Source organism: Sporosarcina sp. Y838 (assembly GCF_056786515.1).
The window spans coordinates 1-83,039 of record NZ_JBXCJD010000011.1; the positions used below are offsets into that span (position 1 = coordinate 1).

At 38.7% G+C, this 83,039-nt stretch carries 78 protein-coding genes, 1 rRNA gene, 7 pseudogenes and 3 riboswitches; of the genes and pseudogenes, 60 read left to right on the plus strand and 26 right to left on the minus strand.

The genetic code is table 11. The features are described 5' to 3' along the window. Positions 1–193: 193 nt before the first annotated feature. The 4 genes from tsaE to tsaD are packed head-to-tail and all read left to right on the plus strand — an operon-like array spanning position 194 to position 2,817. Complete coding sequence (tsaE, locus tag AC1TO4_RS13515) at positions 194–646, plus strand: tRNA (adenosine(37)-N6)-threonylcarbamoyltransferase complex ATPase subunit type 1 TsaE (RefSeq protein WP_482105768.1); 453 nt, start codon at positions 194–196, stop codon at positions 644–646. Next, positions 643–1,353 (plus strand): tRNA (adenosine(37)-N6)-threonylcarbamoyltransferase complex dimerization subunit type 1 TsaB, encoded by a 711-nt coding sequence (tsaB, locus tag AC1TO4_RS13520; RefSeq protein ID WP_482105769.1) that lies wholly within the window; start codon positions 643–645, stop codon positions 1,351–1,353. Before tsaE ends, tsaB begins: the two co-directional genes overlap by 4 nt. Beyond that, on the plus strand, positions 1,340–1,798 hold the full coding sequence (rimI, locus tag AC1TO4_RS13525) for a ribosomal protein S18-alanine N-acetyltransferase (protein WP_482105770.1): 459 nt from the start codon (positions 1,340–1,342) through the stop codon (positions 1,796–1,798). The genes tsaB and rimI overlap by 14 nt, the downstream gene beginning before the upstream one ends. Continuing rightward, positions 1,795–2,817, plus strand: a complete 1,023-nt coding sequence (tsaD, locus tag AC1TO4_RS13530; RefSeq protein ID WP_482105771.1) for a tRNA (adenosine(37)-N6)-threonylcarbamoyltransferase complex transferase subunit TsaD — start codon at positions 1,795–1,797, stop codon at positions 2,815–2,817. The genes rimI and tsaD overlap by 4 nt, the downstream gene beginning before the upstream one ends. Positions 2,818–3,192: 375 nt before the next feature. On the opposite strand, the gene AC1TO4_RS13535 is transcribed toward tsaD, so the two are convergent. Then, complete coding sequence (locus tag AC1TO4_RS13535) at positions 3,193–5,124, minus strand: ABC-F family ATP-binding cassette domain-containing protein (protein ID WP_482105835.1); 1,932 nt, start codon at positions 5,122–5,124, stop codon at positions 3,193–3,195. A gap of 123 nt (positions 5,125–5,247) precedes the next feature. Here AC1TO4_RS13535 and AC1TO4_RS13540 point away from each other — a divergent pair, with 123 nt between their 5' ends. From AC1TO4_RS13540 to tatC, 3 genes are all read left to right on the plus strand, one after another. Then, a complete protein-coding gene (locus AC1TO4_RS13540) occupies positions 5,248–5,898 on the plus strand; it encodes a redox-sensing transcriptional repressor Rex (protein WP_482105772.1) in 651 nt (216 codons plus the stop codon). Positions 5,899–6,018: 120 nt separating this feature from the next. After that, a complete protein-coding gene (locus tag AC1TO4_RS13545; RefSeq protein WP_067205353.1) occupies positions 6,019–6,204 on the plus strand; it encodes a twin-arginine translocase TatA/TatE family subunit in 186 nt (61 codons plus the stop codon). A 17-nt stretch (positions 6,205–6,221) separates the two neighbouring features. Further along, complete coding sequence (gene tatC, locus AC1TO4_RS13550; RefSeq protein ID WP_482105773.1) at positions 6,222–7,022, plus strand: twin-arginine translocase subunit TatC; 801 nt, start codon at positions 6,222–6,224, stop codon at positions 7,020–7,022. 45 nt (positions 7,023–7,067) lie between these two features. Here tatC and AC1TO4_RS13555 read toward each other — a convergent pair whose 3' ends face one another. After that, positions 7,068–7,805, minus strand: a complete 738-nt coding sequence (locus tag AC1TO4_RS13555; RefSeq protein ID WP_482105774.1) for a CPBP family intramembrane glutamic endopeptidase — start codon at positions 7,803–7,805, stop codon at positions 7,068–7,070. A gap of 186 nt (positions 7,806–7,991) precedes the next feature. On the opposite strand from AC1TO4_RS13555, the gene groES reads away from it, so the two are divergent. From groES to AC1TO4_RS13575, 4 genes are all read left to right on the plus strand, one after another. Continuing rightward, entirely contained in the window at positions 7,992–8,276 is a 285-nt protein-coding gene (gene groES / locus AC1TO4_RS13560) for a co-chaperone GroES (protein WP_482105775.1), read from the plus strand. Between the two features lie 56 nt (positions 8,277–8,332). Further along, on the plus strand, positions 8,333–9,967 hold the full coding sequence (groL, locus tag AC1TO4_RS13565) for a chaperonin GroEL (protein WP_482105776.1): 1,635 nt from the start codon (positions 8,333–8,335) through the stop codon (positions 9,965–9,967). Positions 9,968–10,063: 96 nt separating this feature from the next. Then, entirely contained in the window at positions 10,064–10,387 is a 324-nt protein-coding gene (locus AC1TO4_RS13570; protein ID WP_482105777.1) for a tyrosine-type recombinase/integrase, read from the plus strand. Positions 10,388–10,415: 28 nt separating this feature from the next. Further along, positions 10,416–10,667, plus strand: coding sequence for a tyrosine-type recombinase/integrase (locus AC1TO4_RS13575; RefSeq protein WP_482105778.1), 252 nt, complete (start codon positions 10,416–10,418; stop codon positions 10,665–10,667). Here AC1TO4_RS13575 and AC1TO4_RS13580 read toward each other — a convergent pair. The 3 genes and pseudogenes from AC1TO4_RS13580 to AC1TO4_RS13590 form a co-directional block, all read right to left on the minus strand. Further along, positions 10,641–10,808: pseudogene (locus AC1TO4_RS13580) on the minus strand (integrase); the annotation flags it as partial. The gene AC1TO4_RS13575 and the pseudogene AC1TO4_RS13580 overlap by 27 nt on opposite strands. Positions 10,809–11,291: 483 nt before the next feature. Next, on the minus strand, positions 11,292–12,080 hold the full coding sequence (gene yghU / locus AC1TO4_RS13585; protein WP_482105779.1) for a glutathione-dependent disulfide-bond oxidoreductase: 789 nt from the start codon (positions 12,078–12,080) through the stop codon (positions 11,292–11,294). A 109-nt stretch (positions 12,081–12,189) separates the two neighbouring features. Beyond that, positions 12,190–12,582, minus strand: a pseudogene (locus AC1TO4_RS13590) (DUF8208 domain-containing protein). A 511-nt stretch (positions 12,583–13,093) separates the two neighbouring features. On the opposite strand from AC1TO4_RS13590, the gene AC1TO4_RS13595 reads away from it, so the two are divergent. Next, positions 13,094–13,243, plus strand: coding sequence for a hypothetical protein (locus AC1TO4_RS13595; RefSeq protein ID WP_482105780.1), 150 nt, complete (start codon positions 13,094–13,096; stop codon positions 13,241–13,243). A gap of 326 nt (positions 13,244–13,569) precedes the next feature. Here the strand turns inward: AC1TO4_RS13595 and gshAB are convergent, their stop codons facing one another. The 3 genes from gshAB to AC1TO4_RS13610 all read right to left on the minus strand — a co-directional run bounded on the left by gshAB (position 13,570) and on the right by AC1TO4_RS13610 (position 17,951). Then, positions 13,570–15,840, minus strand: coding sequence for a bifunctional glutamate--cysteine ligase GshA/glutathione synthetase GshB (gene gshAB, locus AC1TO4_RS13600; RefSeq protein ID WP_482105781.1), 2,271 nt, complete (start codon positions 15,838–15,840; stop codon positions 13,570–13,572). Between the two features lie 154 nt (positions 15,841–15,994). Further along, positions 15,995–16,828, minus strand: coding sequence for an S-formylglutathione hydrolase (fghA, locus tag AC1TO4_RS13605; protein WP_482105782.1), 834 nt, complete (start codon positions 16,826–16,828; stop codon positions 15,995–15,997). Between the two features lie 4 nt (positions 16,829–16,832). Further along, positions 16,833–17,951 carry an S-(hydroxymethyl)glutathione dehydrogenase/class III alcohol dehydrogenase gene (locus tag AC1TO4_RS13610; RefSeq protein WP_482105783.1) on the minus strand — a complete coding sequence of 373 codons (1,119 nt, stop codon included), beginning with the start codon at positions 17,949–17,951 and terminating at the stop codon, positions 16,833–16,835. A gap of 121 nt (positions 17,952–18,072) precedes the next feature. Here AC1TO4_RS13610 and AC1TO4_RS13615 point away from each other — a divergent pair, with 121 nt between their 5' ends. The 9 genes and pseudogenes from AC1TO4_RS13615 to AC1TO4_RS13655 all read left to right on the plus strand — a co-directional run bounded on the left by AC1TO4_RS13615 (position 18,073) and on the right by AC1TO4_RS13655 (position 26,287). Then, the gene (locus AC1TO4_RS13615) at positions 18,073–18,435 is read left to right on the plus strand and encodes a winged helix-turn-helix transcriptional regulator (RefSeq protein WP_482105784.1); all 363 of its coding nucleotides are present in this window, start codon (positions 18,073–18,075) and stop codon (positions 18,433–18,435) included. A gap of 298 nt (positions 18,436–18,733) precedes the next feature. After that, entirely contained in the window at positions 18,734–19,081 is a 348-nt protein-coding gene (locus tag AC1TO4_RS13620) for a DUF6568 family protein (RefSeq protein ID WP_482105785.1), read from the plus strand. A 730-nt stretch (positions 19,082–19,811) separates the two neighbouring features. Next, a pseudogene (locus tag AC1TO4_RS13625) lies at positions 19,812–19,934 on the plus strand (zinc-binding dehydrogenase); the annotation flags it as partial. A gap of 31 nt (positions 19,935–19,965) precedes the next feature. After that, a complete protein-coding gene (gene gfa, locus AC1TO4_RS13630) occupies positions 19,966–20,547 on the plus strand; it encodes an S-(hydroxymethyl)glutathione synthase (protein ID WP_482105786.1) in 582 nt (193 codons plus the stop codon). 873 nt (positions 20,548–21,420) lie between these two features. After that, on the plus strand, positions 21,421–21,600 hold the full coding sequence (locus AC1TO4_RS13635) for a hypothetical protein (RefSeq protein WP_482105787.1): 180 nt from the start codon (positions 21,421–21,423) through the stop codon (positions 21,598–21,600). Positions 21,601–22,095: 495 nt separating this feature from the next. Then, positions 22,096–22,542, plus strand: a complete 447-nt coding sequence (locus AC1TO4_RS13640; protein ID WP_482105788.1) for a hypothetical protein — start codon at positions 22,096–22,098, stop codon at positions 22,540–22,542. Between the two features lies 1 nt (position 22,543). Beyond that, a complete protein-coding gene (locus tag AC1TO4_RS13645) occupies positions 22,544–22,777 on the plus strand; it encodes a helix-turn-helix transcriptional regulator (RefSeq protein ID WP_482103167.1) in 234 nt (77 codons plus the stop codon). Positions 22,778–22,813: 36 nt separating this feature from the next. After that, positions 22,814–23,548 (plus strand): DUF4386 domain-containing protein, encoded by a 735-nt coding sequence (locus AC1TO4_RS13650; protein ID WP_482105789.1) that lies wholly within the window; start codon positions 22,814–22,816, stop codon positions 23,546–23,548. Between the two features lie 615 nt (positions 23,549–24,163). Beyond that, entirely contained in the window at positions 24,164–26,287 is a 2,124-nt protein-coding gene (locus AC1TO4_RS13655; protein WP_482105790.1) for a glycoside hydrolase family 3 protein, read from the plus strand. A 284-nt stretch (positions 26,288–26,571) separates the two neighbouring features. Here the strand turns inward: AC1TO4_RS13655 and uvsE (AC1TO4_RS13660) are convergent, their stop codons facing one another. From uvsE (AC1TO4_RS13660) to AC1TO4_RS13670, 3 genes are all read right to left on the minus strand, one after another. Continuing rightward, the gene (gene uvsE, locus AC1TO4_RS13660; protein WP_482105791.1) at positions 26,572–27,537 is read right to left on the minus strand and encodes a UV DNA damage repair endonuclease UvsE; all 966 of its coding nucleotides are present in this window, start codon (positions 27,535–27,537) and stop codon (positions 26,572–26,574) included. Positions 27,538–27,578: 41 nt separating this feature from the next. Then, complete coding sequence (gene uvsE, locus AC1TO4_RS13665) at positions 27,579–28,532, minus strand: UV DNA damage repair endonuclease UvsE (protein ID WP_482105792.1); 954 nt, start codon at positions 28,530–28,532, stop codon at positions 27,579–27,581. Positions 28,533–28,975: 443 nt separating this feature from the next. Beyond that, a complete protein-coding gene (locus AC1TO4_RS13670; protein ID WP_482105793.1) occupies positions 28,976–29,356 on the minus strand; it encodes a YmaF family protein in 381 nt (126 codons plus the stop codon). A gap of 425 nt (positions 29,357–29,781) precedes the next feature. On the opposite strand from AC1TO4_RS13670, the gene AC1TO4_RS13675 reads away from it, so the two are divergent. Further along, the gene (locus AC1TO4_RS13675) at positions 29,782–29,985 is read left to right on the plus strand and encodes a hypothetical protein (protein WP_482103162.1); all 204 of its coding nucleotides are present in this window, start codon (positions 29,782–29,784) and stop codon (positions 29,983–29,985) included. 281 nt (positions 29,986–30,266) lie between these two features. Here the strand turns inward: AC1TO4_RS13675 and AC1TO4_RS13680 are convergent, their stop codons facing one another. Beyond that, a complete protein-coding gene (locus AC1TO4_RS13680; protein ID WP_482105794.1) occupies positions 30,267–31,682 on the minus strand; it encodes a PQQ-dependent sugar dehydrogenase in 1,416 nt (471 codons plus the stop codon). 425 nt (positions 31,683–32,107) lie between these two features. Between AC1TO4_RS13680 and AC1TO4_RS13685 the strand changes: the two genes are divergently transcribed. The 4 genes from AC1TO4_RS13685 (at position 32,108) to AC1TO4_RS13700 (ending at position 34,261) form a co-directional block, all read left to right on the plus strand. Further along, positions 32,108–32,599 carry a DUF2975 domain-containing protein gene (locus tag AC1TO4_RS13685; RefSeq protein WP_482105795.1) on the plus strand — a complete coding sequence of 164 codons (492 nt, stop codon included), beginning with the start codon at positions 32,108–32,110 and terminating at the stop codon, positions 32,597–32,599. Positions 32,600–32,614: 15 nt separating this feature from the next. Continuing rightward, positions 32,615–32,830 (plus strand): helix-turn-helix domain-containing protein, encoded by a 216-nt coding sequence (locus AC1TO4_RS13690; protein WP_482105796.1) that lies wholly within the window; start codon positions 32,615–32,617, stop codon positions 32,828–32,830. Positions 32,831–32,891: 61 nt separating this feature from the next. Further along, positions 32,892–33,473, plus strand: coding sequence for a hypothetical protein (locus AC1TO4_RS13695; protein ID WP_482105797.1), 582 nt, complete (start codon positions 32,892–32,894; stop codon positions 33,471–33,473). A 476-nt stretch (positions 33,474–33,949) separates the two neighbouring features. Further along, positions 33,950–34,261 carry a hydrolase gene (locus AC1TO4_RS13700; RefSeq protein ID WP_482105798.1) on the plus strand — a complete coding sequence of 104 codons (312 nt, stop codon included), beginning with the start codon at positions 33,950–33,952 and terminating at the stop codon, positions 34,259–34,261. Positions 34,262–35,102: 841 nt separating this feature from the next. Here AC1TO4_RS13700 and AC1TO4_RS13705 read toward each other — a convergent pair. Both AC1TO4_RS13705 and AC1TO4_RS13710 read right to left on the minus strand, forming a co-directional pair. Next, complete coding sequence (locus AC1TO4_RS13705; RefSeq protein WP_482105799.1) at positions 35,103–35,759, minus strand: exosporium glycoprotein BclB-related protein; 657 nt, start codon at positions 35,757–35,759, stop codon at positions 35,103–35,105. 264 nt (positions 35,760–36,023) lie between these two features. Continuing rightward, positions 36,024–37,262, minus strand: coding sequence for a hypothetical protein (locus AC1TO4_RS13710; RefSeq protein ID WP_482105800.1), 1,239 nt, complete (start codon positions 37,260–37,262; stop codon positions 36,024–36,026). A gap of 181 nt (positions 37,263–37,443) precedes the next feature. Between AC1TO4_RS13710 and AC1TO4_RS13715 the strand changes: the two genes are divergently transcribed. The 5 genes from AC1TO4_RS13715 (at position 37,444) to AC1TO4_RS13735 (ending at position 42,631) form a co-directional block, all read left to right on the plus strand. Continuing rightward, complete coding sequence (locus AC1TO4_RS13715) at positions 37,444–38,136, plus strand: BMQ_0737 family morphogenetic spore coat protein (protein WP_482105801.1); 693 nt, start codon at positions 37,444–37,446, stop codon at positions 38,134–38,136. Positions 38,137–38,229: 93 nt separating this feature from the next. Further along, entirely contained in the window at positions 38,230–38,805 is a 576-nt protein-coding gene (locus tag AC1TO4_RS13720; RefSeq protein WP_482105802.1) for a hypothetical protein, read from the plus strand. Beyond that, positions 38,798–39,094, plus strand: a complete 297-nt coding sequence (locus AC1TO4_RS13725) for a hypothetical protein (protein ID WP_482105803.1) — start codon at positions 38,798–38,800, stop codon at positions 39,092–39,094. Before AC1TO4_RS13720 ends, AC1TO4_RS13725 begins: the two co-directional genes overlap by 8 nt. A 54-nt stretch (positions 39,095–39,148) precedes the next feature. Then, positions 39,149–40,627 (plus strand): hypothetical protein, encoded by a 1,479-nt coding sequence (locus AC1TO4_RS13730; protein WP_482105804.1) that lies wholly within the window; start codon positions 39,149–39,151, stop codon positions 40,625–40,627. Between the two features lie 282 nt (positions 40,628–40,909). Continuing rightward, complete coding sequence (locus AC1TO4_RS13735; protein ID WP_482105805.1) at positions 40,910–42,631, plus strand: sulfate adenylyltransferase; 1,722 nt, start codon at positions 40,910–40,912, stop codon at positions 42,629–42,631. A 447-nt stretch (positions 42,632–43,078) separates the two neighbouring features. Here AC1TO4_RS13735 and AC1TO4_RS13740 read toward each other — a convergent pair. Continuing rightward, a pseudogene (locus AC1TO4_RS13740) lies at positions 43,079–43,774 on the minus strand (4-hydroxyphenylacetate 3-hydroxylase N-terminal domain-containing protein); the annotation flags it as partial. Beyond that, positions 43,770–44,551: pseudogene (locus AC1TO4_RS13745) on the minus strand (transposase); the annotation flags it as partial. The pseudogenes AC1TO4_RS13745 and AC1TO4_RS13740, both read right to left, overlap by 5 nt. Positions 44,552–44,703: 152 nt before the next feature. Between AC1TO4_RS13745 and AC1TO4_RS13750 the strand changes: the two are divergent. After that, positions 44,704–45,246: a collagen-like protein gene (locus tag AC1TO4_RS13750; protein ID WP_482105806.1), complete on the plus strand. Its 543-nt coding sequence runs from the start codon at positions 44,704–44,706 to the stop codon at positions 45,244–45,246. 947 nt (positions 45,247–46,193) lie between these two features. Here AC1TO4_RS13750 and AC1TO4_RS13755 read toward each other — a convergent pair. From AC1TO4_RS13755 to AC1TO4_RS13765, 3 genes and pseudogenes are all read right to left on the minus strand, one after another. Beyond that, positions 46,194–46,760: a hypothetical protein gene (locus AC1TO4_RS13755; RefSeq protein ID WP_482105807.1), complete on the minus strand. Its 567-nt coding sequence runs from the start codon at positions 46,758–46,760 to the stop codon at positions 46,194–46,196. A gap of 486 nt (positions 46,761–47,246) precedes the next feature. Continuing rightward, a pseudogene (locus AC1TO4_RS13760) lies at positions 47,247–47,479 on the minus strand (transposase); the annotation flags it as partial. Positions 47,480–47,490: 11 nt separating this feature from the next. After that, positions 47,491–47,637 (minus strand): annotated as a pseudogene (locus AC1TO4_RS13765) (IS5/IS1182 family transposase); the annotation flags it as partial. A 530-nt stretch (positions 47,638–48,167) separates the two neighbouring features. Between AC1TO4_RS13765 and ltrA the strand changes: the two are divergent. Continuing rightward, the gene (gene ltrA / locus AC1TO4_RS13770; RefSeq protein WP_482105808.1) at positions 48,168–49,238 is read left to right on the plus strand and encodes a group II intron reverse transcriptase/maturase; all 1,071 of its coding nucleotides are present in this window, start codon (positions 48,168–48,170) and stop codon (positions 49,236–49,238) included. A gap of 11 nt (positions 49,239–49,249) precedes the next feature. After that, positions 49,250–49,615 (plus strand): group II intron maturase-specific domain-containing protein, encoded by a 366-nt coding sequence (locus AC1TO4_RS13775; RefSeq protein WP_482105836.1) that lies wholly within the window; start codon positions 49,250–49,252, stop codon positions 49,613–49,615. 89 nt (positions 49,616–49,704) lie between these two features. On the opposite strand, the gene AC1TO4_RS13780 is transcribed toward AC1TO4_RS13775, so the two are convergent. After that, on the minus strand, positions 49,705–50,055 hold the full coding sequence (locus tag AC1TO4_RS13780) for a winged helix-turn-helix transcriptional regulator (protein WP_482105809.1): 351 nt from the start codon (positions 50,053–50,055) through the stop codon (positions 49,705–49,707). 119 nt (positions 50,056–50,174) lie between these two features. Between AC1TO4_RS13780 and AC1TO4_RS13785 the strand changes: the two genes are divergently transcribed. Beyond that, positions 50,175–51,008: a pirin family protein gene (locus AC1TO4_RS13785; protein WP_482105810.1), complete on the plus strand. Its 834-nt coding sequence runs from the start codon at positions 50,175–50,177 to the stop codon at positions 51,006–51,008. A 99-nt stretch (positions 51,009–51,107) separates the two neighbouring features. Beyond that, positions 51,108–51,605: a flavin reductase family protein gene (locus AC1TO4_RS13790; RefSeq protein WP_482105811.1), complete on the plus strand. Its 498-nt coding sequence runs from the start codon at positions 51,108–51,110 to the stop codon at positions 51,603–51,605. A 332-nt stretch (positions 51,606–51,937) separates the two neighbouring features. On the opposite strand, the gene metC is transcribed toward AC1TO4_RS13790, so the two are convergent. The 4 genes from metC to AC1TO4_RS13810 all read right to left on the minus strand — a co-directional run bounded on the left by metC (position 51,938) and on the right by AC1TO4_RS13810 (position 55,999). Further along, the gene (gene metC / locus AC1TO4_RS13795; RefSeq protein ID WP_482105812.1) at positions 51,938–53,131 is read right to left on the minus strand and encodes a cystathionine beta-lyase; all 1,194 of its coding nucleotides are present in this window, start codon (positions 53,129–53,131) and stop codon (positions 51,938–51,940) included. Then, on the minus strand, positions 53,128–54,249 hold the full coding sequence (locus tag AC1TO4_RS13800; protein WP_482105813.1) for a methionine biosynthesis PLP-dependent protein: 1,122 nt from the start codon (positions 54,247–54,249) through the stop codon (positions 53,128–53,130). The genes metC and AC1TO4_RS13800 overlap by 4 nt, the downstream gene beginning before the upstream one ends. 77 nt (positions 54,250–54,326) lie before the next feature. Continuing rightward, a riboswitch (SAM riboswitch) is annotated at positions 54,327–54,433 on the minus strand. Between the two features lie 76 nt (positions 54,434–54,509). After that, positions 54,510–55,265, minus strand: a complete 756-nt coding sequence (locus AC1TO4_RS13805) for an ABC transporter permease (protein ID WP_482105814.1) — start codon at positions 55,263–55,265, stop codon at positions 54,510–54,512. Then, a complete protein-coding gene (locus tag AC1TO4_RS13810) occupies positions 55,262–55,999 on the minus strand; it encodes an ABC transporter ATP-binding protein (protein WP_482105815.1) in 738 nt (245 codons plus the stop codon). The genes AC1TO4_RS13805 and AC1TO4_RS13810 overlap by 4 nt, the downstream gene beginning before the upstream one ends. 335 nt (positions 56,000–56,334) lie before the next feature. On the opposite strand from AC1TO4_RS13810, the gene AC1TO4_RS13815 reads away from it, so the two are divergent. Next, positions 56,335–56,859, plus strand: a complete 525-nt coding sequence (locus AC1TO4_RS13815; RefSeq protein WP_482105816.1) for a methylated-DNA--[protein]-cysteine S-methyltransferase — start codon at positions 56,335–56,337, stop codon at positions 56,857–56,859. 31 nt (positions 56,860–56,890) lie between these two features. Here AC1TO4_RS13815 and AC1TO4_RS13820 read toward each other — a convergent pair whose 3' ends face one another. Further along, positions 56,891–57,907, minus strand: a complete 1,017-nt coding sequence (locus AC1TO4_RS13820; protein WP_482105817.1) for an AI-2E family transporter — start codon at positions 57,905–57,907, stop codon at positions 56,891–56,893. A 344-nt stretch (positions 57,908–58,251) separates the two neighbouring features. After that, the gene (locus AC1TO4_RS13825; RefSeq protein ID WP_482103144.1) at positions 58,252–58,422 is read right to left on the minus strand and encodes a hypothetical protein; all 171 of its coding nucleotides are present in this window, start codon (positions 58,420–58,422) and stop codon (positions 58,252–58,254) included. Positions 58,423–59,310: 888 nt separating this feature from the next. Here AC1TO4_RS13825 and AC1TO4_RS13830 point away from each other — a divergent pair. The 23 genes from AC1TO4_RS13830 to AC1TO4_RS13940 form a co-directional block, all read left to right on the plus strand. Continuing rightward, entirely contained in the window at positions 59,311–60,024 is a 714-nt protein-coding gene (locus AC1TO4_RS13830; RefSeq protein ID WP_482105818.1) for a GntR family transcriptional regulator, read from the plus strand. A gap of 125 nt (positions 60,025–60,149) precedes the next feature. Continuing rightward, positions 60,150–60,572, plus strand: coding sequence for a phosphonate C-P lyase system protein PhnG (gene phnG / locus AC1TO4_RS13835; protein WP_482103143.1), 423 nt, complete (start codon positions 60,150–60,152; stop codon positions 60,570–60,572). Between the two features lie 73 nt (positions 60,573–60,645). Next, positions 60,646–61,242 (plus strand): phosphonate C-P lyase system protein PhnH, encoded by a 597-nt coding sequence (phnH, locus tag AC1TO4_RS13840; RefSeq protein WP_482105819.1) that lies wholly within the window; start codon positions 60,646–60,648, stop codon positions 61,240–61,242. After that, positions 61,242–62,348, plus strand: coding sequence for a carbon-phosphorus lyase complex subunit PhnI (locus AC1TO4_RS13845; protein ID WP_482105820.1), 1,107 nt, complete (start codon positions 61,242–61,244; stop codon positions 62,346–62,348). The genes phnH and AC1TO4_RS13845 overlap by 1 nt, the downstream gene beginning before the upstream one ends. Next, positions 62,348–63,220 carry an alpha-D-ribose 1-methylphosphonate 5-phosphate C-P-lyase PhnJ gene (locus AC1TO4_RS13850; protein ID WP_482103140.1) on the plus strand — a complete coding sequence of 291 codons (873 nt, stop codon included), beginning with the start codon at positions 62,348–62,350 and terminating at the stop codon, positions 63,218–63,220. Before AC1TO4_RS13845 ends, AC1TO4_RS13850 begins: the two co-directional genes overlap by 1 nt. Continuing rightward, positions 63,210–64,049, plus strand: a complete 840-nt coding sequence (locus tag AC1TO4_RS13855) for an ATP-binding cassette domain-containing protein (protein ID WP_482105821.1) — start codon at positions 63,210–63,212, stop codon at positions 64,047–64,049. Before AC1TO4_RS13850 ends, AC1TO4_RS13855 begins: the two co-directional genes overlap by 11 nt. 13 nt (positions 64,050–64,062) lie before the next feature. Continuing rightward, a complete protein-coding gene (gene phnM, locus AC1TO4_RS13860; RefSeq protein WP_482105822.1) occupies positions 64,063–65,238 on the plus strand; it encodes a phosphonate metabolism protein PhnM in 1,176 nt (391 codons plus the stop codon). Further along, positions 65,235–65,861, plus strand: a complete 627-nt coding sequence (locus AC1TO4_RS13865) for an LbetaH domain-containing protein (RefSeq protein WP_482105823.1) — start codon at positions 65,235–65,237, stop codon at positions 65,859–65,861. The genes phnM and AC1TO4_RS13865 overlap by 4 nt, the downstream gene beginning before the upstream one ends. A gap of 6 nt (positions 65,862–65,867) precedes the next feature. Next, positions 65,868–66,563, plus strand: coding sequence for a phosphonate C-P lyase system protein PhnL (locus AC1TO4_RS13870; protein WP_482105824.1), 696 nt, complete (start codon positions 65,868–65,870; stop codon positions 66,561–66,563). Between the two features lie 16 nt (positions 66,564–66,579). After that, positions 66,580–67,392: a PHP domain-containing protein gene (locus tag AC1TO4_RS13875; RefSeq protein ID WP_482105825.1), complete on the plus strand. Its 813-nt coding sequence runs from the start codon at positions 66,580–66,582 to the stop codon at positions 67,390–67,392. 172 nt (positions 67,393–67,564) lie between these two features. Next, complete coding sequence (locus AC1TO4_RS13880) at positions 67,565–68,593, plus strand: PhnD/SsuA/transferrin family substrate-binding protein (RefSeq protein ID WP_482105826.1); 1,029 nt, start codon at positions 67,565–67,567, stop codon at positions 68,591–68,593. Between the two features lie 316 nt (positions 68,594–68,909). Continuing rightward, on the plus strand, positions 68,910–69,674 hold the full coding sequence (gene phnC, locus AC1TO4_RS13885) for a phosphonate ABC transporter ATP-binding protein (protein ID WP_482103133.1): 765 nt from the start codon (positions 68,910–68,912) through the stop codon (positions 69,672–69,674). An 11-nt stretch (positions 69,675–69,685) separates the two neighbouring features. Beyond that, positions 69,686–70,471, plus strand: a complete 786-nt coding sequence (locus AC1TO4_RS13890; RefSeq protein WP_482105827.1) for a PhnE/PtxC family ABC transporter permease — start codon at positions 69,686–69,688, stop codon at positions 70,469–70,471. Next, complete coding sequence (locus AC1TO4_RS13895; RefSeq protein ID WP_482105828.1) at positions 70,471–71,334, plus strand: ABC transporter permease subunit; 864 nt, start codon at positions 70,471–70,473, stop codon at positions 71,332–71,334. The genes AC1TO4_RS13890 and AC1TO4_RS13895 overlap by 1 nt, the downstream gene beginning before the upstream one ends. 56 nt (positions 71,335–71,390) lie before the next feature. Then, entirely contained in the window at positions 71,391–72,197 is an 807-nt protein-coding gene (locus AC1TO4_RS13900) for a Cof-type HAD-IIB family hydrolase (protein ID WP_482103130.1), read from the plus strand. Positions 72,198–72,392: 195 nt separating this feature from the next. Beyond that, positions 72,393–73,862, plus strand: coding sequence for a nicotinate phosphoribosyltransferase (locus AC1TO4_RS13905; RefSeq protein ID WP_482105829.1), 1,470 nt, complete (start codon positions 72,393–72,395; stop codon positions 73,860–73,862). A 15-nt stretch (positions 73,863–73,877) separates the two neighbouring features. Beyond that, the gene (nadE, locus tag AC1TO4_RS13910; RefSeq protein ID WP_482105830.1) at positions 73,878–74,702 is read left to right on the plus strand and encodes an ammonia-dependent NAD(+) synthetase; all 825 of its coding nucleotides are present in this window, start codon (positions 73,878–73,880) and stop codon (positions 74,700–74,702) included. 211 nt (positions 74,703–74,913) lie between these two features. Then, entirely contained in the window at positions 74,914–75,864 is a 951-nt protein-coding gene (locus tag AC1TO4_RS13915; protein WP_482105831.1) for an AAA family ATPase, read from the plus strand. After that, a complete protein-coding gene (locus tag AC1TO4_RS13920; protein WP_482105832.1) occupies positions 75,861–77,075 on the plus strand; it encodes a DUF58 domain-containing protein in 1,215 nt (404 codons plus the stop codon). Before AC1TO4_RS13915 ends, AC1TO4_RS13920 begins: the two co-directional genes overlap by 4 nt. Continuing rightward, the gene (locus AC1TO4_RS13925) at positions 77,072–79,267 is read left to right on the plus strand and encodes a DUF4129 domain-containing transglutaminase family protein (protein WP_482105833.1); all 2,196 of its coding nucleotides are present in this window, start codon (positions 77,072–77,074) and stop codon (positions 79,265–79,267) included. The genes AC1TO4_RS13920 and AC1TO4_RS13925 overlap by 4 nt, the downstream gene beginning before the upstream one ends. Positions 79,268–79,298: 31 nt before the next feature. Further along, positions 79,299–79,399, plus strand: a riboswitch (purine riboswitch). A gap of 185 nt (positions 79,400–79,584) precedes the next feature. After that, positions 79,585–80,892 (plus strand): glutamine-hydrolyzing GMP synthase, encoded by a 1,308-nt coding sequence (gene guaA / locus AC1TO4_RS13930; protein ID WP_482105837.1) that lies wholly within the window; start codon positions 79,585–79,587, stop codon positions 80,890–80,892. Continuing rightward, a riboswitch (purine riboswitch) is annotated at positions 80,884–80,985 on the plus strand. Its footprint overlaps the gene before it by 9 nt. Positions 80,986–81,082: 97 nt before the next feature. Next, a complete protein-coding gene (locus AC1TO4_RS13935) occupies positions 81,083–82,417 on the plus strand; it encodes an NCS2 family permease (protein WP_482105834.1) in 1,335 nt (444 codons plus the stop codon). 524 nt (positions 82,418–82,941) lie between these two features. Then, a 16S ribosomal RNA gene (locus tag AC1TO4_RS13940) occupies positions 82,942–83,039 on the plus strand; the annotation flags it as partial.

Sequence of the window (83,039 nt, forward strand, 5' to 3'; positions counted from 1 at the left end):
CAGGAGATCGCCGGTTCGATCCCGGTCGGGACCGCCATTTAAATTTAAATTCAGAACCGATTACGGGATTTCATTCCGGAGTCGGTTTTTTTGTTGTTTAAGATGTTAAAATGATTATAAAAAAGTATCAATACTTTCCGATGCAATGTATTTTAGGTACACTATAGCAAAGAAGTAGAAAGGAAATCTGATTATGACTAGGAAAATAGAAGTGAATTCTGTCGAGGAGACAGAAAAAATCGCAACTAAACTTGCATCTCTTCTCACTCCTCCAGATGTACTGACGCTTGAGGGGGATTTAGGTGCCGGAAAAACAACATTTACAAAAGCCCTTGCAAAGGGATTAGGTGTTACAGGCACAGTTAATAGTCCGACTTTCACAATCATTAAACAGTATGAAGGGAAGTATCCGTTCAATCATCTGGATGTCTACCGATTAGCTGGCAGTGATGAGGATCTTGGCTGGGACGAGCTCTTTTATGGTGATGCCGTATCAGTTATTGAGTGGGCACATCTAATTAAAGATGATTTACCTACAGAACGTTTGGAAATTCAGCTTGTCCATAATGGTGAAGACAAACGAACAATTATTATTACGCCTCTAGGTAAGAGGTATGAAGAGATTTGTGAGGGGATTTTCTTATGATTTGGTTAGGTATAGATACAGCTAACACGCCCATTTCCGTTGCCCTAGTTAAAGATGGGGAATTATTAATAGAAGAAACGTCCGCGATGGCTATTAATCACTCCTTACGTGCTATGCCGGCAATTGAACAGCTATTGGAAAAAGCAAATCTGAAACCAACGGATATAGGTGCAATTGCAGTTTCGGAAGGACCGGGTTCATATACAGGTGCTCGAATTGGAGTGACGATTGCAAAGACACTTGCCTGGACACTCGGTAAGCCTCTCGTTGGGGTGTCTACTTTGAAAGCAATGGCAGCAAATGTGTTATTTTACAACGGTTTGATTTGCCCGTTAGTCGATGCTAGAAGAAGTAATGTCTATGCAGGTGTTTATCGGTCCGAAGCAGGAAAACTTACTCAATTGATAGAGGATGGACATTACTCTCTTGAAGAATTGATTCTATTACTTAAAGAGCAAAGTAGTCCTGTTTTATTCGTTGGAAAAGATACGGCTATGCATAAAGAAATGCTTATTGAACGGCTTGGTACAGGTGCCGTAATTTCTCCTCTTCAATTTAATCTACCTCGGGCATCTTCGCTTATATATGTAGCTGCTCAATCAGAACCGGAAAATGATATTCATGGATTCGTTCCGGAGTATCGACGTATTGCTGAAGCAGAGGCAAATTGGCTGAAAGAGCAGGGAAAGGAAAATGATCTTGGATAAAGTGATTATTTATAGAGAGATGGGAACAGGTGATATATCTTCAGTTGTTGAAGTTGAAGAAGAAGTATTTGCTACTCCTTGGACTGCGGAAGTTTTTGAACATGAAATGAATGGAAATGACTATGCTCATTATGTCGTTGCTGAATTTGAAGAGAAAGTCATAGGCCATTGTGGCATGTGGATTGTTCTAGATGAGTGTCATATTACAAATGTTGCGGTACGAAAGCATATGCAGGGAAACGGCATTGGTGAAGGATTGATGAAAGAAGCGATAGCTGTTTGTAGAGAAAAAGAAGTCCGGTTAATGACCCTGGAAGTGCGGATGACTAATACTACGGCTCAAAATTTGTACCGTAAACTTGGTTTCCAGGACGGCGGAATCAGAAAAAACTATTATGCAGACGACCATGAAGATGCGCTCGTCATGTGGGTGGAATTCAAATGACAAAAGATATTTATATTTTAGGAATAGAAACGAGTTGTGATGAAACTGCCGCTTCCGTTGTGAAAAATGGAACTGAAATCATTTCAAATGTTGTGGCATCACAAATTACTAGCCAAAAGCGATTTGGCGGGGTAGTACCGGAAATCGCTTCAAGACATCATGTTGAACAAATTACATTGGTGATTGAAGAAGCACTTTCGAATGCAAAACTTAAACCTGCAGAGTTGGATGCAGTTGCCGTTACGGAAGGGCCGGGTTTAGTCGGCGCGTTGTTAATCGGCGTTAATGCTGCGAAAGCATTTGCATTTGCCAATGGATTGCCGATTATAGGCGTGCATCATATTGCAGGCCATATTTATGCGAATGAGCTGATGCAACCAATGGAGTTCCCACTTCTAGCTATAATCGTCTCAGGTGGTCATACAGAGCTTGTATTAATGAAAGGGCATGGTTCATTTGAACTCATTGGTGAAACGCGTGATGATGCTGCTGGTGAAGCCTATGACAAGGTAGCTCGTGTACTTGGACTTTCATATCCGGGCGGTCCACAAATTGATAAGCTGGCAGCTGAAAGTGATGGACAAATAGAATTTCCAAGGGCTTGGCTTGAACCAGGTTCGTACGATTTCAGCTTCAGTGGACTCAAATCTGCTGTTATTAACTACAAACATAATCTTGCACAACGTGGAGAGGCCGTAAACCCATTCCATGTCGCAGCAGGTTTCCAGGCGAGTGTTGTGGAGGTACTGACAACAAAAGCATTGAAAGCAGCGAAGGAGTTTGGAGTCAAGCAAGTAATTGCAGCTGGAGGAGTAGCAGCAAACAAAGGATTACGCTCATCTCTTGAAGAAAACTTCAAGAGGGAGGAAGTTCCCTTCTATGTACCTCCAATTGCACTCTGTACAGACAATGCAGCAATGATTGCTGCTGCTGGATCAGCAATGTTCAGTGACGGTATTCGCGGAAATCTTGCAATGAACGGTAAACCAGGTATGCCCCTCGTCTCGTGGAAAGAATAAATACGTAAAAACACAGAAGTTGCCAAATTGCGACAATTTCTGTGTTTTTTTTATCCCGATTTATTTTAGAATGTCAATAGGGAACGTTCGTACTTATGCACAATTGTTGATAAGTTGTGCATAACAATGACATATCAACCATTAATAACAGTTGAGGGAGGATAACTATGTGTATAACAATTGACTTTATTGTGGGTAATGTGGACAATATTAAACTATTACCGGTATAACTAGGTTTTAGTTGTGAATAAGATTGTGGAAAGTATTTCGCCGGTATAATGTACATATTTCGTAATCCGATATGTTCCGACAGCAAAAAGTGACAAAGCGCCACTTTGAATCAAGAGTCTTGATTCAAAATGACGCAATCCTTTCTTAAGCTAAAATCTCTAGTTCCTCTTGCAGCGCAAGCCAATTTTCCGATTTGCGATCATGTTCATCCTGGAGTGTGTCAATCTGGGACTGCAATTCCATTAATTTCACATGGTCATCTGCAAAGTCAGGAGTGGAAAGTTCTTCTTGTAATGCCCCAATCTTATCTTCCAAAACTGAAAGGTTAGATTCTACTTCGTCTATGGCTCTAGTTAATCTTCTTTCCTGTCTTTTTAGCTCTTTGTCATCGTCTTTTTTTCTTTCAATCACTGGAGTTGTCGTTTTTGTTGCTGCATTTGTTTCGGCGAGCAGTTCTTCCTGTTCCAGCTTCTTCTCTACGAAGTAATCGTAATCACCAAGATATTCAACTGCACCAGTACCGCTAATATCAATTACCTTAGTTGCAATACGGTTAATGAAGTAACGATCATGTGACACGAAGATAAGCGTGCCCGGGAAGTCATCCAATGCATTTTCTAGAATTTCTTTACTATCAAGGTCTAGATGGTTTGTCGGCTCATCAAGGATAAGCGTATTCGATTTCTGTAACATCAGTTTAGCAAGTGATAGGCGGGCTTTTTCCCCACCTGACAAAGACGTAACAGATTTCTCCACATCTTCACCGGTAAATAAAAAGCGTCCTAGCACAGAACGAACATCTTTTTCATTCATCATCGGCCAATCATCCCACAGTTCTTGTAGAACGGTACCAGTTCCGATAAGTGTTGCCTGTTCCTGATCGTAATAGCCAAATTGAACATTTGTACCATACCGGATTTTACCGGATATCGGGTCTTGTGCTTTAACGATTGTTTTTAATATTGTTGATTTCCCTACGCCGTTCGGTCCGATGAGCGCAATGCGATCTTGTTTGTATATCCGCATATCGATTCCCTTTGAGACAGGAATACCGTCATAGCCTACCGCTAGCTCTTCAAGGGCAAGTACATCGTTACCACTTGGTCGATCAATTGAGAAGGTGAAATTTGCTGATTTTTCATTACCGTCAGGCGAATCCATCCAGTCCGTCTTTTCAAGCGTTTTTCTACGACTTTTGGCCATTTTGGATGTAGATGCACGAGCAATATTGCGCTGAACGAAATCCTCAAGCTTGGCCTTCTCTCCCATTTCTTTTACAAATAGTTTTTGATCACGTTCATAGTTTTTTGCTTTTTCTTCAAGATAGGCAGTATAGTTACCTGTGTACTTCATTACTTTTTTACGGGATACCTCGTAGACAATCGTGACGATTTCATCTAAGAAATAGCGGTCATGGGAAACAATTAGAATAGCCCCTTCGTATGATACCAAGTATTTTTCAAGCCAGCCTAACGTTTCGATGTCAAGGTGGTTTGTCGGCTCATCGAGTATGAGGAGATCGGGCTTACTAAGAAGCATTTTAGCAAGCGCCAATCGTGTCTTTTGACCACCCGAAAGAAGGGTGACATTTTTAGTGTAGTCCTCATGGTAAAAACGCATCCCGTGCAGTACTGAACGGGTATCAGATTCATATTGATAGCCGCCTGATCCCTTAAATTCAACTTGCAGAGCATCGTATTCTTTAATGACACGATCATAGTCAGTCTTATTGTCATAGACAGACGGATCGGCCATTTGTCCTTCAAGCGATCTGAGCCGTCTTTCTATACTGTGAAGTGGTTCAAATACGGTCATCATCTCTTCCCAAACTGTTAACGAGGAATCGATTCCTGAATGCTGTTCAAGATAGCCGATTCGTATATCTTTCGGAACGATTAAATCACCTGAATCAGCTGTCATTTCACCGGCAATTATTTTAAGAAGTGTTGATTTACCAGCGCCATTACGTCCAACTAGTGCAACGCGGTCGCGGTGCTGGACTTCTAGTTTTACGTTTTCTAATATATCTGTTCCTGAAAATGATTTTGTTAGTCCGTTCACTTGTAATACAATCAAAAGTAGCACCTCTATTCCTCTTCAGTTTAAATGAATAGTGTCAAGCGTGCAACGGTCGCCTTTACAACATTCATTATCTACTGTACGATAGAATCGCCTTTAAGTACGTGCAGGAGGGTTAGTATGAAAGAAGAAACACCAAAAATTCCACAGGCAACGTCAAAGCGTTTGCCTCTATATTATAGGTTTCTCCAAAATTTTGCGAACACAGGGAAGAAACGTGTATCATCCAGCGAGTTAAGTGAAGCGATGAAAATCGATGCCGCTACGATTCGACGTGATTTTTCCCATTTCGGGGCACTTGGCCGTAAAGGTTATGGCTATGACGTGCATTACCTAGTAGACTTTTTCCGTCAGACGCTCGACCAGGATGAAAAAACGGATGTCGCACTCATCGGGGTTGGCAGCTTGGGAAATGCTTTTTTGAAATATAATTTCCATAAGAACCATAATACGCGGATTGTCATTGCATTCGATCCAAAATCAGCTCTAGAGGGTACAGAGATGAGCGGCATACCTGTCTTTCATCCTGATACAATTAAGGAGAAGATTGAGGAATTAGGTATTGACCTGGTCATTCTCACAGTGCCATCACGTATTGCACAAGAAGTGACAGATCAACTTGTTACTATGGGTATTAAAGGGATTCTAAACTTTACTCCTGTGCGTCTAGCAGTACCAGAGTCGGTACGAGTGCATACAATCGATTTGTCTGTCGAATTGCAAACACTTATCTATTTCATAAAAAATGACGTCAAAGGTTCACATATGTAACGGTTCGTTATTAGTAATCCCAACAGCTTTCGTGTAAAATAGACGTAGAAAGGATCGAACTATATCCTTCCCTGAAGAAGGATACAATTCAATTCCTATCTTATGAAGGAGGTGTCCGAAATGCCAGGTCCAGGAAGTCTGATAATCATCGCTGTTATTGCTTTGCTCGTATTCGGTCCTAAGAAATTGCCTGAAATCGGGAAAGCCTTTGGTTCTTCATTGCGTGAATTCAAACACGCCACAAAAGGTCTTGTAGAAGACGACGATGTAAAAAAAGTGGAAGACAAGAAAGAAGAACTGAAGTAAGTTAGGATGACTGTCCGATGAACGATAAAAACTTAACAATCATTGAACATATAGATGAAATTAGAAAACGGCTGATGGTCATCGTCGTTTTCTTTGTTATTGCAGTAATAGGTGCTTTTTTCGTCGCGAAGCCGCTGATTCAATTTTTGCAGTATGATGGAGAAGAAAATAATATTACGTTGAATGCTTTCAACGTACTGGATCCAGTCATGATTTACGTGAAGGTGATTGTCTTTATAGCATTCATCGTCATTTCTCCGGTACTGATGTATCAATTATGGTCTTTCGTTTCACCGGGATTGCATGAAACGGAACGGCGCGCGACATTAAATTATATTCCGTTCACCTTTCTCCTGTTTGTCGGAGGAATTGCTTTTTCGTATTTTGTCTTGTTGCCATATGTGATGAAGTTCATGATGAATTTATCCGCAGAGCTTGATATAACCCAGACAATCGGGATAAATGAGTATTTCACTTTCCTATTCCAACTGCTTATACCGTTTGGCATTGTTTTCCAGTTACCGGTAGTCTTACTATTTTTAACAAGACTCGGTATATTGAATCCGAAGACACTCGTGAAAATAAGGAAGTACGCTTATTTTGTCCTATTCGTGATTGCGGCATTCATTACACCACCCGACTTGTTGTCCCATTTGTTCGTCACGGTTCCGCTATTTGCGCTTTATGAAATTAGTATTTTCATATCCCGCTTTGGTCATAGGAAATACTTGAAGGCGGAACAGCAACGACAATTTGAAGAAGCGACAGCTGAACAACAACGTCAAATCGAAGAAGTTAACAATCAACAGCAGAAATAATAAAAAAGTCTTCCACAACCCGCATATGGGTTGTGGAAGACTTTTTTAGTTCAGGAAAGTGACGATGACAGGCTTCATCTTTTCTTGCCATTTTAGTATCTTCTCCATGTTTAGGTTGAGTAGGACTACAAATCCATTCATCAGTAAATGAGCAATCATCGGAGTCAATATTCGTTTCGTTTTGTAGTACAGATAAGCGAAGACGAATGCTGGCATCATGTACATCAGAAGGTGTTCAAATTCATTATGGACCGCGGCAAACACGAGCGCACTGACAGTAGCTGCAATCCAAAAATTGGTCTTTTGATAAACACCTCCAAAAATAACTCTACGGAAAATGATCTCTTCGAGGAATGGGGCAAAGAGTACCATGCATATAATGATGATTGGGGATACTTTGGCAATTTCTGAAAGGATTGCGGTATTATCTGAACCTGGTGTTATTCCAATTGCATTTTCGATAGCACCCGCAAGCATTTGACCTCCAAGTGCCAGAAAGAAACCAATGAACCCCCATAGAATCGAATTAGGAATGGTAGACTTTTTCCCTTTGAAAACCTGGAAGAAATTTTTCTTCGGTACGATTAATAGTAGGAAGATAATAGATGCTATTGAATTGACGATAAAAAGTGTCCATGAACTTGCTCGATATGCTATATCTTTATCGGTGAATTCCTCATCCCAAGGGAAGTATTTGAATAGTCCTTCGGATAAAAAGATACTGCTTACATGCATTAGGATGTAAGTAAGAAATAGGTAGATGTAAATTTTTCCGTTTTTCAAGTAATGCCACCCTTTCAACTGTGGTTGAGCCTAATATTATCTGTTCAGAACAAGATATGCAAAGAGAAAATCTTCGGAGTATTTCACTTGCAATATATGCAAATCTTCATTATGATTAGAAATGTATTAGCACTCATGACTGTTGAGTGCTAAAAAGAAGATATTACTCTGAGGAGGTTGTTTCAATTGTTGAAACCATTAGGTGACCGTATTGTTATCGAGCTAATCGAAGCAGAAGAAAAAACGTCAAGCGGTATTGTGATACCGGACTCTGCAAAAGAGAAACCACAAGAAGGTAAGGTTTTTGCAACAGGTACTGGACGCGTTCTTGAAAACGGCCAACGAGTTGACTTAGAAGTTAAAGAAGGAGATCGTATCCTTTTCTCTAAATATGCTGGTACTGAAATCAAACATGAAGGAAATGAATATCTGGTCTTGCGTGAAAGTGACATCTTAGCGGTAATTGGCTAATATACTAATGCTTGGATAGTTAAAAAATACACGAAAAATCAGGAGGGTACTTATAAATGGCTAAACAAATTAAATTTAACGAAGAAGCACGAAGCGCAATGCTGCGTGGAGTAGATACATTAGCAGACGCTGTAAAAGTGACGCTTGGACCTAAAGGACGTAACGTTGTTCTTGAGAAAAAATTTGGTTCACCGCTAATTACAAATGACGGTGTAACAATCGCACGTGAAATCGAACTGGAAGATGCTTTCGAAAACATGGGAGCAAAACTGGTTGCTGAAGTAGCGTCTAAAACGAACGAAATTGCTGGTGACGGTACAACAACTGCAACGGTTCTAGCGCAAGCGATGATCCGTGAAGGACTGAAAAACGTTACAGCTGGTGCTAACCCTGTAGGAATCCGTAAAGGAATCGAAAAAGCGGTTGCAACTGCTGTTGAAGGCCTAAAAGAAATCTCCAATGAAATCGAAGGAAAAGAAGAAATTGCACAAGTTGCTTCCATCTCTTCTGGAGACGAAGAAGTAGGGCAACTGATTGCTGAAGCAATGGAGCGCGTTGGCAACGACGGCGTCATTACAATCGAAGAGTCAAAAGGCTTCACGACTGAACTGGACGTTGTAGAAGGAATGCAATTCGACCGTGGCTATGCTTCTGCTTACATGGCAACAGACACTGATAAAATGGAAGCTGTTCTAGATAATCCGTACATCTTGATCACAGATAAAAAGATTGCGAATATCCAAGAAATCCTTCCTGTTCTTGAACAAGTTGTTCAACAAGGTAAACCACTTCTAATGATCGCTGAGGACGTTGAAGGCGAAGCACTTGCAACACTAGTTGTGAACAAGCTGCGCGGCACATTCAACGCTGTTGCTGTTAAGGCACCTGGCTTCGGAGATCGCCGCAAAGCGATGCTTGAAGACATTGCGACATTGACTGGCGGGGAAGTTATTACTGAAGATCTTGGACTAGACCTTAAATCAACTGATATTTCTCAGCTTGGTCATGCAGCAAAAGTTGTCGTTACAAAAGACAATACGACTATCGTTGAAGGTAGCGGAAATTCAGATCTTATCAAAGCACGTGTTAATCAAATCCGTGTTCAGCTTGAAGAGTCAACTTCAGAATTCGATAAAGAGAAATTGCAGGAACGTCTTGCGAAACTTGCAGGCGGCGTGGCAGTTATCAAAGTCGGAGCAGCTACTGAAACTGAACTTAAAGAACGTAAACTTCGCATTGAAGACGCATTGAACTCAACGCGTGCAGCTGTTGAAGAAGGTATCGTTTCTGGTGGTGGTACTGCACTAGTAAATGTTTACACGAAGGTAGCGGCATTACTAGAGTCTACTGAAGGCGACGTAGCAACCGGTATTAAAATCGTACTTCGTGCGCTTGAAGAACCTGTACGTCAAATCGCTAACAACGCGGGCCTTGAAGGATCTATCGTTGTTGACCGTCTGAAACGTGAAGAAATCGGCATCGGCTTTAACGCTGCAGAAGGCGAATGGGTAAACATGATGGAAGCTGGAATCGTTGACCCAACTAAAGTTACACGTTATGCACTCCAAAACGCAGCATCTGTTGCAGCGATGTTCTTGACTACTGAAGCAGTAGTTGCAGACCTTCCAGAACCAGCAGGCGGTGGAATGGGCGGAATGCCTGACATGGGCGGTATGGGCGGCATGATGTAATCTCTTCACAGGCTATTTTGTGAAGCTGTCTCGTTCATAATTAATTAGTATAGGAATAACCACTTCTCAGAAAAATTAGAGAGGTGGTTATTTTTTATGCTTTTAAAATTCGCATATCAAGACTTTTTAGCAGACAGGAAATTTAAGAGCACAACGAAAGTGAACATTGGAAACTACGAGAGGACACTAGGGTTGTTTATTGACTATTGCCTTGAACTTGGTGTCATTAACATTGAAGAGGTAGCACAAAGCCATGTACGTAGTTACCTAGTTGATTGTCAGGAGAGAGGGAATAAGCCGGGGACAATTAATACGAAAATTATGAGAATACGAGCGTTCTTCAATTATCTTATCGAGGAAAAAATAGTGAGTGAAAATATGGCTCATAAAGTAAAATTAAAAAGAAGATGTCAAAATTGATGTCTTTACAGATGAACAGATATATCAAATGTTAGCTTACTATCGAAGTTTAAGACGGAAAGAGAAAAGTTATTTCAGTTATCGAGGCTATTTATTGATTATGCTTTTACTTGGAACAGGCGTTAGATGGAAGGAAGCGATAAATCTCAAATGGTCAGATGTCGATATGCAAAATGTAACAATGAGCGTCTACGGTAAAAACCGCCAATATGTGACAAAACGTATGCCTAAAAGTATGTGGGCTAACCCTTACACCCTTAAAATTCATATGTTTCTGTAGGTTCCTAAACACTAGCATAATGGAGTTGTCTGTCATGGGAGTATTATCACGATTCAAGAACACATATTCATTCTCTTCTCCAAAATGATTCTTACAAAACACTTTATACACAGAGAGTTCCTTAACAAGCTTTTCGGTCATAAACACTTTATTTATTTTAGCAGCTCTTTCATATTTACCACTATCCAACAATAGGGCGCTTTAATGGAACTACATTTAGATTTAAACGACTTTATTGTTATATTTTTTAAGTACAGTGAAGCTGTATTCGGCAATCAAAAAATGCTGTTTATGGCAGCATATTTTATGAATGAAAAAAGAGCCTAAATATACAAGAAATGTATAAATCCTTGCATATTTTAGACTCTTTAATTTTATTCCTTATTGTGTTAAAGCACCCTATAGTTTAAGTGGGAATCTTCACAGTCTTTTCTTTACCCTAACAAGATCTCATCTCTTAAATGTGCTGGGCATATCAAAAAGACGCCTTCTTATTCAAGAAAAGCGCCCTTTTGTTGAATAAACCACTCTTCCTATTTATGATACCGTTCTCTTTGACATGTCTATATAAGGTTTTAATTCTATTTTAAAGGAGAAAAACATCAATACATTGTTTTCTTGAAACTACTCCCCAAGCAACTGATACTCTGCTACCAGACCTTTTTGAACGCCTGGTCGTTCCGCAATGCGATGAGCCCATTCCAAGAGATGAGTATATTCATCCATGTTTAAAAATTCATAAGAGCCTTCATACAATTTTCCTAAAGCTAAACGCCCGTACCAAGACCATATCGTAATATCTGCAATAGTATAGGTATCACCAGCGATATAAGAACGCTGAGCTAATATTTTATCAAGTAAGTCTAATTGACGTTTCGTTTCCATAGTAAAACGATCAATTGGGTATTTCATAGGCTCTGGCGCATAAGCAAAAAAGTGACCAAACCCTCCACCAACATAAGGACCAGACCCAATTTGCCAGAAAAGCCAATTAAGGGTTTCTGTCCGTCCATGAATATCTGTCGGGATCAGTTTATTAAATTTCTCAGCCAAGTAAAGCAGAATCGACCCTGATTCAAAAATTTTCACACGTGGACTTTGACTTTGATCGACTAGGGCTGGGATCTTAGAATTAGGATTGATCTTGACAAAATCTGAACCAAATTGATCGCCGGCTCCAATATTGATTTTATACAAATCATAGTCTACACCATCGACACCCAACTCTTTTAATTCTTCCAGCATAATCGTCACTTTAATACCATTCGGCGTTCCCAGTGAATAGAGTTGGAACGGTGCCTCTCCGACTGGTAGTTTTTGTTCGAAACGTTCACCGGCTGTCGGAAGATTACCGCCTCTATTCGAATTCTCTTCTTCCCACTGCCACACGTCTGGTAATTCATATTTTGTCATCTCAACATTCCTCCTAATATCTATTATTAACTCCATCATACTAACAATATAAAAGTACTCCTAATATTTAGCTTATCATCTATTTATAATACGGCTCAGCATAAAATATCTAAGTGCCTGCGTCTGTAAAGTCATTTGCTTTATCCATTCCTGCATTTAGCATGAGGACGATGATACAGGCGATAAAGATGTTTACTGCAATTCCTTCAAGGTTAAACTTCCTGTTGAAGATTAGTGAATAGCACGTATAAAGAAGGGAAAAGGCTAACAAAATGTACAGGAAGGGTCTGATAGCATCGATAAAGGCTATAAATTCAGGATTGTTATAAAAGGTCTTAATCAATTAGATGTCATCGGTTAGGTTTTCAAGGATATCTACAACCCATGTCAAACCTTGAACGAATACCCAAGCAATCCATCTAACGATATCTGTAAAAATGTTTGAAGTACTCAGATAGTATTGGAACTCTTCAAGTTTGCGAGCTACCTCTTCTTTACGCATTTGTTACTCCTCCAGTCATGGAGTCAATAAAATGATTCAATTCCTCCTGTTGGCGAATTCCTTCATAAACTTCAAGGTCATATTCTCCATAGGTTTTTCCATCTTTGATATAGTAAATGGCATTCACATGCGACATTTCAAAATGAGGGAGTATGAAATCATTTAACGGTATTTTCTGATTTTCTTTGAAACGTTGATTTTAATGGGTTTCTTTGTAGCTGTTTTCGAGGATTTGCGTGGCGAACTTATGGGCGGCATGATGTAAGATAGCTAAAGAAATCCTTGCAAATTTCTTATCAAGATCCAGACTATACGATTGAAGAGAAAGCAGAGAGACAATTGACTAGCTATTTTTGTGGTGTATTTCGGGGTGTAATTTAATCAAAGTGAATCAAACAGGATATGTAAATAATAAGATTTTTTTAGTGATTAAGGTTTACACCAGTAAAATAAGGTATATTATATTTGTTGAATAGATTCTCTTTAAAGACAAGAATAGTAGGTGAACAAAGTGGGGAAATATCAATTGGATAACAAAGGTCGGGTAGCTGTGACAAAGTATCATGAAAAACACAAGCCTGCCCAATTTGATAAAAAGGAGCAACTCGAAAAAATACGTGTGGAGTATTTGAAAAAGAAGCAAAAACAAACAGATAAATAAAAAGAAGACATATCTTCAAAATTGTCAAAAACAGACCAAGCAAAAGGATATTTTAGAATTAGCGACGGTACAATACTTGTTTAAGAATTTAATATATTGTAAGTTGAATATTAAAAGAGGATTAAAGTAAAATCATTCTTTTACATAGCGAGGTAGAGCAATCTATCTCGCTTTTATAAAAAAATACAAAAAGGAAGACCTTTTCTTGGTAGAATTAAGTCACCACAACAAATCCTAGAAAAGAGGTCTTCCCTTTGATTCAGTTTACAACAGATAAACGTTGTAAATTTGCGTTCTGCCTATGGTGCTTCTAAATTGATTAACTTTTATTCCTGACTTTGTAGTAGTTCAGGGAATAAATAATGTAATATATCCATAGTCAGACGTTGCGAATTCCCTTTATACGGATATATATGCATATACATGGATGGATTGAAGTTCGCTTCTAAAATCCCATAAGCATTTTTATCAGCGGCGGGAGCTTCTTTATTTTCAATAATCAAATCGATGCCACTAATTTTAGCTCCAAGTGCCGATACCGCATCCACTGCAATCTTTTTATAATCATCAGAAATTTGATCTGTTACATCAATCGAGTCTCCACCTGTACTGACATTAGAGTTTTCACGCAAATAGATGATTTCATCAATTTTTGGAATCGAATCCAATCCATATCCTTGACCTTTAAGCATAAGTTGCTCCAATTCACCTAATTGAATACTTTCTAAAGGTGTCCTATGGTCTCTTCCTCTTAACGGATCACGGTTCTTTTCAATGACTAACTCTTCGATTGTATGTTTACCATCACCTTTAATATTCGCAGGAACTCGTGACAAAATAGCATACACTTTATCATTTAATACAAAAAATCTATATTCTGTTCCATTAAGAAACTCTTCGACTAATACAGAAGAATCTTCTTTAAATGCGAGTGTGATTGCATTTAGATAATCTTCGTAATTTGCCCCTTCTTTAAAAATTGATATTCCTAATCCAAAGTTAGTTGTTTTAGGCTTCACAACGAAAGGTTTGGAAGAAAACAAATCGTAAGAACGTAAAGCATGATCTATGTCATTATATTCTTCACCATTCGGCACTCGGAATCCGTGTTGATGAAGAATCTTCTTTGTGACTGTTTTATTTTCCATAATTAAAGTAGATACATAGCTATCTTTACTTGTCATATTCCCGTTTTTTACAAATTCAACATGATCTTTTAATTGAAGCTTCAAAAACTGATCTTGCCTATCTAAGATTTCTACCTGGATTCCTTGCTGAATAGCATCGAACATTAAAATCTGAGTGGACAACTCCATGTCAGTAAAACCTGTTAATTGATATGGCTTATCCCATGACTTTTCATAATTTTCTTTAGCAATACTCGTAGCCACTTGACCTTGACTATCCTTTTTACTATCTTTATACAGTCTTCCAGCTAAAGTCTTACTTGGGTCCATTAATATTTCCCTTAGACTAACAAATAATGTATCTGAAACAGTCAAATCCAGGATTTCTACTAGGTGTTCCATCTCATTAATAATGTTTTTAGCATCTACTTCAAATTGTGAATGCTCTAATGGATGTTCAAGCGCCACTAAATCATTGTAAAATTTACCCGCTTTTACCCACTCATCACTATGAATACCTTCATCTTTCCAAAGTAAATAAATTAAAAAAAGATGTAGGAATTCTGCTTGTTCATAGCTAATTCCATTCTTTTCAAAAGGATTAATATCTATATTTCTTAATTCAATATATCTAACACCCTGACCTTCTAAATCTGAAGCATGTTGCCCACCTCTTAAACGGACAGCTGAATAAAATTCTTTTTCTTCTACTAGTAGTCCTCTTTGAACCATCAAAGAGAGATCTGATATATAATTTTGCAAACTACTATATGAAACTTGAACATCATTGTGATTGGTATAACCATATTTACTGTTTCTAATACTTCTAACTGGTACATTCAAAGAATCTTCATCGAAAAAGTTCTTTTCACTACTAGGAGATGCGCCATATAAATAAGTTATTAACCATTGATAGTGTAAATAATTTCTTGTGGTTTTAAGATAAATCTCGGTTTTAAAATGTTGATAATCTTTTATCTCCGATTGTAAGTTAAATAACGCTTGGATTAACTCGTCTCCGAATTCAAAGTTGAAATGAATACCACTAATCATTTGTTTACGACGGCCATACGATTTGGATAACGATTGACGATATCTAACATTTTCGGAATTGTTCAGTTTTGCAATTACAATATCTTCTTCTTTTTCTGGTAACGCAGGCGGCATGCTTAATGGCCAAAGCATTTCATTATCATCCATAGAACGATAAACAACGTCATGGATAGCTGTTAAGTAATTAAACAGTTCATCTAGCGTTTCAGAAACAGGTGTGACTAATTCCATCTGTGTTTCGGAAAAGTCACGCTTTATAAAGGGGTGCTCATCTCTTGTAGAAATAGATTTAGGATGATCTGTTTTAGATAAATTTCCTGATAAGTCAACTCGTTGACTTTCTTTTTCAATCCCATAACGGGCTTTTAATAAGTATGGTTTAACACGGTCATTCTCTAACATTTTTTTAATATCCATATTAGCGATACCTCGCAATTCACTTGTTTTTAAAATTATTACTAGTTTTTTAGATTGTAAACTGTGAAATATGACGAAATACAGTAATGGAAAATACCCACATTTAGTTACAATGGGGATATTTTCCATTCTATATTTTATTGTGAAAGGGGAATTAGCTTAAGTGTTTCATATGAAAAGCGAAATGATCATCTAAGAAAGTAGCAATGAAGAAATAGCTATGATCATAACCTTCAATTTTCTTGTAATTTACTTCTTGGTTACTTTCTCGGGCATTTTCTAAGAAAGTGGTTTCTCCCAATTGTTCTGGATAAAACGTATCTGCAGTTCCTTGTGAAATAAGAATAGGTGGCATGCCAGTTTCTTTGATGAGTTCTGAAGCATCCCAATCTTTCCAAGCTGTTTTATCTTCGCCTAAATAAGAGGAGAATGCTTTTATTCCCCATGGGACTTGACTAGGACTTAAAATAGGAGAAAAAGCAGAAATTGCTTTGAATCTCGCAGCATTTTTCATCCCAATTACTAATGCGCCATGCCCTCCCATTGAGTGGCCCATTATGCTTTCTTTTCCCGAAAAATTAGGGACTAAAGTGGACGCGATACCTGATAATTCATCTGTGATATACGTATACATTTTGTAATTCTTTGCCCATGGATTTTGTGTCGCATTTAAATAAAAGCTTGCGCCTTGTCCAAGATCCCATGCTTCATCATCCGCAACATTTTCTCCACGTGGTGAAGTATCCGGAATAATAACAGCTACCTGGTATTTAGCAGCCATTGCTTGAAATCCACTTTTTTGGCTAAAATTATCATCTGTACAAGTTAAACCAGATAACCACCAAATAAGAGGGATTTCTTTCTTTTCTATATTTGATGGTAAGTAAATACTAAATGTCATATCGCATTGCAAGGCTTCTGAATAATGGGTGTACTTAGATTGTTCTCCATCAAAAGAGCGTTTTTCTTCAATTAGTCTAAGACTCATTATTTCACTCCTCATATGTTAACATTGTACGGATTGACTCACCTTTATGGAGCAAGTCAAATGCCTCATTGATATCTGTAAAGTTTAAGTTGTGTGTAATAAACGAATCTAAATCGATATCTCCTTGCATAAAGTCTTCGATCATTCCTGGTAGTTCAGTTCTACCTTTAACACCACCAAAGGCTGACCCTTTCCATACTCGACCCGTTACTAATTGGAATGGACGAGTGCTAATCTCTTTACCGCCAGCTGCAACACCGATAACAATACTTTCTCCCCAACCTTTATGACAGGCTTCAAGTGCGGATCTCATGACATCGACATTTCCGATACACTCGAAGCTATAATCTACTCCGCCGTCCGTCATGTCAACGATGACTTCTTGGATCGGTTTATCAAATTTAGAAGGGTTAATAAAATCAGTTGCACCCATTTTTTTAGCCAATTCAAACTTATCTTCATTCATATCAATGGCAATAATACGACTTGCTTTTGCTTGAACCAATCCTTGAATAACAGCTAAACCAATTGCGCCTAAACCAAATACCGCTGCTACAGCGCCTTCTTCAACTTTTGCTGTGTTGTGTACAGCGCCAATACCTGTGGTAACTCCGCATCCAAGCAGTGCAACTTTATTAAGTGGTACGTCTTTATCTTCTACTTTTGCTAATGAAATTTCAGCAACCACTGTGTATTCGCTAAATGTACTTGTTCCCATGTAGTGATAAATAGGCTCTCCGTTATAAGAGAAACGAGTCGTTCCATCAGGCATTAACCCTTTACCTTGCGTTTCCCGTATCGAACCGCACAAGTTCGTTTTACCAGAAAGACAGAATTTACATTCTCCACACTCAGGTGTGTATAGTGGAATAACATGGTCCCCTGGTTTTACTGAAGTTACGCCTTCACCGACAGATACAACAACGCCCCCACCTTCGTGACCTAGCACGGCAGGAAATACGCCTTCTGGATCAGCACCTGATAATGTGTAAGCATCTGTATGACAGACTGAAGTGTACAGAATCTTTACTAATACCTCTCCTGCTTTTGGTTCCTCTACGTCTATTTCTACAATTGTAAGTGGTTCTCCTGGTTTAAACGCAACAGCTGCTCTACTTTTCATATGAATACCTTCTTTCTTTTTATCTACCTCTACATTGTTCATGATTACATATTATTGAACATCATACAATACTGACATATTTGTCAGTATGTAGTATGATTAACATAGGAAGTGAAAATGTATGACAATTCATTATAAAGAGAAAACTTTTTTCAATGGAAAAGACTTGGCGTTATCAGTTATAGGCGGACGCTGGAAAATAGCAATTATATGGTGTTTGCTTCAACAGTCTCCATTAAGGTTAAGCGAAATGCAAATAAAACTCCCCCAAGTCAATCAACGCATGTTAATTAGACAACTAAGGGAATTGGAAGATGATAAAATAATTAATAAAACTGTATACCCTGTTGTACCTCCTAAAGTTGAGTATCAACTAAGCGTAATCGGTCTTCGACTAGAACCCGTTGTAACCGCCATCTGTGATTGGGGAGATGATTTTGCAGAACAATTGGAAGGAAACGCTGGTAATATATCAGTTGACTAACAAGTAATTCTGATAATTACATAGAAACACTATCCTAAATTGCAACATTAAATGCAACGAATGTTCGCAGTTGTGGAAGAAGCACTGTGCATGTATCGGGCCAATGAAATAAATTCTTGTGAAATCAGGAAGCCTTTTTAAACTGTGAACTCTATTTTTATGATTAAGCCAAGAACACCCGTGACTTCAGTCGTGGGAGGTTCATAAGACTCGATATTCAGACACGTAAGCATAATTTATTTGAATATTTACAAATTGCGGTATAATAATTACAAAAGAAAAAGGAGATTGAGCGATTATGACTACTTATGAAGAAAATGTAGAAGGTTTTGATAAAATTGATTCCGCAAAAGGACAGGACTTGGTAAAAGGAGAAACCGAAGCCGTAATCTATATTGGCAAGGCTGTATGTCCTTATTGTCAAATATTCGTTAAAAAACTTAGAAAAGTTGCTGAGGAAACTGATACTCATATTTATTATATCAATAGTGTAGAAGAATCTGATATGGAAGGTATTACTGCCTTCCGTAAAAAATACGATATACCTACAGTTCCAGGTTTCATCTTTACTAATGGTGACAAAGTAAGCGTGAAATGCGATTCGTCAATGCCAGAAGAAGAAATCAAAGCTTTTATGAATAAATAATTCAATTTCAAACAGTGGTCTTTGCAATCGGGCTCTGTTGTGGGTGCGAAATGTTCCTGGCTTTAATGAAATGTGGTTACACAATTTCGGTAAAGGCCAGGCATTTTTAGGTTTCCTAAAACGGAGGGATTATGTCGAGGAGTCGGGTGAGTTGGTAACGCCCTGGAAGGCTCTCCATGCGTCGAGTAGCACGCTATTCAGTAAGGGGAAACGTGTTTTATTGGCTTGGCTAATAGGCACGAGAATTTACCGTAACAGTTCGATTGATGAAAGCATACTTGATGGGGTGTGTAAATCATGGAGCTTGGTTTGAACAGATATGGTGAGAGTGTAATATGAAATAACGGAATATACTGTATTTATGCAGATCTTTTGAATGTACGGCTCTAGAAGCGCGTTATATAGAAATGTATTTACTACCAAATGTGGGGTTAGCTATTGATGAGTAAGAATCCGCAATACGAAAATCCATCTTGTGTAACAGGCGCATGCATTGCTAACAGGCTCATAGGAAGCACCTAAGCTTGTTATTCGTATAAAGTCCCATACCTTTTTAATCAATCAAATTATTCAATTTCTTTCTCAATACTTAATTTAAATAGATAGTGACAAATATGTCAGTATTAACTTATTATTCAAAATACAGTACAATAGGTTTAGAAGGAAGAAGGGGGCAATGTGAAAAGTAAAGCAGCGTAACATTTGGACCGAATGGACCACTCAAAATTATTTGCTTGGTTGTGGAATATCTACTGGTAACTGAGCTGTTAAAAACACTTCGAAAGTCGAAGAAGAAGCTGTAACTGCAGTATTTAAGTTAAGCGCAATAGGTTTAGCTGAAATTCAGGGATTAAATAAGTGAATATATTCGAGGGGGAATTTATATGACTACCACTAAATTACATTCAAGATTAGATAACGGGATTAATGATTATCCAGAAGTAAAAGACTTTGCTGGAGGTACATTAAAGTGTCTTTGTGAATCAAATAAAGTAGAAGTCAAGGTAGATTCACAAACAATGCACAACCATGCTTGTGGTTGTTCTAAGTGTTGGAAACCAGAAGGTGCAACTTTTTCTTTAGTAGCTGTAGTATCTCGTGATAAAGTTAACGTCGTTAGTAACGGTGATAAGTTAGGGATAGTTGATGAAACCGCTGCAATTCAAAGACATTTCTGTAAAGAATGTAACGCACATTTATTTGGTCGTATAGAAAACAAAGACCATGCATTTTACGGGTTAGATTTTGTTCATACAGAATTATCAGAGGATAAAGGATGGTCGGCACCACAATTCGCGGCATTTGTTTCGTCTGTAATCGAAACAGGTACACCGGCTTCAGAAATGGCTGATATCAGAAAAGAGTTAAATAATCTTGGATTACCTACCTATGATGTCCTATCACCTGAGTTAATGGATTTAATTGCTGCTAAAACTGCTGAACTGAATAGCGTATTACAGAAATAAAAGTTATATTTTAATGTAGTAATTAAGAAATATTAGACTAGTTAAATGGACCTTCTTTTTCATAAACTAGCGGTTGTTGATTAATCGTAAAATCGTTAGTTTATAAAAAATATTGTCGTCAAGAGTCTTTTTAAAGTCTAGTTTCGCTTCAATCTCACACATTTTTAAAAATCTAGAGATTGAAAAGATATACAAAAGTACTTACTCTATTTCAGAGTAAGTGCTTTTGTATATTGATTATTTAGAGTGTGGGTCTAAATCAACAAGTAACGTATTGTGGCTCAGGTTCGATAGAGTGTATGCAATCATTGCACTATTCGTCGTCTACATGTCTACATATTTATATGAAACCGCTCTTAATATCTGGAATAATAGGCTTTACAAAGGAAATGTGAAAGAGTAATTTAATGCTAGATAGACAATTGAATACAGAAGCATTCGATAAAAGACGTTTCAACGAAATTTATGCTATGTTGCAAGGTCTTCAATAGAAGGAACAGATCTCATCGAAAGAGGTGGCGAACATAGCAATTATAATAATTTTTAAAAATAGACAACAATTAGAAACAGAAAATGCGGTAAAAGTTATGCATGAGTGGGGAAGTGTCAGTGAAGTTTTTCCCTGAATGAACTTGTTTTCTGTTTAATATGGATTAATATTAAAAGGCAGGATATGGTTTATATGGATTATGCTTTTTTAGTAATTTGAATGTTAAGTATATTGGGATATTATTCATTGCGAAATATTTCACTAATATTACGTATTCGTAACCATGAATCATGCTATTCTTCTAATAGGAATATTATTGTTTTTAGCATACTATGGTTGGTTAGCCCTTGACAATTAATTTCCGCTAGAGCGCTCATTTAATTATGGGTGCTCTTTTATTATATCGAATTATGACAGTTACAATCATTTCCATTCACGCTATGATTAGTGTGGGGATAGGTAATCAAATGGGATATAACTTTGGAATGCAAGGTAAATCTTCTCAACAACAAGCGATTGTAAGGAAACGTGATCGAGAAGAAGAACTAAGAAAAAAGGAATGAATAAGACAAAACGAAATTAGTTGTAGAGCTATTGAACGAGCAGGACAATACGATGTAGTTACTTTCTCACGAGCAGGATAATACGATGTAGTTACTTTCTCAAAAGGGTCTCAACTTTTAAGTTTTTCAGAAGGCTTATCGCTCACCCCGCGGAACGCGTGCGCCTGTAACGGAAATCAGTAGTATTATAGGACAGAACCTATTCATCAAATTACTTGGAACACTGGAATTATGAAACAGAAAATTTTATACTTATTTTTTTGAAAAAAGCATTGCTGTCTCTTAGCATTGCTTTTTTGATGCTATGAAGGTCAGAAAATCGTTTATGTCTGAGTTCGTTCTTAAGTTTACCTAACCAGTTGGACCTTCATTTTTACTTACTGACTATTCATTCAATAGATTTCATCTCATGTATAGTCAACCTTACATAATGTTTAACATACAATACAATATGTACAACAGCGCTTACTCAATTTTACAAGGGGGTATGTAAGCATGACCTATCAAGAAAAGAAAAGCATCGTCTCGTTAATCAGCGCTATTTTCATTTTTATAACCTTCTGCTTGTATATGTATCCACAGTATCCAGAAGGGGGGCTAGACTCTTCCGAAACCTTACGCTATTGGGGTTCATTCATACTCATTTTAACTGTGGTCTCTGTAGTAGCTCACATTGTAATTAGTATTATTTTCAACATTTTTTTTAGAATTACAACAAGAGAAAAAGAACCAGCATTCGCAGATGAATTAGATAAACTAATTGACTTGAAAGCAAACCGAAACTCCTTCTTTGTATTTATCATTGGTTTTGTAATTGCAATGGGATCGTTAATTATTGAGCCTTGGTCACAGATGATGTTTATTATTCTCATTGCTTCAGGATTCATCTCAGATGTGGTTGGCTCTTTATCGAAGCTATATTACTATCGGAAAGGTGTCTAATATGGGTAAAAGTCTTGTCGGCAATCACATCCGAAAATTACGGTTTAACCATGATGAAATGACCCAGCAGCAATTAGCTGACAAGGCAGGTGTTACAAGACAAACTATCGTGGCTCTCGAAAAAGGAAACTACTCGCCATCACTAGAATTGGCCTTTCGTATTTCCTTAGCCTTTAACTTACCATTGGAGGAGGTTTTCTTTTACGGGGACGTCCCAAGCTTGAAGAAAAAATAATCATTTATTATGAGTTTTAGAAAAGGGGGATAAAGTATGAATTCAAATCAGAAAGCAGCAAAAATTGTGGGGGTCCTGTTTTTATTAGCAGCACTTTCGGCGGTAATTGGTCTTTTATTGTACGATCCAATCCTAAATGGTTCCAATTACTTGATTGAAGGTTCTGCTCATGCCAATCAGGTGACACTAGGAGCACTTTTGGAGTTAATTCTTGTTGTATCAGTGGTGGGGACGGCTACGACAATGTTTCCGATTTTAAGAAAGTACAATGAAACTATAGCTCTTTGGCATGTTTACTTCAGATTTCTTGAAGCGGTTATAATTACTGTAGGTATAATTAGCGTATTGTCACTATTGACCTTAAGCCAGAACTTTGTAGCAGAGGGAGCCGCGAATCCTGCTACTTACCATGCTTCAGGAATACTATTAAAAGCGATACATGACTGGACGTTTATGCTTGGACCACTATTCATGTTAGGCATCAACACAATTATGTATAGTTATATATTTTATAAATCAAAGCTTGTACCCAGACCTTTATCTATCTTGGGTATGGTAGGAGCAGTGATAGTATTCATTAATGCTTTGTTAGTACTGTTCGGAGTAGTTGAGCAAATTTCTGCTTGGGGTATTTTAGCGCTTCCAATAGCAGCATTTGAAATGATATTAGCTGTATGGCTCCTAGTTAAGGGGTTCAATGAATCTGCACTTTCTTACTTGTCAAAAATAGCAAACGACAAGAGATTAGCTCAGGAAGATCGAATGCATTAATACAAAAAAAGTACAGGATCATAACATCGTCACAATCCAGTACGCTTTTACTTCAGCTATTCTATTGAAAGTATGAAGGAATACGGACTAGTTCCTGACGGTTGGCAAGTCCATGATGAAATCCCTTTGGATCAAAGTGGTACCAATGACGAGATTATGGCAAATGAATCTGGATATTTATTATTGGAATTAATAAAGGTATTGAAGATTATGAATCACGATTTCTGACCTTGATTGGCTTATGCCTGTCAAGGTTTCTTATTAGGAGGAGGCTACCCGGTGACGAATACCCCTCTTTTTGGGAACGGCACCCTTCAGCATCTTGTTGGGGCATCCATGCCAAGATAAACTACATCAAAAATGGTTATACTTGATATGCTAATCCTATTGTTACATCCCACGGGAAACAATTCCTGTAACAATCCCGTTGTTCTCCGTTCCGTGCGGACACCAATGACACCACCCCATGCAAAATATAAGTGTAGTATTCTTAGATAACTGGAAAATCAATAAAATTCTTATGTAATACCGCTGTGCAATTATACATGAAGGCGTATGATAGGTAGTTTCATCTCACTGGTATAATAGAGAAAATCAAATTCAGGAGGTACTTAAATGGTAATGAACCATAAACAACCGAATTTAGAAGCCAGAGTCAAGAACATCATTGAAGTTGATGGCTTAAAATTTAAAGATTTGAATAACAGCGGAAAGTTAGAGCCATATAAGGATTGGCGTTTGAGCCCGAGAGAACGCGCGGAGAATCTAGTTGCATTGATGAATACGGACGAAAAGGTCGGTATGATGCTTATTCATACACGTAAGATGGGACTTTCTCAAAAAGATAAGGAAAAGACAAGTCATGACGGTATTTTAGATGAAGCGATTGTAGAAAAAGGGGAAAATATCTTCGCTGCATCAAAAGTATATGGAACAACACATACGATTGAGAAAAGGAATTTAAGACACTTCATTTTAAGAGATAATTTTAGTCCAGCTGAAATGGCGGAGTGGATTAATAAATTAAATGAAGTTGCTGAGGGAACACGTTTAGGTATCCCAGTCATCGTAACGTCTAATTCAAGAAATGAAAATGCGGAGCCTATTTTTGGTATGAATGATGCAGGCGGTATTTTTTCCACGTGGCCCGGAACTTTAGGACTTGCGGCGGCAGCGCAAGGGGATATTAAAAACGGTGGGGATGCATCACTTATTAGCGAATTTGCCAAAATCGCTCATGAAGAGTGGAATGCTACGGGTATAAGAAAAGGTTATATGTATATGGCGGATACCGTTACAGATCCGAGATGGCAACGGACGTATGGTACGTTCGGAGAAAATCCAGAATTTATTTCCGATGCGATTGGTCGCCTTATCGCTGGATTCCAAGGTGAGGAGTTAGGGAAAGAGAGTATAGCGATGACAACGAAGCATTTTCCAGGTGGTGGAGCAAGAGAAAATGGATTTGACCCCCATTACGTGGAAGGGAAGTGGAATCTTTACCCAACCCCGGGAAGTTTAGAAAAGTATCACTTACCTCCATTTAGAGCAGCGGTCGAACATGGTACGTCGTCTATTATGCCGTATTACTCTATACCAAGTATTAAGAAGAGTGTCGTACAAGAGTTCGAGGGTGAAGAGATTCCATTCGAAGAGGTGGGCTTCGCATTTAATCATTATTTCATCAATTATATTCTGAGAGAAAAACTTGGATTTATAGGCTATATAAATAGTGACAGTGGTATTGTGAATAATATGAGTTGGGGCGTAGAAGCATTGAGTGTGGCTGAACGTTTTGCTAAAGCAGTCAACGCAGGAACAGATATAGTTGCTGATACAGGAGATATAGAAAATCTTAAATTAGCAGTTAGCAAAGGATGGATTAGTGAAAAACGTATTAATGAGGCAAATGTACGACTCCTTACAGAAATGTTTACACTAGGACTTTTCGACAATCGTACGTATAATTCACCGGAATTGGCTACAACTGCAGTTAGTAACCAAGCTAATTGGGATGCAGCTTATGAGGGACATAAAAAATCGGTAACCGTATTAAAAAATCAAAATCAGACATTGCCATTAACAGCTGAAAAGCTTACAAATAAAAAGATTTATGTGGAAGTATTACATAGGGAAATGGAACAAGCAACAGCTTACACTGAAAAGGCGAGAAAAGAATGTCTTGAGTTAGGGCAATTTACGTTGACTGATAACTATGAAGAAGCAGACGTAGCGATTATGTTCTTGCATCCAAGATCTGGATCCTATTTCAATGCAACACTAGGACTGTTAGAGCTTGATATTTGTGAGGATATAGTAGTAACAGCGCTGGATGGTTCATTGTATCAAGAAACGACTTTAACTGGCTTGGATCATTTAAAAGAGGTGGCGGATAACGTTCACGACCGTGATGGAAAAGTGGTTATTAGTGTTAATGTTACATTGCCATGGATACTGGGAAGTGTTGAACCATTGGCAGATGCATTGATTGCTGGATATGATACCTTCTATAATGCGCAGTTTGAAATTATTGTAGGAAATAGTAATCCTGTAGGCGTTCTACCATTGACGTTACCAGCAAGTGATCAAGTTATCGCAGTTTATCAGAATGGCGATTGTGTATCCCGAAATGATGTGCCAGGCTATGACAAGGACAAGTATATGCCTGAAGGACTCAATTATGCATATAAGGATAGCGATGGTAATATCTATAGACTTGGTCATGGATTAAGATATTAATCTATCCGCGGGGCACTTGCCAGTCTCTACGCAGTCGAGGTCAATCTCGATAGCCAGACAACTTAGAACCGGTTGGATTCTTCGAACCATGGGCCGCGCTCCTGCCGCCCATGGATCTGACGACAATGGGGTAGTCTGAACGCGGTTGGTATCTTGTTGCTTACAAAGTACAATTGTTCGACACCAGCGGAAACGCAGGACCCATAGCTTGGGGGGCTGAACCCAAGGTGACTCCTGAGAAGTTATCCATTAGTGGTACAAACTTTTGGGAGGCTTTTTTTCATTTACTTTAAGGAGAAAGAAGAACCATCAATAATTTCAACGTCTATCCTTGCTTTTACTTCATTCATCAATTTAAAAAGCGCCTCATCTTTCTTCTTAGCCTCAATCATACAGTCAATTTGTGGAGTACTACCCTTTATGACATTTAGGAATCTAAAAAACATATCGATGTCTACATAATCTGAATGATGGCGAAAATCTTTATCACTCTTTGGACTTGATATATGCATTTTTATTGGGAGAGGAGAATGCCTCCATGTCTGTACAACTCTATTCCAACTGTTTTCCCAATTTGCATCTTGATGATGGGCCAAATGATGATGATAATCGAAAACTAGAGGTATATCTAGTTTTTCACATAAGTAAAGTGTATCTTCTAACGTAAAAGAAGTATCATCATTTTCAAGCATGATCATATTTTGAATTCTTTTGGGGACGTCCATCCAATTTTCAACAAAACGTTCAAGCGAAAGTTCGGTATCCTTATAATTACCTCCAACATGCATGACACAGCGATGAGTTGGGTCAATCTCCATCGCTTTCAATAATAAGTAATGTAGCTTTAAAGTACTTATTGAATTTTTCAAGATATGCTTCTCTTTTGAATTAATCAGCACAAAGTGATCGGGATGAAAATCAACCCTAATCTTATGTTTTTTTGTGAAATCTCCAATCTCACGAAGCGGTTCTTTTAATGGCTTTATATAATTCCAGTCAAGAAGTTCCTCGTGGTTTGCTAAAGGAATAAGGCGAGAGGTAAGTCGATAAAAATGAATATCATGCGCTGCATTATGTTTTAACAGTCTCAGTGTGTTGTGTAAATTCGACAGTGCAATACGTTCTAATTTACGGATAGCAGCTTCTTTATCATCGATTTTTTGGAATTGGGTAAAAGTCATTGTTTGCGATGGGGAAGCATTTTTAAGTTCCGTACTCATTGCGACATAACCCAGACGTACAATTGTCAATTATTCCACCTCATTAGTTTTGTATACTCTAGTCTCCACGGTTACCATTCCACAGATGCGCCTGAAATACGTTTGACTCCCCGAATTGCGGCTATTTCATCGACAAGTCTATGCATAGCAAGATTCTTTTGTTTTGCTTCTATCATTATGTCAAAGTCCTGATTAAGCTCCTTTGCCATCTTTAAGAAGGGGAGGACAAAGTCTAAAGAAACAAAATCAGCATGGGAACGATAGGCTTGATCAGATTTTGGTGAAGAAATGTGGACTTTGGGTACAATTGTACTGTGATTCCAAGTCTTAAATATACGGTGTAAGTAAAGAAGGAGGTCGCACTCTCCGGTATTTGCCATATAGTGATGATAATCAAGTACCATTGGAATGTTTTCCTTATCACAAGTAATGAGTGTTTCCTGAATGTCATACGTTTTATCATCATTTTCAAGCGTCATAAGCTTTTTAATCTTTTTTGGCAATTTTTTGAGATTGTGATGGAAACGGTTTAATGAACGATCTTTATCCCCATAGGCTCCGCCAATATGAATATTAATTAATCCCGTATCGAGAGCATTCATTGCATTGAGCATTTTATAATGATATTCCATGTCTTTTACTGCATTCGTTGTGACTTCTTCTCTTTCGCTTGTGAAAAGTGTAAATTGATTTGGGTGAAAGCTTACTCTAAGCTTAAAATGTTGAACTAAATTTCCGATTTCCTCCCATTCTTTTTTAAATGGTGTTAAGAAATCCCACATTACTTCCGGATGGGTTGCTAAAGGGACAAGTGAGCTTGAAAATCGGTATAATTCTATTTCATGCGCGATATTATAATGCAAAATTCTTTTCGTGTGCTGTAAATTTTGAGCGGTTACCGATTTCAGTTTTTCCATTCTCTCGTTTTTAGGAAGCGCTGAATACCGTGTAAAAGTTAAAGTTTTTGACGGGCTCGCATCCCATAAGCCAAGTGCATTTGCTACATATCCGAACCGGATTTTCATCTACTTTACCCCTTCATTCAATACTCTGAGGTTGAAATCTATACTAAAAGAAAAAAGTTGTATAAAGCATATTATCTGCATAAAGTCATAATGCATACACAAGTTGAAAATGGAAACACGCCATATTTAAAGAAGGGGTTCCAAATTCGGGTAATTTTTTTCTTAGCGAAGCGAGATAGGAGAAAATATTCAAGAGCTTGTTCATACATCCGGCGGAAGCAACTTTATGACTTTTATATAGGGTTGCTTATTATTATTTTATCACTTTACACAATTCTTTAAACTTCATTAAATATCCTTTATTAATACAATGTTAAAGAGGATTGTAATTACTAAAAAAATGAAAAAAACGCACCCCAGTGACAAGTAATAACCCCTTGGAGGACCAAGGGGTTAGTTTTATAATTAAATATTTCATATAAATTGTGATTCAAAAAACGCCATTATAAACTTGTTCTTCCGCTATAACCGTGTCTATGAGGATTAGTACCATTTATAGTAGTAAAACCGCTAAACTCATGATAATGACCGCCGTTAGGAAGGGGAATAGCTGGACCGGTAACTCCACGAATCTCATGTCGATGTTGATCATCGACTGATGTAAAAGTAAAGTATCTATGAGTGTGTGGTACACCACTTGGAGCTGGTTCAGTAGTTCCGGCATATCTGTGATTATGTCCTACATCAAAAGAAGTGACGCCTCTAAATTCGTGGACATGAGCAGGAACGGGTCTTCCATCCCATTGAGTAATAAAAAGCTGATGGGAATGCATAGGGTCAGAATCGTCTGAATGATACATGAACCCGGAAACTGGTATTTCCAATAGTATAACTCCTTTTTGCTTTTTCAATACTATATGTATTGGAGGGAAAAAGGTTTCAAACTTATGTCGATAAAGAGGTTTGTTTGTAAAAATACGCCACACCTTTTGATTTATCATATCAGTGTGAAACTGCACCCAAGATATACAATCTTTAGGGGGAATTATCCTCATTTCAGTTGTTTTATTTACGACATATACAAAAAAACATTCCATCTTCTATTAGTAGATACATCTTTGGAAAAACACCTAATTTATTTAGGTGTTTTTCTATGTACTACGCTATTCGGATAATTCATCTTCAACTAATAGGGTTTATTCCAAACGAATTAACGCTGAAGTTTAGCAATGTTTAGTCTAGGCGTATGTACGGACTGTCACTCCTTACATCGCATAACCTAAAATGAGATCAAAAGGAGGTAAAAATAATGACACGATTTGATTACGATCGACATGACAGAGACGATGATGACTACGAGTATGACGGTTATGGGAGACGCCGCAGAAGACGACGTCCACGATTTCAATACCCAATTTATCCAATCTACCCAATCTACCCAATCTACCCGCCATACCCACCATACCCACCTTACTATCGCTATCCATACTACAACCGTCCTTATGGCTATTAATAAAGATGCCTACTCTCTAAAAATATGATTTGGTAATTTCATTCTTAAACAATACTGTCTGAAAAAAAAGGGATTGCTTCGGTAATCTCAAAATACATGATTTTATCCATCCTATACTATACAAATATTTGGGATGTGATCATGGTGTTTGGCTTTTTATATATTTTGAAAAACATATCTTACAGGGAGCCTGATTGCTCCCTTTTTTAATATATATTTCAATTCAATTAAATTTTAGAAAGAGATTTATCGGGTATTTATTCGAATTTCTTAGTTTTGTATCATGGGACAATTTCAAAAACAGTACCTTTGTTAAAATCAGTCACATTCATAGAGCCGTAAACACCTAAATATAGTCTAGTTTGATCCAGATTCGATCCTAAACTAACATAATAAGATGATTCAGATCCGAAATTATAATCTGTTTGAATCACACTAAAATCATTTGGTTTACTATCTGTTCTTACCCTAGAATAAGCTAAAACCCCTCTACCTGGAGATTGGGATTCCTCATCCCGGGCAAGATCGGTAAACACAACGCTTCCCGTTAAATCGGGGATTCCGTTCCCCATATAGGCTTGCACACCTGTAAGTGCAGTTCCTCCAAACTTATCGGTTCGAGGGTCTTTATGAAAATAACTGGTTAAAGGCTGTAGACGACTCGATGAAGTTTTTACTGCTTCATTGTAATAAGCGGTTGTTTTCTCATCCAAAGTCGGATTTGCAGCGCAGCCCCTTATAATCGAAGTAGGAAAAGTACCTTCCCACCCTCGCCAGCCAAAGTTAATAAATCCTTCATGGTCAGGTTCAGATTTCATTAAGGAAGTTTGAATAAGCTGAGTAACTGGTATTGGTTTATAATGCACAAATGAAAAAATCGCCTCTTCCAAATCCTGTCCGACATTACCCACGTATTTGATATACTGATTATAAAACCTTTGAAATGAAATACCTGGTATATTCCGAACACCTTTGGCGATTACTGTAAGTGTTTCCTGAATAGGGACGGGCAATTCATTAAAACGTGTGGCTACGGGGGGATTATAGATAAATGTATTCTTAACTACATCAATTTCGATTATTTTCCCAGCTATCTCCATATCATTCTGGCTTAAATTAAATGGATCATAGCCTGATCCACCATCTCCAGTTGTTAAAACAAGTTTTCCTGATTCAGGTGAGAAGTTTAAGCTATTGACACCATTATGATTTAAAAAAGGTCTTCTTAAATTTAGTAATGTCCGTCGTTTTTGAGGTTGACCATTCGATTGTAAAATCCATTCTTCAACCGTATCAATATGATCATAGCGAGTTTCTCTGTTTATCCACTTTAGGTTTAAAGTTTTAGGATTACACGGGTTAGGCTCAAAAGAATCAGGAAGCGCACCAGGCCCTTGTGTTCCAGCTACTGAATAATGAAGATAAAACAGACCATTATAATGAAAATCAGGATGAAAGGCTAGACCCAGCAATCCCCGTTCATCATATCCACCACCAGAAGCACCTAGTTTTATGATTCGAGAGCGAATATCTAAAAAAGTTCTAATAACTCCGTTACCTATGTAAAAGATCTCTCCAACCTGGGTTGCAATAAATAACCTTTCAATTGATTCACCTGGAAGTATGGTTGTTTTCAAAACGGTGGGTAAATTGAGATTATTTACAATGGGTCGTAAACGAACCTTAACTTTTATCAACTAACAATACACTCCTTCAAGTTGTTATCTTTTATAAGAATATGATTTGAACTGTTATGTTAGTACCAAATTAGGACCGGGGAATCTGACAAGGCATAGCAATAATTTCCGAACCAACGTCGGAGGAATCCAGGATAGGGAACTTAGGGGATGACTCATTCATTTTCTTGAATTGTAAACAACATACGAGATCGACTATTATTGCTGCAATAACACCTGTTCCAGAAAATATGAAAAGGTCGGGCATCTGCTTACAATTGAATAGTTTAAAGTTAGAAGCATTTCTTTGTAATGGAAATGTTTTTTTATTTCTGGAAATGAAAATGATAACAACAATAAAATAGTGGTATTGAATAAAAGTTTATTGTTAAACGATATATTATGTGCTAATATAAAAGTGACAATAAATATGTGAGGTGCTTTTTATGAAACGAGGATCAACACTTTTTTTGAAGTTAGCTGTTATTCTTATGGGAATTCCTGTTCTTGCTTTATGTCTGTTTTTGTTGCCCCAAATAGCGAGTGAGGCAAATGAAGCAGCAGAAAGAGGTTCGGATTTAGCTTTTGTAGTATATGGTCTTTTAATGATTATGTATGTTTCAGCAATCCCATTTTACTTCGCTTTGTTTCAATCTTTTAATCTTTTAAGCTATATTGACAAGAACCAAGCTTTCTCGCATTTATCTGTAGGAGCTCTAAAGAAAATCAAAAACTGTGCCATTATAATCAGTGGCTTGTACTTGGTAGCTCTGCCTTTCGTTTATATTATGGCGGAGGTGGACGACGCACCAGGTCTAATAATAGTCGGAATGGTCCCTATTTTTGCTTCCATGGTGGTTGCCTTCTTTGCTGCAGTTCTTCAAAGGCTTTTAAAAGAAGCTATAGATATAAAAGAGGAAAATGATTTAATAGTCTGAGTTGAGGTGAATAATATGGCGATTATAATCAATATTGACGTGATGCTCGCTAAAAGAAAAATGAGTGTGACGGAACTATCGGAGAGGGTCGGAATCACGATGGCAAATATTTCGATTTTGAAAAATGGCAAGGCTAAAGCAATTCGATTATCCACTTTAGAGGCGATTTGTAAAGCTCTTGAATGTCAGCCTGGCGATCTATTAGAATACAGAAGTAACGAGGACTCTTAAGGATAATCATTAATTAAACAGGTGTTATACCACCTATTTAAAAAGATAAAAGGTGAGGATCATGATCAGAGAAATACAGATTTATATCCTTTTAACTGATACAGGGACGACTTTAAATAGGCTGATTAAGTCCTATACTAAAAAAACGTATAATCATGCTTCAATCGCCTTTGATGCGGAATTAATTGAGGTATATAGTTTTGGAAGAAAAACAGCGAAAAACCCTTTTATAGGAGGGTTTGTTAAAGAAGATATTCATTCCGTCATATTCAAACAAGCCTATTGTGCAATCTATTCTTTAACCGTAACAAATGATGAATTTCAAAGGATGTCTCAATATATCCAAGAAATTGCAGCCAAAAAGGAACACTACCGTTATAATTTTATTGGATTATTTGGTGTGATGTTTAAAAAACCGATAATAAGAAAGAATGCTTTCTTCTGTTCTCAGTTTGTGGCTACTGTCCTAAAGGAAAGTAAGTCCATTTACTTTGAAAAAGATCTTTCTCTGATCGAACCAAGTGAATTGCCTCATTCGGCAAATTTCCAATTGATTTTTGAAGGTAAATTAAAAGATTATCAAAACGGACTTATGAACGAAAGCATCCATGTTCGTTATCCGGTAGTTCCGATTGAAATGTGATTCTGTGTTATTACACTTAGCCTCACTAATAACGCTAACTAATCTGCATTCGACATGAAAAAGGACATTCTGACAACTTTCAATAAAATTAATTTATTATAAATTACGAGGCGAGGTTATGGGTGGTATGAAGTAACCTCGTCATATCTAAAAGAAAAAGCGTTACTCCAATCATTTGGGGGACGCTTTTTTGTGTGCCCATCATGGGCGTAATCTATAGGGTGCAAGTCCCGAACAAGTAAAGGTTAGCTTACTGCTAAAGAAGTTTTTCAAAAACGGTTGGGTATTATTCTACTTGCCCCTAATTTGATTATACAACTAAGTGAAGACTATCCTGTCCATTATTACCCCCTCCCTCAGGTGATTTTTCAAGTTTACGTAATTACTCTAAACAGATGTCCAATCACTATTCATCTTAAGTTCATATGTTATAAATGTAAGCTAAGCTTAACAAAACAAGGAGAGAGGTGTTATAAATGGGAAATTATTCTTATAAAAGGAATTGCTCATGTGATAAATGCGAGAAGAAAAAAGACGTTGAGAAACATGAGAAACATGAGAAAGATGAGAAACATGAGAAAGTTGAGGATCGCTGTAATGGCTGCTTTTGTAATCAATTAAGATGCTTACAAATGGGGACTGCGGTTACCTTATATCTAAGTAGTGGAGCGGTGTTTATTGCAACTTTTAATAATCTAGACGAGAAGAGTTGCTGTGCATACTTTGTCACTGCTGGTCTTCCCCTTATTGTGGATTGCCAAAACATTGAAGCTATTACAATCCCTTAATTGCAGACTGAATTATAAGGGGGACCTCTTTCTTTATGAAAGTGGTCCTTCTTCAATTAATCAAATTTCTTATTGTGCAGTTTAGGTAGACAGAGTCATTTCGCGGATCCATTCTTCTATCCAATCAACTAAAACAACCTGCCTACAATTAGAAAAAACTTTGTCTTATCGGAAAATCGCGACCCATAAACCATTCTTACTATCAGTTTCCCCAACGCCTTCATTAATGTAAGTAACCTTGAAATCAAACCGGCAAAATCACTCAGTGATGCCATTATTTTTTGTAATTGTAGGAATATTTGACGGAGGTTTATAAATGCAGATAGGAAGTACTACTGACAATTCATAAAAGCGGCCATCAACTCATTTGAGTTGTTGGTCGCTTTTAAATCTGTTCTCTTCGCAATGCTTCCTGTATTGATTGTAGGTCCGACTCAGTAAGGTCAGGCCGCTCTATAAAAGGATCTTCAGGGCCTCAATATGTTCCGCGGGCATCGTCGACTTGGCTCATTTTTAGCACGTTAGGGGGAAAACAGTTTTATGGTTGCTTAACGCCACATACTTTTAAGTAGCCTGCGGTATTTATGCTTCCTTATCCGTCCAGCTTCTCTACTAAATACCAATAGGAGCTTATTATGTAGATGAGCTTTTGTTGTAAACGACCAACTATTTTCGAAACTGCTGAAATCAATTAGTTGATCCCAATATCTAACTGTCTATAGACTAGAATTAAGCTTATAGAAGTAGAACAAAAAAAGCCCCTTTTCAATGTTGAGGAAAGGGGTATAAAAAATTTTTCTATCCACTTTTAATTGGTTTTTATTGCTATGGTAGTGTGTTATTACTCGATAGTTATACCTGCGCTTGCAGTACCTGTAGCCACAGCAGCAAGGGTGCTTCCAGATAATGAATACACCATTAGTAAACGATCACCTACTGCGACCGGTACAGGTGGGAAAGTCGACGACGCTCCAAAAATTGTGGTGCCTACGACGAGACCACCTAGAGGTGGAGCTAGATTTACACTTGCACCAGTAGGGGTGAAGGTATTACTTCCTGCCGGAGCACGATAGATTTGGGCATTGACGGTTGCAGTTTCACCAACAGTAAGTGCAACTGTTGTAGTGAAAGATGCGGAAATAGCGGTTATGCTACCTGGACGCGGTACTGAAAAAGCTTCGTTTATCAGACCTGTCAAGTTTATCGTTAGACCAAGAGCGACTGGACTCGGAACGGCAGTGCCAAATCCAATGAACCAAGGAATACCGACCAATCCACCTGCTAGAGAAGTCAAAACAACAGGTGTTAGACCAGAAGCATACGGGATAATTGAACCACCCCTAGACGGGTTTTGGGGTATACAAGCCGCGTCAATTGCTGTGAATGGTCCAAAATTGCACCGGACCTCTCCTGTATTGAACCCGTGGCAACCAGAACTACCGTGATTAGATCCACCACATCCACTACAGCCATACTTTCGAGAATTATTATAAGACATGTTAACACCTCCTTTCTCTGCTATTCTATTCATGGAATAGCAGGGCGGACGGGCAATCAGCTTGTTTCTATCAGTTTTTATTTATTGCAACGTAATGCGGCTTCCTTAAAACATCATTCTAACTTCCAAAATGATGCAGTATGGACAGTTGAATTTCACTAGATTGTTTAAGTTCAAAAAACAGCCGCCTGACATTAAGTCAAGGCGGCTGTTTTTAATAGGTTACGCAATTCGTTGGTTCAAGAAGTTTCATATGAAAGGGAATTATTGCTTCTTGCGAAAGAAATCGAAAAATCGTGACGTCTCTTTATTTTTATGTTGTTGTCGTTTCATTTCATTAGGAATTTCAAAGGGCTCTTTTTCCACTTGGTTTGAAGATATATTACCCACTTCATCAGGAATCTCGATTGGCGCTTTGTTCTCATCGATTGAAGCTACATTATCCACTTCATCGGGAATCTCGATTGGCGCTTCTATCTCTTCAATTGTAGCTACATTATCCACTTCATCGGGAATCTCGATTGGCGCTTTTACCTCTTCGATTGTAGCTACATTATCCACTTCATCGGGAATCTCGATTGGCGCTTTTAACTCTTCGAATGAAGCTATATTATCCACTTCATCGGGAATCTCGAATGGCGCTTTTATCTCTTCGGTTGAGGCTACATTATTCATTTCATCGGAAGTCTCATTTGGCGCTACTTCATGAAAATTATTGATGTCCTCGTAATTTTGTTCAGGATAGCCATCGGTTAAAATGAATGATTTGTTTTTATTTGTTATTACCGGGTACGATTTCCCCACTGACTTATTGATTGATTGTGTAGCACTGTTTTTATAATGGCCAAAGTGTGTCTGATTAGGAGAAATGCTGTTTGACGGAAATCTTTGTTTTCTAAAATGCTGCCGCTCTTCTGGATGAGTTTTTGGAATTGCAATGCTTTCTGAAGTTGTCGAGCTGGTTGGTAAATCTTCATTTTTTTTTGCTTCAATCGCAAATGTTCGGAGTTGTTTATATGTTGGTGGGAGGTTCGATTTTCGAATAGAAGGAACATGTGGTTGGTCCGTGGTATTAGTAACTTCTACTTTTATAAGATTCATTTCAATCTCCTTGTTTTCATTTGTAGAGTTCAAGGGATGTTGTGAATTATCCAGAGTATCTATTTCTTCTAAAAGGTTATTACGATCATCTTTATTTAATTTATTTATGATTAATGAAATATCTTGATTCAACTCCTTGACAGTTTGGTTAAGTGAGTCGATCTGAACCGAAAAGTTTTTAACTTTTTGCTCATACTCCTCAATCTCCATACTCTGTTTATCTTTCATTACTTCTTCTAAATTAGCAATTTGCGTTTTAAAACCGATTAATTCATTTTTCATGAATAGATTATCGCCTATTGAATTTCCTGTTTTCAATGTAGTTAATGTTTCCCTATAGTTTGCGACTTTCTGTTTCAGTTTTTCAATGTCATGAGCGGAGTACAACTTAGAATCTCCCATCTCTTTTCACTCCTTTGCTGTACATTACTATACTATTAATGGTGTTTTCATTGCGTGACAATTCTCCTGGGTTGTACATTTTCGCAAATACTTTCATAAGCCAAATTTTGCCCATACACTAGCTTAATTACATCATATGATACGAACGAGAGATAAAAAAAACTTGGAGGTGTCTGCAAAGATGCAAGAGAAAAAGTTGTGCGAGGGTCAAGAATTAATTTGTATAAATGTCGACAAGGTGTACGACTGGATTGTTAAAGAAATGTCGTTTGACGTTACACCAATAGGAGCAATTACATTTACTCCTACGGTACCAGCGGGTACATCGCTTGCAGGTGCGATCGTTACATGTAATGTGACACCTGATCCAACCACTCCGGTCGTGATCTTAGGACGGGAGAATCGCGTATTTTGCATTGATGGAGAGAATGTTGTTCTTCAGCAGCTTAATATCCGTAAGAACTTTGTGGTTAGACTTATCGTGACTTTACCAAACGGTTTGGTGTTCACTAGTACACTTCCAACAGCAGGTGTAAATCCAACTCTGTTGATTTCCCGCTGTGAACAACTCACTTTATGTGCACCTGAAGGAACAGATGTTTCAATTACATTCACGGATATAGACTGTTTCATTTGTTCTCCCGGAACTCTCGCTCTTACAACTGGTGGTACTATCACATTCACGGGTCTAACACTCGCAGTAAGTACTTGCCAAAGCATCCAATCGACATTCCCGGTAACTGTCGAGTTTTTGGCTGATTTCTGTGAACCAAGGGAAGATTTACCGACTGCTTGCCCAGCGCCACTTCGTCCGAAACAATGCCACGCTATTTTCCCAGACGACGGCCACGGTCACAGTAATGGTTGTCACTAATAGAGATTAATGGTGATAATGAGTAATCATCTAACATATCTTAAAGAGAGGAATTCCTCTCTTTATTTTTTTTGAGAAAAGGGGTAGGGAATGATGACAAGCGATAGGAATGAAGTGAAAACGAAGATTGCGGAACTTCAACATCAAAAAAAGTCATATTTACATGAAATTAAAAAGTTGGTAGCTGAGCTCAATGATCCTGCCAGAGTGACAATAATAAGCTATTTTACTCATTCACTTAACATCTCTCACAATCCTGACCAGGAGAGCTTATGTCTTGGTTCTTACCATATACATAACACGGGGAATCAGGCAATTACAAATCCCACTGTGTGCATAAAAGTTTCTAAAGAGTCTCCCTTCTCCTTTTCCGGGAGGTACGTTTATGACAATTTTAAGAAGTCATTGAAGGTTGCAGATGGATGGGAGCGTACTAATGAAAAAACGGATAAAGAGGAATTTTGGCTTAAACCTTTAGGGAGAGTATCCATCGAACCTAATGAGACCCTTTCATTTTCAAACTTCCAGATTACATGGTCTCCTGAAGAGTCTTATGCAGGCAGTATCACTGCATTTATGTATAGTGATCAATTTAAAGATGGAATTGCTGTCATTAACCCGATCAATCTCAATGGAACCGTCAGCATAGAGGGGGCTGGAAATGAGTGAAATAGATGAAAATGAATTAGTAATGAAGCATGCAATCCGCCAATTTATGAAAAACCAACTTACCGAAATGAAAGAAGATAAACAGGAAAATGATAATAGCTTTGTCTTTTTAGAAAAGAGTACATTGAATAGGGTGCTTACCTATTTGTTTATGAACGGAGAGCGTCGAAATAATGGAGAAGTGAATGAAGAATCTCAAGTGAGGATTTTAGAGGAACTTGAACAGTTCATTGCGGACAACAAAGAAGATTTTGAGGAAATCATCACATTACTTAAAGAAAGAATCTAATTTCATCTGATACAGCCTTTTGCCTCGATAATAGCTGCGATGGGAGGGAATGATGTGAATGGTGAAAATATCAAAAATAATGATCCTCTGCAACTTCAACAAATGATCATCTTTTTAAAGGCAGAATTAGCTAAACAAAAATCGGAAGTTAAAAAATATCAAGACAGCTATCACTATTCAGTAGTAGAAAACCTTGAGCAAGAAAATCTGCAATTAACGAACGAAAAAAAGGAACTAGCTGAGGAGTTAGTGAAGTTAAATCAAGAATTTGAAAAGCGGCTTAATATTTATAAAGGACCAGTCCAATTGCAAGGATTGCAAGGGAAAAGATACATTACTTCTATTGATACCTTTCAGAAAACAAACACAGATCTACTACCAATTAGCAAACAGTTAAACGAAGTGATTAATAAATTGAAAGACGGAGTTAATACCGATCAACATAGATACAAAAAACATGATAAGCAAGTTTCTTCTATTCATAAAAAACTCACGAATAATAAAACGACTATAGAACAACTCGAAAATAAGCTTGTAGATCTTATTCAAGAAATAAATAAGCAAGTACATATCCAAATGGGGAAAATAGATAGTACCAACGAAGTGCGTGCTCAGTACGAGAAAGAAAGACAACGCTTAATAGAAGAAGTAAAAGAAAAAAACAGTATTATAGGGAAACTCCAATATGAAATATCAAATTTAAAACAACAAAATGACAAGCTTAGTGAGGCCATTGCAATAGAAGAAAAAAATCTAACTAATAAAACGACGATAGACCAGCTCGAAAATAAGCTTGTAGAACTCATTCAAGAAGAAAATAAACAAGTACACTCCCAATTGGAGAAGTTAGACATAGCCAACAAAGAGCGTAGCCAATCCGAGAAAGTGAGACAACGATTACTACTAGAAATAGAAGAAAAAAATAATGCAATAGGAGAGCTTCAACATGAAATATCAAATTTAAAACAACAAAATGACAAGCTTAGTGAGACCATTGCAATAGAAGAAAAAAATCTAACTATTAAAACGACAATAGACCAGCTCGAAAATAAGCTTGTAGAACTCATTCAAGAAGACAATAAACAAGTACACTCCCATCTGAAGAAGTTAGAGATAGCCAACAAAGTGCGTAGCCAATCGGAGAAAGAGAGACATCGTTTACTACTAGAAATAAAAGGAAAAAATAATACAATAGGAAAGCTTCACCATGAAATATCAAATTTAAAAAGACAAAATGACAAGCATAGTGAGGCTATTGCAGTAGTAGAAAAAAAACTGAACGAAAAGAACGAAAGTCGAGAAGATCCCGACTCGCTCTCTTTAATAAGTACGACCATTATCGATTCTGAAGAACTTATACAATTAGACCACCAAATAAAAGAGGTATTGACTAAATCGTTGGAGTTTGAAGAAGAATTAGATGCTAAGTTACTTGTTATTAATACTTTGGAACATAAATTAAATCAGCTTACTGTAGAAATTGAGGGAATTAAATTTTTTAGTATAGAGGGTCGGATTTCAAAAGAATCTTGATCATTTACAGACTCTTAAAGGCATCTCATTAGCTGACTAAACTATTGAGTGGCCTTTTTTGTATTTCATTTTTGCGGAATTTCCAAGTCATGTTTCTATAGCTCTGTTTCTCGAGAATTCCTATGATATTATTTCCATTTATGAGAAAAATAAAACAATATTTAAATATTTAGGGTATTTGACTATTCTAAATCCAAATAAAATGTTAATATTCAGAATAGGCGCATTCATTGAATAGGATAATCTGCCAAATTAAAACATTTTAATAGAGGAGGAAATGAGATGTTGAATATAACAGAGAAAAGCAAATTTTCCGGATATCCACAACAGCCCCATGGTGGGAGTTTGGTAGACAAAGTGGTAACTGGTCTAGCGTTAGAAGAGGATTTGGTCAAAGCAAAGCAGCTACCAACCATTATGGTGGATATGGAAGCTGTCATTACGCTTGAAATGATTGCGACGGGCGTCTTGTCTCCTAATGAGGGTTTTATGAAAGAAATTGACTATAATTCCGTTCTTACGAAAGGGCGGTTAGATAATGGGTTAATTTGGCCGGCACCTTTGAGTTTTGCTCCAACTGGTAATCGTAACAAAGAAGTGGTCCAATCACTTTCGATTGGGGATGAAGTAACACTTGCTGATGAAAACAAAGAGCCTGTGGCTATTCTCATAATAGAGGATATTTTTGAGTACGATAAAGAATATCGTGCTTCTCATCTCTTTGGCACGACAGACCGTGATCACCCAGGTGTAGATGCGATTTATAGGCGGATGGGTGACGTCGCGTTAGGGGGACCCATCAGATTATTGCGACGTGCTGATTGGGGACCATTTGAGAAACTTCGTTTGGAGCCAAAAGATACTTGGCATGATTTTTATGAAGTAAAGAAGTTTCGTTCGGCAGCAGGATTTATCACGGGTGCCAATCCTTTACACAGAGGCCATGAATATATTCATAAGAATGCTTTAGAAGAAATAGATGGCTTGCTTCTTCAACCATTAGTTGAAATGGCTAAACGAGAGTATACACGCCATGAGTTTCGTATGCTGTCTTATCGAAGTGTATTAGATACGTATTATCCAAAAGGTCGATCAATTCTAGCTCCCCTGAGAGTGACTTATATTTTTGCAGGACCACGGGAAACTGTGTTACATGCTTTAATTATGAAGAATTACGGTTGTACTCATGCACTAATTGGTCGGGATCATGCGGGAATAGGTGATTATTACGACAAGTATGCCAGCCACAGTATATTTGATGAGTTTGATCCGGCAGAGCTAGGGATAGATATTCGGCTTTACCACGAAGTCTTTTACTGCACACGTTGTGATAGTCCTGCGACTGGCCAATCTTGTCCACACGACGAAAGCTATCGGATAAACATTTCGGGCACAGGTATTCGAGAAATGCTCCGTCATGGAATTATGCCGCCAAAAGAAATTGTAAGACCTGAATCTGCCCGAATTGCCTTGCAGGGAATTCAGCCTAAAGGACTTGATGATAGTGAAAATGCCATATCACCCGTAGGAAAAACAATTAAAAGTATGTTCCCATTCTATTTAGAAAGAACGAGGCTTGGTGGACGTAAGCGCGTTACCCCTTTAACAGAGGGAGAATTGACCAACCTGGATTTAGAAGAGGTTAACCTGGATGTCCGTGCCAATGCGGATCGAATTTATCGAGAAGTTTACGAAGAGTATAGTAGTGTTGGCGACACGAATCGTAGTTTGCAATCAGAATGGGTAGCAGATGCTCGAGAAGCATTACACTTACAACAGCAAATGGTAATTCAGGATTTGGAAGAGAAAGTTGGACAAGCTCCAATTGCTGCTTCCGATGAATTCATGTACCAAGACAAGGAAGAGTCTAAACTAGAACTTGAAGTAGCTAAAAAGATTCTTGCAGACCTTCCAAAGGTACTTCGCTCAGATAATCTAAAATATCGTAATTGGAACCACTTACCCTATAATCGTTATCGTGGTAGCGATGATCCAAATGAATAATAGATAAAGGATTTGTAATACATCCGCCAAGATACAAAGTCTGTAGAATAATACAGTTTTTCTTAGAATTAATCTCATTCCCTCCTACTGGCTTTATTTAAATAAAGTTTATGAATATACGAAAGAACAGTACATTCATGACTTAACAAATAAAGCAAAACGTAAGCTTGGGAATAGGGTTAAACGTGCAAAAGAAAAAGGTGGGGACTATTATACGCCGCAACGACTCCATAAGATGCAAAATGCTTGGAATGCATCCACTTGATAACATTGAAACATATGGTTAAGCTGTATGCCTTAATAGGGCACGTACGGTTTGATAAAGGGGAAGCCATGAAAATGGCTTCCCTACTTTATTTACTTCCAAAACATCAAGAAGATTACGGCGATACAGTGTGAAATGTTCCACTTAAACGACGCAGTTTAGTTGAAGAAGAATTAGAATAGAAGGTTACCAGCAACTTGAAGCGAGAAAATTTCTGGCAGCATATATCCCCATTCATCTAATTTTGCGTTATTTCCCGATTTTTCTAACAAGGCTTTCATCGTTTCTAGACCAATGATGATTTCTGACATCTTTTCTTGGATATGTTGATACTCGCTAATTTTAATCGTTTCGATAAGAAGCTCAGCAATACCTAAGACGAACTCTGTTTTCACAATTTGTCTAGTCAATACTTGGTGCTTAGTAAAGGGATGGAAAGAGCTTTGAATTGGGAATTCTTCGGCTACCTCCGCATTGTTGTAATAAAATACCCTATGCCAAGGTACTAATACATTGTCAAAGACAACGATAGAATCCATTTCTTCAAACCGCGAGCTTAAAGGATGATTAAATGAAGATTGGCCTCCGATGAATTTATCCCTGCAAATAAACTTTAATCCTTTCGTGTTAGAAGGGATAGAAAAAGCAAAAGCTTCATCTTCATTAAATAAAAATTTACCAACGCTAAATACTAATACTTCATCTGTTAAACCACCTTGCGTAGCAAGAAGACGGGCACCTTTAATGATAATTCCTTCCTCATTTTTATCAATAACTTTTGCGGCGATTGGCTCATCGGTATTTTCAAAGTAGACATGAGAACGATTCACTTGTGGAGAAATAAATGTATGTGTAAACGACAGGTCATTTTCGAAGGCGTTTATTTAACCGCGTGAGTACTGAAGCTAAATGTGTTTGGGCATCTTCAAGGTTCGCAAATCCATAATAATTCGAGAGATTCAACATTCCATCTGTGACTATAAGTTCAGTAGCAATAAATGATTTCACCACTGTACGTATATTATCATAAGTGAAAATCGAAGAAACAAATCCGATGTGTTCGATAAGTTTTGTATGTACATCCTGAACGCAGATTAAGGTTTCTGATTCATAAAGGAACGCATAACGATAATTTCTATAGGCGAGAGTAAAAACAGCAAGTGAATAACTTTTCTGCTTCCCGTCTATTAATAATTTCAATTCTCCCCAGTCAAATTTTATTCCCCGGCCTGCGGAATAACGCTGGCGAATAAAGACTTCTTTTTGCCGGGATTCTTCGACATAACAAAGTTCCGCACCGTCGTATAGCCAATATCAAACCCTTCATCCAGTAATTTCTCAAGCATATCAACTATCTTCATTTGTTGTTTACTCATATTATTTTGGCGTGTCCATTCATTTTCCTAGAAGAAAAATTTAACATAGTCATAATTTCTGATGTTAATTTACGCTTGATTCCTTCTCTTTTTATATAAGTTGGCGTTGCCGTAATATCTTCCGGAACTGGAAGGTTACGTGTGTCGATGAATTTACTTTTTTCAAAAGCCCTAATATATTTTGCAGCAGTATCTCTTGAAATATTTAATTCTTTAGCAATTTGTCTTGGAATTTTTCTCACGTAGATATAGCTTAATAATAGTTTGCTTCATTCTCAAAGTGATCACTCCTGCTTTCCTCCTAACAATTCGTTAGGATTATTTTTTTACAGAAGTGGCACACTTTTAAGTCAACATATACACTTTTTTAGCACAAACAGATATGACTTCTATGGCATACTCTAAAGAAACTGGTAAAGGAGGTGATTGATTTGTCATGTGAAGGAAAAAAAAATAAAAAATGCCATAAAATTCACAGACTTCCCACACCACCGAAGCAAAATTGCAACTGTCCTCCGGGACCACCAGGACCACCAGGACCACCAGGAGGAGCATTAGCTTTTGCAGATTTTTTTGCGTTGATGCCACCTGATAATGCAGCAACAGTTGCTGTTGGTGGAGACGTGGATTTTCCGCAAAATGGACCTACTAGCGGAACGGATATTGTTCGGGTTACTATCGATTCATTTAGCTTGTCTGCAATTGGCACCTATCAGGTTTTGTTTCAGGTGAGTGTGACTGAACCGGGACAACTGATTTTAACTCTAAATGGTGCAGACCTACCCTATACGGTGGTTGGGCGAGCAACAGGCACTTCTCAGATAGTAGGAATGGCTCTTGTGCAAACAACAGTCAACAATTCAATACTTACTGTACGAAATCCTGCTGGTAATTCCACGGCGCTTACCATCACTCCTGTCGCTGGAGGAACAAGGCCCGTCTCAGCACACCTTGTTATCACGCGACTCCAATAGACCTGGAAAGTAGAATGATCTAGTCTGTTTTATTAAGTTTGAAAGTAGTGATAAAGAAAGCTCATCTCTTGTTTATAAAGGTTTGAGTGAATGATATAAAAGTTGCGACAATACTTCTTAATGCTAAGCAAATGGACCTTCTGTATATTGAAGGTCCATCTGCATTTTATTTTCCAGGCATCATTGTTTCAAAACTCATTACTATATTATTAAAAATCTCAAACAAAGTGATTTTTAGCGTATTAACCTTGAAGATATAACCTGCCTACAGGAGCAGTTCGTTAGGTGAAAGCCAGTCGAAAGCATCAGGATTCTCAATAATATTTACAATTGATATGCCAATATTATTATTATTATTATTATTATTATTATTATTATGTCGATTTTTAGAATGTCATTATTGAATCATGTACAAGTACCGAATGTCAATATTAATTTAAAAGGGGCTAGTTGACCGAACAACTGAGGGGAAATTTGCAGGTTTTGTAGTTTCGATAGTTTCAGAAAGATCAATCGGACCATATGAACTTAGTATAGATTTCCAAAGGCACTTAGTGCAGATAATCTGAAATATCGTAATTGGAATCACTTACCCTATAATCGTTATCGTGGTAGCGATGACCCAAATGAATAATAGTTAAAGGATTTGTAATACATCCGCCAAACGGGTTTCCAATTGGCGGATGTTTATGTTTGACCTTTAATTTACCGTATTGGGAATCAAGGCATGTTTACTCTACGGCAATCATAAAGTCTATAGAATTGTTACCAATTGCCAATTGAGAGGTCGGGGATTAATAGTTGGATGGGAATGAAATAGTTACTATTCACAATGGGTATTATTCAACCAAACACGCAGAGCTTTGATTTTGAATCTCCAGTTAAAAGAGAAGAACTAGCTGTTTGGTATATACGCGTCCTCAGACTTGAAATTATCCTTAGAGACTTTACAATAATCGTAAAACAATCCTGATTTTACGCAGAAAAAACAGACTGAATTCTATCCAGAACCAACTATACAGAAGTGAAAAACCAAAAATAATTAGGAGAATGGGCATATCAATTGAGGAAGTGACCGCCGGACCGAAAACAGGAAAGCCCAACCCGTATAATGGGATGCAAATACCTATAAATAACAGAGAACCATTTACTATTAAGATTGCCAAACGACGATGTAGAGCGAGAACCGTCCATCCAAGTCCCAATCCAAGTAGCCCTGTTGTAAAAGGGAAAATTACTAACTCACTTGGCTGAAGCAATAATAATGATAAAACTGTTAGTGCATATGCTAGTAATCCGGAACGGAGTGAAATCAGTGTAGCTAGAAAAATAGGGAGAGATGCGAAGGGGCTAAAGAAATAACCGATACCCGGTAAAAATCCCCCTGCCGACTGTAAAACTGTTGCAAGTGCCGCCAACAATGCAGTCAAAATCATTTTTTTTAGAGGCGACCATTTCATAAAAATTCCATGAACATCCTTTGCGAAGGATGGTATAGGTTTAATGAAATACACAATCTCTCTCCTTTGTTCTTAGTCCTATCCCAATAGTATATAAAGAGGCACACCTGTTGATGAACTAAGATAACTAGTAAGTAATTTAATCACACACAGAGCGCTGAGTGTATAGTATGTTTAGAAACATTTGAATTGAACGATCTCTCTAGTGCCCTTTAGTATACTAAGGCACTAAAGGGTGTGTACCTCTCATTTTTGTGGTGTGTGGTTTATAATGAATGATTCAAGAGCATTCGGCAGTATTCGTGCTCAAATTCAATTCTTGGATACAGTTGTTTTTAACTTTATTGAATTCTAAAAGATACAATCTGTTTCTGCTAACGTATAATTTAGAATCAAAAACAGACACTCTTTACTAAAAAGTGTCTCAGACTGTAGATAAAAGGGCTGGAAATCAAATTGATTTCCAGCCCTTTTGTCTTTTTAATGTTTTGTTTGCGAAAAATAGCCATACTCCATCACTATTTTTATTTCTATTACGCCCTAGCTGGCGAGCTTCTTAAGATCTTGGGTAGAGAAAGTTAGCATCGCCTGCATAGAAAAATTTTTAAGCCCTCTAAGGGTTGTCCACCGCATACCATGCTTCTCTTTGGCATCGGCAAAGACGCGTTCGACCGTCTCTTTGCGCTTCCCATATATTTCTTTGATTTCATTTCATAGTGGTGTCTCAAGTCCTCCACTACATCCAGATAGTCTTGCCAGATGTGTCGCTGAATCTTCCAAATACCGAATATAGGTCCTCAACCAATGGGTAAATGAAGGAGAACTCAATTGTCGCGTCTAATTTACGGACCAGATGGTCATGTGGAACTAGTTGCTCGATCGTCAGTATTTCCATCTGCTCCCGTTCATTGATTTGATTCATCATATCCATCACCTCATTTGATATTTAGGAAACACTGTTGATTGGAGCGGAAAGCGTCCGCTCGCAGCGGAAATCAACATTTCAGGCTATATTCCATTGTAAAAGAAAAAAGACTGTAGGCAAACACCATAATTTCTGGAGTTTGCCTACAGTCTGAGACACTCTTTAATAAAGAGTGTCTGTTTTTAGTGTGCCCGGCATGGGCTATAACTTGGTGGTGAAAGTCCACTACAGGCTTGGCAGTAGGAACTGTTAGCTCAAGGCAAGGGTGTCCACCGTGAGGTGGAATCTGAAGGAAGCCGGCGGCAAAATCCCGAACTGACGGACAGAAACTGTATATAAGGCTGAATTGGAATGGATGAGTTTGCTAAACATAACGAAGTCCAATACTGCTCAAGTTCCATACAGTAAATACAGCAGTTACATGGGAGGAAGGTTATAGCCCTTACCCGGGGAGGTCTCACGGACGAGTGAAAACTCGGTTGAAATAAGATTTATCGTGAGAAGTCAGCAGAAACCATAGTAGTTTCCTTACGGAAATGAAGGGTGGAACAATCTTAAATCTTGGAAAACAGGGAGGTGTAGACATCACCGCCGAAACGCAGAAAACATCGTGGTTAAAACCGATAGATGGCTGCCTATGGAGAGATAGGTTGGAAACCGAAAGGTACATAGGAGTGCGCAGGGATGTCGACATGGATATGAAAGAACAGGATGATATCAACTTAATTGATAAAGTTAATGCAGACGACAACCTTTGGAGGGCATATGCAAAAGTGAGAAGTAACAAAGGTGCCCCTGGTATTGATGGCATTACGGTCTATCAATTAAAAGGACACATGGAAAAATACTTCGAACCTCTTAAAAGGAAGTTGAAGGATGGTACTTACCAACCCCAACCAGTCAAACGAGTTGCCATACCGAAATCTGATGGGTCTAAAAGAAACTTGGGAATCCCGACAGTCCTGGATAGAGTAGTGCAACAAGCTATCCTACAGGTCATTGAACCAATCATTGACCCGGAATTCTCGGAGAACAGTTATGGTTTCCGAAAAGGTAGAAACGCTCATCAAGCCATAAAGTTGGCAGAGCAATACTACCAAGAAGGATACCGAGTTGTGGTGGATTGTGACCTAAAGAGTTATTTCGATACGATACATCATCAAAGAGTACATGCGTACTTGGAGGAGTTCATATCAGATAAGATTACTCTGAAACTGGTCTGGAAATTTCTTCGTTCAGGTATTCTGGATAAAGATATCTACATCGAAACAACAGAAGGGGCACCGCAAGGTGGACCACTATCTCCAATTCTTGCGAATGTTTACTTGAATAAGTTGGATAGAGAACTGGAAAAGAGGGAACATCGTTTTATCCGATACGCAGATGACTTTGTCATCTATGTCAAAAGAAAACGTGCAGGAGAACGAGTGATGGAAAGCGTCACCCAATTCATTGAAAAGGATTTACAACTCTCTATTAATCAGGAGAAGAGTAAAGTCTGTGGTGCAACCTTGTCAACGTTTCTTGGGTTCAATATCCAAAACCTCATGGGAAAGTTGGATGCCGACCAAGTAAGTCGGCGAAACAACGATTCAAAAACAAACTGAGGAAAGAAACCATTCGTAAAAGACCCGGTACATTCTCGGAAATCATCAAGAAGATTAATCAGATTACGGTTGGATGGATTAACTACTATGGGGTAAGCAGAATGAAGAGTTTCATCCTGGAAATCCAGCAATGGTTAAACCATCGACTTAGGCAAATCGTCTGGAAAAGGTGGAAGAGGGTCCGTACGAAATACGTAATGCTCCGTAAATATGGCATCGATCATGAGGCTGCCATAAAACAAGCAAATTCCCGAAAGGGATACTGGCGTACTTCTAGGACTAAAATCTTACATCGTGCAATAACAAAAGAAAATCTCATAAAATGGGGACTGAAAGATATGTCCCAAATTTATGAGCGAAGATACTTAAAAGGTTGAACCGCCGTATACCGAACGGTACGTACGGTGGTGTGAGAGGTCGGCTAATCAACTAATGATTAGCCTCCTACTCGATTATATTATCAGTTTCAGTAGCTACTGGCCTCATTATAACTTTTAACTTTTTCAATATGGTCGGCATGAAGTGTGCCCCATTCGTGCATAATTGCCAGAACTGGTTGTAAACTTTGACCATACTCTGAAATAGAGTATTCGACTTTCGGGGGAACTTGGGCATAGACGACTCTTTTTACAATATCCTCAACTTCCAATTCACGTAATTGTTTGGTTAACATTTTTTGTGTAATATCGGGCATCAACCGTTTCAACTCACTGAATCGCTGAGTGCCTTCGTTGAATAAATGCAATAAAATAATCGGTTTCCATTTACCTACCAAAATCCCTAAAGCTTCGTCGACTTTACATTGTTCAACTTTCATCTCTTAATAACCTCCATTAGTATACTTTTAGATACTATGATACATTTAAGTAAGTACTTCTCTTGTTGGTCTCTTTGGTTCATAATATCATATAAAGGACATAAAGGGAGGACTTTTAAATGAGCGTTTTATCTAGGGGAATCAGAAGCGTCAGAAATGTAGTTTATCAGGAAAATTCACCGACTCATAAAGTGGGATTAGTCATTGAACCGGGTAACTGGGAAGAAACGGATCCATTTTTGTTGATGGCTGAAGATTTTTTCGAACGAGGCACTTTTGGACCGCATCCGCATCGCGGTATTGAAACGGTCACCTATATCATCGATGGAAATCTTGAGCACCATGACAATAAGACAGGCGGCGGGGAATTGCACCCTGGAGATGTCCAGTGGATGACAGCGGGAAAAGGGATTATTCATTCAGAAGAACCGGCGATTGGAGAAATAGTGAATTGTCTGCAATTGTGGGTTAATCTCCCGAGTGATAAAAAAATGACGGAACCACGTTATCAGAACATGCGTGCAGAAGACATGCCTATCCGTCAACAAGACGGTGCAACGATTCGTGTATTTTCAGGTTCTTCGGCAGATGTAATAGCTGATACGAAAAATCATGTACCCGTTACGATGGTTGAGATAAAATTAGAGCCGGGTGCTACAATTATACAAGATCTTCCGGGCAGTTATAATGGATTCCTATATGTTATAGGTGGAAAAGGAACATTTGGTAACGAAGACACAGCGGGTGAAAAAGGGCAGGTTCTTTGGCTAGAACACGGATTAACGGCTGAGATATCTGAAGTAAAGATTCACGCGTTAGAGAAAATGCATATCATGATGTATGCGGGTCTTCCTGTTGGAGAAAATGTAGTCGCACGCGGTCCGTTTGTCATGAACACAGAAGAACAAGTGAGGCAGGCCTACCAAGATTACAAAGAGGGGAAATTTGAGTGAAAGGTTCTCAAATAGCGAATCCTAAAGAATGTAGGAAATCAAAAAGTTTGGTATACTCATAATAATGATATTAATAATAAGAAATTAGGAGTTGCTCATATGGGAAGTCATGTTGAACAAATAGCACGTTTTAAAGAAGCGATGGGGAATTATCCTACAGGCGTCACTGTTGTTACAGCACTGGATGAAAATCAGCAGCCAATGGGAATGACAGTTAATTCGTTCGCATCCGTTTCACTTGAACCTTTACTCATTTTATGGTCGATTGATAAAAGATCAAATTCGTATCAAGCTTTCTTAAATGCAGAACAGTTTGCCGTAAATATTTTGGGCGCTGATCAAAGTGATTTATGTACGTTGTTTTCCAGTAAAGTGGAAGACCGGTTCGGTCAATGCGATTGGAAAAAGTCAGATTTAAATCTCCCTGTCCTTACTAATACGTTGTCAGTTATGCAGTGTAAGATTTTTAAACAAGTTGACGCTGGGGATCATACGATATTAATAGGTGAAGTTCTCGCGATTCAAAACGAAAGCAAAGAGCCACTATTGTATCACCGCAGAAAGATAGGCGTAATACCCGAGGAATTTTATAACTGATAGATTAATAAAGCATTGGGCACTACTTGCATAGTTACTTGGATTGCTTGGATTGAACAGCTTCTATACCATTAACGAGATATATTGATAAGGAGGGATGCGACGAAGTCGCATCCCTCCTTATTCTTTTCGGTAACCGTATGGTAGTTGTTCATCCGTCGCTCTCCAAAGGCACTTGCCACTCGGTAAAAGTGTCGTGATTATTTCGCCGTCAGCGGGCCAGAAATAGTCCAGTGAAAATGGTCAATCAACATGCATTTTTCAGAGTCTCATAAAAACAGCAAGCCTTCCTCATAATATTCGAAGGAAGGCTTGCTGTTTAGCTGAACCATTTAAATATTTACAGTCGATCTCACCGTTTGCTCGCGTGCTACGAACAGTGCTTGCTCAAAATCTTCAATCAAGTCGTCCACATGTTCAAGGCCTACAGAAAAACGTAGTAGGCCATCCGTAATTCCACGCTTCTCCCGTTCTTCTTTCGGCATAGCAGCATGGGACATCGTAGCAGGATAAGAAAGGATTGATTCAACCCCGCCTAGACTCACAGCGAAAACAGGTATACGGACATTGTCAACAAATGCTTTTGCTGTAAATCTTTCTGGCAAACGGAATGACAGAACCGCTCCTGGACTAGTTGATTGTTTCGCATGGACTTCGTAACCTGGGTGACTTACCAACCCCGGATAAAATACCTCTTCCACTAAAGAGTGTTCATTCAAATATACGGCGATTTTTTGAGCCGATAAGGATGACTGAGTTAGACGAGCTCCAAGCGTTTTGATCCCTTGAATTAACGAATAGGAATCTTGAGCACCCAATATAGAGCCGAAAGAGTTCTGGATAAACGCCAATCGATTTCCAAGCTCCTCATCCTTAGTCACTGCCAAACCGGCAATAATATCGCTATGTCCAGATAGAAACTTCGTAGCGCTATGAACAACGATATCAACGCCGAGATCAAGGGGGCGTTGGTAAAGTGGCGACATGAATGTGTTGTCGAGGAACGTCAGACAGTCATTCGCTTTTGCAAGTTCGACAATGGCTGCAATATCTGTAATACCCAATCGAGGATTGGAAGGCGTTTCTACATATATTACTTTTGTATTCGGCCGGATTGCACTAGTCGTTTCTTCTAAATTAGCCAGATTAACAAATGTATGGTCGATACCGAACTTTGGTAGGACTTGGGTTACAAATCGGAATGTACCGCCATAGACATCTTCAGTAACAACGATATGGTCACCTGAAGAAAGGAGCATGAAAGCGGAGGAGATGGCAGCCATCCCAGAAGCAAATGCTAATCCGCGTTCACCGCCTTCCAATGAGGCTATTGTTTTTTCCAATGCATCTCTCGTTGGATTACCAGAACGGCTGTAATCATAGGGACCAAATTCGTCAAAGCTTTCTTGATGAAATGTTGAAGATAAGTAAATAGGTACATTCACTGCACCCGTTTTCCGTTCGGAATCTCCACGTGTCGATGCGTGTATAAGTGTCGTTTGTAATCGTTCATTATTGAGACTCATTGTTGAAGCACCTCGCTTTTTAATGTTGAAAACACTTGCTTTAAATCGGCAATCAAATCTTCTACCTCTTCCACTCCGACTGAGAAACGTAAAAGACTATCGTCAACGCCCCGTCGTATCCGTTCTTCACGTGGTATGTCCGCATGTGTCTGTGTTGCTGGGTAAGTAATAAAACTCTCCACGCCTCCGAGACTTTCAGCAAATGTAATAAGTTTTAAATTTGCTAAAAAAGGTCCAACCCATTCACTATTTTGCAAGCGGAATGAAAGCATACCGCCTTTCCCAGGATAGAGAACGTCCGCAACATGTGGTTCGCTCTTCAAGTAATTTGCGATTATCTTTGCATTTGCATCATGTTGCTTCATTCGTAAGTGCAGTGTTTTTAGTCCCCTAATGATTAACCATGAATCGGAAGGTGACAGAACTGCACCGATAGCATTATGATTGGTTGCCAATACATCACAGAGCTCCGCGCCTTTTGCAACTACAAGACCGGAAAGGACATCGTTATGTCCTCCGATGTATTTCGTTGCGCTGTGTATAACAATGTCTGCGCCTAGCTCAATCGGTCTTTGGAAATAAGGCGTTAAAAATGTGTTATCGACAATCAGTAATAAATTATGCTTTCGGGCGAGTTTCGCGTATTGACGTATATCAAACTCCTGCATAAGTGGATTTGTCGGTGTTTCGATAAATAGGGCTTTTGTCTTCGCAGTTATCAATTTCTCAGCTTCATGGACATCAGTAAAATCCGTATATGTTGTTCCGATTGAATAGACATCGGAATACTGCTTTAGTAGACGATAGGTACCCCCGTAAATATCTTCTGGAACAATCAATTCATCCCCGGGACGGAAAAGTGATAAAACAAGCTGAATCGCAGCCATCCCTGAACTACATGCAAAACCAGCGTCACCGCTCTCTAAATCTGCAATGCCTTCTTCCAAAATGGAACGGGTCGGATTTTTCGTCCGCGTGTAGTCATAGCCAGTTGACTGGCCTAAGCCTTCGTGTTTATAGGCGGTCGATAAATAGATTGGTGGGTTCACTGAACCAGTTTTCGGATCACTGTTATTACCAAGTTGTACTAGTATTGTTCCCAAACTTCGTCTTGTCATTGGATTCACTCTCTTCTTTTAGAATCAAAAAGAGGACCCTCTATAAGGAGAGGGTCCTCGAAATGTCGAAGTCAATCTCCTTATCTTCTAGGTAAATAGATACCTATTGGAATTAGCACCGTACCTATACAGGTTGGTTGCTGAGACGTCTTAGGGCCAATCCCTCTGTCTCTCGTGATAAGAATAAAATATGAAGTTGTTTGAATATACAATTTAGATAACTCTACCATGGCTTGAATAATAAAACAAGAACCAGATTCCTAATGCTTTTCCCGAAGCAGCTGCATTCGTTGATTGAACAAACTAGGATAAGATAGAAATCCGAGTAAGACACTGGTTACTGCTGCGGTCGTTAATAAGAGAAAGATGATCAGCAATTGAAACTGAACAGCTTGAATTGGGTCGGCTCCCGCGATGATTTGACCACTCATCATACCAGGCAGTTGAACCAATCCCATCGTTTTCTGACTCTCGATTGTCGGAATCATACTGGCTTTGATTGAATTGATCAGTTGTCTATGAATGGCTTGTTTTGGCGTTCCCCCAAGTGACAGGATAAGTTCCGTTTCGTCGCGATGCGTTTCAACCTCTGCCGTAAATCGGTTAAGGAAAAGGATTGACAATACCATCGAATTACCGATAATCATGCCGCTGATTGAAATGATATATTGCGCAGTTGCGGGTACAATCTGGAAGCCTAGTAAAATACTTTGGGTCAGCACTTCAACGAAAATCAAGGTGACTGCAATTTTCCATGTAATTCCCTTGATGGCTGTCCCTTTCTTTCTGGCATTTTGTGTCGCAGCTACAATCATCAATGTAACCATTAACACGATATACAAAATATTTTCTGAGTCGAAGACAAATTTAAGAATATATCCGACTGCGAGAAGCTGTATAATCGACCGGATTGTTGCAATGATCGTGTCCTTTTCTAATCCTAAACGGAGCGTCTTTGATAATACAAGGGGAATGATAACGAATATAAGGGTGATGGCTAATGTTAAATAAGTCATACGGAGGATACCCCTCCTTCTACAAACTGCTTCACTAATTTATTCGTCGATGATTTTAATAAGTTACTTTCACAGGTTTCGATGATTTGTCCTTCCATAACAACCCATGTGTAATCGCCAATTGATAAGGCTTGTTCCAGATTATGTGTAATCCAGATGATTGTTGTACCATATTTTCGATTGATTTTGGCGATTAATCCCTCGATTTCAGTTAACGACGATTGGTCTAAAGAAGATGTGATTTCATCGAGCAACAGGATTTCTGATTTATTGATCAATGTACGGGCAATTGATACTTTTTGACGCTGTCCGCCTGATAATTCATCGATTTTTCGGTGCAGAAATAGTTTGTCGAGGCCGACATCATCTAGAATTTCAACAGCATCTTGTTCTGGCAATTTTTTACCTTGAAGTTCTAGGGGCAGTGCTAAGTTGTGATAAATAGTACCCTTTATCATCGGTGCACTCTGAAGGGCAATCCCCACATGACGCCGTAGTTCAACAGGTTCATAGGCAGAAATGGATTTGTCATGAATATATATTTCCCCGGAAGTGGGGGATATCAATCCATTACACAATTTGAGCAACGTTGTTTTTCCCGCTCCCGAAGGACCGACGAGTGTCGTAATTTTACCTTTTGGAAAGGAGCCCGTCACGTTTTTTAAAATATGTATATCCCCAATGGAATAGTCAACGTTATTAAAATGTAATGCAGGTTCATATAAATTGGACATGTTAATCGCTCCTAGACTTTCTTATTAATAATAATTCTAATCTAAGGGTTGTATTCATGCAAGGAACATTGATTCAAGCTCTTATAATTCAATAAATGTTTAGTACTATTAATATAGCGTTTTGTGCTATAGTGACGACTATATTGTGGCTTCTACTATTCCTTGAAGTGTAAAGTAGACTTTTAACCAATGAAACTTAATGCTAGTTTAAAACGTATATGTATTGAACAAGACGACTTTTTTTAAAAAGAGAGGGGTCCAAACGTTTTGAGTTTGGACCCCGTTTTTTTCCAATATGAGATACTCGGTTGGTTTAATCGTATGGAGGTGCAATGATGGAGAACAAGACTGAAACTGCAGTGTATTGGGCATTTCTGAGTCACGCACAATGGAATATGTATATCGCAGCGACAACAAAAGGGCTTTGTTATGTGGGTTCTTTAAATGCATCATCCGCGGAATTAGCTGTATGGGTGAAGAAACGGATTTCAGGCCATATTCTGATTGAAGACGCCGACGTTTTGCAGCCGTATGCAGTTGAACTGATTGATTATTTGGAGGGGCGGCGAAAAGAATTTTCATTGCCGATGGATCTTCACGGTACGCCTTTTCAATTATCAGTCTGGAGTGCATTACAAGAAATCCCATACGGCCAGACTGTGTCATATTCAGATATTGCTGAACGTATACAAAAGCCAAGTTCGGTCCGTGCAGTCGGAACTGCGATTGGCGCAAATCCGGTATTAATGACCGTACCTTGTCATCGTGTCATTGCTAAAAATGGGAAATTGGGCGGTTTCCGTGCTGGTTTAGAGATGAAAGAGCAATTACTTCGACTGGAAAATCATTTGCAATGGTAGTGGAAGAAAGACGAATGATAAAGAGATTGTATTATCTCTTTATCACCGTTTCTTTATTCGTTACATCGAGTACGTCAAGCAGGAATACAAACACTGGTATACCGATAATCAGACCCCAGACACCGAAGAAGTGTTGAGAAAAAATAAGTACAACGAACGTGTAAAAAACAGGTAAGTCGGTTTTGGAGGACATCAGTTTTGGATTTAATATATACGCTTCAATTCCATGAATAATCATAATCGCGATAAGGACATAAACAACTTTAAGTATTCCCCCGATAGTAAAGGCAATTAAAGTTAAAGGCACCAGTGAAATGATTACGCCTGCTACCGGTATAAGGCCTAAGAAGAAAACCATTATTGTCAAACCAACTATTTGTGGGAATCCAAGTACAATTAATATAATTACCGTTAAAAGCGTATTAACAATTGCGATAATGAATTGAGCTTCAATTACTTTACCGAATGTGCGTGCAAACTTTTTTCCGAAGAATTCAATTTCATAATAAAAAGGAGCTATTTTGCTGTCTTTAAATTTGCTGGTGAATTCTATTAAGCGTGGTTTTTCCAATAGGAAAAACAAACTCAAAATTAAAGCAAGCAACACTTGAATACTCGTTTTGCTAATATCGGAAAAATATTTTACCAGAAACGAAAAACCGTTTTCCAAATAGGCAGCGATTTGATTGGTAGAAATGATGGATTCTAAATAGTTAAGCAAAACATTGTCATGAGGTTCAGCATAGAAGTTGGTAATGCGCTTAATAATTTGACTGATTTCCATTGTGATTAAAGGCAGATATTTTACAATACCAAACATTAATAAACTTACGATTACTGAATAGAGTAGAATCACCAATACCTTCCGATTTAGGCGCACTCGTTTGACCGTAAATTCAACTAGTCGATTCATAAGGAATGCGAAAATAAAGGTTAGTAAGATGATATTCATCATACTTCTGACGCTGAAAAGAATTAAAATTATTAAAGCAAAGATAATAAGACGACGGGGTCCCTTTTTCTCGAAAATATCAAATAATCCATTCATCTGAACTGTAGCTCCTTCATTATTAGTTTGATGTGATAAATCTTCCTATCATTCATATTAGTATTGCCATAAATAATAGAGTTTACTATTTACTCGTAAAAGAATATGTATTATATAGGCGCAGGAGATTTAAACCAATTAGGTTACCTCCCTTTAGTGTTTGATTAATTATATGATACATCGAGCAATAAATGAAATTTTGGGGCATGTTTTAATGAGTGGAAATGGCTACTCAATAAGCTCAGAATGTTGCAACTGCATTATACCTCCTTTACCTTCATTGAATAACAGAAAACCACCCTTGCATATCTAACAAGGATGGTTTTACTATGCTCTGCCAACAATTACTTTTTCGTAGAACGATATAAATCAACCATTGCCTTTTTTCGATCACCAAGAGTAGCAAAATCAAGAGATAACTCTTCATGAATGCCATTTTCATTAATGGTTCCTGTTCTAATTTTTTCGGACAACGTTTTACCCTTATTCAATTTATTACTATCATCTTTTTTCATGCCGATTCCTCCTTTACTAATTGATTCTTATTAATATGGCTCAGAAGCGATTGATTCATGTAGGATATAATTTATAATTAATCACATCTGTTGATTAACCAGAAACAACTAGTAAATAACTTAATAGGAAAATGGGCAATATATATAGTTGGTTTTGATCGCTTTGAATTTAAAACTTCTATACAAGTATCGAAATGACTTAAATAAGTAGGGATGCGACTTTGTCGCATCCCTACTTATTTTTTAGGTAATCGTATGGCGGTTTTTCATTCGCCGCTCTCCAAAAACACAGCTACAAGTAGTACCAAAGCTTTTCGAGACGAAAGAATAGTTCGCTTCTTACCTAGAGAGAAGCGGCCAAAGATACAATTTTGGCCGCTCGAGCCTACTTTTATCGGATCCCTATTTTTATTTAAGGAAGTGTCACTTTCTTATAAAGTATCACATAATCTTAGTTGAGATTAAGCCGAGAATATAATGTGTAACGTGCTAGAGTGCCCGAAATTACATCTTCGGGCACTTACTGTCTCTATATAAAGTCGTCTATTCTTTTCTTTTAAAGTAAATGCATTTTTCACTTGAATATTGCAAGAACGCGACAGGCGATTAATCACAATAGGATAACCGAAAAGAGTGTGGCTAGAAGTGACGTAGTCACTTCTAGCCACACATGACTCACGGTAAGACTGTCGTGATTAAATCGCCGTAAGCGGGCCGGAAATAGTCCAGTGAAAAGGGTGGCTTTCAGCCCTTCTCGCCGGCACTTTATGCGAATAAATGGAATGATCAATAGGTTAAGTCATATCCTGTTAACTTAAGTTGAATTTAGAACGAATAGTGTATACTTGTACCATCTAATTACTACTTTTATAAAGGGGAAATAAATTGATGCAAAGTGTTGAGTCAATCATAATCGATGACATCATTCAAGATATTGTTTTAGGAAAATATAAAGCGAATGACCAATTTCCATCAGAAAATGAACTTGCAGACCACTACCAAGTACCGCGGATAAAAGTCAGGAATGCCTATTTGAAATTGGAAGATATGGGTTATATTTATTCGCAACAAGGAAAAGGTAGGTTTTTAAAACCTAAGCTGCAACAAATTGAATTGCATTTGTCGGGAAGTTCTAGCTTTAGTGAAAAAATGAAACGTGCTGGATATGAACTGGTAACCCAAAACTTGGGGTGTGAAAAAATCGCCTATGATCCGAGTATCTTTGCTAAGTTGCAAGTGCAGCAGGAGGATGAAGTATTTAAGGTTTCAAGACTTCGGATCATAGACGGACAGCCGTTAGCGCTCCATATTTCATACGTTGCAAAATCTGTTTTTCCTCGAATAGAAGTAGAGGGCGGCCACATTCAGTCAATGTTTTCTTATTACGAAGATCAAGGATTCACTGAATTTGTCAGTAGTAAAAGTTACGTAACTATTTCGTTTCCGACGAGTGTCGAGCGAACTCTTCTCGAGTGTACTTCGCTAGTTCCTCTATTAATAATTCAAAGTGATTGTGTAGATGCCATTCAAAAAAACGTGCTAGAATATACAAAAATCATATACCGCAGTGACTTGTTTACATACGTTATTGCGAATGAATGAAGAACAAGCCCTTGTCAATTTGACAGGGGCTTTTTTTTGTTAATTTGCATTTACATTCCTTAATAATTACTTAACATCACGCCACTTGGCAACAAGATAAGATGAGGTTGTGAAGGAGTGAGATGATGAATCGACGCAAACGAACGAAAATACTTATCGATGGCTCACGTAATTTTACAAGAGAATTGGTAAATGAAATTGAACGTAACTACGATATTCATGTTTTAGCTACCCCACAACAAGCGTTAGCGATGGTCAAGTTGAGAGAGACGGCCCAAAAATCACTATTTTACCTTGGAGAAGTACTTGTGACCGAAACAAAGGTTCAGATTAATAATACATTAGGCATCGGAATTATCGTGGGCGATGAAGAAGAATTCTCCTACCAGTTAGCCGTAATCGATGCAGCATATGAAGCAAACTTGGTTGAGACTGAAAAGTGGACATTGCTTTTCGAAGATGAAGAAAAACGAATTCATGAAAACAGACTATTAAAAGAAGCATCCATATTAAAAACAAAAGTTAATTTTGAAATGATGGACGTTTAACTTCATTTCAAAATCTGGGCGCAATTACGCCAAGGTGTAATTGATTTATTAAATTATGTTTAGGAGTGAAACGATGGCCATTGACGTAGTGCACGATACACAAGAAGTTTTTCGGACAATCCTTCATTGTATGTCGAGACCAGGAACGATTAAAAATATTGGTAAAGGCAGTGAACAGGAGGGGCACCGAGAATTTTGCTCGCATTCAATTCTTCTGAGTGCGATTACATTGCTGGATGCAGAAGTTCGTTATCATGTCATAGGTGAAAATACAGCCTCAATCGAAGCACTTTTCTCTGCCCATACATTGTCAAAAGTGACGGATTTACATAAAGCGGATTACATATTCATTATGCAAGATGATCAGCAACAATTCTTACATGATGTATTTACGAAAGCGAAAAAAGGGACGCTTGTGGATCCTCAAAAATCCGCAACGATTATCATGGAAACGGAATCGCTAGCAAATGAGCTATATCTCGTTTTAGAAGGACCAGGAATTGCGAATAAAGAAAACGTAGAAATTCCGGGTAGTGAATATTGGATGGGTGCAAGGGCTGAGGCCAATAAAGAATACCCGCTCGGAGTGGATATGATATTAATCGATAGGCAATCCAATCTGATGTGTCTGCCAAGAACAACGATTATTCACGATCGAGGGGTGTCTTAATGGCTTATGTAGCGGTTAAAGGTGGAACAGAAGCGATTGAAGAATCGATAAAACGCCTCACCTTTGAACGGGTCCAATCACAGGAACTATTAGAAGTGAAAACGATTATGGCGACGATGCGCGGCATGGTTGACCAGGTGATGTCCGAAAGCAGTCTGTACTCGGAATATTTGGCGGCACTTGCCATTAAACAGTCGGAAGGGAATATGGAAGAAGCTGTGTTCCTGTTACGTGCTCACCGTTCTACATTGCCAAGGACTTATTATACGCGTGTTGTTGAAACGGACTTAATGGCAGTAGAACGTAGAATATCCGCGAGTTTCAAGGATATTCCAGGCGGTCAGATATTAGGGGCGTCCTATGATTATACACATCGTTTAATGGACTTTGATTTGATTGATGAATCGAAAAATACGATGAAAGAATGGCTTGACCAATTTTTGAATGAAGAAAATACAATGATAGATAAAGCCAGTTTAACTTCGTTGCCAAAGGTAGTTGATTACCTTCGAAAGGAAAAATTACTTTCCGAAGTAGAAGACGACAACACGGAACCGATTGATGTGACAAAACAAAGTATCCAGTTCCCGACAACACGCAGTGAAAGATTGCAAGTGTTAACGAGAGGACAAACGGGAACTGTCACTTCTCTTGGATATGCAGCAATTCGCGGATACGGTCCAGTACATCCGACAGTTGGAGAACTGCGTGTTGGTAAGTTGCCATTAACGATTGGGTATCCAACAGATAAGACAGATGACGAAGAAAATGATTTTTATATCGGTGAAATTAAAGTGACGGAAGTGGAAGCGTTCGTTCCGGTTTCAAGCCAAAAAGAAAATGATAGGGAAGAAATTGATTTTGAGATAGGTTATGGAATTTGTTTCGGACAGAATGAAACAAAGGCAATTGCCATGAGCATTTTAGATCAGAGCTTAGAATTAGGAAACCAAGGTTACCCGACGCAGGATGAAGAATTTGTTCTGATGCACATTGATTCGGTAGAGTCGAGTGGCTTTATCTCCCATTTGAAACTGCCTCATTACGTTACGTTCCAATCAAAGCTAGATAGCATACGGAAAATTAAAAAGGAGTCTGAAAAATAATGCAGCTAAAAACACATTTCGCTTTATTTGATGAAGGTTCCAAAAAAGAAATACGCAGAGCCATTCTGAAAGCAGTCGCAATTCCAGGGTATCAAGTACCATTCGCTTCAAGAGAGATGCCGATTGCGCGGGGATGGGGAACGGGCGGTCTTCAAATTACTTTGTCGATCATCGGAAAACAAGATGTACTAAAAGTGATTGACCAAGGCGCTGACGAGTCGGTCAATGCCGTTAACATTAAGAAACTAGTCAACAAAACGACAGGTGTCGAAACAACAATCCAAACGAGTGAAGCGACGATTATTCAATCGCGGCACAGGATTCCTGAAGTTCCATTAACAGAAAAACAGATTATGGTTTTACAAGTTCCGATACCTGAACCTTTGAGGTGGGTGGAACCAAGCGAGTTTAAAACGAAAAAACTGCATGCCGAGAATGATTATAGCGGTGCATGGTTGCAGTTGTTTGAACAAATTATGAAATACGGAAAAACTGCTACGAATGCGGATCATCCTGTGCTCGTTCATGACCGTTATGTTATGGCACCAAGCCCGATTCCACGTTTTGATAATGCTAAAATGCACCAGTCGGAAGCGCTGATTTTACTAGGTGCTGGACGAGAAAAGAAAATTCACGCGGTACCACCTTACACGAATGTAGCTTCACTTGCATTTGAAGATTATCCATTTGAAGTGGAATCGTTTGAAGGAAAGAATTGTCGCTTATGTCATTCCACGAACGTCTTTATGGATGAATTGGTTGACCAAGATACAGGGGAAACTCATTACCAATGCAATGATACTAGTTTTTGTCTTTCCGTGTTAAACGAAAACGAAGTGGTTTCGGAGGTGGAATTACTACATGCAAGATAAGCCCATTTTACAAGTGAAAAACCTGCAGAAACAGTTTGGGCACGGATGTCCAGTTTGTACAAACGCCAACGATGGGGTATTGGAAAAAAACTATTGTCCTCATTGTAAAACAGTCTATGCGTGCCGTGACATCTCGTTCGATCTCTACAAAGGTGAAATCCTTGGAATCGTAGGCGAGAGCGGAAGCGGAAAGTCTACGCTGATGCAATGTCTATATTTCGACGAGGCTGTAACGGATGGTGAAGGCTACATAACACTTCATCAGGAGGGAAAGGTAAATATTTTTGAAGAATCTTCTCAACAACAACGTCACATCCGAAATACCATTCTTGGCATGGTGTACCAAAATCCAATTCTTGGACTGAAGATGGACTTTTCATCAGTCGGAAATATTGCTGAAAAGCAAATTGCAGCCGGTAATCGTAGAGTGGATCGAATGGAACAAAGAAGTAAAGAGTTGCTAGAACATGTTCATATTCCGCTGGCGCGAATGAAAGACGAACCGAAGAAGTTTTCAGGTGGAATGCAGCAGCGTGTACAAATTGCAAAAGCACTGTCCAACAATCCTCCAATTCTATTATTGGATGAAGTCACGACAGGTCTTGATTTGTCAGTCCAGGCAAGTGTTCTCGACTTGATAAAAAAGATTCAACGGGAACTTGGTATCAGCATGATTGTTGTATCTCACGATTTAGCCGTCATTCGTATGCTGGCAAACCGAACAATCGTAATGCTTAACGGAACGATTATTGAGCAAGGTTTAACCGATCAAGTTTTAGAAGATCCACAACATGCTTTTACGCAACAACTCGTCTATTCACTAATCTAAATGGAGTGATTCTGTGTACGTACTAACAAATGGCCAAATAATTACAGAAAATCAAATCCTTCAAAACCATGCAGTAGTTATAGAAAAGGATCTCATCATAGCAATCATTCCTGAGGAGGACATTGCGGGGTTCAGTGAATACACACTAATTGATGCACAAGGTGGTTACATTTCACCAGGATTTGTAGACATCCATTCCGATTATATAGAAGGAATTGTTTCTCCAAGGCCAACATGTTTAATGGACTTTAATATGGGCATCCGGGAAGCGGAAAGAATACTGGTCAGTCACGGAATTACAACGATGTACCATTCCCTTTCAATTTATAAGGATGACGGATTTTCACATAAACCGATACGCAATCCACAAAATGTGAATCGGCTCATCGATGCCATCAATGATACACATACGAGCCAGCACTTAATCCGAAATCGTATGCATGCACGTTTCGAAATAGACAATATTGAGGCTGTAGATCGCTTCATTCAAAATATTGAAGAAAGGAAAGTCCATCTTATTTCCTTCATGGATCATACGCCAGGACAAGGGCAATATAGAAACTTAGAAATTTACCGAGATACATTAAAAGGATTCCGTAATATGTCGAATGCAGAGGCGGACGTGCTTATTGCCGACAGCATCACCAAAGAGAAAATCACACTAGAACAAATCAAAGAAATTGCTCAAATCGCTTTGGACAATAATATAGCCATCGCTTCGCATGATGACGACGAACTAGAGAAGCTCTCATTAGTAAAAAGCTATGGGACTACGATTAGTGAGTTTCCGACGACGATAGAGGTTGCGCGAAAAGCAAAAGAACTCGGCTTGTGGACAATCGCAGGGGCACCGAATGTTTTGCTCGGGGGTTCTCATTCTGGAAATTTATCGGCTGCGGAGGCAATTCAAGAACAAACGATTGATATTTTGTGTAGCGATTATTACCCAGCGGCTTTACTTCACTCGCTTTTCAAATTAAGTGATGAATACGGGCAAAATCTTCATGAAATGTTTCAACTAGTTACACTGAATCCTGCAAAAGCAGTCGGAATCGATGATGAAATTGGGTCTATAAAGATAGGGAAAAAAGCGGATATTATCATTATTGAGAAAATGGATGATGGGTTTCCGATGGTCACGGCTTCAATTGTGGATGGGAAATTGATCACAAGGACGATGTATCGATGAGGACAACTGAGGTTCAATTATCAGAAACACCATTTATTCATGACCATTCGGAGCTGACAAACACGCGTCTAGGAATATTTACCGAAGTTGGATTGTACAATTTTATCGAAAATACAGTACTGGATGATTATTCGTATACAGGGCAATTCTGCTTTATCCAAAATGCGCAGATTGGAAAGTTCTCCAACATTGCGGCAATGGTTCGGATTGGTCCTACAGATCATCCGTATGAACGGCCGTCACTTCATCATTTTACCTATCGCCCGCATATGTACGGCTTTGGTGATAGAGATGATGAACCATTTTTTGAACAACGTGTGAGCCGGACAGCATATGTCGGCCATGACACGTGGATTGGTCACGGAGCCATCATTCAGCCTGGAGTAGTAGTTGGCGATGGTGCGATTGTTGGAAGTGGCGCAATTGTAACGAAGGATGTACCTCCATACGCAATTGTCGTAGGTGTGTCCGCAAAGGTTATTAAATATCGATTTTCTGATGAAACGATTGCGGCTTTGCAGCGCATCAAATGGTGGGATTGGTCCTATGAAACCATCAAAGAGCGAATGGATGACTTTCATATTGATATTGAAAAGTTCGTTGCAAAATATGATGGGAGGTAGGATTTTGTGCCGCAGTTAATTGAAGTAAAAGAATTGAGTAAGTCCTTTACGATTCACCATCTGGATAAAAAGATGAGCGCAGTAGATAATATCAATTTTTCCCTTAAAGAAGGTCAATTTATTGGCATCGTGGGAAAGAGTGGTAGTGGTAAATCAACCATTTTAAAAAGTATTTACCGAACATATCTCCCAGAAAAAGGTGCTGTATTATACAGTTCTGAAAAGTTTGGAATGGTCGATTTGTCGCAGCTATCGGAAAGAGAAGTATTATATTTGCGAAAGCATGAGATTGGCTATGTGTCACAGTTTTTAAATGTCATGCCGCGAACGACTGCACGTGAACTTGTGGAGCAGGCTGTAATTGAAATGGGGAAGTCGCAAGAGGAAGCCGGGAGGACGGCAGAGGAAGCTCTCTCTCACTTCGAACTGGATCCCGAGCTCTGGGATAGTTATCCGAACACGTTTTCAGGAGGGCAGAAATTACGATTGAATATTGCATGCGCCATTGTGAAAAAACCACGACTGCTACTGCTGGATGAACCGACAGCTAGCTTGGATAATGCCTCTAAATTGAAAGTGCGTGAAGTGATTGAACGGTTGAAAAACGATGGAACGACATTGATTGGGATCTTTCATGACTTAGAATTTATGGATGGTTTATGCGACAAAGTTTACGATTTACAGAAAAAAACTGTGGTCTGAAATGGAGGAACTACTCATGAAAGCTGACTTACATGTCCATTCAAATTACTCAGATGGGTCCTCTTCGGTGGAGGAAGTGATGCATTTGGCTTCAACAAAAGGGGTAACTCATATAAGCATAGTTGACCACGATACAATCAAGGGTATTGAGTCTGCAAAAATTGAGGGGAAAAACCATGGCATTTCAGTACTTCCAGGTATTGAAATATCAGCATATGATTTTGTGGAAAATCGAAAAGTACATATTCTTGGTTATATGTTTGATGAGAAAGCAACACATATTCAAGAACTTTGCGAACCCTTGTTAAAGAGAAGGCATGAAAACTCCTTGTGGCAAATTGAACAGCTGCAAAAGAATAATTATGATATTCGGGTTGAAGATGTAGCGAAAAAAGCATTGATGTCAGGCGTTATTTATAAGCAGCATATTATGCATTGTTTACTAGATCACCATATTGAAACACCGCTCTATCAAGAACTTTATCAAGCCCTTTTTAAAGGCGGTGGCATTTGTGCCAGGGATATCGAATACGTGGATGCTGTGGAAGCAGTCAAGGCCATCAAGGCGGACAATGGCTTTGCAGTGTTGGCACACCCTGGACAGTTGGATTCATTTGCCCTCATTCCAGAGCTTGTGGAAAATGGACTCGATGGAATTGAACGAGATCATTTGGACCATTCAAAGGAAGACAGATATAGAGTAGATCGCTATGCATTTGAGTACTCGCTGTTTAAGACAGGCGGTAGTGATTTTCATGGTGATTATGGTACTCCCGTTGAAATTGGAGATATCTTGAGCCCAACGCAATTCTTGAAGCAATTAGTATAAAGATTATATGAAGATATTGTAAAAACGACCATTTACATCTATTTATGTGTTGAAATGATAGTGACTAAATAAAGGAGGAATGGGTAGCAGTTGAAATAATAATCCGGCTTTTGAACCAGGCACAGTTACTAAGAAGATTGCAAACCAAACTAAACAATAAAAGGAGAAAATCATGAAAAAAAATCTTTTATCATTTTTAACTATTCTTTTGCTTGCATCAATCCTTACAGCTTGTTCTTCAGGAAGTGCTGCTAATTCTAGTGATACGTTAACAATGGTTTGGTATCCGAACGAATCAGGCAATGATTTAAAAACAGCGCGTGATGAAATTGGAAAAGTGATTGAAGATGTAACTGGCAAAAAGGTGGAGCATAAATTGACGACTGATTACGCCATTGCTATTGAAACAATCGCTAATGGTAATGCTCAACTTGCATTCATGGGTGCACAAGGGTATATCGAAGCGAAAAACAAAAATGGGAAAATTGAGCCTCTCGTTGTACCAAGTGGAAAATCAGGGACAATCGATGATGCAGTTTACTATAGTTGGTTGGCTGTGAACAAGGCAGATGCAGAAGACTACAAAAAAAATGGTGAGTTTGCGATTGATAACATCGTCGATTCTAAATTCTCGTTCGTATCAAGCAGTTCAACTTCAGGTTTTAAAGTTCCATCAAGTGATATCGTTTCTTACTTCTCTAAGGAAGATAAATGGAAAGACTTAACGCCGGAGGACTTAATGGAAGGCGGTACGTTCTTTAAAGAAGTTTTATACGGTGATTCTCACCAAGGATCCGCAGTTAACCTACTAAATGGTCGCGCAGATGTAGCTGCATTTTGTGATACATGCGTCGGAAATTACATTGAAATTGCAGAAGGCGAAGCAAACACAAAAGGAACGGTCTATAAAGTAAAAGCGGATGCTGCTGAACCATTTAATACAGTTCCAGGTGAAGAATTTACATTGATAAATGTAACACCAGTGCTAAATGCTCCTTTCGCAGCAAACACTGATAGCTTAAGCGAAGAAGATTTCAAGAAGATCCAAGAAATTTTAACTTCAGATGAAATTTCAAACAACGAAAAGATTTTTGTTCCGGAAAGTTCTGAAGCTGCAGGTCTATTCAAGAAAACAGCAGATGAGAGGTTTGTTGTAGCAGAAGATTCTTGGTTTGATCCAATTCGTGAATTGTCCAAGTAAGAGGTATAGACGGTTGCAAACGGACATTGGTTTTTACCTTTATTCAGCAGAAGACTCACACCTCCACTAGGTATGAGATGAATGCGGTTTTGTTTTCCTGTTCAGTGGGTGTCCAAAGGCCCGCTGAACAAAGGTAAAGCCTCCGGCGGATGTCACAGATTTTGAAAGGAGTCAATCGAGCAAGCTCGATTCAAAATTTGGACGCAATTACGCCGAGGCGTAATTGATTGAAGATAGCATGTGCCGAAGATGTATTCATTCAGGTACATGCTTTTTTTACAAAGAACTTCAAAAAATGGTGCAAGGAGTTTTTCTAATGGCTTTGTTACATATCAAAAACCTCTCCAAACGATATGGAAAAGACAGAGAGGTACTATCGAAGATTAATATGGAAGTGAATACGGGTGAGTTTGTCTCGATTATTGGACCATCAGGAGCCGGAAAATCAACGTTTTTACGTTGTATCAATCGAATGATTGATACAACCGATGGGGAAATTTTTTTTGATGATGTCAACGTAATGTCGTTATCCAAAAAAGAGTTGCGTAAACATAGAACAAAAATCGGGATGATTTTCCAACATTATAATTTAGTATCCCGTTTAACGGTTATTGAAAATGTATTGCACGGCAGGTTTGGCCATAAAACAACGCTTCAAGGTATTCTAGGACGGTTCACGGAGGAAGAGAAATTACAGGCATTTAGTCTTCTCAAAAAGCTTGGGATGGAAGAACACGCCTATAAAAGATGTGACCAATTAAGCGGGGGGCAAAAACAGCGTGTTGGAATTGCACGTGCATTGATTCAATCGCCGAAACTACTACTTTGCGATGAACCAATCGCTTCGTTGGACCCTAACGCTTCTAAAGTTATCATGGATCACTTGCAGCGAATTTCCAAAGAACTGAATATCACTTGTATCGTTAACTTGCACCAGGTCGATGTAGCAAAAAGATACTCCGACCGGATTATTGGATTAAACAGTGGTCAGGTTGTGTACGATGGCACTTCTAAAAAACTGACATCAGAATACATTCATTCAATCTATGGTTCTGAAGCTGGAGATCTCATAATGGAATAGGGGGTACTGCTATGGATATTGAGATTTTCAAGAGAAAGAATAATCGAGTGACGGTATTCTGGATCATCCTAATAGGCATTACATTGCTATCAGCAAAAATTACGGATTTCAATTTTCTGCATGGAATGCAGACTCTGCCAAAAGCTTTTAGTTGGATGTTTTCTAATCTGTATATTACTGCAGAATCACTGGAAAAGATGCCATCCATTATGGACAAATTAATAGAGACCATTTTTCTATCCATTACAGCTACAACCACAGCAAGTGTTTTGGCTCTATTCTTAGCGTTGATGGGATCGCATACGACGAAGGTTAATAACTTTTTTGGGTCATTAAGCAGAATAATTGCTTCGATTTATAGAAATATTCCGATTGTCGCTTGGGCACTCATCTTGCTGTTGTCATTTGGACAAAATGCATTGACTGGTTACTTTGCATTGTTTCTTGCAACGTTCGGATTTTTAACACGTGCGTTTATTGAAACAATTGACGAAACAAGTAGCAGTTCAGTGGAAGCTTTGCGGGCAACTGGAGCTACTTATTTTCAAGTCGTAGCTAAAGCGGTCATTCCGGAGTGTTTTCCGCAAATGATTAGTTGGGTGTTGTACATGATTGAAACGAATATTAGAAGTTCGACACTAGTTGGTATTTTGACTGGAACGGGGATTGGTTTCGCATTCGATCTCTATTACAAGAGTATGAACTATAACGTAGTCAGCTTGATTACTATTAGTATTGTCGTTGTTGTCATCGGTATCGAACTTGTTTCCAACTATGTAAGGAGGGTTATTTTGTAATGACCATCGTTCAAAGCAATATGGCTTTTGATGTGAAGAGAAGCAGTTCGGGGAAAATTAAATTAAAAGTTTGGAACAAATCGCAGGTTGTAACGATGGGTACGTTCGTGGCACTTCTTTTTTTAACAATCTACGGGTTTCTAACGTTCGATTATAAAGAAATCTCTTTAATAGAAGCGGGCGCAGCAACCCTTCATAATTTAAAAGTCATGTTTTTAGAACCCGTACTCAGTCATTTCACTTTTTGGGAGGCTGTCTATCAAGTAGGCCTGACAATGGGGCTTGCATTATTGTCGACGGTATTAGGAGCTGTCCTATCTTTATTTATCGCATTATTTGCTGCAAAGAATTTATCGACGAAGGTTGTGTCAAACGCCATTATTATTGTAGTCGCGTTTGTTCGAGCAGTCCCCACTGTATTATGGGTATTAATCTTCGCGATTGCTGCAGGACTCGGAAGTGAAGCGGCAATTATCGGTATGACTCTTCACACAGTCGCGTTTTTAGTAAAGGCGTACTCAGAGTCATTTGAGGAATTAGACGATGGTATTTTAGAGGCGTTACGGGCAAGTGGGGCTAATTGGTGGCATATCGTAACTAATGCAGTAATCCCTTCAACAGCAGCTTCCTTATTGTCATGGACATTTTTGCGTTTTGAAACAAATTTCACTGTAGCGGTTGCGATGGGGGCGGCTGCTGGGGCGGGTGGCATTGGTTTTGAATTGTTTATGGCTTCCGGTTTCTATTTCGACCTACGAGAAGTCGGTTTTATCACGTATGCGATTTTGATTGTTGCGATTGGGCTTGAACTGTTATCGACACAATTGAAAAAACGATACCTAATGGACGCGGCAGTAAAGTAGTAGATTTAAAAACTGTCTATTATTGAAAAAATATATCCATATTGGAGGAATTTAATTTGGAGAAAAAAGCTGTGTTTTTTGATTTGGACGGAACACTTTTAAATGAAGATAAGGTTGTATTGGAGTCGACGAAAAGGGCAGTGCATACGCTGCAGGAAAAAGGCATTTATACAGTAATATCTACAGGACGTTCGCCTCAAATGTTTAACTGGCTTTTAGATGAACTTAATATAAACTCCTATGTATCAATGAATGGCCAGCACGTTGTATTTGAAGGGGAAGAAATCTATTCGAATCCGATGGACCCTGAAATGTTGCATAACCTTGCAAGTTTAGTGAAAAGTAAAGGTCATGGCCTTGCTTACTCCAACAACCAAATGAGTAAAGTAAATGAAGATAATCATCCGCATATTATTCCTAGTTATGAAAGCTTGAAACAAGTTTATCCGCTTGTAGAACCAGAATTTTATAAGCATTTCCCGGTGCATCAAGTTCAACTGTATTGTGAACGAAAATATGCAAAATTGTATGTAGAGCGCTATTCGGATCATACCTTCATTAATTGGGGGGATTATGCGTCCGACGTGCTTCCAAAGGGATCATCCAAGGCAGTAGGGGTTCAGAAAGTGCTTGAGAAACTTGGTATACAGAAAGAGAATAGTTATGCGTTTGGAGATGGAACGAACGACTTTGAAATGATTGACTTTGTTGGAACAGGTATCGCGATGGGCAATGCAGTTCCGGAGTTGAAGGCTATCGCTGATTATGTAACGACATCATGTTCTGAAAATGGAATTCTGGATGCTTTGATCGAATTAGGCTTATTAGAAACAGCAGACGTAGTTGTAGATTTATACAGATGAATAACACAAAAAGGTGCATCTCGGATTGTTGAGATGGACCTTTTTTCATGGCACAAGTATGAATGAATCATATAGTAAATGATTCGAAAACTGTAAGAATCATTAAAATGATTTGTTAAATCACGTTATATTAAGTCGGATTTAGGGTAAATAGTGTATACTTGTACCATTAGAATGTGGAAGAAGGAGATTAACGTGAGTTCGAAATATGCAGATGACAGTTTAGCATTACATACAGATTTATATCAAATCAATATGGCAGAATCCTACTGGGCGGATGGTATACACGAACGGAAAGCGGTTTTTGAACTATTCTTCAGAAGGTTGCCATTCGGTAATGGCTATGCAATTTTTGCTGGGCTTGAACGTATTCTCGACTATTTAAGAGATTTTCATTTCAGTGAAAGTGATTTGGCATATCTGAGGGATGATCTCGGTTATAAGGACGATTTCATTTCTTATTTAAAAGATATTCGTTTTACGGGAGATGTCTATTCCATGGTTGAAGGGGAGCTTGTTTTTGCAAACGAACCAATTATTCGCGTGGAAGCGACGCTTATCGAAGCGCAGTTGGTTGAGACTGCTTTACTTAATATCGTCAACTACCAAACACTGATTGCGACAAAGGCAAGTCGTATTAAACAAGTCGTTAAAGATGAAATTGTGATGGAGTTCGGAACACGCCGTGCGCATGAAATGGATGCAGCGATTTGGGGAGCGCGGGCCACTTTCATTGGAGGCGTCGAAGCGACCAGTAATGTGCGTGCTGGAAAAAGATTTAATATTCCTGTTACGGGAACCCATGCCCATTCAATGATACAGGCATATAAAAGTGAATATGAAGCATTTCATTCTTATGCGGCGCGTCATAAGGACTGTGTTTTCCTAGTGGATACGTATAATACGTTGAAAATAGGCATCCCAACGGCAATTCAAGTTGCAAAAGAACTTGGTGATAAAATTAATTTCATCGGTATTCGTCTTGATAGTGGAGATATTTCATTCCTGTCGAAAGAAGCGCGTCGTATGCTCGATGAAGCAGGATTCCCTAAAGCGCAAGTCGTTGTCTCCAATGATTTGGATGAATACACAATCCTTAACTTAAAAGCACAAGGTGCCAAAGTAGATGTGTGGGGGATTGGCACGAAATTGATAACAGCTTATGATCAGCCGGCACTGGGAGCTGTCTATAAAATTGTTGCTATTGAAAATGAAACAGGTGTAATGGAAGATACAATAAAGATTTCATCTACAACGGAAAAAGTAACTACGCCCGGAAGAAAAAAACTCTATCGAATTATTGACCGGGAAAACGGAAAGGCAGAAGGCGATTATATTACAATGCATGATGAGGATCCGGCTTCCGAAGAACGCATCAAAATGTTCCACCCCGTCCACACGTTCATTTCAAAGTTTGTTACGAATTTCGAAGCAAGAAATATGCATGTGTTAGTCGTGGAAAATGGCGCTATTATATACGATAATCCAAAGCTTGAACAAATGAGGGATTATGCGATAGCAAACTTAGATTTATTGTGGACTGAATATAAACGCTCTCTAAATCCCGAAGAATATCCCGTTGACTTAAGTCAGAAGTGTTGGGATAACAAAATGCGCAATATACAGGAAGTCCAGGAAATGGTGGAAGACTTTGTTGATCAATAAGGAGGAATTTCGATCATGACACTGCAAGACAGAATCATTGACGCGTTGAAAGTGCAACCTGTTATTGATCCAAAAGCGGAAATCAGGAAATCGATTGACTTTATGAAACAATACGCCACGAAATATGCATTTTTAAATGGCTTCGTCCTAGGAGTTTCTGGGGGCCAGGATTCGACGCTTGTTGGGAAACTTGCTCAACTGGCAGTTGATGAATTGAATGAAAAAGAAGGAACGGATCGTTACAAGTTTATTGCAATCAGACTTCCGTACGGTTCTCAGTTTGACGAAGATGATTGTCAGGATGCACTTGAATTTATTGAACCATCGCTGATTTACACAGTGAATATAAAAGAAGCAGTCGATGCGAGTGTTCGTGCATTGACAGCGGCGGGTGTAACATTATCCGATTTTGCGAAAGGCAATGAAAAAGCCCGGGAACGCATGAAAGTCCAATACTCAATTGCAGCAATGCACGATTGTATTGTTCTCGGGAGTGATCATGCAGCAGAAGCAATCACTGGATTTTACACTAAATTTGGTGACGGCGGCGCAGATCTAATGCCGCTATTTAGGTTGAACAAACGGCAAGGTAAACAATTACTTAAAGAGCTTAACTGTCCGGAACACCTTTACATGAAAGTGCCGACAGCGGATCTTGAAGAAGACAAACCGGCCATACCTGACGAAGTAGCTCTTGGAGTATCGTATGATGATATCGATGATTACCTAGAAGGCAAAGAGTTACCCGAAGAACCGCGCATAGCAATCGAGAACCACTACCTGCGTTCAAAACATAAACGGTATATGCCGATTACGATATTTGATGATTTTTGGAAGTGATTAAAGGACTCCTGTAGGGGGTCTTTTTTTATGCAATTTGAAGCGTTAAAAATAGACATCGTGGATACGCGCTAACATATTAGATTAAGCGACAGTTTGTGCTAATGACTACGTTGCTTAAGTTGTTCGGAAAAGGAATATCCTGTATTATGGAAGTATGTTTTGTTAATTTTCGGACAAATAACCACTATATACAATTGGGGGAAATGAAATGACGCATCAAGAGATGATTGAGAAGGTTTTAACCAATATTGATAAAGTGATGATTGGGAAACGGAATATAGCTGAGTTAAGTATCACTGCACTTCTTGCAAGGGGACATGTCTTGCTTGAAGATGTACCAGGCGTTGGGAAAACCATGATGGTAAAAGCATTGGCTAAATCAATAGGTGCAGATTTTAAACGCATTCAGTTTACTCCGGATTTGTTGCCTTCTGATGTCCTAGGTGTTTCAATTTATAACCCAAAAGAGATGGAATTCGAGTTTAGGCCAGGTCCAATCATGGGGAATATTGTTCTTGCTGATGAAATTAATAGAACTTCACCAAAAACCCAATCTTCACTTCTTGAAGGAATGGAAGAATCCTCAGTGACAATTGATGGAGAAACGATGCGGATCCCTCAACCATTTTTTGTCATGGCTACACAGAATCCAATTGAGTATGAAGGAACGTATCCACTCCCAGAAGCGCAATTGGACCGTTTTCTTTTTAAATTAAAAATGGGTTACCCAACGAAAGCTGAAGAGATTGAAGTGCTAAATCGTGCTGAAAAGGCTGTCCCAATTGATAGTTTGGAAACAGTCATTTCTCTTGGTGATCTAATCAATCTGCAAAGTGCAGTAACTGAAGTCAAAGTCGACGATACGATTAAGTCATATATCGTGGAGTGTACATCGCAGACGCGTAATAATCCATATGTGTATCTTGGGGTGAGTCCGCGCGGTTCACTAGCACTTATGAAAGCATGTCAGGCTTATGCAATGCTAAAAGGGAGAACGTATGTTACACCGGATGATGTCCAGTATTTGTCCCCGTTTGTATTTGGCCACCGTATGATTTTGCGGCCTGAAGCGAAATACGAGGGGATTTCCACAGATGAAATTGTGGAAAGGATATTAGCGAAAGTGTATGTGCCAGTGGATAGGATTCGGGTAAAATGAAGAAAACTAGAAGACTGCTCGAAGTGTCAAGCCGGTTCCTGTTTCTACTATCTGTTATAGTAGGAACTTTTGTATTTGCCATGTTTCAGGGCGGTACGGTAAGTTGGGCAATATTTTATTTTACATTACCTTTTGTGATTTATTCCATCCTGTTATTTATATATCCAATGTCAGATATGACCGTTGAACGGATAATTCGAACACCTCATGTGCAAAATGGAGAGAAATTAATTGTATCATTAACTGTGAAACGCAAAAGTCGCTTTCCCTTACTCTATACAGTTGTGGCAGAAAAATGGAGTGAGGATGAAATAGCCCGAGTGGCAAATTCTAAATTAAAACGCCTCCATATCTTTGGGTTTCGTAAAGAGATCCAATGGGATTATGAAATCGAACATATGCCAAGAGGTGAGCACATTCTTCGAGGGGTTACAGTCGAGATCTCTGACTTTTTTGGATGGTTACGTAAGACGAAGTTTATTGAAGCGAAAAATACGATTCTTGTGTATCCCAAAATGACTGACATTCATTATGTTCCTTTCGATACACAGTTTGACCGTGGAACAATCGCTTCACCTTTGAATATCGTCAAAGATACGACAATGGCGACAGGTGTCCGGAATTACCAGTCAGGAGACCGGGTGACATGGATTCATTGGAAATCATTCGCCCGTACGCAGACGCTTATGACAAAAGAGTTTGAGGATAAAAGATCGCAAGAGTTATCCTTAATCATGGATGGCAGAGAGACGATTGTGTTTGAGGAACTGGTGGAACTTACTGCATCTATAATGAAGGAGGCTTCAAATCATCAAGCGGGCTTGGCATTGATGACGACTGGCTCGGAACCCGTCTTATTTCCCTTCATCCGGTCCGAAGAGCAACTTCATAGAGCGCTTATTCACTTGGCAAAAATTAAGCCGGATGTAAGTAAAGAGGCTGAAATTGCAGCAGACTTTGGAACAGTTTCTCAGCATGGTGGCACAACTGTATTGATAACAGGAAATCCGGATTGGCATTTACTGCAGTCGGTTTTGCGTAGTTCGAAAAATACGGGTTCCATCGTTTGCTTTGCAGTGGTAAAACGAGATAATCAGATGTTGAAAACAATTGAGGAAGATGTTCGTTTGGCAAGGTCAAAAGGGGTTATCGTGCATTTGGTTAGAAGAGAACAGTTTAAGGAAGTTTTTAAAGAGGTGGCGCGGACATGATAGGAACGAGAATAGACAGAAAACTTCTCGTACTTCTATATATACTTGCATTTATTTTGTTAAGAGAATGGCTCATTCCAGTTATTGAAATAACAGATTCAGAGCATTTGACATTATTTCTTTTGTTTGTTGTTTTGGCCTTTTTACTGGCATTAGTCAGAGTTAAGTGGTGGATCGCTGTTTCCCTTAAGGTTCTATATATCTCGTGGGCAATTTATTATGTGTTTACCGGTAAGGTATTATTATCAATAGACTCAATCGTATATTTAATAAAAGATATATTTTCAAATTTCGCTATTATTGCAAGCGGAGATTGGGAGATTATAACCAATCCATTAAGGACTATTCTGTTTTACGCATTGCTTTGGATGACGTGTTATTTAATCCGATATTGGATTGAAGTGAGAAAGAGTATATTACTTTTTTATATTATGACTATCATCTTTATTGCATTTATCGATACTTTTGGACCTTATTCTGCGGATGGAGCTATTTTTAGAATTATGATGGCGGGATTATTACTACTAGGTGTGCTGGCTATTTTCAAACTCGCGGAAAAGTATAATACTGCCATATCAACAGGTACATTCATCTCAATTACTGTCCCGCTCCTAATTGCAGTTGTAATAAGCGCTACTTTTGCGAATTTCTTGCCGAAACAGGAACCTGCCTGGCCGGATCCAATTCCTTATTTTAAAATGATGGTACAAGGCCCTGGTGAAGGCGGCGGTTCGGGAGTATCTACAAGCGGATATGATACGGATGATTCGACCCTTGGCGGTTCATTTGTTCAAGACGACACGCTCGTTATTGAAGCGAAAGTTCCTAGTAAACAATATTGGAAAATCGAAACGAAAAATACCTATACTTCAAAAGGTTGGGAGCAGGTATCAGAGGATACTAACCAGGTTACCTACACGCCAGGCATGAAGATGAGTGCTATAGATAACTTGGGGCTAGAAGCGGATCAATCCCGACAGCGTGCGGAATTGCAAGTCACGGAGGATTTTCCGTTCATTGTTTATCCATATGGGATAAGTATAGTCCACGCAGCTGATGATGTTGTTTTTCTACATTCAGAGGCTTCTGGAAAGTTTAGCACTATAATTAATGGAACTGAGAGCTCTCTAGACTCATACGAAATTGAATTTGAGGACTCAGATTATAGCTTAAAAAAGTTAAGGTCTATAATGATGGAAGATTTCACAGGGGAAACGGAAGACTTTGCACAATACCTGCAACTTCCGGATCAATTGCCTGAGAGAGTAAAAGAACTTGCAGAAACGATTACTGCTAACGAAGAAAGTGTCTATGAAAAAACGAAAGCAATTGAAAGGTATTTTGGCAGAAATGGTTTTGTCTATTCACAACAGGGTGTAGCTATTCCGAAAGCTGGAGATGACTATGTCGATCAGTTTCTTTTCGATACCAAAAAAGGATACTGTGATAACTTCTCCACAGCAATGGTTGTTATGTTGCGTGCAATCGATATTCCTGCAAGATGGGTAAAAGGTTTTGCCCCGGGAGAATATACAAATAACGATGCCGGTGAACGGGTTTATCAGGTAACGAATAACGAAGCGCATTCATGGGTTGAAGCATATATGCCAGGAATCGGCTGGATGCCTTATGAACCCACAATTGGTTTTAGCAACTTGACGGACATCTCCTATGATATTGAGTTGGACTTGAACGATCCTGAAGCGCCAGAAATAAAAGAGCCGGAGAAGCCTAAGTCGGAGAAAGTTGAGAAACCTGTTAAGACCTTAAAAGATAATGAATTAATTGCGTTTTTCAAATCTTTTGGTTCATGGATTCAAACTCATAAATGGATTGTGATCTTGGCTGGACTCGCCGTGGTCCTAATTGTCTGGCGATTATATGCTGTTCGGGCAAAATGGTTACCCAAAGTTCTTGTTCATCTCTACAAATCGGAGAGCAGCGACTGGGTAACATTCGAAAAAAGCTATACGAGTTTATTGAGACAACTTGAACGTCGTGGTTTGCATCGTGCAAATGGAATGACATTGTCTGATTACGCGGTGGATGTTGACAACTATTTTGGTGGCGAAAGAATGAAAATGCTTACAAAAGCGTATGAAAAAGGTTTGTATGGCGGAAACATAACCGATCACGAATGGTCAACATTGCGGGAAATATGGGAAGATTTAATCAATAAGACTTCAGGTTGATTTTTGTCGTGAAGAGAAGTAAGATGAAAAAAGAAGAAGCCCAAGGTGCCCTCATATATATCCGATAATATGGTTCGGATGTTTCTACAAGTTACCGAAAATAACTTGACTATGAAGGTGGATTTAGCTCATAAATATGAGCTTTGTTCGCTTTTTTATAGATGATGAGACGCGCAGAAAGCTGGACTTTCTGACGCGTTTTTTCTCTATTTGAAAAGACCTTGTTGGACGTTTGGACTATGATTATGTTGCACGATGAAAAAATTGATAAAACAGCTGGAAAAGGCTGGGGAATAAAATTAAAAGGAGGTTGTATTATCTTGAAGCAGGACAATATTTTAGTATTGGATTTAGGTAGTAGTGAGAATACGACGATAGCTCGTTGGATTCGTGATTTAGGTGTATATAGTGAAATTCACCCTCATGATATTACACCACAAATGATTGAAGGATTAAAAACGGTAAAAGGAATTATTATAAATGGTGGCGAAAATAATATCATTGATGGTGAAGCGATTGATGTATTAGATGATATATACGCTTTAAACATTCCCGTTATTAGTGTGGGGCATCCTTCTACGAAAGCACTTACAACATTCGAGCAATGGCCGAGTGAAAAGGAAACGAAAGTACTGTTAAAAGATTTCGTGTTCCAAACATGTAAGGCGGAAGCTAACTGGAATATGAAGAACTTCATTGATGATCAAGTTGCTTTAATCCGTAAACAGGTAGGCGATAAGAAAGTATTGTTGGCTCTATCAGGTGGTGTAGATTCGTCTGTTGTTGCGGCATTATTAGTTAAGGCAATCGGCAAGCAATTAATTTGTGTGCACGTAAACCATGGTTTAATGCGTAAAAACGAGTCTGAGGGCGTTATTCAAATGTTCGAAGAAGACTTGGGGGATAACCTTGTTTACGTGGATGCAAGCGAGCGTTTCTTAGGTAAACTAAAAGGGGTAGACGAGCCAGAAGAGAAACGTAAAATTATCGGTAATGAATTTATTCGCGTATTTGAAGAAGAAGCGCGTAAACTTGAAGGAATTGACTTCTTAGCACAAGGAACAATATATCCAGATATCGTAGAATCTGGTACAAAAACGCATAAAGTTGTGAAGTCACACCATAATGTTGGAGGACTTCCAGAAGACTTGCAATTTGAATTAGTGGAGCCGCTATTCCAATTATTCAAAGATGAAGTACGTGCGTGTGGTGTTGAATTAGGTCTTCCGCATGATATGGTATACCGCCAACCATTCCCAGGGCCTGGTCTAGGTGTGCGCGTTTTAGGTGAAATTGAGCCTCTTCGTCTGGAAGCAGTACGCGAATCCGATGCTATTTTACACGAAGAATTTGCACTCGCAGGATTGGATCAGAAAGTTTGGCAATACTTTACAATCATTCCGAACTTCAAGTCTGTTGGTGTACGTAACAACGAGCGTACGTATGAATACCCAATCATTATTCGTGCCGTCAACACAGTAGATGCGATGACAGCGACAGTGGAACAAATCGACTGGCCAATTCTACTAAAAATCACTGACCGCATCATGAACGAAGTAAAAAATGTAAACCGCGTATGCTATGACCTGTCTCCAAAGCCAGGCGGCACTATCGAGTGGGAATAAAATAGAAGTCATCGTATAAAACCGAGAATATGGCTCGGAAGTTTCTACCGGAATACCTTAAATGTTCCGACTACGATTTCGATGGAAGGGGGATACCCCTTCTATTTGAATTAGTTAAAAAGAAGCATGCGAGATACTATCGCATGCTTCTTTTTAATTAAAAAAATAATAATTGAAGAGGAAGTTTTGCATGAAAAAGTACTTTGAGTTCGACAAGCTTGGAACAACCTACCGCCGCGAAGTTATCGGTGGGCTAACAACATTTCTAGCAATGGCCTATATTTTGATTGTAAATCCTTTAATGCTGTCCCTAGACGGTATAACTGGTATCCCGGACGAAATGCGGATGGATAAAGGTGCTGTCTTCGTTGCGACAGCAATTGCTGCGGCAGTCGGTTCACTATTCATGGGGATTATTGCGAGATATCCGATTGGACTTGCACCTGGAATGGGCTTAAATGCATTCTTTGCATTCAGTGTTGTATTAGGAATGGGGATTCCTTGGCAAACTGCACTAACTGGTGTGCTATTTTCAGGTCTAATATTTATTGCTTTATCACTATCGGGTTTACGAGAAACGATTATTAACGCAATCCCTGCGCAACTTAAATATGCAGTTGCTGCGGGTATCGGTCTTTTTATTACATTCCTAGGTTTTCAAAATGCCAATATTATCGTCGCGGATCCAAATACACTTGTCGCGTTGGGTGATTTATCCCAAGGTCCGACCCTACTGGCAATTTTTGGTCTTGTTATTACTGTGATCATGATGGTTCGTAAGTTGAATGGTGCAATTTTTTACGGAATGATAATTACTACTATAGTAGGGATGGTTTTTGGGTTAATCCATTTGCCCAATAAAATCGTTTCCGCTATACCGAGCGTAGCACCGACATTTGGCGCTGCTTTCGATGCGATATTCCAGGATCCGACTTCTTTACTTACAACTCAATTCCTAGTTATTGTTATTACTTTTCTATTCGTGGATTTCTTCGATACTGCAGGTACGCTGGTCGCGGTTGCGAATCAAGCAGGTTTAATGAAAGATGATAAACTTCCTCGAGCAGGTAATGCGCTTCTCGCGGATTCAATGGCTACAGTCACCGGTGCGGTTTTAGGGACATCGACGACAACTTCCTACATTGAATCGACTGCAGGTGTTTCAGCGGGAGCGAGAACTGGGTTTGCTTCTATAGTAACGGGCGTCCTGTTTCTACTAGCCTTGTTCTTTTCGCCGTTGCTGTTCGTAATTACGTCTGAAGTAACTGCGCCAGCTTTAATTATTGTAGGTGTACTGATGGCCTCATCATTGGGTAGTATCGAATGGACACGCTTTGAAGTCGCTGTGCCGGCATTCTTTACAATTATTACGATGCCACTTAGTTATAGTATCGCAACAGGTATTGCGATTGGTTTCATTTTTTATCCCATCACGATGATAGTGAGTGGAAGAGGAAAAGAAGTTCATCCAATCATGTATGGTTTATGGTTTGTTTTTGTCTTGTATTTCATATTCATAAAGTAACGGAAGTGAATTAGAGGGCCTCCTTTTTAATAAGGAGGCCCTCTAATGATTTAATTCAGCACCTTGGATAATTCCTATCTAACATATATTGTGAATAAACTATGGGCCGCCTAAGAGGTTTAATTAGAGTAGTCTAGCCCTACAGTATCAGGCTTTGTAACATGAAGACCTCATCTTAGATCGCCGTCTTTGGATCCCATATCTTCAATTGGTTTTAAATGTTGGAATGATAGATATTAATGAAAACGCAACAAACTTTACAGAAAGAATATAAAACTGTTGACATACGTTTATATGGATGTTATATTTATTAAGCAGTCGGGAGCAAACGACAAATACCGACAGCGAAACACAACAAATGAACCTTGAAAACTGAACAGCAAAACATCAATGAGATACAGCGAGAGTGTGAACGCACTTGAGCAAAACGTTTCGAAGTAAGTCGATTTCGGTCGAACGAAAAGATACACACACAAGAATCTTCGGATTCGAGTCAGCAAGAAATGAGCTATTCATTTTCTTCTATTATGGAGAGTTTGATCCTGGCTCAGGACGAACGCTGGCGGCATGCCTAATACATGCAAGTCGAGCGAAAGTTAGAGAGCTTGCTCTCTAACTTTAG

Bases quoted from the DNA above. Each gene is read 5' to 3' on its own strand.
- AC1TO4_RS13700 (WP_482105798.1), top strand. From the start codon at position 33,950: ATGGGAAATTATTCTTATAAAAGGAATTGCTCATGTGATAAATGCGAG.
- AC1TO4_RS13855 (WP_482105821.1), top strand. From the start codon at position 63,210: ATGCAAGATAAGCCCATTTTACAAGTGAAAAACCTGCAGAAACAGTTT.
- AC1TO4_RS13635 (WP_482105787.1), top strand. From the start codon at position 21,421: ATGGGTGCTCTTTTATTATATCGAATTATGACAGTTACAATCATTTCC.
- tatC (WP_482105773.1), top strand. From the start codon at position 6,222: ATGAACGATAAAAACTTAACAATCATTGAACATATAGATGAAATTAGA.
- AC1TO4_RS13695 (WP_482105797.1), top strand. From the start codon at position 32,892: ATGATCAGAGAAATACAGATTTATATCCTTTTAACTGATACAGGGACG.
- AC1TO4_RS13570 (WP_482105777.1), top strand. From the start codon at position 10,064: ATGCTTTTAAAATTCGCATATCAAGACTTTTTAGCAGACAGGAAATTT.
- ltrA (WP_482105808.1), top strand. From the start codon at position 48,168: ATGAAGGGTGGAACAATCTTAAATCTTGGAAAACAGGGAGGTGTAGAC.
- AC1TO4_RS13615 (WP_482105784.1), top strand. From the start codon at position 18,073: ATGACAATTCATTATAAAGAGAAAACTTTTTTCAATGGAAAAGACTTG.
- AC1TO4_RS13780 (WP_482105809.1), bottom strand. From the start codon at position 50,055: ATGAAAGTTGAACAATGTAAAGTCGACGAAGCTTTAGGGATTTTGGTA.
- AC1TO4_RS13715 (WP_482105801.1), top strand. From the start codon at position 37,444: ATGCAAGAGAAAAAGTTGTGCGAGGGTCAAGAATTAATTTGTATAAAT.
- AC1TO4_RS13685 (WP_482105795.1), top strand. From the start codon at position 32,108: ATGAAACGAGGATCAACACTTTTTTTGAAGTTAGCTGTTATTCTTATG.
- AC1TO4_RS13875 (WP_482105825.1), top strand. From the start codon at position 66,580: ATGAAAGCTGACTTACATGTCCATTCAAATTACTCAGATGGGTCCTCT.
- AC1TO4_RS13895 (WP_482105828.1), top strand. From the start codon at position 70,471: ATGACCATCGTTCAAAGCAATATGGCTTTTGATGTGAAGAGAAGCAGT.
- AC1TO4_RS13920 (WP_482105832.1), top strand. From the start codon at position 75,861: ATGAAGAAAACTAGAAGACTGCTCGAAGTGTCAAGCCGGTTCCTGTTT.
- AC1TO4_RS13725 (WP_482105803.1), top strand. From the start codon at position 38,798: ATGAGTGAAATAGATGAAAATGAATTAGTAATGAAGCATGCAATCCGC.
- AC1TO4_RS13785 (WP_482105810.1), top strand. From the start codon at position 50,175: ATGAGCGTTTTATCTAGGGGAATCAGAAGCGTCAGAAATGTAGTTTAT.
- AC1TO4_RS13890 (WP_482105827.1), top strand. From the start codon at position 69,686: ATGGATATTGAGATTTTCAAGAGAAAGAATAATCGAGTGACGGTATTC.
- uvsE (WP_482105792.1), bottom strand. From the start codon at position 28,532: ATGAAAATCCGGTTCGGATATGTAGCAAATGCACTTGGCTTATGGGAT.
- tsaD (WP_482105771.1), top strand. From the start codon at position 1,795: ATGACAAAAGATATTTATATTTTAGGAATAGAAACGAGTTGTGATGAA.
- AC1TO4_RS13735 (WP_482105805.1), top strand. From the start codon at position 40,910: ATGTTGAATATAACAGAGAAAAGCAAATTTTCCGGATATCCACAACAG.
- phnC (WP_482103133.1), top strand. From the start codon at position 68,910: ATGGCTTTGTTACATATCAAAAACCTCTCCAAACGATATGGAAAAGAC.
- fghA (WP_482105782.1), bottom strand. From the start codon at position 16,828: ATGAGTCTTAGACTAATTGAAGAAAAACGCTCTTTTGATGGAGAACAA.
- AC1TO4_RS13880 (WP_482105826.1), top strand. From the start codon at position 67,565: ATGAAAAAAAATCTTTTATCATTTTTAACTATTCTTTTGCTTGCATCA.
- tsaE (WP_482105768.1), top strand. From the start codon at position 194: ATGACTAGGAAAATAGAAGTGAATTCTGTCGAGGAGACAGAAAAAATC.
- AC1TO4_RS13620 (WP_482105785.1), top strand. From the start codon at position 18,734: ATGACTACTTATGAAGAAAATGTAGAAGGTTTTGATAAAATTGATTCC.
- AC1TO4_RS13915 (WP_482105831.1), top strand. From the start codon at position 74,914: ATGACGCATCAAGAGATGATTGAGAAGGTTTTAACCAATATTGATAAA.
- AC1TO4_RS13925 (WP_482105833.1), top strand. From the start codon at position 77,072: ATGATAGGAACGAGAATAGACAGAAAACTTCTCGTACTTCTATATATA.
- AC1TO4_RS13540 (WP_482105772.1), top strand. From the start codon at position 5,248: ATGAAAGAAGAAACACCAAAAATTCCACAGGCAACGTCAAAGCGTTTG.
- AC1TO4_RS13575 (WP_482105778.1), top strand. From the start codon at position 10,416: ATGTTAGCTTACTATCGAAGTTTAAGACGGAAAGAGAAAAGTTATTTC.
- AC1TO4_RS13705 (WP_482105799.1), bottom strand. From the start codon at position 35,759: ATGTCTTATAATAATTCTCGAAAGTATGGCTGTAGTGGATGTGGTGGA.
- AC1TO4_RS13865 (WP_482105823.1), top strand. From the start codon at position 65,235: ATGAGGACAACTGAGGTTCAATTATCAGAAACACCATTTATTCATGAC.
- AC1TO4_RS13805 (WP_482105814.1), bottom strand. From the start codon at position 55,265: ATGACTTATTTAACATTAGCCATCACCCTTATATTCGTTATCATTCCC.
- AC1TO4_RS13675 (WP_482103162.1), top strand. From the start codon at position 29,782: ATGACACGATTTGATTACGATCGACATGACAGAGACGATGATGACTAC.
- AC1TO4_RS13690 (WP_482105796.1), top strand. From the start codon at position 32,615: ATGGCGATTATAATCAATATTGACGTGATGCTCGCTAAAAGAAAAATG.
- metC (WP_482105812.1), bottom strand. From the start codon at position 53,131: ATGAGTCTCAATAATGAACGATTACAAACGACACTTATACACGCATCG.
- AC1TO4_RS13815 (WP_482105816.1), top strand. From the start codon at position 56,335: ATGGAGAACAAGACTGAAACTGCAGTGTATTGGGCATTTCTGAGTCAC.
- AC1TO4_RS13845 (WP_482105820.1), top strand. From the start codon at position 61,242: ATGGCTTATGTAGCGGTTAAAGGTGGAACAGAAGCGATTGAAGAATCG.
- AC1TO4_RS13850 (WP_482103140.1), top strand. From the start codon at position 62,348: ATGCAGCTAAAAACACATTTCGCTTTATTTGATGAAGGTTCCAAAAAA.
- AC1TO4_RS13820 (WP_482105817.1), bottom strand. From the start codon at position 57,907: ATGAATGGATTATTTGATATTTTCGAGAAAAAGGGACCCCGTCGTCTT.
- gfa (WP_482105786.1), top strand. From the start codon at position 19,966: ATGACTACCACTAAATTACATTCAAGATTAGATAACGGGATTAATGAT.
- groL (WP_482105776.1), top strand. From the start codon at position 8,333: ATGGCTAAACAAATTAAATTTAACGAAGAAGCACGAAGCGCAATGCTG.
- AC1TO4_RS13545 (WP_067205353.1), top strand. From the start codon at position 6,019: ATGCCAGGTCCAGGAAGTCTGATAATCATCGCTGTTATTGCTTTGCTC.
- AC1TO4_RS13650 (WP_482105789.1), top strand. From the start codon at position 22,814: ATGAATTCAAATCAGAAAGCAGCAAAAATTGTGGGGGTCCTGTTTTTA.
- AC1TO4_RS13610 (WP_482105783.1), bottom strand. From the start codon at position 17,951: ATGAAAAGTAGAGCAGCTGTTGCGTTTAAACCAGGAGAACCACTTACA.
- phnH (WP_482105819.1), top strand. From the start codon at position 60,646: ATGGCCATTGACGTAGTGCACGATACACAAGAAGTTTTTCGGACAATC.
- AC1TO4_RS13830 (WP_482105818.1), top strand. From the start codon at position 59,311: ATGCAAAGTGTTGAGTCAATCATAATCGATGACATCATTCAAGATATT.
- AC1TO4_RS13935 (WP_482105834.1), top strand. From the start codon at position 81,083: ATGAAAAAGTACTTTGAGTTCGACAAGCTTGGAACAACCTACCGCCGC.
- tsaB (WP_482105769.1), top strand. From the start codon at position 643: ATGATTTGGTTAGGTATAGATACAGCTAACACGCCCATTTCCGTTGCC.
- gshAB (WP_482105781.1), bottom strand. From the start codon at position 15,840: ATGGATATTAAAAAAATGTTAGAGAATGACCGTGTTAAACCATACTTA.
- AC1TO4_RS13720 (WP_482105802.1), top strand. From the start codon at position 38,230: ATGACAAGCGATAGGAATGAAGTGAAAACGAAGATTGCGGAACTTCAA.
- AC1TO4_RS13825 (WP_482103144.1), bottom strand. From the start codon at position 58,422: ATGAAAAAAGATGATAGTAATAAATTGAATAAGGGTAAAACGTTGTCC.
- AC1TO4_RS13640 (WP_482105788.1), top strand. From the start codon at position 22,096: ATGACCTATCAAGAAAAGAAAAGCATCGTCTCGTTAATCAGCGCTATT.
- yghU (WP_482105779.1), bottom strand. From the start codon at position 12,080: ATGACAAAATATGAATTACCAGACGTGTGGCAGTGGGAAGAAGAGAAT.
- AC1TO4_RS13645 (WP_482103167.1), top strand. From the start codon at position 22,544: ATGGGTAAAAGTCTTGTCGGCAATCACATCCGAAAATTACGGTTTAAC.
- phnG (WP_482103143.1), top strand. From the start codon at position 60,150: ATGAATCGACGCAAACGAACGAAAATACTTATCGATGGCTCACGTAAT.
- rimI (WP_482105770.1), top strand. From the start codon at position 1,340: ATGATCTTGGATAAAGTGATTATTTATAGAGAGATGGGAACAGGTGAT.
- AC1TO4_RS13710 (WP_482105800.1), bottom strand. From the start codon at position 37,262: ATGGGAGATTCTAAGTTGTACTCCGCTCATGACATTGAAAAACTGAAA.
- nadE (WP_482105830.1), top strand. From the start codon at position 73,878: ATGACACTGCAAGACAGAATCATTGACGCGTTGAAAGTGCAACCTGTT.
- AC1TO4_RS13800 (WP_482105813.1), bottom strand. From the start codon at position 54,249: ATGACAAGACGAAGTTTGGGAACAATACTAGTACAACTTGGTAATAAC.
- AC1TO4_RS13790 (WP_482105811.1), top strand. From the start codon at position 51,108: ATGGGAAGTCATGTTGAACAAATAGCACGTTTTAAAGAAGCGATGGGG.
- AC1TO4_RS13810 (WP_482105815.1), bottom strand. From the start codon at position 55,999: ATGTCCAATTTATATGAACCTGCATTACATTTTAATAACGTTGACTAT.
- AC1TO4_RS13655 (WP_482105790.1), top strand. From the start codon at position 24,164: ATGGTAATGAACCATAAACAACCGAATTTAGAAGCCAGAGTCAAGAAC.